101 protein-coding genes, 3 pseudogenes and 1 riboswitch (2 of these 105 only partly in view) are annotated in these 115,343 nt (G+C 40.9%); of the genes and pseudogenes, 17 read left to right on the top strand and 87 right to left on the bottom strand.

Features of this window, described 5'->3' with window-relative positions:
- From ACE1TI_RS01345 to ACE1TI_RS01245, 21 genes are all read right to left on the bottom strand, one after another.
- Nucleotides 1-961, bottom strand: the 5' portion of a protein-coding gene (locus ACE1TI_RS01345; RefSeq protein WP_375005764.1) for an NADPH:quinone oxidoreductase family protein. 5 nt of this gene lie to the left of the window's left edge; only the first 961 of its 966 coding nucleotides appear in the window; the start codon lies at nt 959-961; the stop codon falls past the left edge of the window.
- A 16-nt stretch (nt 962-977) separates the two neighbouring features.
- Nucleotides 978-1,952, bottom strand: a complete 975-nt coding sequence (locus ACE1TI_RS01340; RefSeq protein ID WP_375005763.1) for an NAD(P)H-dependent flavin oxidoreductase — start codon at nt 1,950-1,952, stop codon at nt 978-980.
- Nucleotides 1,949-3,178, bottom strand: a complete 1,230-nt coding sequence (locus ACE1TI_RS01335) for an acyl-CoA dehydrogenase family protein (RefSeq protein WP_375005762.1) — start codon at nt 3,176-3,178, stop codon at nt 1,949-1,951. Before ACE1TI_RS01335 ends, ACE1TI_RS01340 begins: the two co-directional genes overlap by 4 nt.
- Before the next feature lie 29 nt (nt 3,179-3,207).
- A complete protein-coding gene (locus ACE1TI_RS01330) occupies nt 3,208-4,782 on the bottom strand; it encodes a class I adenylate-forming enzyme family protein (RefSeq protein WP_375005761.1) in 1,575 nt (524 codons plus the stop codon).
- Nucleotides 4,783-4,808: 26 nt separating this feature from the next.
- The gene (locus ACE1TI_RS01325) at nt 4,809-5,393 is read right to left on the bottom strand and encodes a TetR-type transcription factor C-terminal domain-containing protein (RefSeq protein ID WP_375005760.1); all 585 of its coding nucleotides are present in this window, start codon (nt 5,391-5,393) and stop codon (nt 4,809-4,811) included.
- A 17-nt stretch (nt 5,394-5,410) separates the two neighbouring features.
- On the bottom strand, nt 5,411-5,935 hold the full coding sequence (locus tag ACE1TI_RS01320; RefSeq protein ID WP_375005759.1) for a TRAP transporter small permease: 525 nt from the start codon (nt 5,933-5,935) through the stop codon (nt 5,411-5,413).
- 20 nt (nt 5,936-5,955) lie between these two features.
- A complete protein-coding gene (locus ACE1TI_RS01315) occupies nt 5,956-7,287 on the bottom strand; it encodes a TRAP transporter large permease (protein WP_375005758.1) in 1,332 nt (443 codons plus the stop codon).
- 147 nt (nt 7,288-7,434) lie between these two features.
- The gene (gene dctP, locus ACE1TI_RS01310; protein WP_375005757.1) at nt 7,435-8,586 is read right to left on the bottom strand and encodes a TRAP transporter substrate-binding protein DctP; all 1,152 of its coding nucleotides are present in this window, start codon (nt 8,584-8,586) and stop codon (nt 7,435-7,437) included.
- A gap of 373 nt (nt 8,587-8,959) precedes the next feature.
- Entirely contained in the window at nt 8,960-10,141 is a 1,182-nt protein-coding gene (locus tag ACE1TI_RS01305) for a thiolase family protein (RefSeq protein ID WP_375005756.1), read from the bottom strand.
- A 376-nt stretch (nt 10,142-10,517) separates the two neighbouring features.
- Nucleotides 10,518-12,140, bottom strand: coding sequence for an alpha-glucosidase (locus ACE1TI_RS01300; RefSeq protein WP_375005806.1), 1,623 nt, complete (start codon nt 12,138-12,140; stop codon nt 10,518-10,520).
- A gap of 93 nt (nt 12,141-12,233) precedes the next feature.
- Nucleotides 12,234-12,860 (bottom strand): YesL family protein, encoded by a 627-nt coding sequence (locus ACE1TI_RS01295; protein WP_375005755.1) that lies wholly within the window; start codon nt 12,858-12,860, stop codon nt 12,234-12,236.
- A gap of 24 nt (nt 12,861-12,884) precedes the next feature.
- Nucleotides 12,885-14,462 (bottom strand): FAD-dependent oxidoreductase, encoded by a 1,578-nt coding sequence (locus ACE1TI_RS01290; protein ID WP_375005754.1) that lies wholly within the window; start codon nt 14,460-14,462, stop codon nt 12,885-12,887.
- Nucleotides 14,463-14,481: 19 nt separating this feature from the next.
- Nucleotides 14,482-15,333: a carbohydrate ABC transporter permease gene (locus ACE1TI_RS01285; protein ID WP_375005753.1), complete on the bottom strand. Its 852-nt coding sequence runs from the start codon at nt 15,331-15,333 to the stop codon at nt 14,482-14,484.
- Between the two features lie 18 nt (nt 15,334-15,351).
- Entirely contained in the window at nt 15,352-16,221 is an 870-nt protein-coding gene (locus tag ACE1TI_RS01280) for a carbohydrate ABC transporter permease (protein ID WP_375005805.1), read from the bottom strand.
- Between the two features lie 105 nt (nt 16,222-16,326).
- Nucleotides 16,327-17,601, bottom strand: a complete 1,275-nt coding sequence (locus ACE1TI_RS01275) for an ABC transporter substrate-binding protein (protein ID WP_375005752.1) — start codon at nt 17,599-17,601, stop codon at nt 16,327-16,329.
- 155 nt (nt 17,602-17,756) lie between these two features.
- Nucleotides 17,757-18,767, bottom strand: coding sequence for a LacI family DNA-binding transcriptional regulator (locus ACE1TI_RS01270; RefSeq protein WP_375005751.1), 1,011 nt, complete (start codon nt 18,765-18,767; stop codon nt 17,757-17,759).
- Nucleotides 18,768-19,118: 351 nt separating this feature from the next.
- Nucleotides 19,119-19,403 (bottom strand): ABC transporter permease subunit, encoded by a 285-nt coding sequence (locus tag ACE1TI_RS01265; RefSeq protein ID WP_375005750.1) that lies wholly within the window; start codon nt 19,401-19,403, stop codon nt 19,119-19,121.
- Complete coding sequence (locus ACE1TI_RS01260) at nt 19,321-20,070, bottom strand: carbohydrate ABC transporter permease (RefSeq protein ID WP_375005749.1); 750 nt, start codon at nt 20,068-20,070, stop codon at nt 19,321-19,323. The genes ACE1TI_RS01265 and ACE1TI_RS01260 overlap by 83 nt, the downstream gene beginning before the upstream one ends.
- Before the next feature lie 18 nt (nt 20,071-20,088).
- Nucleotides 20,089-21,336 (bottom strand): ABC transporter substrate-binding protein, encoded by a 1,248-nt coding sequence (locus ACE1TI_RS01255; protein ID WP_375005748.1) that lies wholly within the window; start codon nt 21,334-21,336, stop codon nt 20,089-20,091.
- A 31-nt stretch (nt 21,337-21,367) separates the two neighbouring features.
- The gene (locus ACE1TI_RS01250) at nt 21,368-23,056 is read right to left on the bottom strand and encodes a glycoside hydrolase family 13 protein (RefSeq protein ID WP_375005747.1); all 1,689 of its coding nucleotides are present in this window, start codon (nt 23,054-23,056) and stop codon (nt 21,368-21,370) included.
- A 241-nt stretch (nt 23,057-23,297) separates the two neighbouring features.
- A complete protein-coding gene (locus ACE1TI_RS01245) occupies nt 23,298-24,308 on the bottom strand; it encodes a LacI family DNA-binding transcriptional regulator (protein WP_375005746.1) in 1,011 nt (336 codons plus the stop codon).
- Nucleotides 24,309-24,513: 205 nt separating this feature from the next.
- Here ACE1TI_RS01245 and asnB point away from each other — a divergent pair, with 205 nt between their 5' ends.
- A complete protein-coding gene (asnB, locus tag ACE1TI_RS01240) occupies nt 24,514-26,400 on the top strand; it encodes an asparagine synthase (glutamine-hydrolyzing) (protein WP_375005745.1) in 1,887 nt (628 codons plus the stop codon).
- Nucleotides 26,401-26,606: 206 nt separating this feature from the next.
- Complete coding sequence (locus ACE1TI_RS01235; RefSeq protein ID WP_375005744.1) at nt 26,607-27,440, top strand: HAD family hydrolase; 834 nt, start codon at nt 26,607-26,609, stop codon at nt 27,438-27,440.
- A 59-nt stretch (nt 27,441-27,499) separates the two neighbouring features.
- On the opposite strand, the gene ACE1TI_RS01230 is transcribed toward ACE1TI_RS01235, so the two are convergent.
- Nucleotides 27,500-28,069: an FAD-dependent oxidoreductase gene (locus tag ACE1TI_RS01230; protein ID WP_375005743.1), complete on the bottom strand. Its 570-nt coding sequence runs from the start codon at nt 28,067-28,069 to the stop codon at nt 27,500-27,502.
- A gap of 163 nt (nt 28,070-28,232) precedes the next feature.
- Between ACE1TI_RS01230 and ACE1TI_RS01225 the strand changes: the two genes are divergently transcribed.
- Complete coding sequence (locus tag ACE1TI_RS01225; RefSeq protein WP_375005742.1) at nt 28,233-28,361, top strand: hypothetical protein; 129 nt, start codon at nt 28,233-28,235, stop codon at nt 28,359-28,361.
- Nucleotides 28,362-29,004: 643 nt separating this feature from the next.
- Here the strand turns inward: ACE1TI_RS01225 and ACE1TI_RS01220 are convergent.
- Entirely contained in the window at nt 29,005-29,916 is a 912-nt protein-coding gene (locus tag ACE1TI_RS01220; protein ID WP_375005741.1) for a TIGR01777 family oxidoreductase, read from the bottom strand.
- 141 nt (nt 29,917-30,057) lie between these two features.
- Here ACE1TI_RS01220 and cobT point away from each other — a divergent pair, with 141 nt between their 5' ends.
- Nucleotides 30,058-31,101: a nicotinate-nucleotide--dimethylbenzimidazole phosphoribosyltransferase gene (cobT, locus tag ACE1TI_RS01215; protein WP_375005740.1), complete on the top strand. Its 1,044-nt coding sequence runs from the start codon at nt 30,058-30,060 to the stop codon at nt 31,099-31,101.
- Here the strand turns inward: cobT and ACE1TI_RS01210 are convergent.
- The 8 genes from ACE1TI_RS01210 to ACE1TI_RS01175 form a co-directional block, all read right to left on the bottom strand.
- Nucleotides 31,098-32,546, bottom strand: coding sequence for a HAMP domain-containing sensor histidine kinase (locus ACE1TI_RS01210; RefSeq protein WP_375005804.1), 1,449 nt, complete (start codon nt 32,544-32,546; stop codon nt 31,098-31,100). The two genes, cobT and ACE1TI_RS01210, sit on opposite strands and share 4 nt — an antisense overlap.
- Nucleotides 32,539-33,222 carry a response regulator gene (locus ACE1TI_RS01205; RefSeq protein WP_375005739.1) on the bottom strand — a complete coding sequence of 228 codons (684 nt, stop codon included), beginning with the start codon at nt 33,220-33,222 and terminating at the stop codon, nt 32,539-32,541. Before ACE1TI_RS01205 ends, ACE1TI_RS01210 begins: the two co-directional genes overlap by 8 nt.
- A 311-nt stretch (nt 33,223-33,533) precedes the next feature.
- Nucleotides 33,534-34,226: a hypothetical protein gene (locus ACE1TI_RS01200; RefSeq protein ID WP_375005738.1), complete on the bottom strand. Its 693-nt coding sequence runs from the start codon at nt 34,224-34,226 to the stop codon at nt 33,534-33,536.
- Between the two features lie 317 nt (nt 34,227-34,543).
- Nucleotides 34,544-36,232, bottom strand: a complete 1,689-nt coding sequence (locus ACE1TI_RS01195; RefSeq protein WP_375005737.1) for an SLC13 family permease — start codon at nt 36,230-36,232, stop codon at nt 34,544-34,546.
- Between the two features lie 140 nt (nt 36,233-36,372).
- The gene (locus tag ACE1TI_RS01190) at nt 36,373-37,098 is read right to left on the bottom strand and encodes a response regulator (protein ID WP_375005736.1); all 726 of its coding nucleotides are present in this window, start codon (nt 37,096-37,098) and stop codon (nt 36,373-36,375) included.
- On the bottom strand, nt 37,098-38,705 hold the full coding sequence (dcuS, locus tag ACE1TI_RS01185; RefSeq protein ID WP_375005735.1) for a DcuS/MalK family sensor histidine kinase: 1,608 nt from the start codon (nt 38,703-38,705) through the stop codon (nt 37,098-37,100). Before dcuS ends, ACE1TI_RS01190 begins: the two co-directional genes overlap by 1 nt.
- 220 nt (nt 38,706-38,925) lie before the next feature.
- On the bottom strand, nt 38,926-40,497 hold the full coding sequence (gene ptsG / locus ACE1TI_RS01180) for a glucose-specific PTS transporter subunit IIBC (protein WP_375005734.1): 1,572 nt from the start codon (nt 40,495-40,497) through the stop codon (nt 38,926-38,928).
- 95 nt (nt 40,498-40,592) lie between these two features.
- Nucleotides 40,593-41,945, bottom strand: a complete 1,353-nt coding sequence (locus ACE1TI_RS01175) for a 6-phospho-alpha-glucosidase (RefSeq protein ID WP_375005733.1) — start codon at nt 41,943-41,945, stop codon at nt 40,593-40,595.
- Nucleotides 41,946-42,086: 141 nt separating this feature from the next.
- On the opposite strand from ACE1TI_RS01175, the gene ACE1TI_RS01170 reads away from it, so the two are divergent.
- Nucleotides 42,087-42,896, top strand: coding sequence for a MurR/RpiR family transcriptional regulator (locus tag ACE1TI_RS01170; protein ID WP_375005732.1), 810 nt, complete (start codon nt 42,087-42,089; stop codon nt 42,894-42,896).
- Between the two features lie 309 nt (nt 42,897-43,205).
- Here the strand turns inward: ACE1TI_RS01170 and ACE1TI_RS01165 are convergent, their stop codons facing one another.
- Entirely contained in the window at nt 43,206-43,616 is a 411-nt protein-coding gene (locus tag ACE1TI_RS01165; protein ID WP_375005731.1) for a helix-turn-helix domain-containing protein, read from the bottom strand.
- Between the two features lie 237 nt (nt 43,617-43,853).
- Between ACE1TI_RS01165 and ACE1TI_RS01160 the strand changes: the two genes are divergently transcribed.
- The gene (locus tag ACE1TI_RS01160; protein WP_375005730.1) at nt 43,854-44,033 is read left to right on the top strand and encodes a hypothetical protein; all 180 of its coding nucleotides are present in this window, start codon (nt 43,854-43,856) and stop codon (nt 44,031-44,033) included.
- A 232-nt stretch (nt 44,034-44,265) separates the two neighbouring features.
- Nucleotides 44,266-45,480: a CynX/NimT family MFS transporter gene (locus ACE1TI_RS01155; RefSeq protein WP_375005729.1), complete on the top strand. Its 1,215-nt coding sequence runs from the start codon at nt 44,266-44,268 to the stop codon at nt 45,478-45,480.
- 54 nt (nt 45,481-45,534) lie between these two features.
- On the opposite strand, the gene ACE1TI_RS01150 is transcribed toward ACE1TI_RS01155, so the two are convergent.
- Genes ACE1TI_RS01150 through ACE1TI_RS01135 form a run of 4 tightly spaced genes read right to left on the bottom strand, consistent with a single transcriptional unit; the run spans nt 45,535 to nt 49,410 of the window.
- Nucleotides 45,535-46,647: a cupin domain-containing protein gene (locus tag ACE1TI_RS01150; protein ID WP_375005728.1), complete on the bottom strand. Its 1,113-nt coding sequence runs from the start codon at nt 46,645-46,647 to the stop codon at nt 45,535-45,537.
- A gap of 22 nt (nt 46,648-46,669) precedes the next feature.
- Nucleotides 46,670-47,164, bottom strand: coding sequence for a DinB family protein (locus ACE1TI_RS01145; RefSeq protein ID WP_375005727.1), 495 nt, complete (start codon nt 47,162-47,164; stop codon nt 46,670-46,672).
- A gap of 6 nt (nt 47,165-47,170) precedes the next feature.
- Nucleotides 47,171-48,115 carry a fumarylacetoacetate hydrolase family protein gene (locus tag ACE1TI_RS01140; protein WP_375005726.1) on the bottom strand — a complete coding sequence of 315 codons (945 nt, stop codon included), beginning with the start codon at nt 48,113-48,115 and terminating at the stop codon, nt 47,171-47,173.
- Nucleotides 48,116-48,141: 26 nt separating this feature from the next.
- Nucleotides 48,142-49,410: a phenylacetate--CoA ligase family protein gene (locus ACE1TI_RS01135; protein WP_375005803.1), complete on the bottom strand. Its 1,269-nt coding sequence runs from the start codon at nt 49,408-49,410 to the stop codon at nt 48,142-48,144.
- A gap of 225 nt (nt 49,411-49,635) precedes the next feature.
- Here ACE1TI_RS01135 and ACE1TI_RS01130 point away from each other — a divergent pair, with 225 nt between their 5' ends.
- Complete coding sequence (locus ACE1TI_RS01130; RefSeq protein WP_375005725.1) at nt 49,636-50,406, top strand: IclR family transcriptional regulator; 771 nt, start codon at nt 49,636-49,638, stop codon at nt 50,404-50,406.
- A gap of 10 nt (nt 50,407-50,416) precedes the next feature.
- Nucleotides 50,417-51,202: an IclR family transcriptional regulator gene (locus ACE1TI_RS01125; protein ID WP_375005724.1), complete on the top strand. Its 786-nt coding sequence runs from the start codon at nt 50,417-50,419 to the stop codon at nt 51,200-51,202.
- A gap of 261 nt (nt 51,203-51,463) precedes the next feature.
- On the opposite strand, the gene ACE1TI_RS01120 is transcribed toward ACE1TI_RS01125, so the two are convergent.
- Together ACE1TI_RS01120 and ACE1TI_RS01115 are read right to left on the bottom strand one after the other, a co-directional pair.
- Complete coding sequence (locus tag ACE1TI_RS01120; RefSeq protein ID WP_375005723.1) at nt 51,464-52,039, bottom strand: hypothetical protein; 576 nt, start codon at nt 52,037-52,039, stop codon at nt 51,464-51,466.
- A gap of 32 nt (nt 52,040-52,071) precedes the next feature.
- A complete protein-coding gene (locus tag ACE1TI_RS01115; RefSeq protein WP_375005722.1) occupies nt 52,072-53,304 on the bottom strand; it encodes an FAD-dependent monooxygenase in 1,233 nt (410 codons plus the stop codon).
- 172 nt (nt 53,305-53,476) lie between these two features.
- Here ACE1TI_RS01115 and ACE1TI_RS01110 point away from each other — a divergent pair, with 172 nt between their 5' ends.
- Nucleotides 53,477-54,235 carry an IclR family transcriptional regulator gene (locus ACE1TI_RS01110; protein ID WP_375005721.1) on the top strand — a complete coding sequence of 253 codons (759 nt, stop codon included), beginning with the start codon at nt 53,477-53,479 and terminating at the stop codon, nt 54,233-54,235.
- A gap of 200 nt (nt 54,236-54,435) precedes the next feature.
- On the opposite strand, the gene ACE1TI_RS01105 is transcribed toward ACE1TI_RS01110, so the two are convergent.
- The 21 genes from ACE1TI_RS01105 to ACE1TI_RS01005 form a co-directional block, all read right to left on the bottom strand.
- Complete coding sequence (locus tag ACE1TI_RS01105) at nt 54,436-54,837, bottom strand: acyl-CoA thioesterase (RefSeq protein ID WP_375005720.1); 402 nt, start codon at nt 54,835-54,837, stop codon at nt 54,436-54,438.
- Between the two features lie 9 nt (nt 54,838-54,846).
- Complete coding sequence (locus ACE1TI_RS01100) at nt 54,847-55,692, bottom strand: fumarylacetoacetate hydrolase family protein (protein WP_375005719.1); 846 nt, start codon at nt 55,690-55,692, stop codon at nt 54,847-54,849.
- Between the two features lie 26 nt (nt 55,693-55,718).
- Nucleotides 55,719-56,840: a cupin domain-containing protein gene (locus tag ACE1TI_RS01095; protein WP_375005718.1), complete on the bottom strand. Its 1,122-nt coding sequence runs from the start codon at nt 56,838-56,840 to the stop codon at nt 55,719-55,721.
- 410 nt (nt 56,841-57,250) lie between these two features.
- Entirely contained in the window at nt 57,251-57,490 is a 240-nt protein-coding gene (locus ACE1TI_RS01090; RefSeq protein WP_375005717.1) for an acyl-CoA thioesterase, read from the bottom strand.
- 31 nt (nt 57,491-57,521) lie between these two features.
- A complete protein-coding gene (locus tag ACE1TI_RS01085; protein WP_375005716.1) occupies nt 57,522-59,087 on the bottom strand; it encodes a class I adenylate-forming enzyme family protein in 1,566 nt (521 codons plus the stop codon).
- A 19-nt stretch (nt 59,088-59,106) separates the two neighbouring features.
- A complete protein-coding gene (locus ACE1TI_RS01080) occupies nt 59,107-59,604 on the bottom strand; it encodes an acyl-CoA dehydrogenase family protein (protein ID WP_375005715.1) in 498 nt (165 codons plus the stop codon).
- A gap of 50 nt (nt 59,605-59,654) precedes the next feature.
- Complete coding sequence (locus ACE1TI_RS01075; RefSeq protein ID WP_375005714.1) at nt 59,655-61,031, bottom strand: xanthine/uracil/vitamin C permease; 1,377 nt, start codon at nt 61,029-61,031, stop codon at nt 59,655-59,657.
- A 45-nt stretch (nt 61,032-61,076) separates the two neighbouring features.
- Nucleotides 61,077-62,627 carry a class I adenylate-forming enzyme family protein gene (locus ACE1TI_RS01070; protein WP_375005713.1) on the bottom strand — a complete coding sequence of 517 codons (1,551 nt, stop codon included), beginning with the start codon at nt 62,625-62,627 and terminating at the stop codon, nt 61,077-61,079.
- 88 nt (nt 62,628-62,715) lie between these two features.
- On the bottom strand, nt 62,716-63,897 hold the full coding sequence (locus tag ACE1TI_RS01065; protein WP_375005712.1) for an acetyl-CoA C-acetyltransferase: 1,182 nt from the start codon (nt 63,895-63,897) through the stop codon (nt 62,716-62,718).
- An 18-nt stretch (nt 63,898-63,915) separates the two neighbouring features.
- A complete protein-coding gene (locus ACE1TI_RS01060; RefSeq protein ID WP_375005711.1) occupies nt 63,916-64,695 on the bottom strand; it encodes an enoyl-CoA hydratase/isomerase family protein in 780 nt (259 codons plus the stop codon).
- Between the two features lie 19 nt (nt 64,696-64,714).
- Entirely contained in the window at nt 64,715-65,569 is an 855-nt protein-coding gene (locus ACE1TI_RS01055; protein WP_375005710.1) for a 3-hydroxyacyl-CoA dehydrogenase family protein, read from the bottom strand.
- Between the two features lie 377 nt (nt 65,570-65,946).
- Nucleotides 65,947-68,151 (bottom strand): helix-turn-helix domain-containing protein, encoded by a 2,205-nt coding sequence (locus tag ACE1TI_RS01050; protein ID WP_375005709.1) that lies wholly within the window; start codon nt 68,149-68,151, stop codon nt 65,947-65,949.
- Nucleotides 68,152-68,264: 113 nt separating this feature from the next.
- Nucleotides 68,265-69,170 (bottom strand): LysR family transcriptional regulator, encoded by a 906-nt coding sequence (locus ACE1TI_RS01045; RefSeq protein WP_375005708.1) that lies wholly within the window; start codon nt 69,168-69,170, stop codon nt 68,265-68,267.
- 11 nt (nt 69,171-69,181) lie between these two features.
- A complete protein-coding gene (locus tag ACE1TI_RS01040; RefSeq protein WP_375005707.1) occupies nt 69,182-69,976 on the bottom strand; it encodes a sulfite exporter TauE/SafE family protein in 795 nt (264 codons plus the stop codon).
- Nucleotides 69,977-70,146: 170 nt separating this feature from the next.
- Nucleotides 70,147-71,253, bottom strand: a complete 1,107-nt coding sequence (locus tag ACE1TI_RS01035) for a cupin domain-containing protein (RefSeq protein WP_375005706.1) — start codon at nt 71,251-71,253, stop codon at nt 70,147-70,149.
- A gap of 20 nt (nt 71,254-71,273) precedes the next feature.
- The gene (locus tag ACE1TI_RS01030; protein ID WP_375005705.1) at nt 71,274-71,762 is read right to left on the bottom strand and encodes a DinB family protein; all 489 of its coding nucleotides are present in this window, start codon (nt 71,760-71,762) and stop codon (nt 71,274-71,276) included.
- A 110-nt stretch (nt 71,763-71,872) separates the two neighbouring features.
- Nucleotides 71,873-73,084, bottom strand: a complete 1,212-nt coding sequence (locus tag ACE1TI_RS01025) for an FAD-dependent monooxygenase (protein ID WP_375005704.1) — start codon at nt 73,082-73,084, stop codon at nt 71,873-71,875.
- Between the two features lie 64 nt (nt 73,085-73,148).
- Nucleotides 73,149-74,114, bottom strand: a complete 966-nt coding sequence (locus tag ACE1TI_RS01020) for a fumarylacetoacetate hydrolase family protein (RefSeq protein WP_375005703.1) — start codon at nt 74,112-74,114, stop codon at nt 73,149-73,151.
- Between the two features lie 91 nt (nt 74,115-74,205).
- Entirely contained in the window at nt 74,206-75,483 is a 1,278-nt protein-coding gene (locus tag ACE1TI_RS01015; protein ID WP_375005702.1) for a TRAP transporter large permease, read from the bottom strand.
- Nucleotides 75,480-76,013, bottom strand: a complete 534-nt coding sequence (locus ACE1TI_RS01010; RefSeq protein WP_375005701.1) for a TRAP transporter small permease — start codon at nt 76,011-76,013, stop codon at nt 75,480-75,482. The genes ACE1TI_RS01015 and ACE1TI_RS01010 overlap by 4 nt, the downstream gene beginning before the upstream one ends.
- A gap of 14 nt (nt 76,014-76,027) precedes the next feature.
- Nucleotides 76,028-77,065 carry a TRAP transporter substrate-binding protein gene (locus ACE1TI_RS01005; RefSeq protein ID WP_375005700.1) on the bottom strand — a complete coding sequence of 346 codons (1,038 nt, stop codon included), beginning with the start codon at nt 77,063-77,065 and terminating at the stop codon, nt 76,028-76,030.
- Nucleotides 77,066-77,261: 196 nt separating this feature from the next.
- Here ACE1TI_RS01005 and ACE1TI_RS01000 point away from each other — a divergent pair, with 196 nt between their 5' ends.
- Nucleotides 77,262-78,035, top strand: a complete 774-nt coding sequence (locus ACE1TI_RS01000; protein WP_375005699.1) for an IclR family transcriptional regulator — start codon at nt 77,262-77,264, stop codon at nt 78,033-78,035.
- Between the two features lie 369 nt (nt 78,036-78,404).
- Here the strand turns inward: ACE1TI_RS01000 and ACE1TI_RS00995 are convergent, their stop codons facing one another.
- The 9 genes and pseudogenes from ACE1TI_RS00995 to ACE1TI_RS00955 form a co-directional block, all read right to left on the bottom strand.
- Nucleotides 78,405-78,728 carry a ketopantoate reductase family protein gene (locus ACE1TI_RS00995; RefSeq protein ID WP_375005698.1) on the bottom strand — a complete coding sequence of 108 codons (324 nt, stop codon included), beginning with the start codon at nt 78,726-78,728 and terminating at the stop codon, nt 78,405-78,407.
- A pseudogene (locus ACE1TI_RS00990) lies at nt 78,697-79,023 on the bottom strand (ketopantoate reductase family protein); the annotation flags it as partial. The gene ACE1TI_RS00995 and the pseudogene ACE1TI_RS00990, both read right to left, overlap by 32 nt.
- A 65-nt stretch (nt 79,024-79,088) precedes the next feature.
- Nucleotides 79,089-79,259: a 2-dehydropantoate 2-reductase N-terminal domain-containing protein gene (locus ACE1TI_RS00985; RefSeq protein ID WP_375005697.1), complete on the bottom strand. Its 171-nt coding sequence runs from the start codon at nt 79,257-79,259 to the stop codon at nt 79,089-79,091.
- On the bottom strand, nt 79,256-80,185 hold the full coding sequence (locus ACE1TI_RS00980; RefSeq protein WP_375005696.1) for a malate dehydrogenase: 930 nt from the start codon (nt 80,183-80,185) through the stop codon (nt 79,256-79,258). Before ACE1TI_RS00980 ends, ACE1TI_RS00985 begins: the two co-directional genes overlap by 4 nt.
- Before the next feature lie 207 nt (nt 80,186-80,392).
- Nucleotides 80,393-81,658 carry a TRAP transporter large permease gene (locus ACE1TI_RS00975; protein WP_375005695.1) on the bottom strand — a complete coding sequence of 422 codons (1,266 nt, stop codon included), beginning with the start codon at nt 81,656-81,658 and terminating at the stop codon, nt 80,393-80,395.
- Nucleotides 81,659-82,141 carry a TRAP transporter small permease gene (locus ACE1TI_RS00970; RefSeq protein ID WP_375005694.1) on the bottom strand — a complete coding sequence of 161 codons (483 nt, stop codon included), beginning with the start codon at nt 82,139-82,141 and terminating at the stop codon, nt 81,659-81,661.
- 41 nt (nt 82,142-82,182) lie between these two features.
- Nucleotides 82,183-83,259 (bottom strand): TRAP transporter substrate-binding protein, encoded by a 1,077-nt coding sequence (locus ACE1TI_RS00965; RefSeq protein ID WP_375005693.1) that lies wholly within the window; start codon nt 83,257-83,259, stop codon nt 82,183-82,185.
- A 47-nt stretch (nt 83,260-83,306) separates the two neighbouring features.
- Nucleotides 83,307-84,767 carry an aldehyde dehydrogenase family protein gene (locus ACE1TI_RS00960; protein WP_375005692.1) on the bottom strand — a complete coding sequence of 487 codons (1,461 nt, stop codon included), beginning with the start codon at nt 84,765-84,767 and terminating at the stop codon, nt 83,307-83,309.
- A 256-nt stretch (nt 84,768-85,023) separates the two neighbouring features.
- On the bottom strand, nt 85,024-86,796 hold the full coding sequence (locus tag ACE1TI_RS00955) for a thiamine pyrophosphate-requiring protein (protein WP_375005691.1): 1,773 nt from the start codon (nt 86,794-86,796) through the stop codon (nt 85,024-85,026).
- 128 nt (nt 86,797-86,924) lie between these two features.
- On the opposite strand from ACE1TI_RS00955, the gene ACE1TI_RS00950 reads away from it, so the two are divergent.
- On the top strand, nt 86,925-87,803 hold the full coding sequence (locus ACE1TI_RS00950; RefSeq protein WP_375005690.1) for a LysR family transcriptional regulator: 879 nt from the start codon (nt 86,925-86,927) through the stop codon (nt 87,801-87,803).
- A gap of 31 nt (nt 87,804-87,834) precedes the next feature.
- Here the strand turns inward: ACE1TI_RS00950 and ACE1TI_RS00945 are convergent, their stop codons facing one another.
- From ACE1TI_RS00945 to ACE1TI_RS00920, 6 genes are all read right to left on the bottom strand, one after another.
- Nucleotides 87,835-89,427, bottom strand: a complete 1,593-nt coding sequence (locus ACE1TI_RS00945) for a class I adenylate-forming enzyme family protein (protein WP_375005689.1) — start codon at nt 89,425-89,427, stop codon at nt 87,835-87,837.
- Nucleotides 89,428-90,308: 881 nt separating this feature from the next.
- Nucleotides 90,309-90,980, bottom strand: coding sequence for a thiaminase II (gene tenA, locus ACE1TI_RS00940; protein WP_375005802.1), 672 nt, complete (start codon nt 90,978-90,980; stop codon nt 90,309-90,311).
- Entirely contained in the window at nt 90,970-92,268 is a 1,299-nt protein-coding gene (locus ACE1TI_RS00935) for an acetylornithine deacetylase (protein WP_375005688.1), read from the bottom strand. Before ACE1TI_RS00935 ends, tenA begins: the two co-directional genes overlap by 11 nt.
- A 23-nt stretch (nt 92,269-92,291) precedes the next feature.
- Complete coding sequence (locus ACE1TI_RS00930) at nt 92,292-93,323, bottom strand: ABC transporter substrate-binding protein (RefSeq protein ID WP_375005687.1); 1,032 nt, start codon at nt 93,321-93,323, stop codon at nt 92,292-92,294.
- Nucleotides 93,320-94,087: an ABC transporter permease gene (locus ACE1TI_RS00925; protein WP_375005686.1), complete on the bottom strand. Its 768-nt coding sequence runs from the start codon at nt 94,085-94,087 to the stop codon at nt 93,320-93,322. Before ACE1TI_RS00925 ends, ACE1TI_RS00930 begins: the two co-directional genes overlap by 4 nt.
- Nucleotides 94,084-94,869 carry an ABC transporter ATP-binding protein gene (locus ACE1TI_RS00920; protein ID WP_375005685.1) on the bottom strand — a complete coding sequence of 262 codons (786 nt, stop codon included), beginning with the start codon at nt 94,867-94,869 and terminating at the stop codon, nt 94,084-94,086. The genes ACE1TI_RS00925 and ACE1TI_RS00920 overlap by 4 nt, the downstream gene beginning before the upstream one ends.
- A gap of 153 nt (nt 94,870-95,022) precedes the next feature.
- A riboswitch (TPP riboswitch) is annotated at nt 95,023-95,128 on the bottom strand.
- Between the two features lie 144 nt (nt 95,129-95,272).
- Here ACE1TI_RS00920 and ACE1TI_RS00915 point away from each other — a divergent pair.
- Nucleotides 95,273-95,470 (top strand): hypothetical protein, encoded by a 198-nt coding sequence (locus ACE1TI_RS00915; RefSeq protein WP_375005684.1) that lies wholly within the window; start codon nt 95,273-95,275, stop codon nt 95,468-95,470.
- Nucleotides 95,471-95,558: 88 nt separating this feature from the next.
- Here ACE1TI_RS00915 and ggt read toward each other — a convergent pair whose 3' ends face one another.
- Entirely contained in the window at nt 95,559-97,340 is a 1,782-nt protein-coding gene (ggt, locus tag ACE1TI_RS00910) for a gamma-glutamyltransferase (RefSeq protein ID WP_375005683.1), read from the bottom strand.
- Between the two features lie 303 nt (nt 97,341-97,643).
- Here ggt and ACE1TI_RS00905 point away from each other — a divergent pair.
- Together ACE1TI_RS00905 and ACE1TI_RS00900 are read left to right on the top strand one after the other, a co-directional pair.
- A pseudogene (locus ACE1TI_RS00905) lies at nt 97,644-97,802 on the top strand (hypothetical protein); the annotation flags it as partial.
- A pseudogene (locus ACE1TI_RS00900) lies at nt 97,799-98,053 on the top strand (gamma-glutamylcyclotransferase family protein); the annotation flags it as partial. The pseudogenes ACE1TI_RS00905 and ACE1TI_RS00900, both read left to right, overlap by 4 nt.
- 194 nt (nt 98,054-98,247) lie before the next feature.
- Here ACE1TI_RS00900 and ACE1TI_RS00895 read toward each other — a convergent pair.
- From ACE1TI_RS00895 to ACE1TI_RS00875, 5 genes are all read right to left on the bottom strand, one after another.
- Nucleotides 98,248-99,432 carry an iron-containing alcohol dehydrogenase gene (locus ACE1TI_RS00895; RefSeq protein ID WP_375005801.1) on the bottom strand — a complete coding sequence of 395 codons (1,185 nt, stop codon included), beginning with the start codon at nt 99,430-99,432 and terminating at the stop codon, nt 98,248-98,250.
- Between the two features lie 19 nt (nt 99,433-99,451).
- On the bottom strand, nt 99,452-100,954 hold the full coding sequence (locus tag ACE1TI_RS00890; protein ID WP_375005682.1) for a sodium:solute symporter family protein: 1,503 nt from the start codon (nt 100,952-100,954) through the stop codon (nt 99,452-99,454).
- Between the two features lie 107 nt (nt 100,955-101,061).
- Nucleotides 101,062-101,550, bottom strand: a complete 489-nt coding sequence (locus ACE1TI_RS00885) for a hypothetical protein (RefSeq protein WP_375005681.1) — start codon at nt 101,548-101,550, stop codon at nt 101,062-101,064.
- Between the two features lie 10 nt (nt 101,551-101,560).
- Nucleotides 101,561-102,991 (bottom strand): aldehyde dehydrogenase family protein, encoded by a 1,431-nt coding sequence (locus ACE1TI_RS00880; protein WP_375005680.1) that lies wholly within the window; start codon nt 102,989-102,991, stop codon nt 101,561-101,563.
- A 63-nt stretch (nt 102,992-103,054) separates the two neighbouring features.
- Nucleotides 103,055-104,050, bottom strand: a complete 996-nt coding sequence (locus tag ACE1TI_RS00875; RefSeq protein ID WP_375005679.1) for a LacI family DNA-binding transcriptional regulator — start codon at nt 104,048-104,050, stop codon at nt 103,055-103,057.
- Between the two features lie 231 nt (nt 104,051-104,281).
- Between ACE1TI_RS00875 and hisD the strand changes: the two genes are divergently transcribed.
- Nucleotides 104,282-105,556, top strand: coding sequence for a histidinol dehydrogenase (gene hisD / locus ACE1TI_RS00870; RefSeq protein ID WP_375005678.1), 1,275 nt, complete (start codon nt 104,282-104,284; stop codon nt 105,554-105,556).
- Between the two features lie 337 nt (nt 105,557-105,893).
- Here hisD and ACE1TI_RS00865 read toward each other — a convergent pair whose 3' ends face one another.
- The 7 genes from ACE1TI_RS00865 to ACE1TI_RS00835 form a co-directional block, all read right to left on the bottom strand.
- Nucleotides 105,894-107,675, bottom strand: coding sequence for an L-lactate permease (locus ACE1TI_RS00865; protein ID WP_375005677.1), 1,782 nt, complete (start codon nt 107,673-107,675; stop codon nt 105,894-105,896).
- A 300-nt stretch (nt 107,676-107,975) separates the two neighbouring features.
- Complete coding sequence (locus tag ACE1TI_RS00860; RefSeq protein WP_375005676.1) at nt 107,976-108,755, bottom strand: fumarylacetoacetate hydrolase family protein; 780 nt, start codon at nt 108,753-108,755, stop codon at nt 107,976-107,978.
- A 29-nt stretch (nt 108,756-108,784) separates the two neighbouring features.
- On the bottom strand, nt 108,785-110,242 hold the full coding sequence (locus ACE1TI_RS00855) for an FAD-binding oxidoreductase (protein WP_375005675.1): 1,458 nt from the start codon (nt 110,240-110,242) through the stop codon (nt 108,785-108,787).
- The gene (locus ACE1TI_RS00850) at nt 110,242-111,603 is read right to left on the bottom strand and encodes a (Fe-S)-binding protein (protein WP_375005674.1); all 1,362 of its coding nucleotides are present in this window, start codon (nt 111,601-111,603) and stop codon (nt 110,242-110,244) included. Before ACE1TI_RS00850 ends, ACE1TI_RS00855 begins: the two co-directional genes overlap by 1 nt.
- A gap of 3 nt (nt 111,604-111,606) precedes the next feature.
- Entirely contained in the window at nt 111,607-112,932 is a 1,326-nt protein-coding gene (locus ACE1TI_RS00845) for an FAD-binding oxidoreductase (RefSeq protein WP_375005673.1), read from the bottom strand.
- A gap of 71 nt (nt 112,933-113,003) precedes the next feature.
- Nucleotides 113,004-113,711, bottom strand: a complete 708-nt coding sequence (locus ACE1TI_RS00840) for a FadR/GntR family transcriptional regulator (protein WP_375005672.1) — start codon at nt 113,709-113,711, stop codon at nt 113,004-113,006.
- A gap of 352 nt (nt 113,712-114,063) precedes the next feature.
- Entirely contained in the window at nt 114,064-114,228 is a 165-nt protein-coding gene (locus ACE1TI_RS00835; protein ID WP_375005800.1) for a group II intron maturase-specific domain-containing protein, read from the bottom strand.
- A 932-nt stretch (nt 114,229-115,160) separates the two neighbouring features.
- Here ACE1TI_RS00835 and ACE1TI_RS00830 point away from each other — a divergent pair.
- Nucleotides 115,161-115,343, top strand: partial view of a hypothetical protein gene (locus tag ACE1TI_RS00830; RefSeq protein WP_375005671.1) — the 5' portion only. It continues 87 nt past the right edge of the window; only the first 183 of its 270 coding nucleotides appear in the window; the start codon lies at nt 115,161-115,163; the stop codon falls past the right edge of the window.

The raw sequence follows: 115,343 nt of genomic DNA, 5'->3' as shown, positions 1-115,343 counted from the left end.
GTTTTATGACCACTTTTCCATACGTTTGCCGCCCTGCTAACAGATCGAGCGCTTCGGTGACCTGCTCCAAAGGAAACTCTTTATAGACCACCGGTGAAATGGCTCCCTTTTGATGCAGTTCCATCAATTCTTCGTGGGCCTGGACGACTTTTTCCGGATATTTCTTTCTAAATAAACCGAAATGCACTCCAACGATAGAGTAATTTTTTATTAAGGCATGGTTGGTCGGAACTTCTGGGATTCTTCCACCAGCAAAACCGATAACAAGAATTCTTCCTTCAAAGGCAATACATTTTCTCGAACGGTCAAACATATCGCCTCCAACGGGGTCATAAATCACATCTGCTCCTCTTCCATCCGTAAACGCTTTCACTTTTTCGACAAAGTCTTCTTCTCGATAATTAATCACAAGGTCTGCTCCCAGCTCCTCACATACTTTTACTTTCTCAGCGCTGCCGGCAGTAGCTATAATTTTTGCTCCCGCCGCTTTCCCTAATTGAATGGCAGCTGAGCCCACTCCTCCGGTGCCTGCATGCACTAATAGTACTTCTCCTTCCTGCAGGCGTCCGCAGCGGTGCAGAGCATAATAAGCGGTCTGGTAGGTGATAAACACAGGCGGCAGGGTTTCAGGGATCGGAAAAACGTCTTCTTCTTTTACCACCACATACTCTTTCCAGCCGCCATCTGGAAGCTGCGGCGTTGCTAATACACGCTGTCCCTTCGTACTGGTTGTATCTGGTCCGGCTTCTGTTATTTCACCTGCGATTTCTGCACCTGGAATAAAGGGAATCGATGGTTTTTCTTGATATTCTCCTTTACACAATAAAATATCAAAAAAGTTCAGAGCAGCGGCTTCCATTCTAATAAGCACTTCACCAGGCCCCGGCTCGGGTTTAGGTATATCTGCTAAATGCAGTACTTCTTTTGGCTCCCCTAATTTTTGTACTTGCCAGGCTTTCATTTTTTCTCTCCTCTCTCTATTGCTTTACTGTTAATTGGTTATGAGCTTCCCGGTAGGATTCTTTCAGCTCCTTTGTCATTTGCCGAACGGTTTGTATTTTTGTGACAGAACCTACTCCATGGCCGGCCGACCAGACGTCCTTCCATGCTTTGGTCTCCGAATGTTCGCTTACGTTATGCTTATTTACTTTTTTCTCAAGGATATCTTTTGGATCAATTCCTACTTGTTTAATACTAGGGATAAGATAATTCGCATTCACCCCGCTGAACACATCGGTATACATGATATCTTCCATGGTGGATTGAACCAGCATTTCCTGATATTCTTCTGGTGCTGAGCTTTCTGCCGCTGCTATAAATTTTGTGCCGATATAAGCAAAATCAGCTCCCATTACTTCGGCGGCTAACACATCTCTTCCATCTGATATACTCCCTGCTAAAACAGTCACACCGTTAAAGAATTGTTTCACCTCTTTTAAAAATGCCATCGGATGATAGGTGCCAGCATGGCCGCCTGCCCCGTTACAAACTAAAATGAGGCCGTCTACCCCTTTATCAGCTGCTTTTTTGGCAAAAAAGATATTAATAACATCAGCAAACACCAATCCACCGTACTGATGGACGATATCCACAACAGGTTTAGGATCTCCAAGTGATGTGATCACGATAGGAGGCTGGTATTTTTCAATCAGCTCTAAGTCCTCGTCATACCGTTTATTATTTTTTTTATGTGAAATAAAGTTTACGGCCCAGGGGGCGATTTTGCTTCCAGGGTTTTCTGCTTTCGCTTTTTGTATTTCAGATTTGATTTCTGTCATCCATTCGGCAAATGTATCACCTTTTCTAGCGTTTAATGCTGGAAAAGAACCTATAATTCCGGCTTTGCAGCCCTCAATAACCGTCGTTGGGTTGGATACTAGAAACATTGGCGCCATAATAACAGGCAATGTCATCTGGCTGGTAATGTCTGAAAGTAAATGGTTTTTATTCAATGCTGTTTCTCCTCTCGTTTACCGAATTTTTCACGTAATTCAAGACGTCCAATATCACGAAGGTGAACTTGATCTGGTCCGTCGACGATACGAAGCGTTCTTGCATTCGCCCAATGTTCCGCTAAAGGAAAATCTTCTGTAACACCCGCTGCTCCGAACACTTGGACGGCTTCATCAATTACTTCAATAGAAGTTCGCGGTGCTGCAATTTTTATCATCGCAATTTCTTTACGTGCCGCCTTGGCTCCTTCAGTATCAATTTTGTGAGCAGCATGTAAGGTTAGAAGCCGTGCTTGTTCAATCTTAACCCTTGCATTAGCAATAACCTCTCTTATCACTCCTTTATCAGCAAGCTTTGAGCCAAATGCTTCCCTTTTATCAGCGCGTTCACAAAGCAGATCTAGCGCTCGCTCAGCTGCACCAATCGCTCGCATACAATGGTGTATTCTTCCTGGCCCTAAACGCGACTGTGCGATTTCAAATCCTTTTCCTTCTTCATATAGAAGGTTTGAAGCAGGCACTCTGACGTTATTGTAATGGACTTCGGAATGGCCATGAGGCGCATGATCAAAACCATATACAGGCAAATGACGTTTCAGTTCTACTCCTTCTGTATCAAAAGGTACTAAAATCATGGATTGCTGTTCATGCCTGGCTGCGTTCGGATCGGTTTTTCCCATAACAATCGCAATCTTGCACCTTGGATCCATCGCTCCTGACGACCACCACTTTTTAGCATTGATGACGTATTCATCCCCATCACGTACGATGCTGCTTTGAATATTAGTCGCATCAGAGGAAGCAACGTCTGGTTCGGTCATGGAAAAACAGGAGCGGATTTCTCCATTTAATAATGGTTTCAGCCATTTGTCCTTATGCACCTCAGTACCAAATTTCATTAATACTTCCATGTTACCAGTATCAGGGGCGTTGCAGTTAAATACTTCAGGTGCGATAAGCGAGCGTCCCATTATTTCACAAAGGTACGCATATTCATAGTTTGTGAGACCCGGTCCGTATTCTTTATCGGGGATAAACAGATTCCATAAACCCTGGTCTTTGGCTTTTGCTTTTAATTCTTCCATAATCGGAGGAATATGCCAGCGTTGTTCTCTTTCACTTAATTGTTCTTCATACTTTTTTTCATTCGGATAGATTTCCGTTTCCATAAACGTTTCTAGTTTGTTTTTAAACTCTTTGGTTTGCTCGGAAATTTCTTTTAGCAAATGAATCTCTCCTTTTAGAAGTGGTAGAATCAGGCTTGTGTATTTTCGTATGATTTTAATTGATGCTTTAAAATTTTCCCCGATGCATTACGCGGCAGCTCTTTTAATGATTGGAACACTTCCGGGGTTTTGTATGTTGCTAAATACTGTCTGCAATACGTTTTCACTTCCTCGATATCAAGGGAGTGTAATTCTGCTGGTACGAGAAATGCTTTTACTTTTTCTCCAAGCACAGGATCCGGAACCCCAACAACAGCCGCATCTTGTATGGCGGGATGCCCTTTTAATACATCTTCTACTTCAATCGAAAATATTTTTTCGCCGGCTCGGTTAATCATGTCTTTTTTCCGGTCCAGGATATAGAAAAACCCATCTTCGTCCTTAGCCGCAATGTCGCCTGAGCGCCAAAACCCCTCATCGAAAGATTTTTGGTTTGCTTCAGAGTTGTTCCAATACTTTTCAATCACCATCGGGCCTTTAATAAGTAATTCTCCTTCCTCTCCAAGACTGCATGCCTTGCCGTTGCCATCAACTATTTTCAGCTCTGCACCTGTAACAGGCAGACCGACAGAAGCTGCTTTAGAATCCGGATAATCAACAGGCATTAACGTGGCTGGCGAAGCCGTTTCTGTTGCTCCGTAAGCGTTATGGTATGTTGCATTTGGAAAGGAGGTCTTTAACATGTCGAGTGTTTCTTGATAAATGGGTGATCCTCCATAGGCGACTTTTTCGATGAAATCAAAGGAGTATTTTTCAAATAGTGGACTGGTTCGCATCATCGTAAAAATAGCAGGCACATTAAATAAAAAATTAATGTTGTAACACTGTATTTGTTCAATGTAGGTGTCGTTCTGATAGGCTTTTAATATGACAGATGTGCCGCCTGTATAGACCATGTGCAAAAATTGTCCAATTAAACCGGTTACATGAAAGAGCGGAACAGCAATCAACGTTTTTATTTCACTGTGGGTTTCAAATCTTTCGTTATAATTGATAAGGTTGTGAATCACATTGGCGTGGCTGAGTACTGCTCCTTTTGGCCGGCCGGTGGTCCCCGATGTGTAAATAATATAAGCTGGATCTTCTTCCTGAACAGAAACAACTTCTGGTTTGCCTGCTCTATTTCCTGCTGATGAAAGAAGGTCGCTCTCATCTTTAATAACAAAAGTCTCCATACGGCTTTGAATTCCTGGAATGCTTTTCCACTTCTCTTCATAGTTTTTTTCACTAATAAGCAGCCGCGGCGAAGCATCATTTAAAATGTATTCCATTTCTGCAGGTTGAAGTTTCACGTTCAGTGGCACCATAATGGCTCCAATTTTCGTGCAAGCAAATACAACCAAAGGAAAAGCCATACTGTTGCCAATCACAACGCCAACACGATCTCCTTTACTTATTCCATATCTCGACTGCAATGCCGCAGCAAGCAAATCGGTGTGTTCATCTGCCTCTTGATAAGTAAAAGCGGTGTCTTCTAATCGAACCATTTCTTTTTCGGGATGTCTGGCTGTTGTTTGACTTAAAACGTCTGCAATCGTTTTGGGACGATTCTTAAACATTTGCAGTCCGCTGCGGCCAAACAAAGTGACTTTCTCTGTTTCCATTTTTTATCCCTCCTGTTCCGTCAAAACTAGGTGAGCATTTTCAGTAAGTAATCCGCATAGGCATTGGCAATTTCGTCTTTGTTTTTATCTCCTTTTGGCGAATACCACTGCTGAATCCAATTCATTGCTCCGAGAATAATCATGCGTGCCATTTTTTTCTCCTGGACCGTAAATTCTCCTCTTTCCATACCTTGCTGAATAATCTTGTCAAAAATACCGGCATATTCATCGCGCTGCTTTAAGATCATCGAGATATGCTCATCTGAAAATGTCAGCCCCGGCTTTATAATCATGTTAAAGGTTTCTTTTTCTGTAATAGCTATTTCTATATGAAAAGTAATTGCTCTTTTCATTTTTTCTATCGAAGACGTCTCTGCTTCGTAAATATCCTCGAGTTTTTTTGAAGCTTCAGAGAGAATGAGCGTATGACATTCATACAAAAGTTCTTCCTTACTGGCAAAATAATAGTATAAAGCGCCTTTCGTCATTAATAATTCAGCCGCAATATCTTCCATGGTCGCGCCTTCATAGCCTCGTCTTGATATAATTTTAGAAGCAGATCGCAGGATCTCTTCTTTTTTCTTAGCGGCTTTCTTTTCTCTTAACTTCATTATGCTCCCCCCTTTTATTAGTCATTGTGAACAAGCAATGTCGCCTTCTTTTCTTCTATATTTTTTAATAAAATAAAGATATTTTCGACGATAATCATGGCAAATCCCAATGGAACGAGAAATAAAAATGGATACAGGGGATACATGGAACCTCCGGCTGGAAAAGCCATGCCTCTTTCCATTCCGCCGACTGCATAATTCCAGCTAAAGTAAACGACAAAGCTTAACACAAACAACTCAAGAGCCAGCAAAGCAAAGATAATTATTTTCTGAAGGTGTTCACCAGATTTAGAAACAAGCAGATTCATGCGGGGGAGGACACCTGTAGTATAGACATAAGCTAAAGCTGGAAACACTGCAAGCGGCATGAAATAGTTTTGCACAATCTCAAAACCGCCTCGTATAGACCCAAATAAAAAGTTCCGGCCGATTACGTCGTAAACTATGAAAAGCATCATGGCGACAATACTGATTCCGCTGAATATAGCACCGGCAAATTTGATATAATTAAATATTTTATATACTTTCCAAACGCTGTTCATAAAGGCTTTCTCCCTCCTTTTTATTCCATAGAATCAGGTATCCAAAGGACAAGGTCAGGGAATGCAATCATAATCCCTCCTACAACTACAGTAGCGACAAAGGCAAATAACATCGTATACCGAAATATAGGTTCAGGAGTCATTTTACTTGCACCCGAAACTGCATACACGCTCAATCCAACTGGAGGTGTGATTAAACCAACGGTACAGATAACAGAAATAAAGATTCCAAACCATAACACATCAACACCAATAGCCTGAATGATCGGCATAATCACAGGAATGGACATTAAAATAACAGCTGCTCCTTCAATAAACATAAACATAATAAACAATGCAATCGTTATAACAATCAATACAATGACTGGGTATTCCATGATCGGATCTAAGAGGTTAATAAGCTTTCGAGGCAAAAGCGATAAAGAAACAAACCTTCCGAAAATTTGGGCTCCAATTAAAATCAGCATTACCATTCCGGTCACTTTAATGGTTTCGGTTAACGCCCTGGTAAAGAAAGCGATGTTGACTTTACCGAGCACCAGCGTGGAAAGAAGCGCCGTAAAGGCCCCTACGGCTCCTGCTTCTGTTGGAGTAAATACACCGGAGTAAATTCCTCCGAAAATAACGATGACAATAATAAGACCTACTGCGTTTACGACAACCAGCCTCATTGCAGGCAGCTCTGCTTGTTGGGGTGGTCCTTTTCGTTCTGGTTCCAATCCTGCTGCTTCACTCGTTTTTTTGCGAAAAACATAGAAACAAGCAAGCATAACGATAATAAAAACAATCATTACTAGAATACTTGGAATGACCGCGGCCATAAATAAATCGCCGACCGGCGTTTCTGTTGCCACTCCATAAAGGATCAATATAATACTTGGAGGAACAATGCCGGATAATGATCCACCCGAAGCAGCAACTGCTGCAGCCAATTCCGGTTTGTAGCCATGCTTTGTCAGCTCCGGCACAGCAACCTGGCCTAATGAAGCAGCAGTTGCTGTCCCTGATCCGGAAACTGCCCCAAGCAGTCCTCCAATAATAATGGTTAAGGCGCCAAGTAAACTGTTATTACCTTTTGACAGGCGGTTGATAAAATAAAACATATCCTGGACAATACCGGATTGAAGTACAAACTGAGCCATTAAAACGAATAATGGAATCGTGGTGAGTGTATAGCTTGCGGCCCGGTTAAACGGTTCATTTCCCAGCAGACCAGGTAAAATGCTGAATCCTTCTAATAAAATAAGCCCAATGATCCCGCAGGCAAATAATACCGAATGAATATAAAGCCCTGATAGAAGAAAAACGATAAACATAAGTAAAATTACAGATATAATGAAAAACTCTGACATAATAGGGCCTCCTATGTGGAATAATCGCTTTTACGGGGAAAAAATAGAGCGCCTGCAAAAATAGAATGATAAAGAAAGCCAGGCGCCCGCGTTCGTTCTCTTAAAAGGCATTGCCTTCCGTAAAATTTATGCTATAGAAGAATTGGACTATTCATCTTCAAAATCCATCACAGCTTCTGGCACTTCGCCGCCTTCTTCAATTAATAAGTCTCTCCACATGGCTGCAACCTCTTCTCCTGGAAGACCATTGTTATTCAAAAGCTCAATATATTCGTACCAAGTATCCTCAATTCCTTTAACAAAATGATCCTGTACATCTTGGTCAAGGTCCTCAAAATCTACGAATGTTCCGCCTTCACTTTCATTAAACTCCACCATTTCTTCGGCACGGTCCATCCACTCTTGGGCCCCTGGTTCAAAAATGTCTTCATGAGCTTCTTCCATTGCATCCTGTACATGCTCCGGGAGTTCCTTCCATGTATCTTCACTCATCCCGATCATTGCGTTAAAATGTCCGAAATTCACGCCCGTTACAGTATACTGAAACAAGTCCTGGAATCCGTAGCCTGACCAGTCTGCAATGCTGTAAAAGCTGCCCTCAAAAGCACCGCGGCTCATTGCATCGTACATTTCAACGGCTGGCATCGTCACACTGTTAATTCCCGTTTTTTCAGAGTAAATTTCGTGAATACGAGACGGTGTGCGAAGAGAAGTCCCTTCAATATCACTTACCGAATTAAATTTATGACCTGTTGTAGAAATTGAATACTCCTGGGTAGTAGACAAAGGGAAAACATGAAAACCATCAAATTGCATTTCACTGTAAGTCATGCCGTCTGCCAGCTCTTCGTCACTTTCTACAAGCTTCTTCCAGGCCTTCGAAGCTATTAAAGTGTCTGAATGAGTCAACGGAAGCATGGTTACCTCTGCCATCGGAAATTGATCGGGTTCATAGATGGGGAGGACCAATCCTACGTCAATCGTTCCATTCTGTACTGCTTCCGCTTCTTCAGGAGTAGTAACTAACTCACCGCCTGTAAAGGTTTCAAATTCAACTTGACCATCCGTCAGCTCTTCTACCTTTTCCATCCAGGGAACCATCGAATTTTCCCACCAGGCATGCTGAGCACTCAACCCAGTAGCAGCCCGAAGGACAATCGGCACTGAGGTATCAGCTGCTGCATCATCCCCGCCGTTTTCTCCCTCTGCTGACGAATCATCACTGCCTCCACCGCAAGCTGATACAGCCAAAAGCAACAATATCGAAGTAAACACCATCCACCACTTCATTCGTTTCATTCATACCCCTCCTATTTTTCTTTTTAAAAGTTTAAAAAATAGAAATATTTAAAATTTTAAACTTATTAAATAAGAGTCATTCATCCCCCCACTAAGACCCTCTTCCTTTTATGTAAGGGCTTTCAATTCATGAAATACTTTTAACACTGTAGTTGAATTTATTCTAGTTGGTTAAATACATTCTATAAGGTTTAATTTTAAATTACAAGTATATTTTTAAATATTGCGACAGTTTCATATGACAAAAACCTTCGGTTGCAGTCAGGCAAGGCGACACATAGAGAAGGACAATAGATTTGTTGTCCTTTTTATAAACATATAAAAAGGAGCTCTCTCAAGAGTTTTGAGACAGCCCCTCTTCTTCCGAAAACAACTATTGAAGATTTTCCACAATCATAGCAGCTCCTGGTCCGCCGCCTGCACACAATGTGGCACACCCATATTTCTCCCCGCTTCTTTTTAATTCATGAAGCAGCGTAACTAGAATACGAGCTCCTGTAGCACCCACAGGATGACCTAGTGAAATACCAGAACCATACCGATTCACGCGCTTTAGATCAAGCTGAAGATCGCGGTTTACTGCTAGAAACTGAGCAGCAAACGCTTCGTTGATTTCCCAATAATCAATATCTTCTTTTTTAAGACCGCTCTGCTGTAACGCTTTTTTAACTGCAGGCACAACACCAATCCCCATTATTTTCGGATCTACTGCTGCTGAGGCAGCGCTTACAATTCTAGCCAAAGGTTGTAATTGAAGCTCTTCTGCTTTTTCTTCAGCCATTAAAATTAAAGCTGCCCCGCCATCATTCAGACTGGATGCGTTACCTGCTGTAACACTGCCATCTTGTTTAAAAGCCGGCTTCAACCCGCTGAGCTGTTCCGCCGACGTATTAGGATTAGGATTTTCATCGGTTTCCATCATAAAGGTTTCTTTTCTTTTCTTGACTTCCACAGGGACGATTTCGTCTTTAAAAATACCTTTTTCAGTTGCTAGTTTTGCTCTTTCTTGACTGAGGAGCGCCAAGTCATCTTGTTCATCTCTGGAAACACTGTATTCTTCTGCTAGATTTTCAGCTGTAATACCCATGTGATACCCATTAAAAGCGTCAAGCAATGCATCATGAAAAAGAGAATCAACTACCTTACCGTCTCCCATTCTGTATCCTTCACGGGCCTTTGGTAAAAGATAGGGCACATTGGTCATGCTTTCCATGCCAACGACCGCACCAGCGTCTATTTTTCCGAGCATAATATCGCCGGCAAGCATATCCGTCGCACGAAGGGAGGAAGGGCACTGCTGATTTATCGTAACAGCTACGGTCTCTACCGGACATTCGGCATAAATAGCAGCTTGTCTGGCCGTGTTTCCTTTGCAGCCTGCCTGATAGACATGCCCGCCAATGACTTCTTCTATTACATCAGGATCTACGCTTGCCTCTTCCAATGCTCCTTTCAGAGCAGTAACGCCTAAATCTACCGCTGTTTTGTCTTTTAAGGTACCGTTAAAACGACCTATTGGTGTTCTTTTTCCACTAACAATAACTACATTGCGCATCCTATCACTCTTTCTTTATTTTTATTAGAAAAATCTAAATAGTGCATCTATTACTATTGATATTAGCAATCTTTCAGCCTTCCGTAAATGTGAATCTGCAAAAAACATAGTAAAAGCCGGTCATAAAATAAATCATGACCGGCTATTTTGCTTGGATGTCTCTTTTTATGCAAGCTTTGCTATTGCTTTTAATATGATAGTTGGCAGCAGTGCTAGATGTAAACACTCCTCGAGCCGGACCTCACCCGAAATGCAGTAACTGAGACTTTAAAATCTTTTCAAGATCCTTGCTTGGTTACCGCTTCATCTTTCTTTTGCCTGCCTTGGGCTTTAAGGTTCCTTGTTTAACGAGGGAGGCTATGAACGTGATAATCATTTAAATAGAGTACAATCTCCCTTCATAGGGGCGGACCTTGTCTTGTTTTTTTTCATCTTTTTCATAGTTGCTTATAATCAGCTGGTCCAAGGAGGTTTCATAATCTCTTAACAGCGGGCAGTCTTTTTCTTCGTCGGAATGATTTAAAGCAATCAGCCAGGTGGTGTCACCAAGTGTCCGTTTATAGATATACAAACAGGATTCTTGACCGGAAAGATCTTCAAAGTCGCCATACACCATCACATCATGTTTTTTACGAAGGGCAATGAGTGTTTTATAAAAATAAAATACAGAATCAGAATCCGCAAGTGCTTGTTCCACATTAATATCTTTATAGTTTGGGTTAACCTTGATCCATGGTGTCCCGCTTGTAAAGCCGGCGTTCCTTTCTGCTGTCCAATGCATCGGTGTACGGGAATTATCACGGCTTAGCGGAAGCAGCTCTTCAAATACTTCCTCCGGGTCCCTGTCTTTATCCACTTCCTCTTTGTATTTATTTTTCATCGCTACATCGTTATAGTCTTCGATAGAAGGAAATCGAACACCAGTCATACCAATTTCTTCTCCTTGATACACATAAGGGATGCCAGGAAGCGTATGCAGCATCAAACCCAGCTGTTTCGCTGATTCTTCCCTGTACTCTCCGTCATTTCCATACCTTGTTACCTGACGGGTATGGTCATGATTGTTTAAAAATTGAGAGTTCCAGCCGCGTCCTTTTAACCCTTCATACCAGCGCTTCTGAATTTCTTTAAAACGAAGCATATCCCAGGATGGCATGTCATCGGCGACTTCAAAATGAAAGAGCGTATGCAGCTCTTCTCGGTCTTCTCCTACATACAACACGCCGTTCTCCGGGCCGACAAACGGGATTTCTCCGACGGTCATAATATCATAATGCTTGAAAACTTCTTCATGCATTTCGTGCAAATAATCATGGATGCCCGGATTATTTCCTAAATAGTCAAGGGCATATGGATCTTCTGCATCCGGAAAACCTTTTTGCTTAGCAAGAAGATTAATAACATCCAAACGGAATCCATCAATTCCTTTATCGAGCCAAAACCTCATCATGTTATAAATCTCTTCTCTTAATTCACGATTTTCCCAATTTAAATCAGGCTGCTCCACGGCAAAAGAATGAAAATAATATTGATCCGTTTGTTCATCCCACTCCCATGCAGACGGAGCGAAATACGATCGCCAATTATTCGGCGGTCCGCCGCTCACCCCGTCTTTCCATATGTACCAATCCCGCTTACGGCTGTCTTTAGAGGAGCGGGATTCTTTAAACCACGGATGCTGGTCAGACGTATGATTTACGACGAGATCCATTATCATCTTCATGCCGCGTGCATGAACTTCTGATACCAATCTATTAAATACTTCAAAGTCTCCCGCTTTTCCCATAATCGCATAGTAATTTGATATATCGTAGCCATTATCAACGTCTGGAGATTCATAGAAAGGATTGAGCCAGAGAACATCCACTCCAAGTTCCTTTAAATAGTCCAATTTTTCTATGACGCCGTTAAGATCGCCAAATCCGTTTCCGGAGGTATCATTAAAACTGCGCCAGTAAATTTGGTACACTACCGCTTCTTTCCACCAGGCTTTTTTCAAATACTTTTGGTTTTTCTGCTCTGTCTGTGTCATAACTCTCTCACTCCCAGTCAGTAATGCCGTGCTTACAATAGTGACGCGACGCATAAAAACTTATTTAGATACAGTACTTAGGTCTATTTTAAGAAAAATATGGTGACTAACACTGCCAATTATAAGTGCACCTAAACTAATACCAAAAAAGAGAAATAGGGCAGGCAGAAATAACATTAAATAATAAGAAACACTTATTCCAATTGCCATTATAAGAATATGCAGAGGTCTCATAATTCCTATAAAAATAGAATGTTTAATATAAGTTAAAAACCTTACATCATAATGTGAAAATACAGGAAAGAACATCATCACTGCTATAACATAGATGACACTTAACATTAACAGTAAAAATAGAAAAACAACTGCTATTTGCTTATCGATATCAATCAAAAAATAAATATCAGCTATTAAAATTGCTCCAATGAGAACAAAACAATAAAATAATCCGTTCACCTTAAAAAAATCTTTACGATAATAAGTTAAATAAATTCTCGTTATTGGGACCTTTTCTTTGGACAAGAATAATCTTCTGATTACAGCAAACATTGCTGAGGTAGAAGGCGCTGCCCCTAACACAACTCCTCCCAATATAGTAAAAATAATCCACAAAACATTGAGATAAGCTATATTCATAAACCATTCAAAAAACCTATTTAAACCTTCCATCCAATCTTTATAGGCCATGGGAAACGCCTCCTGCTGTTATTATTACCTTGCCTCTAATTTTGGCCACTCTATTTCTACGCCTTCTTCTATTAACATAGCTTGAAATTCTTTTAATAATTTTTCATCGTTTCTTACCTGAGCCGGCTGAAGCCCATGTGTAATACAATAAGATGCTAGATATCCTGCAGATTCACCAATATTCCATTCCACTGGGTGCAGCCTGTAGCATCCAGTAGTGATATGAGTCACTCCAATATTTTTTCCGGCAGCTATTAAATTTTTAACCCTTTTTGGAATTAAACTACCTAACGGGATTTGAAACGGCAAGCTGGACACATCTAAATAATTTCGATCTCCAGTGCTCGGATGAAGATCAATCCGGTAACTACCAATCCCTACTGAATCTTGAAAATATTCACCAGTGACTCCGGATTGATAATCTGGACTGACATGCTGTTCTAAAACTGTAAATTCAGCTTGGATTCTTCTGGATTCCCGAATATATGGCATTGCCAGACCATCTTCCGTTCCAACTATATCCTTCCTCAATCTTAAACCAGGGTAACCCTTTTTCCCATCAGGTCGAGGGGCTTCTGTTTGCATCCAGTACAAAAAGGAAAGAGATAGTTGCTTAGCCTGCTCCAAATGCTTATTTCTTTCTTCTTCGGAAACTTCAAAAATCGGTCCCAGCCAATAATCAATTTGCGGCCAATTAACTAAAGTAATATCACTCGCAAAAGCACCTTCCTCAAAATTGTCTTTGTCTATAATTCTTCTAAATAACCATAATGAATCAATAATTGTTCTGCCTTCTTGTTTAAATAAATCTCTTGTCCAGGGCTCCAGCGTTTCTGGAAAAGGATGGGTCCAGCTAAGTAATTTATCCGGCCAAAAATCAGGTTTATACTCTTTCCAAAAATCATAATCCCGCGGCTTTGCTATTGTATGGTCTTCCCCTTCTAAATAATCCAGTGCATAACACACACTGATAGACTGCATATCCAGCGGGTCTGCTTCATCCAATGCACTTGGTTCTCCTGTTTGTTCCTTAGATTCTGCACCGGTAATATACTCAATGCCAGCCACAGGCAGCACATCCCCGCATTCTGTTGCGTCTAAAAAGAAAGGGGCCTTTAAAACGAATAAATGACTCGTCTCTTCATTTTCTACTGTGATTGCTTCAATTTCATCCCCGTTTACTTGCGCGTCTTTTATTTTATGTTTATGCAAAATAGTCACTCTACCATTAGATACATATGGAGCTAACATTTCATGAAGTACAGAAAGAGCTGCTTTAGGTTCGTGACACAACCTGCTCACCCAGCCGTTTCCAGGATTTAATCGTTCCTTGTTTCTTGCAGAGGCTTTCATTGGATAATGACTGCGATAATAATCTCTTACTCTATTTCTAAATTCTCTATACGTTTGTGTACATCCAAATTGTTCAATCCATGGATGCTCATCGGGTGGAACGGCCTGGTTAGTTAACTGTCCTCCAATCCAATTTGTTTCTTCTGTCATAATAACTGTCTTGCCACTTTTAGCAGCAGACAGGGCAGAAGCAGTCCCTCCTACTCCTCCTCCAATTACAATAATATCTGCACTCATATTTTGAGCCATAAGTATATTCCTCCTTTTTTTATCCTTTAACTGCTGAGCTGGCAACTCCTTCAATAATGTATCTCTGGCCAATCAGAAAAATTATTATGATCGGCACCACTGAAGCTGTAGCAGCTGCCATCATTCCGGAATAATCAACGGAAAACTCTAACACAAAGTTATCTAAACCTAATGGAACAGTATACAAATCCTCACTTACTAAAAACACCAGAGCGTCTTCATAATTGTTCCAATTCCAGGAAAAGTCAAGAATAGCAAAAGTGGCAATAGCAGGCTTCGCTAAAGGTAAAAATATTTTAAAAAAGATTCTAAAATGACCTGCCCCATCCATAAAAGCTGATTCTGATATTTCATTTGGAATTGTAATAAAAAATTGACGCATATAAAAAACACCGATAATTGTAAAAATGGTTGGTAAAATTAAAGCCCAATGTGTATTATAGAGTCCTGCCCAATCAAACATTATAAACTTTGGCACAAATAAAACCTGAGGCGGCACCATCATCATCATTAAATACAATAAAAATAAAAAGTCTCTGCCTTTAAAATCAATTTTTGCGAATCCATAAGCAGCCATGGCTCCAATAAAAGTTGCTCCCACGGTTCCTAGAACTGCAATTTTGATCGAGTTTATATAATAATTTATAAAACTAAGTTCGCCAAACCAGACTCTTTCATGAGGAGACCAGTCAAACTTTTCAGGAATCCATTGAATAGGATACTCAAATATTTCATTTGGTGATTTAAAAGAAGTACTAAGCATCCAAAAGAAAGGAATGATCATAATAAAACCTGCAACCAGCAATACAACCGTCATAGTAGTTTTATATGCGTTTATATTGCTGAATTTTTTGTGTTTATTTAGCTTCACGTTTCTTCCCCCCGCAACTTAATAATGTACCCACTTCTTTTGACCAAACCATTGTAATAAAGTAATAGAGAATATTACTAAAAATAAAACAATAGCGATCGTAGATGCATAGCCAAGCTCATAATATCTAAATGCAGTTTGGTATACATACAAAGGGAGAATGTTTGTACTATTTGCAGGACCTCCGCCTGTTACAGCTTGAATCAAACCAAAGTTTTTGAAAGCGTTGGCTATTCCAATAATAAGTAAAAATAATGTAATAGGGCTTACGTACGGAAAAATAACATTTTTCGTAATCTGCCACCGTTTTGCTCCATCCATTTTCGCTGCTTCTTCCAGTTCTCTTGGCACATCCTGAAGAGCTGCTAAATAAATAATTATGTTAAAACCCATTATTTGCCATGCAGACATTATTATTATCGCATACATTGAACTGCTGCTGGATGCAAGCCAGCCAGGGGGATTGTCCACTCCTAAATTCATCAATAACACATTAATCGGGCCTTCAGAAGGGTTAAATAACAGCATCCACACAAAACCTATAGCTATAGGACTTATTAGGTACGGCAGAAAAAAAACTGCTCTTAATAAATTTTTCAAATAAACACTGCGATTTAAAAATACAGCTATTATAAATCCGAGAATCACTGAAATCGGCACATGTAATAGATACAAAAGGTTATTGCCAAATGCCTGGTAGAAAACAGAATCTCCTATAAGTCTTTGAAAGTTTTGAATACCAATAAACTCTGTTCCCTGCCCACTAGGTCCTGTCCAATTTGTAAATGATAATGCCAATGAAAAAAGCAAAGGAAATAAAAAAAAGATTGTCACGCCAGTTAGACTTGGCAAAATAAATAAATAGCCGATTAATTTTTGTTTTTTCATCCAATTCAATCAAATACGCCTCCCTTTACCTCAAATTAATTTTCTTTATGGGTAAGCGGTAAAGGGAGCCGAAAAATGGAATTTCGTGCTCCCTATCCTTGATAATTAATTTTCTCGTTGAAGATATTCATTATGAACATCAACCATCTGTTCGATAGTCTGATCTATATCTTGTTCTCCCATAAAATAAGCTTCCAATTGCTGATTAATGCTATCAAGCACTTGATATGGCGGGTCAACGATCATCTCAGTATCTTCAATTTCATATACGTTATCTAGGGACTCAGTATTGTAAGTGTTTTCTGCACCTTCAACAATTTTTTCTCTGGCTTCTTCAGCGGGCGCATCTTCAGATGCAGGCACTCTTCCACCAGGAGACAAATGAATCATGCCTTCATTTGTATACCACTTAATAAATTCCCATGCCTCTTCTGGATGTTCGGACTCTGCAACAATAGACATGGCATCCTCAACGTGGTGAGCCGGTGTACTTTGTCCTTCAAAGTGAGGGTATGGCGCAAACGCAATATTAAAGTCTCTTTCGTATTCATCTATATCATTAGTCATCCGAAGTCTCCAAGCTCCTGCTTGATACATTCCTATTTCTCCATCTATAAACATTTGCTCAGGCTTCATATTGGTGGCCACTTGTTCAGAAAGTTTTGGCATTACTTCGTCTTTATGCATCATCGTATGATACAACTCCAGGCCTTTTTTTACGTTCTCATGATCTAGGTTTGATTCTCCGTTTTCGTCAACTAACCCATCATCAATAAGAGCATTCTGGATAATGCCGTGAATCGTATCGTAATCAATGGCGTAAGAATAAGAAAAATCTTCATTTAAAACCTGAGCATATTCGTATACTTCTTCCCATGTCCAAGAATCAGGAACAGACAAATCATTTTCTTCTAATTTATCCTCATTGAGCATAATAAACAGGGCATTTGTATTTGTAGGCACCGCATAATAAGTCTCATCCATTTTCCATCTCTGTGCTGCCGAGCCGATCTTTTCTTCTATATCAAATTCTTCGGTATAGTCTGCTAAGTCTAATAGAAAGTTAGATTGCACCCGTTCTTCAAGATGATTTGGTGAATGGGACATTAAAATATCCATGTCCTCACCCGTTTGCAGGGCGGTATTGACTTTCATGTTGCCTTCATCTTCATTTACATAGCGTGTATATTCTACTTGCACATCAGGATTATTTTGATTCCATTCATCTACCGCGTCTTGAGGTCCGTTTTCGGGAGGCACCCCGCCCCAAAAATGCAACGTTACTTCATCACTTTCTCCTCCACTGTTTTCTTCTTCACCGCCACAAGCTGCAAGAACACCAATGAATAGGACAAACACTAAAAATTTAATTGGCTTCACTTTTTTTCTCCCCCTTAATTTAAGATATAACTTGAATTTTTCAGCCTCAGACCTCCTTATTGGAATCAATCTTTGAAAAGGTTTTCAGTTTTTTATAAAAATAAAAGGATTTTTATCTAAATTTTGAAAAGCTTTTCAAAATAACAGCTATTTATTTAATTTATATCCTTCACAGATTCTCTTTCTGCAATGGTATGCTTCAAATATTTACGAAATTGACTGGACTGGCCTTCTTCTAAAATTTGTTCTAATGCCGTTACTGATTGATAGCCTATATCGTACATCGGCTGTGCTACAGTAGTTAATTTTGGGATACTCATTTTTGCCATTTTAGTATTGTCAAAACCCATTACAGACATGTGGTCAGGAACATTAACGCCCTTTTGGTCCAAATAGCTCATGGCTCCTAACGCCATTTCATCACTTGCACAAAACACGGCGGTAATGCTTTTATTCTTGTTGTAAAGTTTTTTCATAGCTGTATATCCTGATTCAAACGTAAACGATCCATACTCTACTGTGTTTTCAAAATCAGTGCAGTTTAACTTTTGCCTCATTGCATTTTTAAAGGCATACAGCCTTGGACTTCCTGCAATAGGATCTAACGTAGGACCGCTTATCATTCCAATATCTTTATGGCCTTTTTTTATAAAGAAATCAACGGTATCCTGAACCGCTGTCTCATCATCAACCTTCACAGAAGGCAGGTCATATTCTAAACTGTGAGTAGCTGCTAATACAACTGGCAGCCCCAGCTCTTGAAAGATATTAAAATATTCTTCTGAAACAGGCTCACTAGTAAACACAAAGCCATCTACTTGTTTTTCTTTTAATACACGAAGGTACTCTATCATTTTTTCTTTATCTTGGTCTGTATTACATATGATAAGATTAGACCCCATTTGATGAGCAGCCTCTTCCATCCCTCTTATTACCTCTGAAACGAATGAATTGGACACATCCGTTATTAAGACTCCAATAGAATGTGTTCGTTTATTAATAAGGCCTCTAGCAAGAGCATTTGGATGGTAATTTAACTCTTTAATTGTCTTTAGCACTTTTTCTCTCTTCTCCCTTTTTACACTTTCAGGGTTGTTCAAAACTCGGGAAACTGTGCTAATGGATACTTCCGATAATCGTGCTACATCTCGAATTGTAGATTTCATTCATCTCAACCTTCTTGTCCATCATCTTTTGAAAACCTTTTCAAACTGATTTATTAGAAAAACCCGGGTTGTTAGCCGAGTCCTTATATCAATTGCTATAGTTTTCCTTTTAAAATGATAGGCGAATTTAATAATTTTAGTATTAGAATAACTTGGCTGGCCGCCGAGTCTCTTTATGGCGAAAGTCATAATTTCATATACTTTGATTTCTTTATCAAAGTTAAAGTTTCCTAAAGTATAAAAAAGATTCTAAATAATATCAATAGTTTTTATAAAATTTGTCGAATTAAAGTGGGGCCCTTGAAACTCATACTGTTTGTCTCAAGGGCTTTGTGCCTTAATTCTATTCTATTATTTCACTGCTCCTCTAGTAACCTCGCTTATAATCCATTTTTGGGCCACGATGTATACGAGGATCATCGGTATCAAAGCTAATAGATAAGAAGCAAACGCGAGATTATAGTTTGTACTGAATTCAGACTGAAAAATATACTGAACCAGTGGAAGCGTGGCATGATCAGGATCTGACAAAATAACGAGCGGAAGCATAAAATCATTCCAGGCGAATAAGCAGGTTAGTATTGCCACTGTGGCGTTCATCGGAGCAAGCAAAGGAAATATTACCTTCCAGAACACGCCCCATGAGCTGGCTCCATCGACTATTGCAGCTTCTTCCAATTCTAAAAGGTGCAATAAGGGGAAAAGTTATACTTATAAAATTCCTCCACTTTCCGGCACCATCGATCTTCGATGCTTCATATATATCTTCAGGAATCGTCTGCAGACCGGCCAAATATAAAATGGTATTGAAAGCTGTCGCCTGCCAAACTGCCATGATCACGACACCAACCCAGGCAAGATCCGGATCGCCGAGGATATTTGTTGCCAGGGCATTTAAACCAATAGCTGCAGCGATTTCCGGTAGGAAGTGAGTGAAAATAAAATTGAAAATAAATCCGACAATTAATATGCTTAAAATGTTGGGTACAAAATAAAGCGCTCGCAATGTTTTTTGAAATTTAATTTTAGCATTCAGCCCTAACGCAATGATTAAACTGAATATGTTGACTAAAATGGTAGACACTATTGCAAATTGAAACGTGAAACCATATGTACTAAGGGCTCTAAAATCCTGAAACACATTAAGGTAGTTGCTGAAGCCTACAAAATTCCACTCCCCATACCCTCTCCAATCGGTAAAGCTGTAAAAAAACCCCTGCAGGACAGGATAGGTATGAAAGGTGAAAAAGAGAAACAGGGCCGGCAGCGTCATCATTAAAAATGCTCGATTTCTATTTGCCATTACATGCTCTCCCCTTTCCTAATATCTACGCTCAACTTTTTCCCATTCGTTATCCATCTTTTGAAGGAACTGTTCTTTATCTTTTTGAATATAAAATTCCTGAATTAAATTTTCAGCTCCTATACCAGGCGGATAATAATGATCGGGAAAGCTTGTAATTCTGCCTTCCTCAAAGTTTTCTCGAATGCCTTCTAAAGCAGGATCATCTTCATAAACTCCTTCTAACGCCGGAAAAGCTGCTTGTTCATCGGTGTATTGCTTCATATTTTCTTCTTCAAGCATAAAATCAATAAACAACTGAGCTTCTTCTGGGTGTTCCGATTCTTCCAATGTTGCAAATAGCACATCGACCCCTGAAACTAAATCATTTTCTTCCGGCTCATTTGTAACTGGTATGGGGAATACTCCTAAATCCAAGTCCGGGTTCACCTCTAAAAGCTCTGGGACAGCCCAGTTTCCTTGGAGATAAATAACTCCTTCACCATTAGCAAAAGCATTGTTGCCGTCATCATATCCAATACCAAAGGTACGGTCATGGTCATATTCCAACAGAGTCAGCATTTTATCCGCTGTTTCTTGATAATCTTGTTGAAAGCTTGCTTCATCGTTGTTTTTCTTTTGAGCAAATTGCTCCGGCTCCAAATTCCCTGCTACCGCGTTCCAGGCAATCATGCCAGTCCATGCTTCTTGAAGGGTAAAATAAATCGGTGTTTCGCCCTCTCCCTTTGCTTTTTCTAAAATTTCAATAAATTCATCCCACGTTTCTGGTGGTTCCACCCCAAGCTCTTCAAATTTTTCTTTGTTGTAAATGACTGTATTGGCATTAGTTGCATAGGGGACACCATAGGTCCCAGCTGTCTCCTCTTCTGTTAGGTCTGCCAGCATTTCTAGATAGGCAGGCTGAATATCTTCTATCAACCCGCTTTCAATGTAATCTTTTAATATCCCGTAATCTTTTAATATCCCAGCGTCCGCAAGTTCACCATATAAAGCGCTTCCAGCAATGGCCAGCATATCCGGCATATCATCTTTTACAAGCCGGGTCCGTAAAATCGTTTCAGCTTCCGGGGGTGCGTACAACTCCACTGTAATATTCGGATGCTCTTCTTCAAATTTCTCAATTAAGCTTTCATACGTTCCGATGTTTTCTGTTTTATTTGAAAACAATTCAAGTTCCACTTGTCCATCGTCTCCACTGCTTTCCCCGCAGGCTGCCAAAAGCATGGCAGCCAAAATCGAGAAAAGAATTCCTCCTTTTTTCCACATCTCTTTTCCTCCTCTTATGTTGATTTGGATATCAGGAAAATTTGTAAACAAGTGCTTCATAAGGATTCAGCCAAACCGATGCCAAATCATCATTTTCGCTGCGTCCCTTGTCGTTTGAGATCAATAATTTTTTGTTTTCTCCTACAAATGAAGGAATATAGTCGCGCTTGACTTTTTTATCTGTGAAATTGCATACCACAAGCAGCGTTTCTTTTTCTAAGGTGCGTGTATAAGCAAAGACGTCTTCATCTTCTTCAAACAACAGCTCATAATCCCCGTACACAACGATTTCTTCTTGCTTTCTTAATTGAATAAGCTTTTGGTAGTAATAAAAAATAGAGTTTGGATCATGGAGCGCTTGTTCTACATTGATTTGTTTGTAGTTCGGATTCACTGCAAGCCACGGAGTGCCGTCCGTAAAGCCTGCATTCTCTGAAGTATCCCATTGTACAGGCGTTCGTGCGTTGTCACGGCCTCTTGCGTAAATCGACTCCATCAGCTTGTCCGGATCGGCACGAAACTCATCCCGCTGTTCGTTATACCAATTCAAGGTTTCAATATCCTCGTAGTTTTCGATAGAAGGAAAAGCTACATTTGTCATCCCTATTTCTTCTCCTTGATAAATATAAGGAGTGCCCTTCATCATATGAAGACAGGTCGCAAGCATTTTCGCAGATTTTTCTCTGACGTCTGTGTCATTACCGAACCGGGAAACCACCCGCGGCTGGTCATGGTTGTTCCAGTAAAGGCTGTTCCATCCTTCCTGCTCCAGCCCTTTCTGCCACTTTGTCATAATTTTTTTCATGTCGGTTAATTTCCACGGCAGGTTATCCCACTTTCCGCCCGGACCGTCTCCCAGTCCCATATGTTCAAAGTGAAACACCATATTTAATTCTTTTCTATCTTCCCCGGTATAAAGTTTCGCTTCGTCCACACTAACACCAGGCATTTCACCGACCGTCATCACATCATAATGTTTAAGTACTTCATTGTTCATTTCGTGTAAAAATTCATGAATACGCGGACCGTTCATAAAGTAAGGCGAGCCGGAGGCGTATTTATGTCCCGGTTTCTTTTCTCCATCAGGAAAACGCTGATCTTTGGAGATGAAGTTAATCACGTCCATCCGGAAACCGTCTACTCCTTTAGCTAGCCACCAGCGCATCATTTCATATACATCTTCTCGCAGATCCGGATTTTCCCAGTTCAAATCGGGCTGCTTTTTACTGAAAAGATGCAAGTAATACTCGCCGGTTTTTTCATCGTACTGCCACGCCGATCCGCTGAAGTTGGATGCCCAGTTGGTCGGTTCATCGCCGTCTTTACCTTCTTTCCATATGTAGTAGTCTCTTTTCGCATTGTCTTTAGAGGAACGGGACTCTACGAACCATGGATGTTCATCGGATGTGTGATTAACAACCAAATCCATAACAAGCTTCAAGTCTCGTTTATGCATTTCTTCTAACAGTTCATCGAAGTCTTCCATTGTCCCGAACTCATCCATGATCTGCTGATAATGACGGATATCGTAGCCATTATCATCGTTCGGAGAATCATACACCGGGGATAGCCAGACCACGTCTATTCCTAACTTTTTTAGATAATCGAGCTTTTCCGTGATCCCTTTGATGTCACCAACCCCATCTCCATTGCTGTCATTAAAGCTTCTTGGGTAAATTTGATATACGACGCTTTCTTTCCACCATTGTTTTGTCTGCATATGGTTTAACACCCTTTCTATCTTGGTAAGTGCCGAAATGCTGAATTTTACTTTTAAATGTTGAATTCTCCTGTTTAACCGCTGAATCTGCAGGTTTTAGAGCTGAATTTTTAGCTTGAAGAGCTGAACCATCGGCTAAGCGCTCAACCTCCTGCTACAAACAGCCAAACCCCTATCGAAAGCAAAAAGAGTAAACGATTACTCTTTTGCGTAAAAAGAAGCAGCCAGTAAATTACCGCATCTACAGCTCTTTCACTGACTCGCGTTCCACAATACGGTGAGGCAGCATAATGCTTTCGCTGGCTTCTCCGGTATTCAACGTTTCAAACAGCAGTTCAGCTGCTTTTTCTCCCATTTCTCTTAAAGGCTGGGCAAGGGTAGTAAGCGGCGGAATCGCCATTTCTGAGATCTTAATATTGTCATAGCCAATAATAGAAATATCGTCCGGGACTTTCACATTTATTTTATAAGCAGAAGCGAGCGCTCCGACTGCCATTTCATCACTTGCAGCGAAAATCGCCGTAATATCTTCTGCTTCTCTTCTCAGCTTTTTAAACATTTCCATGCCATCTTCATAGGAAAATCCTTTGGCCGGAAAGACAGAAGCACCGTGATCAAGCAGTCCGTGATCACGAAGAGCTGCTTGAAACCCTTCTATTCTCGGAAGCCCGGATATAATATCTTTGGGATTTCCACTAAGCATTCCAATTCGGCGGTGCCCTTTTTCTATTAAGTAGGAAGTGGCTGTATAGGAAGCATCCCGGTCATCAACTTTGACATACGGCATCGGATGCTTCTGGGATTTTGTTGAAACAAGGACCGCCGGGACTTTCATAGCTTTAATCGCTTCATAATATTCGTCCGTCAACATTTCACTTGCAAACAAAATGCCTTCTACTCTTTTTTCACTTAATAGTTGTAAATAGTCGAGTGTTTTCTTTCCTTGCGATGCGGTATTGCACACGATTACGCTATGCCCCAACCGATGTGTGACATTTTCAATGCCATGAAGCAGTTCTGAGGTCACCATGCTGGAAACATCAGGAAAAAGCACCCCGATTGTCTGTGTTTTATTATTAATTAGTCCGCGTGCCACGGCGTTTGGCTTATATCCCAGCTCTTTGATAGCGGCTTGCACCCGCTCCTTTGTTTTCTCTGAGTAGCCGGCAGAGGTGCTGTTTAAAATTCTTGAAACAGTGGCAATAGAAACATTTGCATGCTTGGCCACATCTTTTATCGTTGGGTTCATCATTCATCTTCCTTCCGATACAGTAAACGTACTCAACAGGTGAAAAAAATAACCTCAATCGTTTTGAGTAAACGTTTACTCTTATGTGAAAGAGTACTGTACCGCTCCACACATGTCAAATAAAAATTTTTAATTTTTTCTGCCACCTTTTTCCTTTTTTTTTCGTCTAATAGTTGTTCGTAAAAAGTACAACAATGGAGGCAGTAAAATGTGTGGATTTCTAGGGGAACTGACAGATTTTCCAAAAACAATAAATGAGCAAGATAAATGTTTATTTCAAGAAAGAAACGATATATTATCCCATCGTGGTCCAGACGAAAAAGGGTACTATTTCGATGAATATGCTTCTTTAGGTTTCAGACGGTTGAGTATTATTGATTTAGAAAGCGGCAGTCAACCTGTCAGTTATGACAGTGGAAGATATTGGATTGTGTTTAACGGAGAAATATATAATTTTTTATACTTAAAAAATAAACTGGCTGATCATGGATACACTTTTTCCACTTCCTCAGAAGCAGAGGTTATTGCCGCGATGTTTTCGCATTGGCATGTCAACATGTTTCAATATCTCCGCGGCATGTTTGCTATTCTTATTTGGGACAAAAAAGCAGTAGAATTTTATGGAGCGAGAGACCCATTTGGCATCAAACCTCTGTATTACAAAGAAGAAGCTAATAAAATTACATTTTCTTCTGAAAAGAAAAGCTTAATCGCTGGAAATGAAGAAATAAATGAAGAAGCACTTCAGCATTATATGAGCTTTCAATATGTACCTGAGCATACGATCACAAAAGGCGTATACGTTCTTGAACCAGGCAGCTATTTTAAGAAAACACCGGGGGAGAAGTTAACTATTTCAAAATATTGGGAGCCCTCCTTTCAACCGGTTTACCGGGAGAAAAAAGAATGGGAGGGGCTCATTAGAGACACGTTGTTTTCATCCGTCCACTCCCATTTACAAAGCGATGTTCCAATTGGTTCTTTTTTATCCGGAGGCATTGATTCGGCCATTATTGCATCTATTGCAAAAGAATATAAGCCAGACTTGACCACGTTTTCAATTGGCTTTGAAAAACAAGGCTATTCCGAGCTCGATGTAGCAAGAGAAACAGCGGACAAACTAAAAATAGAAAATAAAAGCTTTACTATTTCAGCTGCAGACTTCAAAAACAGTCTCCCTAAAATCGTGTGGCATATGGATGACCCGCTAGCAGATCCTTCGTGCGTTCCCCTGTATTTTTTAGCAAAAGAAGCCAGGAAACATGTGAAAGTGGTGTTATCTGGAGAAGGGGCGGATGAACTGTTCGGCGGATATAACATTTACCGGGAACCATCTTCTTTAAAAATTTTCGACTATTGTCCGGTCACGATGCAGTATTTCTTAAAACAAGCTGCACAAGCTCTGCCTGCTCGAATGAAAGGGAAAGGTTTTATTGAACGTGGAACGACCCCTCTTTCTGAACGATATATTGGCAATGCGAAAATATTCGAAGAAGCCGAGAAACGTTTATTTTTAAAAACAGCCTCCGCCAGCTGGAACTATCAAACGTTGACTCGTCCCATATTTGAAAAAGCGAAACATCTCGACCCAGTTCAGCAAATGCAGGCCATTGATATACACACCTGGCTGCGGGGTGATATTTTATTAAAAGCAGATAAGATGACAATGTCTCATTCACTGGAACTGCGTGTTCCGTTTCTCGATAAAGAAGTGTTCGCCGCAGCTCGTCTGATACCATCTAACCTCACTATAGCTAATAAAACGACAAAATCAATTCTGCGGGAAGCATTTCATGGAGTTGTGCCGGAGCATGTATATAACCGAAGAAAACTAGGGTTTCCCGTTCCAATCCGGCACTGGCTGAAAGATGAACTGTATGACTGGGCCAAAAACCTAATCGCAGAAAGTCAGACCGATCGCTTTATCGATAAAGCTTACATCTTATCGCTTTTAGAAAATCACGCATTAAACAAAGCCGATTACAGCCGAAAAATCTGGACCGTTCTTATTTTTATGATTTGGCATCAAGTATTTGTGGAGGATAAGTATAACTTTGAAAACTCTCAAAACCAGCAGATACCGGTGCGTGTTTAACTTACTCTGTCTTGAAGTCTTGATGTTTGAGGCAGCTAATAACGGAATGAGGGTCCGAGTGCGATCCCGCCAATCTCACACATGCCATCCAGCCAGAACGGAGCTACCCACGATAAAGCCTAATACATGTGTGCTATAAAAATTATATCTTATAATAAAAATACCTTAGACATCCAATAATAAGCCAAAAGAAAGGATTCATTATTTTGCTATTGAAAAATATAAAAGCAGCTATATTTGACTTGGATGGCACGTTGTATGAAGACACTCATCATTTTAAATACTACGCCGCATTACTCGAAGACATGCTAGAAGAAAAGCATCGCGCTTCCTTTAGAAAAGACTATGAAAAAATGCTGAAGGGCGACCATCCAGCAGCTATTGGCAGGGTTTATGATGTGGAGCATGACCGTATACTAGAAGTAGATCCTGGCACAAACCGTGTCAGAAGAGTCTGGAGCTGGGATGGGGAACTCATTTCAAAAGGAGAAGATTATTATTCAGAACCTATCGTGTATGATTTTGACTCAATGATAGCGATTGGTGATGGCTGGTGGCTTCCTGTGGCAGCGGCTAAACATTATGGCGCAGCCGATACGTATGAAGCTTATCATAAGACGAAAGCATATATGCAAACGGAAGATTTCCAATTTGAAGAGCATCCTGAACGGCGTCAGGCCCTTCTGCACCTTAGCAAACATATGAAGCTTTTTCTTATTACAAACTCAAAAACTGACGATGCCGCACAGCTGCTTGAAACACTAGACTTTAAAGGAATTTTTCATGAAGTAATTACAGACGCCAAAAAGCCTGTACACACAGAAGAACATTTTGCTCGAATAATAGAAACGGAACATCTGAAGCCTCATGAAACGGTATCTATCGGCGATAACTATTTAAATGATATTGTTCCTGCGGAGAAACTAGGCATGCATGCTGTTCTTATCGATCCGCACGGGTGCACAACGACCCGGTATAATACAGCATGCATCCGTTCATTATCTGAACTTTTTCCAGCTATCAAGCGCTTAAATAAGTAAAAGCTTTTTCATCTAAAAAGGTGCCGATCCCCACAAAGGACGACACCTTTTTTGTCTATTTATTTGGATTTTAAGACGTCATGATCGACATAGCGTTCGCCGTTCATTTCGGTAAGTACATTAATCGCTACTTTTGCACCGTCGCCTGCTGTGATAATGGTGTGCACACTCACTCCTGCAACCGTGCCAGCTGCCCATACACCTTCCACACTTGTTTTTCCTGCATGATCGGTATCAATAATTGTTTTAATACGTGGTTCTGTACCTTCCGTCGTTTTTATACCTGACATTTCAGCCAGCTTGGTATTTCCGCCAGTTGTTAGAATAACGTGCTCCGCTTCATAGTCACCGTCATCCGTTCCAACGGTTACACGCTGGCCGTCTACTTTTTTTACATTATTAACCTGTGTTTTCACAAATTCTGCGCCTAATTTTTCAGCTTGATCTTTTCCAGTCTGTAATAGCTTCGGTCCTTCTATTTCGGGAACGCCATAGTGATTTTCTACCCATGCTGCTTTCGTCATACTTTGGTCGTTATCAAGGACGAGTGTTTTCTTTCCTGCTTTTGCCGTAAACAATGCAGCACTTGCACCGGCAGGTCCTGCTCCAACTATAATTACATCATACATACGTAACTCCTCCTTATGTTTTATTTTCAAATTTTTCTAACATTAATAGTTTATAACTATTAATTTTTATAGGTCAAAGAAAATGACTTTCTATTATCCTCTTCCCTTTTTAGACTCTTAAGTAAACAATTGTGCTGTACTAAGTTTAATAGGAGTGCAAACGTTGGAGAAAAAATTAGATCTAGTTCTAAGCCATATTGCAGCTATTTCAGAAGATACACAGAAGCTAAGAGCTGAAGTCAAAGAAGTCAAACAAGAGTTAAGAGACTTTAAAGCGAGATGTATGATTTAAAATCGAAAATGCATGAATTCAAAGCTGAAATGAAAGAGTTCAAGACTGAAATGCAGGAATTTAAGAAAAATACCGAGGACAAGCTTGATGAAATGGATACGAAATTTACCCTTCTAATCGATAATGCCTATAAAATGAGAGCAGATATTTTCAAACGAACCCGTTGATTACCCCCATTTTCCTCACAACACCTCAATAAATCCAGATCAACACTACCCCGAAATTAAAAAATACATCCTACAACAAACAAACCCCCGATTGCTGCACTCGGGGGTTTGAAAGATTATAAGGAGGCTTAAAAGCTTGCGTGTGGGAAGACTTCATGGCGAAAATGGGTAAGCTGACCTCTGCCAAATCAGCTTATCTATAAAAAGGAGGAATTATCATGCTCGCCTGAAGGAATGGTCCTTACCGCTTTTTTTTACTTTTAAGATGCTGGTTTGCGCCTCCTTATAACATAAAAGGGGGGATGGGATAGATGAGATTGTTGTTATCTATCCTTTACAATTCTTACTGTACGCTGATTTTATGTCAGCAATATGTCAGATAAAAAATTTTTTATAAAAAGGTAATAACTTTTGGCGCTTCACTATATTGGCTCATTATTTCCTTTTTCGAGCAGCAATTTTCTAAAAAAGCACACTCAATTCAGCAAATCACGCAGAGCTGCTTCGAGATTATTATAGTGAAAGGTAAATCCCTCATCTATTAGTTTTTCGGGAAGGGCGTTTCGTCCTGTCAACGCTAGACTTGGTTCTGTTCCCATTACTATATAGGCCCCCGCCCATACAAGCGGTGTTGGAGCTGGAGGCGCCCAACCTTTATCCATCACCTTTCGAAGAGTTTTCATAAAGCTTTTATTGGTAACAGGCTGCGGCCCGGTTGCGTTATAAATACCTCCCATCGATTGATCCTCGATTGCTTTTAGAAACATATTATTTAAATCATCGATGTGCACCCAGCTTATGTACTGGTTACCCGGTCCAACTTTGCCGCCGAGATTGTATTTTGCTAGTTTTTTTAACGGCTCCAATGCGCCGCCGTCACGGCCCAAGGCAAATCCTATCCGGAGCATGACCTGCCTTGTATGTGGAAGGGATGTGACGAAAAATGCTTTTTCCCAAAGCTGGCATACCTTAACCGAAAACCCTTCTCCATGCGGAGAGTTTTCTATACACACGTCTCTTGTGTTTCCAAATATGGCAAGAGATCCAGCTTGTACAAATGCCCTGGGCGGCTGTTCACATGACAGAATAGCCTTTTGCAGGATTCTAACAGAATAATAACGAGATCGAATGATTTCTTTTTTATTTTCTTCGGTATAAATGCAGTTCACACTTTTTCCAGTGAAGTTTACTACGGCATAACAGCCGTCGAGCTCTTTTGCCCACTCCCCTAACGTTCTTCCATCCCAATGTACGTAACGGATGCTATTCTGCACTCGAGATTTTCCTCTTGTTAATATCGTTACGTCATATCCTTTTTTCAATAGAAATGAAGCAAGCGATTGCCCAAGAAAACCAGAACCGCCCGGAAGTACAATTTTTTTATTCATACATATCCCTTCCTTTAAAAAGCCCAAAAAACTAGTATTTTTCTAACCATACCATATATCAGCCACACTGCGTTCTCTTTTAAAAATATTGGCAAAAGGTGTATGATAACAGCAAAGCTTGTTATAAAGGAGAACAGCGAAATGACAAACACCCAATGGACACCCCGTATTTCTCCATTAGATAAGGAAGCGGGCAAAAAAGCAACGGCATACATAGATAACTTAACAAAACCGCCTGGAAGCCTCGGCCGTCTTGAAAAAATCGCAGCCGAATTAGCGGCCATATCAGGTAATCCTTTTCCTGAAGTAACCCCAGCTGGCGTGCTAGTGTTTGCCGCAGATCATGGAATCACGGAAGAAGGAGTATCAGCTTTTCCTCAAGATATAACCGCCCAAATGGCAAGAAATTTCTTAAATGGCGGAGCGGCTATCAATGTATTTGCCAATCAAATTACAGCCGAATTTCAATTGGTTGACATCGGCATGAAAAAAGAGGCAAATGATAAAGGCATCATCTCCAGAAGAATAAAAGCAGGTACTGCCAACTTTTTAAGAGAAGACGCTATGACAAAAGAAGAAGCAGCCCGCAGTGTTCAAGCCGGATTTGAAGAAGCAGAGCATCTTATCCTTAATAAAGGCATAAAATGTCTCATTTTAGGTGAAATGGGTATCGGTAATACGACTGCAAGCAGTGCAATGATAGCTGCATTTACTAATAAAAATCCATCCAGCGTCACCGGGCCTGGAACCGGTCTGCCGCCGGAACGTATTCTTCACAAGCAGCAAATTCTTCATACCGCTTTGCAAAAAAGAGAGATAGACACCAAAGATCCAATCGATGTGTTAGCAAAAGTCGGAGGATTGGAGATAGCAGGCATCACCGGTGCCATGCTCGCAGCTGCCGCTAACCGTGTTCCGATTCTTGTAGATGGCTTTATCAGTGCCACAGCTGCGGTGACGGCCCGCTCCATTTCGCCGCTGGCCGCTGATTACATGTTTGTCGGCCATTATTCTACAGAACCAGGGCATGCTATTGCTGTAAATCTATTAAACAAGAAACCTTTGCTTGACCTTGAGATGCGTCTTGGCGAAGGGAGCGGAGCCGCTCTCGCCTTCCCTATATTGCGTTCTGCCTGTGCCATGGTTCGTGAAATGGCTACTTTTGATGATCTAGAAACATATTAAGAAGGCTCCGCTTTTTCTTCTGGCTGATTCTGCACAGGAAGTTTCAGCGTAAATATCGTCCGGCCGGATGTGCTTTCTTTTAAAACAAGGTCCCCGTCCATGCTTTGAGCAATCATTTTACTAAATGGCAGTCCAAGACCCAGACCGTGGGTGTCATATTTTTTATTTTTTCCGCGGTAAAACCGTTCAAAAATGAAATCTTTTTCTTCTTCACTTACGCCCGGCCCATTATCTTCTACTTGGATTTCTATCCAGCCGGGCGCCTTTTTTTCTAATGCGACAGAAACCATTCCTTTTCCTTTGACTGCCTGCTTAGCGTTATTTAATAAATTCACCATGATTTGCTGAAGCCTGATAGAGTCTACCTCCGCATGTACTGCTTCTTCTGGTAAGTGCTTGTGTAATTCCAATCCTTCTTCGTCATTTGCCACCTTCCATTGATGCAGAATTTCTTTAATTAATTTATTTACTTCATACTTTTCTTTTGTAATAGGGATGGCGTTAGCTGCAAATGAGTTAAATTCGAGCAAATCGGCCACCATCGTTTTCATCCGGTTGGCTTCATTTAAAGAGACGTCAAGAAAATCTTTCGCTTCTTCTCCTTTTACAACATCATCTCGAACCGCTTGAATGAGCCCAGTCATGGATGTAATCGGTGTTTTTAATTCATGGGTAACGCCAGCAAGCAGTTCAGACCGAAGCGCCTCCAGCTGCTGGAGCCGGCTCGACATTTCTTTAAATGAATGAACGAGCTCATGTACTTCTTGTTCTTTCATGTTTTCAGGCAGGGTAAAGTTATAATTTTGCTCCTGCACATGTTTAGCAGCGACTGCCACATCTTGAATTGGCTTTGATAGTTTTCTGGAAAGAAAATAAATAGTCGCCCAGCCAATTAACGCAAGCGAAGCAAGCATTATGGCCAGCAGCCTGTACTCTTCATTCATCTGTGTGAGTTGATTGGCAGACTGAATGATTACTACCCACCCAGCTGTTACTCCCTCTGTTTGAATGGGTCTTTTTACGATATATGATTGAACTCCATTATCTAACTCGATTCGCTGCACTTCACTTTCCGCTTGTAAAATGCTTAACGGAAAAACTTCAGAAGAAGGAAAAGGCTCTCTTTCAAATGGATTGGATAACACTCTTCCTTGTGAATCCACAATATATATGATCGGATCAAGTTCTGTACCGATAATGCTCTGGCGCTCTTGAATATACTCAAGCACCCCTTCCCGAGGTACTGTTTCTCCTGATTGCTCCTCTACGAACCGATCCGCAATCTCCTGTGCTAAATACTTTGTTACGTTTAAACGATGCTCTAAGTTCGTATGCCGGATCCATATAACAGAAACAATAGCAACGACAATCAGGCCGATAATTAAGGTAATGAAATATCGTGTTGTCCAATAGCGAAGCAATGAAATTTTCTGGTTGTTATTCATAAACACAAAACTGATACCCCAATCCTCGCAGCGTTTTTATTTCCCCTTCTGTTTCCGGCCAATTCTGCAGTGATTTTCTGATACGTTTAATCGATAAATCCACCGCCCGGTCACTGCCTTCATAATCAATACCCCAGACATGTTCAATCAACTGCTCTCTGTCAAATGTTTGATTCGGATGTTTGGCGAGAAAAAACAACAAAGATAAGTCTCTTGGTGTCAACGGAACGTCCACCCCATTTAATTTGACACTATGAGCTCTTTCGTTCAGTGTCAAACTACCGTAATGCTTTACTTCCTCTTCTTGAAAGGTTTGGCCTGTTCGGCGCAAAACCGCTTTTACCCTGGCAACTACTTCACTGGCATCAAAGGGTTTAGCGATATAATCATCTGCTCCGCTGTTGAGCCCTTTCAAACGATAATCCACATCTCCAAGAGCGGTCAGCATAATAACTGGACAGGCACTTTCTTCGCGAATTTGATCTAAAATGTTCCATCCATCTTTACCTGGAAGCATAACATCAACAAGCGCGAGATCTGGATGCATGTCATGAAAAGCCGGCATGGCTTCATCACCATGAAAGACAGCTTTTACTTCATAGCCTTCTTTCTGCATATAAGCCTGCAGTACTTTGCTGATTGCTACTTCATCCTCTATGATTAATATTCTGGTCATAATAATCTTCACTCCTTCACTTTCCCAGTAAAGCAAATGGGACATGAAGCTGCTGAACAAGTTCTATATCGCTTTTCTAATAGTATAAGAAAAAAATAAGGCCACTTCCAATTTCAATGTCTTTTCTTTATTAGATTTCTGTTATTACAAAAGGAAACCCCCGATTTATCAATCAGGGGATTTCCGTATATCTATCAAAAGGGGGGTCAATGAAAAAGTTTTAGCCGTTTGATCGCTTTTTTATATGCGCTGCTTACAGCAAAGGGGTTCTTGCTTTCATGCAGGGCTGCTGGGGGACAACACTGCATTATTTATTCATACATTAAGGGGTCAACATCATGTTTTCCAGCAGGGAAGATATCTAAATGTTTTGCTTCTTCCTCATGCTCGGTTATAATTTCGTCCAGAATTTCTTTTGAGCTTTTATCAGCAGTTTCTAAACCGATCTCTTCTGCTGCTAACTGGATTTGTTTTTCTTTTATCTCAACCATTATCTGCTGTACTTCTTTTCCTTTTGGGTCAATGCCTAGCTCTTTTGCTTCTTTTGTTAGTTCTGTAAGGCTCACTTCTTTTACTAGCTCATTCACGTCTTTTCCGTTTGTCTCAATTCCTAAGTCAGCTGCTTTTTTCTTTAAAGCTTCTTCTCTCACTTCTTCAGACAGCGTATCCATATCTTTTCCTTCGGTGTTTATTCCTAATTCAGTAGCATAGTGTTTCGTGTCTGCTTCTTTTACTTCCTGAGCATCTTCTTTGATGTTTTTATTCTCTATGGAGATATCATACTCTGCTGATTTCTCTGTTGTCATTGGATTGCTGCTTTTTTGATTAAAATCATTAGCTGTGTTACTGGGAGAAAAGCTTGATTCGTCATGGCGGACTTCTTTTTTGGCAGCTATGCTGTCTGTCGAATATTGGTTGGCAGCTGTTAGACCTGGTGTTGTACCAATGATTCCTATAGACAAAACGGATGCCAGAAGATAATTACCTTTACGGTTCCATAGCACCTCACTTCCCTCCTGAAATATTTGTTTTGATCAGCTCCCGCCGATCACATTTTTTACTTTAAAGAATATTTATGTCAGCATGATGTCAGTCAAAAAATTTTTTAAGAAAAACACCAGTTCTCTGTATAATCCTGGTTCGCACAAGGTTTGTGGAACCATAGAAATCCTCTATTTTCATGGTTTTCTTACTGGATTCGTTATTTGCTTCAAATCAAACGTTTTAAATCATTTTACAAGCGATAAAGAAACGAATCCCCTGGCAAAATTCCCCACAAAGAAAAAACGCCCCTTCTTTTCAGGACGGTTTCTCATCATTATTACCTAAATTGAGATGGAATACTTTTCAGATCAATCCCCCAAATAGCTGGTAAATAGAATGTTACCGACAGCACAATTATAATAATAGCGAGGATATTTAGCCAAAAACCATTCTGCACCATCTGAATGATTTTCAGTTTACCTGTTCCAAATATAATCGCGTTCGGCGGCGTTCCGACTGGAAGCATGAACGCACAGTTTGCTGCCATCGCACACGGTACCATTAGGGCATAAGGGTGTACATTTAAAGCAAATGCCAGGGAAGCTACTACAGGTAAAATCATCGTTCCTGTCGCTGTATTGGAAGTAATTTCGGTTAAGAACAGTACCAATGCTGTCGCTACAAGAACGATAAGAATAAAGTTCATGCCTTCAAGGACAGTTAACTGTTCACCAATCCAATTAGACAGCTCTGTTTCACTAAAACCGGAAGCAATGGCGAGACCGCCTCCAAATAGAAGAAGAATTCCCCATGGAATTTCTCTTGAATCCTCCCATTCTAATAACTTTGTTGCTTCTTTTTCTTTAGCGGGAATCATGAAAAGAAGGATAGTAGCTGTCATTGCAATCATTCCGTCACCGATACCTGGAACTCCTACAATGTCTTCCCAAATAAATGAACGCGTAATCCACATAAATGCAGCGAACAAGAAGACAGCAAGTACTGCTTTTTCTTCGTACGACGTATTGCCAAGTGCCGTTTTTTCACGCTGAATCAGTTCACGCCCGCCAGGCAGCTGCTGCATGCTGATTGGATATACAATTCTCGTAAGATATAACCATGCACTAATCAATAAGATAGCAACCAGGGGTACTGCAAATGCCATCCAGCCGGCAAAGGAGATTTGTACTCCATAAAGACTGTCCACCGTACCTGCTAATATACTATTTGGTGGTGTTCCAATTAACGTTCCAAGCCCTCCAATCGTTCCTGAATAACCTATACCAAAAATGATAGCTTTTTCAAACTTCGGAACATCAGCCTCATACTTGTCTCCTTTTACGGCCTGTGACACTTGATACGTAATAGCCAAACCAATCGGAATCATCATCATAACAGCCGCTGTGTTTGACACCCACATCGACAGAAAACCACTTGCAATCATAAAACCTAATATGATTTTTCTTGTGCTTGTCCCAATAATTGAAATAATATTCAGAGCAATTCGCTTATGAAGATTCCATTTCTCCATTGCCGTAGCAATAAAGAAACCACCTAGAAATAAGAAAATAATATTGTCCCCATAGGAAGAGAACACCGTATCTCCATCAAGGGCTCCTGTAATCGGCAATAGAATAATCGGCAAAAGCGAAGTTGCCGGAATTGGAATTGCCTCTGTAATCCACCATGTTGCAATCCACAGTGTAGCTGCCAAAACAGCTTTTGCATCTGCATTTAACCCTTCTGGATTAAAAAACAATAATGTAAAGATAAACAATAAAGGTCCTAATAGAAGTCCTACAAACTGCGCTCTTGTATATGCTGGTTTTTCCTCGTCATCACCAGAATTCCCACCTGGGCCGCCTGGGCCTCCCGGACCGCTTCCTACTGCAGAATCAGCTTTATGCTTTTTCGATTCGGCAGCCTTTCCTGCTTGTCTGATTTGAGAGAAAGTCAGCAGCTTTTTTGTCTGCGCATGGGACGACCAAAGGCTTTTCCAAATGGAAGCTGCAGTTCCTTTAGTCATAATAAATCCTCCCTTCATGCTGTAAACGCTTTCTAATTACTGTAAAAGATTGAAGGGTGAAAGTACACCTTTCGTAAGTAATCCAAATCTTTTGTAACTAAAAAAAATAAGAAAGCGATAAAAAAAGAAAGCAACCAAGGTTACCCATTATCTGCTGCTATAAAAGTGTTAATAACATCAATTTTATCTATTCTTAACCGGAATTGATGCAGCGGCCTGCCGGTTGATTGATAAATAACGTCAGCTTCTAACACATTAATATCTACTAAATAGTGTAAATATTTACGAACCGATACTCTTGAAATACCAGTTGCTTCTGCTACCTCTCCAGCCGAAAAGTTTCGATCCTGCCAGGCTTTTATTTGTTTAGCAATCCTTGAAAACGTGATAGGAGTGAGCCCTTTTGGGAGTGAGTCCACCTTTTCCTCTGATTCTTCCCTGTTTAATAAAAAGGGATCCAGTTCTTCCTGGCTTACAGATTCAGTCTCATTGATAAGAGCCTGCTTTTTCTTATAAAGCAGCAACGACTCCTTAAAACGCTCAAAATCAAAAGGTTTAATTAAATAATCAACTGCTCCGTAACGGAGTGCCGTCTGGACGGAATAATTATCATTAGCTGCCGTGATGATAATAACGTCAACAGGACTGCCGCTTTTTCTAAGTTCCATCAACATTTCAAGCCCGGTTGTTTTTGCCATATAAACATCTAATAAAAGCAAACCCACCTCCTCTTTCTTTAAAAATTCCCATGCTTCCGAGACATTATGAACAACGCCGGCTGCCTCAAATCCATCTACTTTTTCCAAGTACACTCGATTAAACTTTGCTACCATTGGATCATCTTCTACAATTAACACCTTTATCATTATTCGTCACCTTCATATGGAATCTTCACTTCAAATACCGTCCCTTTCTCTTCTTCTGAGAAAACGCTTATTGTTCCATTTAATTCTTGCAGCGCTTTCTTAGTTAAGTACATTCCAATTCCTCTATGTTCTCCTTTTGTAGAACTTCCTTTATGAAATAGGGTCTCTCGGGCATAATTACTCATGCCAGGGCCGTTATCTTTAATTGTAAAGTAAAAATAATTATTTATATAATTAATGGTCATCTCTATTTGTTTTTCTTTCTGGTCTGCTATGGCTTCGTATGCATTTTCGCTTAAATTTCCGATAATCGTAATAAGGGCGTCCATCTTTTCTGTATCCTTTAATAAAGGCAGTGGAAAATCACCTTTCAGTTCGACAACTGTCCCATGTTCTTGAAACTGACTACATTTATTCAGTAAAAATCCTGCTAAAACAGGATCTTTTACAATCCGGGACACAGAACCTACTTCCTTTTGATATGTGTTTGATAGTTGTTTAATGTAATCCTGAAGTTCCTGATAAGATTCAGTATGAACCATGGCTGACATCACATGCAGCTTGTTCATAAATTCATGGGTCTGCTCGCGTAAGGTTTCGGCGTAATGTTTAGCGCCAGTCAGCTGTTCTACAAGAGAAGCAAGCTCTGATTTGTCGCGAAATGTTGCAATCGCTCCTACTACTTGACCATTCGTTAATACCGGCACACGACTTACTACCAAAGCAATTCCATTTAATAATTGCTCTTGGTCAAACTCCGCTTTTTGGTGGCTAAGTACATCCTTTAAAAGAGGAGATTTTAAAAACGATTCGGAATCCTGTCCTATTGGATCTTTCATTAATCCAGCCCGGCGAAAGAGCTCTTTTGCTGCATCGTTTGCAACGACAATGGTTCCTTTTTCATTTATCGCGATAATCCCTTCCCGAACGGATGCCAGCATGGCTTCTCTTTCCTGCAGCAGCTGGGCTATCTCTCTTGGTTCCAGGCCATGAAGGGTGCGCTTCACACGGCGGGCAAGAATGACGGCTCCAAGAATACCAATCATCATGCCTGCTCCTGTCCCGATATAAACCATGCGCTGCTGATCGATCACTACACTCTCTACATTATCTAATAAAATACCGACGGATACGACCCCAATTTGTTCGTCATTTTTATTTAAAATAGGCACAAAAGAACGAAGCGACTCACCAAGCGTCCCTTCAGCAACAGACGTATAACGTTCTCCTGTAAATGCTTTGTCTTCATCTCCGCCCACAAAATACTGGCCAATCCTCTCTTCTACAGGATGAGACTGTCGAATATGGTCCATGTCCATAACCACTATATATTCTACGTTTGTGTTTGCCTGTACCTCAAGAGTATAGGATTGAATGGCTGCAGACTGCCCTGCTGCTGTTAAACCGTTAACAACCGCAGGAGCATGACTAACTGCATTAGCAATATTCATTGTTTTTTCTTCCTGCGCTTCCCGTGCGTTCTTTGCTGTATCCCTTCCAATTAAAAAACCTGTTACAGATAAAGCAACAATTAGTACAAGACATACAAGCAATGTGATCCATGTCTGCAGGCTCAATGTTTTGTATTTATTAAAAAAACCTTTCATTTGTATCTCCCTGACTACGGTGTTCTGTTCATCTAATGTACTATATCCAGAAGAATGAGTCTATTTCTTGTTGAAAAATTATAAAGCTGCGTGGGCTTAATTCCTTTTGAGTGATACGCCCTAAGCACTGCAGCTAATGCTTAACTGCTAAACCAATAATTTGTTTCCTATTGCTATATAAAGTCCAGCATCATTTGCCGGATGCTGGACTCTATCCTTTTCAAGCTGATTTATTATTTTCTATAATATCGCTTATTTGGTTTTTTAACACCTCTGCAGTCGGTCCGAATATTGCCTGTATTCCGTTACCTACTTCAAGGACTCCACGCGCTCCAAGCTGTTTCAATTGACCGTGATCTACCTGCTGTTTGTCGTTTACACTAACTCGAAGACGTGTAATGCATGCATCAATATTTTTAATATTGGCCTCGCCACCTAGAGCAGCCAATACTTTGTAGGCCTTATCATTTTGTTCATTTTTCCCTTTGCTCTGGAAATCCTCTTTTGAATACAATCTATTGGAATCTTCATTTCCACGGCCCGGGGTTAGCAAATTCCATTTTTTAATTACAAACCTGAAAACAGCATAATATACAACAGCCATTGCTAAACCGACCAATACCGCCAAATACCATGGTTCTCCCACTCCAGGAAGAACGCCAAATAACATAAAGTCAATAAGACCTGAACCACCAGCATAACCAATGTTTACATCTAAAATATACATAAGCATAAAAGAGAACCCTGCCATAATACTATGGAAAACATAAAGTAGAGGGGCGACAAATAAAAATGTAAACTCTATTGGTTCCGTGATTCCCGTAAGAAAAGCAGTACCCGCTGCTGTAAATAGCAGACCGCCTACTGCCTTTTTGTTTTCTGGTTTTGCCATATGATACATGGCTAATGCTACAGCCGGTAAGCCAAACAGTACAAATGGAAACTTACCGGCCATGAAACGTCCAGCTGTAATCTCAACTGTGGAGTCCATTTGTCTGTCAGCAAGCTGCGCCATATACATTGCTGTATCACCCGAAACCACATTTCCGGCAAGCGTTGTATACATCCCTCCCACTTCTGAGAAACGAATTGGAATATAAAAAATATGATGAAGTCCAAATGGAATCAGGGCTCGTTCCACCAACCCATAAATAAACATAAAAAACATCGGCGTATTTTCACCTGCTAAAGCATTTCCCATCGAAAAAATGAGGCTCTGTACGGAAGGCCAAACTGCTGTCATTATTAAAGCGATGACAATGGAAGAACCTGCTGTGACAATTGGCACAAAACGTGCACCACCAAAAAATGATAACAATTCCGGCATTTTAAAGTCGTGAAACTTCTGATAGAGTGCAGCAGCTGCAAATCCAACAACAATTCCACCAAATACTCCAACTTGCAATGTTGGAATACCTAATTCCATTGCATTCCCTGCTTCTTCTGCTGTTTCTGCGGTGATTCCCAGCACCGTTCCGATTACAGTATGCATAATAATATAACCAACTAAAGCTGACAGAGCTGCCGCTGCTTTGCCGCCTGTCCAGCTTCCGGCTATGCCAACAGCAAATAACACCCCGAGGTTACTAAAAATAGCATTCCCTGCTTCTCTCATTAAAGAAGCTGTCATCTGCCAAACATCATTTTCTAAAAACGGTAAGTACTCTATTAAATATTCCGATTGCAGTGTTGTTCCAATACCAAGCAGCAGCCCGGCAGCAGGAAGTAATGAAATAACTACCATAAACGTTTTGCCAAGACGCTGAAAAAACTCAAAGTTAAAATTTTTCATCGAAAATGTCACCCTTTCACCCTTTATGTAAACGCATACTCAACTGTGGAAGAAAGGAACGATAGCTATAACTACCGTTCCTTAAGGAGATAAAATTATACCAAAGCAGGTGCTGGCCGTTCCGAACGCAGTTCAGGCCAGTATCCTCGATTAGCTTCAATAAGTGCATCTAAAACGTCTCGTGCTTTTGAAGCAGATACTACCGTTCGGTTTAAGGTCAAAGCTTGAAGCGCTTTATCATAAGACCCTTCTAAATAAGCCTCTACGGTAAGTTTTTCATATGCAAATTGTCCTTCAATTAATCCTTTATAAAAGGTTGGAATCTTTCCAACACTGTAAGGACGCGGGCCATTAGCAGTTAGGCTTGCTGTTACTTCAACCATTGCATCTTCTGGTAAGTTTTCAACCAATCCTTCGTTTTTCAAAATAACGATAAAATGACTTCCTTTATTGTAAGCAATTGATTCTGCGACTACTAAAATAAATTCTCCATGCGCATCATTGTGAACTACTTTCGATTCCTGAGAAGTTCCCATTTCTGCAACCCGTTCGCACTCCTCAAAAACTCGTTTTTCACGACCAGCCATCACCTCATTGGCACGGGTGAAATCAGGATCAAGTTTTTGCTTCACTTTATCGGGATAGAGATAGTATTGTAAATAAGTGTTTGGCAGATAATCGGGAAAGTCTTGAACAATTTGCTCTACCATGGAATAAGTATCAAGCCACGATTGATCCCGCTGTTCGTAATCAACTGGACGAAATCCACCACTCAAGATTTTCTCACGCAATTCTGGTAGTAAATCATTTCCATTTTCATCGTAAAGATTTGTAAACCAGCCAAAGTGATTCAAGCCAAAGTAGACTGGATCAAATTCACGAGGATCTTTATCAAGAATACGTCCATAAGAACGAAGCAGATTTTCAGGCTGGTCACAAATATTCAAAATACGTTTATCCTCCGGAAAGATACGTCCTATCGCATCGGCAACTATAGCAGCTGGATTTGTATAATTTAATATCCAGGCATCTTTTGTCTTTGCTCGCACATCCTCTACTAGCTGTACCATGTCACGAATAGAACGCATCCCATATGCAAATCCTCCCGGACCACATGTTTCCTGGCCAATAACACCCAGTTGCAGTGGAATTTTCTCGTCTTTTTCACGCATGGTATAACCCCCAGTGCGCATTTGAACGAAAACAAAATCTAGATCTTCCCGAAAAGCCTCTTCTTTATTGGTTGTATAGTGAAAATCCAACTCCGGATACTCTTCTTGGAACAAAACCTTCGCATACTCACCGATAATTTTTTGCCGTTCCTCATTAATATCAAGCATGACTAAGCGATTTATCGGAAAGCTATTTTTTCTTGCGCAAATACTTTTCAAAAGTCCAGGCGTCCACGTACTGCCTCCGCCTACAATTAATACATTATGTGCTCTCATATGATCAACTCCTGCAGTGGATTTGTTATCGTTTACATTTCCAAGTGTAGGATATGATCGTTCCATTCTAAGAAAAATTTCATTTTCTGAAATTTTTTTAGTGGTTATACTAGAGAGTAAGGAATGTAGAGGAGGCGTTATATGTATAATTTTGTTGCAAAACTATTAAATTTTATTGAATCATCCATTGATCAAGCAAGCACTGATATTGTAATCGCCGAATACATTCTAAAAAACGTGCACCAAATACCTGACATGTCTATACATGAGCTTGCACATGCGTGCCACACTTCTCCCGCTACTGTTACAAGATTTTGCAGAAAGTTTGACAATGTTTCATTCAAAGAATTGAAAGAATATGCACGAACGTTTAATGAATTTAATTCTTCGGAAGTAGATTATCAAGAGATAGAAAAAAACGTGAATCATAACGAAATTGCTAATTACTTCGAACACGCTCAAGTTTCGTTAAATGAAACTTTGAAATTATTAGATTCAAAAAGCTTGTTTTCCATTGCTGCTAAAATTCATAGGTCTAAGAAAATTTCTTTCTTCGGGGTAACTTTTTCTCATGTTATTGCGCGTAATGCTCAATTTAAATTCTTACGTCTAGGAAAACATGCTCTTTCCTATAGCAATCATGAAAACCAATTATCTGAAGCTGAATCCCAGTCTGAAGATCTAGCTTTTATTATTTCTTTTTCAGGAAATACTCGCTTTATTACCCGGCTAACGAAGGTTCTCACTAGACAAAGAACGCCGATCATTGCAGTAACCAGTGATCCTCATTCATTTTTAGCCCAACGTGCAACAGATATTATTCAAGTTAGCAGCCAAAAGCTCAAAACGTACAAATCCCCCCTCGTTGAAGAACTGAGCCTGCAAAGCGCTATAAATTCGCTTTATCTCGTTTATTCCACTTACTTGCACCGTTTGGAAAACAGTAAGTAAACACATGAACGAAAGCGCAAGCGCCCTGATCAGCCTCGACAGGTAAATGTTCTCCAGTCATGAAAGGCGCTCTTTGCTTTCATGACTGGAGGTTATTTAACCCCGAGAGGCTGGGCGCTGAAGCTAGACGCGGATCAAACAATATGGAGGTAGTTATCCACAATTTGTAAAAACATAATTTCCTAAACAATAAAAAAACCCGGCTTACCGCCGAGCATGAAAAACACCTTAAAACGCCTCGTCCTTTGAGGCAACAGCGGTATCAAGTATATCCTGTACGTTAAATGCTGACTCTTGCTTAAACACTCACTAATAACAGTTTAAACAAAAACCCTCTTTTCCAGCATTTTTGCCAGGAAAAAGAAGGTTTTTATCATTTCTTTCTTTGTTTAACAGCCTTATTTTTTCTTTCTTTTTTTCTTTAATAAAAGCTTTAAAACGATCTTTGGACACACCGGACTCCTTTGCTTCCATGACTACTTCACGCCATTGTTCATCAAGGTCTGCTGCTTCCTCGCCGGCTGTTTTCTCCCCTAACAGCTGATGCACAGAAATATGAAGAGCATAAGCTATTTTTTCGAGATTTTGGACAGAAGGGCAGGTCCAATTATTTTGTTCTACTTTATTTAAATAACTAACCGAAACGCCTGCTTTTTTCGCTAATTCTATCACTGTTATGTCTTTTTCCATTCGATAGCGGACAATCCGTTCACCAATCATACGGAAAACCCCTTTACCTACTACTACCCTATCAAGAATGATTCAAAGAGCAGGGGTTTCTACCAACAGGGGAACCCTATATAAATAAAAAGAGCCGTCATCTGTGTTTTATATTCATGACAATTCATGACTTCCCTCGCATTTATTACAATTATATTACATGTTAATATGTATTTAAAATGGATGTTTTTCCAAATCATTCTTATTTTGGTACGAACATACAAGGAGGAATTGTTGTTGAACGCTGACAAGCCATATGTAGAGTTATTGATGTCGTCTCCTAATCCGCACACAAGCTTTTTATCTTTATCCCAAACAATCTGGAACCTGCAGGATTTAAACACCTGTGCAAAAAAGAATGCGCTGCAAAAAGTTGTTGAAGCTTATGAAGAAATCTGTCAAAATATGAACCGCTAACTTTAAAAAACGTTTTGAATTAATTCTTTTTTCATTTATTTGTATACCCAGCCTTAAGAGAGGTTGGGTATATTATATCACAGCAATGCGTAATAGCGAACATTTTTCGCAAGAATATTACAATATCATTTCATGTTTTTAACGCTGCTCTCTTCTGCTGAGTCATCTTATTTGGCCTTACCCCTATCGTCCGTATATAATTATAAGAAGATCATTTTTAAGGATGTTTGTTATGCCTTCATTGTCTTCTTATAAAAACCTACATAAGCGCTACTCTTATTTTTTCCTTATTGCAGGAATCATTTTTGTGGCTTTTAACCTAAGACCAGCTATTACTTCTGTTGGGCCGCTTATTCCTATCATAAGAGAAAGTACTGGAATGTCTAACAGCATGGCAGGCACTTTAACTACTATTCCTCTCTTGTCCTTCGCTGTATTTTCGCTGGTTGCACCGAAGCTCGGGCTTCGCTTTGGCAATCATCTTTCTATTTTTTGTGCACTGCTTATATTAGGAGCGGGGATTCTTATTCGTTCTTCAGGTGTCATCACTGCTATATTCATAGGTACTGCGTTAGTAGGCGTAGGAATAGCGATATGCAATGTGCTGCTGCCAGGAGTGGTTAAGTTCAGTTTCCCCAAAAAAGTAGGTCTAATGACTAGTTTATATACAGCTTGTATGGGTATTTTTGCCAGTATTGGTTCAGGTGTTAGTATTCCTCTCTATGAAACCTTTGGGCTTGGCTGGGAACAGGCCTTGGGAGTTTGGGCTGTTCTTACTGTACTTGCTTTGTTTGTGTGGCTCCCTCAAATTATAGGAACGAAAGAAACAAAGAAGCCGGTTAAGGAAGATAAACCCGGTTTTTCGCAGTCAATCTGGTCGTCCTCCCTCGCCTGGCAGGTCACTCTTTTCATGGGGCTGCAGTCATTTCTTTTTTATAGTTTAATAACGTGGATTCCAGATGTCCTGGTAGAATTAGGAATGAGCCTGTCTCTAGCAGGCTGGATGCTGTTTCTGCTGCAGTTAGTAGGGATTCCTTTCAGCTTTGCGGCTCCTATCATCGCAGATAAACTAAACAACCAAAAACCGATTGTTATTGCTATCTGCTCCTTATACTTTTTAGGATTTACTGGTCTGATTTTCAACCCTAATGTCGCTGTTATAACAATTAGTGTTTTATTTTTAGGTACAGCACAGGGCGGGGCCATCAGTCTTGCATTAACGCTGCTGAGTTTAAGAGCTGCCAATGCCCGCCACGCTTCCTTGCTTTCCGGTATGGCACAATCATTTGGCTACCTGCTTGCTGCAGCAGGGCCCGTTTTCATGGGATTTTTATATGATACTTTTCATACTTGGAAGCCCTTTCTATTTGTTTTATCTGGCATTGCTGTGTTTATTCTTTGGTTTGGGCTGAAAGCAGCCGAAGATAAATTCGTGCTCCCGGAATAACTAAAGCACAAAAGAGCCAGGCTGGAGCTTCATTCTCCGCCTGGCTCTTTTAGATTATTCAGGTTGAAACGTCTTTTTTACTTTTTGGTGTCCTTGATTTACTTCATATTCTTCTTCACGCTGCAGACCAAAATGCTCCATAATAGGTGTATCATGGACAGAGAAGAAGTGAGCTTCTTCTGCTCCTGTATTCACGTGTTCATGCCAGCACCAGCTCGGTACAATGAAGAAATCTCCTTTCGACCATTCAAATTTTACTCCATCAATGACAGAATAGCCTTCTCCTTCATGAACAAAGTAAATAGAAGAATTGGTATGACGGTGAGCTTTAGAATGGTATGCTTTTGGCAGTCTCTGCATCCAGGAAGCAATATTAGCATTTGCAGTATTTCCTGTGGAAGGATTAATAAACTCCACAGCATGACCGTCAAACGCATCAGGATCAAATTCTGACAGGCCATCAAGGGCATCCTTAGTCTGCTCCCATTTATAAGCTCCTACCGGGGCTTTTCTCGGCTGACGGTCATTTATTGGACGTACGAGACCGCCTTGATATTGCTTGCTAGAGAAATTATCTGGGTGCTGAGCAGGTTCCATGCCATCCGGATGCCCTTCAAAAAATGTACCGCCGGTTGCATATATAAATGGAATATCAAGTACATCCATCCAAAACATCGGTTCGCTTCCTTCATGTCCATGACCGTGCCACATTCCCTGAGGTGTGACGACGAAATCACCTTCATTCATAAACATCCGCTCGCCGTTAATTACCGAATAAGCTCCTTGTCCATCAATAATGAACCGGAGCGCACTTTGAGTATGGCGATGAGATGGAGCTTCTTCTCCTGGAAGAATCAACTGCACCGCCGCGTAAATGTTTTGGGTGGCAGCTCCCCACCCCCAGGGTTCTCTATCTTTTAATCCAGGGTTTTGTAAATAAATAGCCCGCCGTTCACCACCTCGTTCTGGGGTGAAAATCTCTGTTGCTTCCATTAAATATTCACGAATTGTTTCCCATTTCCAAAGGTACGGTACTGCCAGCGGTTTCGGTTCTTTTGACACTAATTCCGGGATGGCATTCCATAACGGACCTAAACTTTTCTTTTCTATCTTTTCATTGAATTGATTTACCACATCACTGTCCATAAATACATTTTTTTCCGCCATTTTTCATGCCTCCTTATTTCATTTAAACCTTTTGTTTTTCATATTGAGAGACAATTCTTTGAAATTGGTTCTGATGAGTATCTAGGTGCTCTACTAAAAAGTGTTCTACTAAAAACTCCATCGACTTTACACCGAATTTAGGAATATTATGAGGTTTTTCTATTTTTAAATCCTTTTCACTAACTTTAGAAAGACGTTTTACTGCAATATCTTTAGTTTCTTGAATCCCTTTCAATACGCTCTCTACCTCACGATTCTCACTGGCAGCCACAGCTGCGAGTCTTCCTTCATGCTGCATGTTGCGGCCCCAGGTCTCAGCATTCTTTTCTACGACATTTTCCAGTTCTTTTGTAAAATACAATGGAAATTCTTCCACATGACAAAGCAGTTCCATTATCGACCATTCTTCTTCAGAAGGCTTCCATCTAACTTGCTCATCAGATAATGCCGCCGCTTGTTCTGGAAAAAACTCTAATTTTTCTTTCACGATCTTTGCATAAGCTTCTCCGTTTTTCATAAGGATTTAACCTCCCTGAACTTTTTTCACTTTATTTTCGAGAACGCCAACTTCGCTGACTTCAATCCGCACCACATCTCCATCATTCAAAAAGGCCTGTGGATCTCTTGCTGCTCCTACCCCGCCTGGAGTACCGGTGCATATAACATCGCCAGGTTCAAGGGTCATAATTTCTGATAGAAAACTAACTAATCGATTCACGTTAAAAACAAGACTGCTAGTGTTAGCGTGCTGTCTTTCTTCTCCGTTGACCGTAAGTGATATATCGAGCTTATCTGGATCAGGAACTTCATCTTTTGTAACGAGCCAAGGCCCCATCGGAGCACTGCCGTCTAGCGATTTTCCTTGCAGCCATTGTAATGTTCGCTGCTGCAGATCCCTCGCGCTTACATCATTTACAATCGTATAACCTGCCACATAATCTAAAGCATCTTCTTCTTTTACATTTTTAGCTTTTTTGCCAACAACAAAGGCAAACTCGGCTTCATAGTCAAGCTTCTCCGTAATAGGCGGATAAGGGATTTCATCTTCAGGCCCTATTACCGCATTAGCAAATTTTGCAAATACAACCGGATGGGTTGGAAGATCTCTTCCCATTTCTAAAATATGTTCACGGTAATTGTGGCCGACGCATATAATTTTACTTGGATTCATTACCGGTGCTTCGATTTTCACTTCTGAGCGAGGAAATATCCATTCTTCTTTTTCTCCCTGGGATGCCTGATTTTGAATATAATCGGCTGCCTTCTGGGCAAGATTCAGACTTTCATCGCCTCCGTGAAGAAAATCTACCGCATTTTCAGGTACCAGTGCAGCCGCAAGCTGCTCCGCTCTTTCATTATTTTCATTTTTTAATAGGGAAAGATATGCTCCATTCAAATCAATAACCTGATCATTTACTAAGCATCCAAGACGGACACGGCTTCCTTTTCGGTAGTTAATAAGTTTCATAACCTAATCACCTCTTCTGTAAAATTTTATCGAATTCTTTCATCCTGTACTCTTCTTGATTTCATCTCAAAACGCGGAAGCACTCCATCATCCACGAGTTCGAGCTCGACTCTTAAACCTAAGCGCTCTCTTAAAAGCGCTTTCAAATCACTGCACACAGAGGATTCTCCTTCTATTTGCACCTTTACTTGATCCATATCATTTTCTGTGTAATAAACAATCCTGAATTCATTTACTTTTTCAAATTCTCTCACAATAGATTCGATAGATTGTGGAAAAATGTTGATGCCTCTTATAACAACCATGTCATCTTTTCTCCCTACAATTCCTCTTGGAAGAAAACGGTAATAATTGCCGCAGCTGCATTTTTCTGTTGTATGAATAACAATATCACCTGTTCGATACCGAATGAGCGGGTAGCCGTATCTGCCAAGGTTTGTCAGCACCAGCTCACCTCTTTCTCCTTCTTCGACTACTTCGCCAGTATCTGGATTTATTACTTCTGCAATAAACTCCGATTCATTAATGTGCATACCTTTTTGTTTTGAACAAGAAAAACCATATGCCCCGATTTCAGTCATTCCTACATGATCATACACCATTGCACCCCAGCTCGATTCAATAGAGTTTCGCACCGAAGGAATGGATCCCCCTGGCTCTCCTGCTATAATAATTTTCGTAATGGAGGAAGATACAAGATCTATATTATTTTTCGCAGCTACTTCAGCCAGATGCAAGGCATAGCTTGGCGTGCACAGTAAAACCGTAGCCTGGTTTTCCTGCATGCTGAACAGTCTCTCTTTAGAAGACTGTCCTCCTCCTGGGATGACAACGCACCCTCTGTCTTTTCCACCTTGATACCCGGCCCAAAACCCTATAAACGGCCCAAACGAAAAAGCCAGAAAAATTTTATCATCCGGTGTAACACCGCTACTCTTATACACTTCCTGCCAGCATTTGCTCCACCAATCCCAGCTTTCTTTCGTATCGAGTACTCTTATCGGGTTCCCTGTCGTCCCTGACGTTTGGTGATATTCTACATAACTTGATAAAGGGTATGAATGATTCCTTCCATAAGGCGGAAATTGCTGTTGATCTTCGGCAAGTTCCTGCTTTGTTGTAAATGGGAGCGCTCTCAAATCTTCGCAGCTTCGTACCGGAAGTTTTACATCTTTTAACTTCTCCTGATAAAATTTGTTGTTCTGCGAAGAAAACAAGAGCAGCTGATTTAATCTCTGTAACTGATAAGTCTCAAGCTCCATCCCCGTTTCATATAACGGATACAGGTTGGCCATCGCCACATTTCCCCTCTCCTTTCGCTTCATATAACTATGATAACTTTTTTAAGATCACTTAAAATACAGTGTAATAATGAATCCTTTTGGCAGAAAGTTTAATTTTCTTATATACGGAACTTTTCAAAAAATATTATCATATTGGCCTATTTCCAGGTTGCTCGGAATCTTTCAGGTTAGCTATAATATTGGAAACGGTCTCAACATCAAAGAGGTGGGAGTGGAATGACAGAACATAAAAAGATAAGGGGACATACCTCTCTTGAGAATGCCTTACGTGCCCTTAAAAGCTTTTCAGAAGATGAACCGGAAATGGGGGTAAGCGAGCTTTCTAAAAAATTAGGATTGGGAGTGAGTACTACCCATCGATTACTATCGACACTTGCGCAAGAAGATTTTGTCGTAAAGAATCCAGCCACAAACAAATACACAATAGGGCTGTCTGTTCTGCAGCTAACCAATACCGTTACAGAACAAATTAGAATAATAAAAGAATCGCAGCCTGTCCTGCAGCGTCTGACAGAAGAAACAGGGGAAAGTTCCCACATTGGAATTATAGACGGAGAGCATGTGATTTATCTCCAGAAAGTAGATGGAATCCATCCTGTTAAGCTTGATTCTCACTTAGGAAAAAGAAATCCAATTCATTGCACAAGCTCAGGCCAGGCGATTCTTGCATTCCAGCCAGAGGAAATGATTACAGACCGCCTCTTTCGTCCATTAAAGGAGTACACAGAATACACTTTAACAGAGCCTGAAGAATTAAAAAGAAAACTGATAAACATTAGATCTAATGGGTTTGTAACAAGCAATCAAGAATTTAGAAAAAATATATATTCTATCGGAGCGCCGATTTATAAAACAAGTAATAATGTCATTGCGTCTATTAATATAGCAGGACCGGTCCAGCGAATTAAACCAAACAAGAAAAACTTTATAGATAAAGTTTTAGAAGCAAGTCGACAGCTATCTTCTATCATCCAGCAGAGATCATGAGGTGAACCATTTGAGCAATCAAATTTCAGACAACAAATACAAGCTTTCTTCTGTCCAAAATGCAATGAAAATTCTTCAGCTGTTTAAAAAAAATACGAAAAAAGACCTTGGCGTTGCAGAAATTTCAAAACAAACCGGTCTTCCTAAAAGTACGGCACACCGACTGATCTCAACACTTAGCAAAGAAGGCTTTCTATCCCAAAACCCGCGTACCGGGCAGTATCGTTTAGGATTGTCGTTATTAACATTAGGCGGAGTGGTTTCAGTGCATAAAGAAATATACCGGGATGCTTATCCTATTGTAGAAGCACTCGTGAAAGAAGTAGGAGAAACATGTCACATCTGCTTGTTAGAAAAAAATAAAGTGGTGTATTTTTACCGGATGAAAAGAAAAAATCCGGAAATGCTGGTAACTGACATTGGCAGAAAAAACCCAGTTCATTGTACAAGTGAAGGGCTCATTTTACTCGCTTACCAAGACGAATCATATATAGAGAAAATAATAGAAGAAGGACTGCCTCAGTACACAGAGCATACTATTACCGACCCTCCGCTCTTAAAACAAACCCTTGAAAAAATAAAAGAAGATGGTTATGCGATAAACAAGGAGCATTTTTATAAGAATTACGTAAGTATAGCAGTCCCTATTCGAGATTATTCTTCTAATGTTGTTTCTTCGCTTGCAATAGTGGGACCAACCAAAAGAATAACTGAGAGTAAGTACTCCTATTACATCCAGGCCTTAAAGGATGCAGCCAGTGAGATCTCAGAGGAATTAGGATATTACGGAGAATAAGTGGAGAAAAGGATGCTGGGTTGGGCTGTTTCCGAAAAACAAAAGGGGCTGCCTCCCTTTTGAAGACACCCCGTTATGAATTAAATATATTCAGTTAGCTGATAGACAGCTTTCTGCTCACAATATCTGCATTTCCTTTTAACCTGAGGCTTCACAGCCATTACATGCGGTGTCACCATTTCAACTAAAAAACGTTTGATATGTTTTTTGCAAGAAAAAGTCATTTTCCATCCCTCTTATTTGAAAAATGCAAACGTCTCATTAGGAAATAAAGAAAGTATTACTTTGCGGACCAAGCGGTAAATGCCCGTCTTCTAGTATTTCAACGATATATAGAAAAGGATTGTCTTCCCAGCCCTTCAAATCGGACACTATTTCCCACGCACACGCCAGTACACTAACATACATTGCATACCCAACTAAAAAGGCCACTGTTTTTTCTTTCTCAAATATATCATATGCCCCTTTAAATGCACCGTGGTACACTAGCTCTGGAACGTTATATACAATGTCTTCTAATATTTCATTTCTTTCTGATTCTTCTATTTTTTGTTTAATTTGTTCCGGTATTTCCTTTAGTTCCTGCCATAGATGGCTTTCCTCTAAAGAAAGCACAGGAGCCATTGTGGTTACCTCTTCTTTCTTAATCACTTCCACCTGATACGTTTCTATCCCTAAGGTATTCATAAACTTCTCGGTTTTTTCCACAATTGAACTGTTATTTTTCCCGACATTTTGGTACCAATCTATATTCATCAGGCGTTCTAGTAATCTTCCTACGTTTTCGCCGTTTGCTCCGTACCGCTTTGCATCTGAAATTTCTAAGGCTACAGCCACCTGTCTCACTCCTTATCTAATAATTTCTGACTTTAATATTTCGTTGTCAGTTCAGGAGGTCCAAACTTAGGACCATATGGGCCTTCATCGAGCCAGCGTCCGAGCTTTGGAGCAATCGAAGTAAGTGATGCCGCTACTTCTCGTTTCAAATTCATTTCCGGGGCATTCCCTTGAAGATGATGCAGCGCCGTGGTAGAGCCGTCTCTATTCCATTTAGCAGCTATTCTGCGCTCTTTTGCTGCTGCTTCAATCGCTTCCTGACGGTCTTCCTGGCGCTCTGTTTGAAGTGCTTTTTCTATTCCATTGACTGCTATAATCGCATCAGGCACACCAGAATTCAGACCGCGTGCACCAAATGGAGCAAATAGGTGAGCTGCTTCCCCAGCTAATAGGACTCTGCGGTTTTCATCAGTAAAAGAATCAGCCACTACCTGGTGGAATCGATAGGAAGACACCCAGGTAATTCGTTCGGAATATTTAGAATGCATGACATTCGGAAGCCATTTTTTCACGCCTTCCACGTCTTTATAATCTTCTGGGTCATCATCTTCTAATAACTGTAAGTCTACTCTCCATCCACCTTTAAAGGGGACAAGCATCACATTGCGGCCGTTCATAGCAGGATGCTGATAGTGGAAGACTCTTTCTAATGGCATTGGATTATTTTCATCTTCTTTAATATCGACAACGAGGAAAGTATCTGCGGTACGCGGTCCTTCAAATTTCAGCCCTGTTGTATTTCTTACAACAGATCGGCCGCCGTCCGCTCCAATGACATAATCAGCTTCCCATTCTTCTCCAGCTTCTGTAATTATTTTGACTCCGTCTCCATGTGTTTGGCACTCTTTTACAGGCGTATTCCATTCAAATTCCACCCCTGCTTCTACACACGCATCATAAATATGACCTTCAATTTCATCTTGATGCAGCGCCGTAAATGGAGGCAGTTTGTGAGGGTCTGTCGTATCTGTCACCCCGTAATTTCTTTTATACACTTCTTTTCCTTTGTAAAGGGTTCGTTTCACTGGCCACACAATACCGTTTCTAGCAAGAGTAAAGCCAAGATCTTCCGATGTTTTCTCTAACAATTGCAATGATGCATTATGAAGATAAATTGCTCTGCTTCCAGGACGCGGATGCCCAAACGGATCAGCTTCAAGTACTACTGAAGATATCCCCTTTTTCTTCAATGCTAATGCTGCCGTCAAACCGACTGGACCGGCTCCAACTACTATGACGGAACGTTTTTTTGATTGATTAGCCATAACTGCCTCTTCCTTTCCTTCTTGAAATGAAAACGTTTACTAATTAAATTATAAATAAGGACGCCCCACCATATGTAGGCAATTATTCTTCTATATGGTACGCTCCAAATTTCTTTACGATTTAAATATGATAAAATGGAGCTAGAACTTATAGTAAGGATGATATTAGTCCATGGCAGAGAAAAAAAACGCACAGGTTCAGTCTTTACTAGTAGGCTTTTCTATTGTAGAGCTGATTGCAGAACGAGACACTCCGATGAAGTTCAATGATATACATAATGAAACTAAAATTACGAAAAGTAATTTATATAAATATTTAAATACGTTAACATCACTAGGTATTCTGCATAGAGATCCAGATAACGGCATGTACACCCTTGGGAGCACCCTGGTTCAATATGGCATGGCTGCGGTAAATAAAGAAGATGTTGTAAACCGGGCAAGCTCTTTTCTACAGGAGATCAATTTAAAATCGAAAGAAACAACCCTGTTAGCAGTCTGGACGCACACAGGCCCGATGATTGTCAAAATGATTCACAGCAGTTTAGGCCTGAACCTCGGAGGACAAGTGGGAACCATTCTGCCGATTAACTCAGCAGCTGGAAAACTGTTTGCCGCCTTTATGAACGATCCGATCGCTAATACCTGGAAGGAAAAAGAACAGAGTGATATGAACGTGGAGCAAAAGGAATCCTTCAACAAAGAACTGGAAATAATTAAACAGAAAAAAATTGCGTTTGCCAAAGAAGCTCTAGCGCCTTCGGTTGCATCGACGGCTGTTCCGATTTTCAATTACAACGAAGAGCTTTTAGGCGGTGTTATTGTTGTCGGTTTTGAAAAGTCTATTCCTCAGTCTACAGAAGAGGAGTTAAGTCAATATTTGCTGAAAAAAAGTCAGGAGATCTCTCTTGCTTTTGGAGGCAAAATGTAGTTTAAAAAACCAAACAAAGGGACGAGCCTCTAAAAACAAGAAAAGCTGTTCCAGCTCATCTGAAAAAAATAGCGGAACAGCTTTGTTTACACTGATTAGGAAAGGATAACATTTCAGTCTATCATCAATGTAACCAAATCAGTATAAGGGCAACGAGGCAAACGCCTCCACCTAATGGTTTGATGCCAGCAACATTTTCTTTATTGTAAAAGAACGTTTTTTATAAAAGAGGGAACCGGGGCTGCTTTTGGTTTCCCTTCCGCAGTTGACGTCCACGCTCTTTTTTCATATCCTTCCGCAACCACTTGCTCTCCTTTTCTAAATTGGTGCTCTACTTTAAACACCTTGTTATTTATTTCCGTCACTTCAGAATGAATGCTTACTCTATCTTCATGAACCAACGGAGATTTAAACTGGCAAAACGTTTCGAGCAAAGGAAGTATAACTTGTTCCTCTTTTTGAAGCTTAGAAGCCGGGTAGCCGGCTGCTTCAAACAGTTCATGCGTGGCCTGGTCCATCCACCTGTAAAAATTAGGATAAAAAACAATCGCTGCTGCGTCTGTGTCTCCCCATGCTACTTTTATATCATAGATATTTTTCATGTTCTCCTCCTACGCTTCATACCCTGCTTTCACTGGAACAGTAAATTCTCCCACATTCTCAACATGGATGCGGACGTTATCTCCTTCTTTAATAGGTCCTACCCCTTCAGGAGTACCCGTGGCAATAATGTCGCCCGGATATAGTGTCATGTTTTGTGTAGCAGCCTCGAAACATTTAAAGCAGTCATAGATTAAATTTTTTGTGCTGCCGTCCTGGCGCAGTTCATCGTTCACCCACAATTTCAAGTCTAAGTTATTAGGATCGTCAATTTCATCGGCTGTCACAATCCACGGTCCTATTGGGGTAAACGTATCAAATGATTTTCTCCAGGTCCTCTCTTCATTGCCCCGAATAGAAATATCCAATAAAGCAAAATAGCCAAATATATAATCTTTTGCATCTTCTGCCTTAACATTACGCGCTTTTTTCCCAACGACAAACCCTAGTTCTGCTTCATGGTCCGTTCTTCTGCCTTCCATTGGAAGAAGAATCGGGTCGGATGGACCTGAAAGGGAAGATGGCGCTTTCAAAAAAAGCTTTATTTCTTCAATCGTGCGGGGAGCATTGTTAAATTGTTTGTTCATTTCTTCCTGGTGTTTACGGTAATTGACAGGAGCTGCCCATATTTTACTGGTGGATGGCACCGGAGCCTGCAATTCCACATCTGCTAAATTATAAACGTTCCCTGTTTCATCTGTTTCCAGGTCTTGTTTGATGGTATCGAACTGTTCCATAAGCTGAACCAGTGAATTGAACGGGGTTTCTTTATTCCATTGCACCTTGTTTGTTATATCAACAATTTTATCGTCTTTTACAATCCCTAACAAATAGTCGTTAAATATAGCTATTTTCATAGATTTTTCCCCCTGGGTTGATGGTTTTAGACTTCCACGGATGGTTTAAATACTTTTTCAATCGTTTGGTGCCCATTGTTTTCTGTGTATTCATCACCAAATTCCAGTTCCAGTTTTTCCATCACCGGTTTATCATTAATAGAGAACAAGAACGCATCATCGCTGCCTTCGTTCACATGTTCATGAAAGTTGTAAGGAGGCAGAATGAAAAAGTCGCCTTTGGACCATTCAAATTTCTGGCCGTCAATTACTGTGTAGCCGTTTCCTTCCAGCACGTGATAAATAGCGCTGTGAACATGACGATGTGCTTTTGTATGCTGGCCGGGGAGAAGCTTTTGCATCATTGTACCGATTCTTGAATCAGCCGGACCTCCCGTTGTTGGATTGATGTATTCAATTGTATACGCATCAAACGGGTCTTCTTTTTCTTTGGACTGGCTGATTTTTTCTAATTCGTAATGAGCTCTCTCCCAAGTGTAATTAAAAATCGGGGAAGGATATCCTGGTTTTACTTCTTCTCCTAATGGTGCAAAAGCTCCTCCTGATAATTTCTTCGTTGTATAGTTTTCCAGAGGCTCTTCTGGGTAAAAACCGCCTTCATATGGTTCAAAAAACGATGCCGCTAATGTCCGCACCAGCCCTACATCGAGGCCGTCCATCCACAACATAGGCTCTGACCCTTCATGTTTGTGCTCATGCCACGTCCAAGCCGGTGTTAAAATCATATCTCCGCGTTTCATATATGCTCTTTCTCCATTAACTGCCGTATATGCTCCGTCTCCTTCGATAATAAAACGTATAGCCGTTTGGGAGTGGTGGTGAGAAGGAGCCATTTCTCCAGGCAGCAGTAGTTGAATGCCAGCATATAGAGTATGCGTGCCGTATCCAACCAGCCCTCGTTTTAACAAGCTGGGATTTTGTAAATATACCACACGACGTTCGGCGTCTTTTCCCGGCTCGAGAATTTCACTGGCTTTCAAAGCATAATCACGAATTGCTTCCCACTTCCACAAATACGGCTCTACATCATGAACAGGCTCTTTCGTAACCATATGTCCTAAATCATGCCACAACGGCCCAATGGAATCCTTTTTCATATTTTCATAATACTGTTTGATTTCCGCTTCACTGAAAACCTGCTTTCCCATGGAAAAACACTCCTTTTTCATAATAAATAAAAAGATCATATTTACACGTATTCCAAAATTAGAGAACTTAATTACTTATTTATGATGATAAGGAAATAGCGTTAAAAATGTCAATAGGTAAAAAGATATTTTTGAAAGCGATTTATAAATCTGCCAACACTTCTATGCCGTAAAAAAAAGAACCGCCCCAATCTTTGGTTTAGGGGCAGCTGTTGTTAAAAAGCATCATTATACTAAATGTTTTTTTGTTTCATCACATAGCAAGTTTTCTATATAAGAAGGTATATTATTTAGCGAGATGGTTTCTTCCCCTTTTTTAACCCACCCTCTTATTTCATACCCACTTCCCGTCATTTCACCGTCTTTGAAAACATCGTGACGAATTTCAAATGTTTTCTTTTTTACTTCTGCTATTTCAGATTTAATAAGAATAACCTCGCTATATAATGGATGATAAAAGGAACACTGCACATCCAATAACGGAAGAGAGATAGACTTTTTTTCAGTAATTCATGTAAAGGTACATCCATTTCACGGAAGAAGTGATAAGTGGCATTATCAAACCACCTGAAGTAATTAGGATAATAAACGATCCCAAATCCATCTGTTTCACCAAAATTGACTCTTACCTGTAATTCACTTTTACGCATGAAACACTCCTCTTAAACAAACATGTAAAAGCTATCTAAGCTCTGCTGCTAATTGTTTATCCATTTGATGTTGAAGGGCCATCCTGCTTATTTTCCCTGATGCTGTCATCGGCAGGGAGGGAACGATAACAATTTTATCGGGCACTTTATAATAAGCCACTTTCTCTCGAATAAATTCCTCTAGCTCTTCTTCTGTTGCCGATGCTCCTTCTTTTAATTTGACAGAGGCACACGTCACTTCTCCAAGCACCGTATCCGGCAGCCCAATGATTGCCACTTCTGAAACAGCGTCGTGTTGATAAAAATGTTCTTCTACTTCACGCGGATATATATTATAGCCTCCGCGAATGATTAAATCTTTTTTTCTCCCTGCAATGCGGAGGTACCCATTTTCGTCCATGGTTCCTAAATCCCCTGTGGCATACCATCCATCATCGCTTAACACTTCTTTCGTTTTTTCCGGCATCTCAAAATACCCCAGCATGATTCCTGGACTTCTCACTATTATTTCTCCTACTTCCCCCGGTTGGACAGGATGACGCGTTTTTTGGTCAACCACTTTCACCTCTACTCCCGGCATAGCCCGCCCCACTGTTTCTGCACGCCGTTTATCTGTGTCTTCAAACGTAGTAGCGGTTAAACATGGAGAGGCTTCTGTCATTCCATAAGAAATTAAAATCTCACAATGCATTTCTTTTCTTATTTTTCCGACTATTTCACGTGGTACCGGAGCTGCGGCTGCAATTCCTGTTCGTAAAGAGGCCAGGTCGTAAAATTTCAAGTCGCGATGATTTAATTCAAGAATAAACATGGTTGGTACTCCATGGTGTACGGTTACTTTTTCTTGTTCTATTAGTTGTAGAGATTTTTCTGCTTTAAAACTTTCTATGAAAACCATTTTTGATTTCGCTGCTGCAGCCGTCATGATGCTTGGAACCATTCCAAATATATGGAACACAGGTACAGGGACTAAAAAAACATCATCTGCAGTACATTTCATAAAATCAGCTGTCATTTCTGCTGTTTTTACAACGTTATAATGAGTCAGCATAGCACCTTTAGGTTTTCCAGTAGTTCCGGAGGTGTACATAATGGTAAACACGTCTTTTGCTTCCAAGTATGGAAACGAGACGGACTTTTCTTTTCCTTTTTCTAATAACGATGCAAAGGATAAAGCCTCTTCGTGCTCATATCGTACAGTTATAAGGTGTTTTAAATAATCGCTGCGTTGAGAAGCATTATAAAAATGGTGCCACAGTTGATTTTCATCTACGTGACCGGTGAAAAAAGCAGCTTTAACTTTAGCATTATTTAAAATGTATTCTATTTCCGACTCCTGGTATTTTGTATTAAAAGGCACGATAACGGCGCCAATTTTAGAGATCGCAAATAATATCACGACGAATTCATGCCAGTTAGGCAGACTGACTGCAATATGGTCGCCTTGTTTTATGCCCATGCCCTTTAATTCTGCAGCGGCAGCATTGCTCTCGCTCTCCAATTCCCTATAAAGCAATCGTCTTTTGCCATCATAAACAGCTTCTTTATCAGGAAAAAATCGCACGGCTTTTTCCAACAAAGAATGAACTACTACCATCAAAGATCTCCTTTCTTATTCATCTTTCATTAAGTCTTCGTGAGACGTATCCATAACCGCCATGCATCTGCAGAGCTTCATCGACGACATAATCCAGCATTTCAGAAGCGAACACTTTATTTACAGAACATTCTTCGGCATAATTTTTTAACAGCTTCGAAAATTCTACTTCATTTTCTTTACTGAACTCAGCTCCTTTTTCAAATTCTCCGGCTGTCCGGTATATCATGCTTTCAGCTGCAAAAATTTTCACTGCCATATTAGCTGTTTTTTCTTTGATCAAAGAAAATCGGGATAAAGGGCGATTAAACTGTTTTCTTTCCGTAACATAGTCAACAGCCAAGTTCAATGCATTCTTTGCACTGCCAAGGCAGCTGGCAGATATTTTATGACGGCCTATATTTAAAATATTAAACGCAATCGAGTGACCTTTTCCTATTTCACCAAGCACATTTTCAACAGGGACTTTTACGTCTCCTAAAATTAATGATGTAGTAGAAGAGCCTTTTAAACCCATTACTTTGAAAATTTAATGTTTTTCCATCCGGTTTTTTCCTCCTTTTAATACTAGCCTGCGTTTTTTTCTATCTCTTCGCTGTCTTCTTCAGAAGCCTCTTTTTTGAAAATGTTTGGACGCTGAATGAGGAAATAAAGAACAAGTCCAGCCACTAGTGCATAAGCAGCGCCATACACAGCCAATACGATTGCCATAACACCGGCAACTCCAATTTCTGCTTCTGTTTTCACTTGCTGGATCCCGATATTGATACAAAGGTAACCTGTTAATAAGAGGGTGATAGAAAGTGCAATCGGCAGGAATGGCTGAAATAATGTAACAAGCGGAAGTATAAAAATAGCTAGTGCAAGGGAGATGAGTAAAGAATTGGTTCCGGAAAAAATGGAATCCATTGCTCGTCTTCCAAACGTGTAGCGTTCGGCTACAGAAGCTGTCCCTGCTGTAAAAATAGGTCCAGCCAGCCCAGGATGAGGTAAAAACAAAGAATGTAAAAAATTTCGAACGAAAGTAAGCACATGAACCTGGTTTAAGTCGTAATTTATTACTTCATCTTTTCTTGACTCATTCGCTCGTTCAATTAGTTTTTGACCAACTACGATATCTCCGTAAGCGATAATATAAGCAAGGATTGCTGTTGGAGCAGCGGCTAAAAATATGTCAAACCCGGGAAAACCTAAAGCAAATGGACTGGTACCCCACATTTCAGCTAATGATGGTACTGTTATTCCCCATTCAACCTGCGGCGTTGGATATTCACTTACGATCCAGCCGATGATCATTGCCGCAATAATAGCTGGCATAATTCCATAACTAGCTATAAATTTAAGAATTTTATTTTTCTGGTTAAGCTTTTTGAAGGAAAGTGAGAACATAATATATAAACATAACAACCCGCCTGCTATTAAAGTGATCGGTGTTTCCGCCAACCGGCCGCCTTCTTCAATTTCGCTCATAATGGCTGTTATTCCGGCACCAATTAATATCCCTGCTTTTAAGGATGTAGGAAGCTTTGTAATAAATATCCTGCCAAGCCCGGATATGCCGAGTATAAGAAAGATAACTGCCACAATCAGCTGTACGGCAATGAGTGCTTGTATCGCTTGCGGCCCCGGTTCAAAATCAGTTAAAAATAAAACAAGAACTGGAATAAGCGGTGTAATAAAACCAGTAACAAACGGCACACCAAACATAGGCGGAATAAGCATTAAAAACTGACTGAAAATCGTAATAGTCAGAGCAGCTTCATAAGACATCCCGAGAACACCAGTCATAATTTCTATCATACTTAACCCGATCGTAAAGATAACAACCCCTTGAATTAATTCAGGATTTTCAAGCCGGTAGTGAATGAACGGCAGTCGCATTTTATATTTTCCTATTGGCCAATAAGGCTGCTCTCCACCTTTTTTTCTTTTATATAATGACATACAAGCTCTCCTCCTTACATTTTTTATTTGAAGCGCTTTCAAAATTTAAGAGTTGATTCTTTCCAGTAATTGATCCTTCAATTTCCCTTTTTGAATTTTCCCGCTTGCTGTTACAGGGAAATTTGACGTGAAGACAACTTGCTCCGGCACTTTAAATGCAGCAACACTTTCTGCTGTAAAATTTTTCATTTCTTCTTCTGTGCACTTTATGCTTTTTTTTAACTGAATAACCGCGCACACAGTTTCTCCGAGCACTTCATCAGGCAAACCGATAACAGCAGCCTCTATAACTTTTGGATGTTTCGTCAGTATAGCTTCGATCTCTTGAGGATATATATTAAACCCTCCACGGATAATCATTTCTTTCTGTCTGCCGGTGAAACGAACGTTTCCTTTTTCATCCACCATTCCAAGATCACCGGTGTAAAACCAGCCTTCCTTCTCTAGTACTTGACTCGTTTTGTCCGGCATCTTATAGTAACCTTTCATCATTGCAAAACTATGAACTGCAATTTCACCGACTTGTCCAGGAGGCAAAGGATTATGATTTTTATCCACGATTTTTATTTTAATGCCTTTAAGCGGCCTGCCAACCGTTTCTAATAGGGTTTTTTCATCATCATTATGTCTTGTAATCGTTACGCTTCCTGTCTCTGTAATTCCATAGGACTGACACAGGTGAAAGTTCATTTGTTTTCTGACTTTCTTTACTTGTTCCGGTGATATAGGAGAAGCCCCTACCATTCCTGTACGAAGCGATGAAAGATCATATTGAGAAAAATCTTCTTGTTCCAGCTCTTTTAGAAACATGGTCGGAACACCTTGATGCACCGTTACTTTCTCTTTTTCTATCAGCTTCAGCACTTGTTTTGGATGATATTTTTCCTGCAGTATCATTCTTGCTCCTGAAGCAATGGCTGTCATCAAATTGCATGTGATACCGAAGATATGAAATAGCGGCGCTGGTATAATGAAAACATCCCTTTTATCACATTTCATTTCTTCTGCTACTGTATAAGCGCATTGCACAATGCTTCGGTGTGCAGTCATCACACCTTTTGGAAGACCTGTTGTTCCTGAAGTATATAAAATACAAAAAAGATCTTCGTTCACATCAACTGCCTCTTCACGTACAACCTCCCCATGATTTGCCAATAGTTTTGTGTAAGACAAAAGTTCTCTTTCTTCAAACCGAACCGACACCACATGTTTCACGAGTGCTTTGGCAAGTGGAAAACCAACATTCTCCCCGAACTTTTCTGAAATAAATAATACGCTTGGTTCCGCATTTTTGAGAATATATTCGATTTCATGGGATCGATACACGGGATTAAAAGGCACCACAACTGCTCCTAATTTTGAAGCTGCAAAGAATATTACTGCTGTTTCATGCCAATTTGGCAAGCAGACTCCCACTCTGTCTCCTTTTTTGATACCTAGTTTTTGAAGGCCATTGGCCGCACGTTCGCTTAATTTTAGAAGTTCATTATAGGTCAGCCGTTTTTTCAAATCGTATATGACTTCCTTGTTTCCATGCGATGCTGCCGCGCTGTTTAATAACTGTGCCACTGATCGATCTTTTTGGACCGCTGACATGGCATATTCCACCTTCCTCACTATAAATTTCCTAATTTTCTAACGATTGTTTGCAGGGAAACAGAATAACTGTCCCCCTTTTTATGTGTTATACACTTTCCCAAATTGCTGCTATCCCTTGCCCTCCCCCGATACATACAGCGGAAACACCGTATTTTTGATTTCTTCTTTTTAACTCATAGGCCAGGGTTAAGGAAATTCTTGTCCCGCTCGCAGCAAGCGGATGTCCGATCGCAACTGCTCCTCCATTGACATTCCCTTTTTCCAAATCAAAACCGAGCTCTTTCTGGCAAGCTAAATATTGAGCAGAGAATGCTTCATTAATCTCAATTAAGCTCAGGTCATTTAATGTTAAATCTCCTTTTTTTAATGCTCCTTGTATTGCCGGTACTGGTCCGATTCCCATATACTTCGGTTCTACCCCAACAACCTCCCATGCTTTCAGACGAGCAATCGGTGTTAAGCCTTTTTGTTCAGCATAAGTTCTTGAAGCAATAACAACTGCAGCACCGCCGTCCACCATTCCGCTTGCGTTTCCAGGAGTCACTACTCCATTTTCAATAAAACGGGCTTTTAGCATTCCAAGCTGCTCCATACTCGTTTGACGAATATGATCATCCTCTTGAATAACTTCTTCTCCTTTATGCCCTTTCACCATAACCGGCACAATTTCTTCCTCTAAATACCCATTGTTTCTAGCCTGTATCGCACGTTCGTGACTTGAAAGTGCATGTTCATCCACTTCCTGTCTTGAAATGTTGTATTTCTCGGCAAGATTTTCTGCCGTTTCTGCCATAGTACAGCCCGCATTTGTATCCAGCAGACCATCCCATAACCAGTCTTCCATTTTCGGGCCTCCAAGCGGACTTCCCCATCTCATCCCAGGTATAACGTGAGGCACCTGGCTCATATTTTCTGTTCCGCCTGCTAAAACCACTTGGGCTTCTCCTGTCAAAATATGACGGGCTCCTGCTAAAATAGCTTCCACTCCGGTCCCGCAGACACGGTTTATCGTCACAGCCGGAACATCCTGCCGTGTTCCTGATTTCAACCCTATATGCCTTGCCAATAAGTGGGCATCTTTGCTTGATTGCTGCACATTACCAAATACGACGTGGTCAATTTCTTCCGGTGAAATTTTTGCTTTTTTAATTGCTTCTTTCGATGCAGCCATCCCTAAATCTGTTGCGGAAGTGCGGCGGAACGAACCCGTAATATTTGCAAATGGGGTACGTGCTCCTTCCAGCAGTACAATCTCTTCCTGAGCCAAATCATAGCCCTCCTTTATTTATTTTCCTTGAAATACAGGCTTTCTTTTTTCCGAAAATGCTGTTAATCCTTCCTTGGCATCTTTAGATACAAAAACATTACTAAAACAATGGTTTTCTACAGTTAAACCAGATTCTAAATCCACATTACTGCCGATGTTTATAGCTGTTTTCACCATATGCAGGGCAACCGCTGGTTTTTCGGTAAGTTTATGCGCCCATTCTATTGCTTCTTGAACAACTTTGTCTGACGCAGTCACCTTATTGACCAGATGAAGCTCGGCTGCACGCTCAGCATCAAACATGTCTCCAAAATAAAGAAGTTCCTTTGCTACTCCTTGACCAACGATTTTTTGAAGCCGCTGGGTTCCTCCTCCACCAGGAATAATACCAAGACCGACTTCCGGAAACGCAAACTTTGCTTTTTCGGAACAAATACGCAAGTCGCAAACGAGCGCTAATTCCACCCCCCCACCTAAAGCAAGTCCATTAATAGCGGCAATCACCGGTTTGTTAACGCTTTCAATTTTACAAAAAGCTTTTCTGGATTTTTGATTGGATTTGTTAATGCCTACTACATCGAGAGAGGCCATTTCATTAATATCGGCACCAGCGACAAATGCTTTCTCACCGCTTCCTGTCAGTACAATCGCTCCAACCTCATCATTTTCTTCCAGTTCATCCATGATATTGTATAATTCCTGAAAAACCTGGGCATTTAATGGGTTAACGGGTGGACGATTTATAGTGACAAGAGCTGTTTGATTTTCTATCTCACATGTTATAAATTCATAGTTCATTGGTATTCCTCCCGTTTGATTAATCATAATCGTAGAATCCGGCTCCAGCTTTTTTCCCGACTCTGCCAGTCCTCATAAGCTGTTTTAAATACATTGGCGGTGCAAAACGATCATCGTTAAACTCATTCTTGAAATATTCCATGGTATGATAGCCAATATCTACACCGGCAAAATCCTGCAGAGTAAATGGCCCCATCGGATAATTTAACCCGAGAGTTACCGCTTTATCGATATCTTCAGCGGTTGCAACACCTTCTTCCAATAGTTTAATAGCTTCGATAAACTGCGGAATCATGATGCGGTTTACAATAAAGCCGGGAGTATCTTTTTTCACTTCAATCGGTTCTTTGTCGACACTTTTTGAAAATTCTTTAATTTCTTGTACTGTTTCATCGCTTGTATTAAACCCTCTTACTACTTCCACTAGTTTCATCAGTTGAGCTGGATTGAAAAAATGCATCCCTGCTACGCGCTCTGGACGTTTGGTCGCACTGGCAATGGTAGTAATTGACATTGAAGAAGTGTTTGTCGCTAGAATGACTCCTTCGCGAACAATTTGGTCAAGCTCTGAAAATACACTCTTTTTTACTTCCAGATCTTCAATTACTGCTTCAATGACGAGATCTGAGTCATTAAGCTGTTCTATGTTTGTTGTCGTTGTAATTCTTTCGAGAACTTCTGCTTTTTCGTCTTCTGTCATTTTTCCTTTGGATACGCTTTTTTCCATAAATTTATTTATTCTGGCCAGCCCGTTTTCAAGAAATTTCTCTTCTACATCTCGTAAAATAACATGATATCCAGACATAGCTGCCAGGTTAGCAATTCCGCTTCCCATAGAACCTGCACCAACTATTCCAACTGTTTGAATGCTCATATGTTTTTCCTCCTGTGTGTCTTATTTCTTTATAGTTCTATTATAAATAGAGTAAAAAACAAAACACACCTACGTGATATAGGAAAAAAAAGTTCATTTTCCTACAAATTGCAGAACAAAAGCGCAAGCGCGGATCAGCCTCGACAGGTAAATGTTCTCCAGTCACTAAAGGCGCTCTTACTTCCACAGGATGTGGTGACTTCTGCGTTGCGAACACGATGTTCGCGATTCTAGCAAAAGTTCCTTAAACCGTCTTGGGCCTCCGAGAGGCTGGGCGCTGAAGCTAGACGCGGATCAAACAATATGTAGATAGTATCCACAATTCGAAAAATATAATTTCCTAAACACTGAAAAAAAGCGCGATATACGCGCCTGCTTTATTTTTTAGAAGAGAACTGCTGTAAATCATAGAGTTTATAGGCCAAGGTTAAATCGAATCGATTATCCGAGTTGTTCAAATCCATATCAAGAATGTTTTCTATTTTTTCCAGCCTGTATAATAACGAACTGCGATGAATATAAAGCTCCTCTGACGTTTTTTTAATACTGCCATTTTGCTTCAGATATATGCGCAGCGTTTGAAATAAATCCATATTTTTACCTTCTGAATAGGTAAGAAGCGGTTCCATTTGTTTAGTAATGAATAATGATGCTGTTTCTGAATGCTTCAGCTCGTGTAATAACGTATAAGAGCCCAGTTCTTCAAAAAAAGCATACCCTGCTCTATGTTCTCGATAGGCTACAACGTTCAGCGCCTGAACAGCTTCTTGATAGCACGAATAATAATCTTCTAAAGAATGAGCAATGCCGCCAATCCCCATATAGGCATGGCATTTGACTCGGCCCGTTTTAAGCCATTTCTTTATATTGGTTACAAAATTACTCCAATATTGTCGCGGGGTTTGTTGTTCGTTATGGGCAGGAGCAAGGAGTATATAATCATCTTCCTTATTAGCAAGCAGGACATCTTGTTCGTACATAGAAATTCTTGTTTTCAGCTGCTCCATAATAAGGGATTTTTTCGCTTGCTGTTCCAGCAGATCATCATTGCTATGATTCTTTTCGTCCAATTGAATGGATAATACGGAGACACGATGTTTTTTAAAAGGATCCCAATGAAATAAATTAGCGTACTGAATAATGCTTTCTTTGTTTTCAATATGGTTCACAAGCAATTTATTAACAAAACTGTCTTTCACCTGTTCTTTCGCATCTAATACAAGCTTTTGTTTAATAAATTGGATGGAATATATATTCCTCACCATATCAACCGTCAGGCGGTCAAAATCATCGAAATCCTTTTGTGCTGCCGCAACAGCCAGGTAACCAAGAAGATCTCCACCTCCGTTTACCGGCCATATTGATACTTCTGCCCCTTCATTATTTCTAACAGAAAAGCTTATATCTTTAACATCTCTTTGGAATATTTCGGCAGAAGCCAGGTCTACAATATTATCTAAATCCATACTTTCTATAAAGGACAGCTGGTAAGAAATAGGACGCATAAAACGATCAAATAAAATCACTGGTTTAGCAAATAAAGAACTTAATGTCGAAGTAATCCCATCAAAGTTATCTTTTTCTACCGTTTCTATTATTAGTTTCTGCTGATAATCCAAAAGAGCGTGCAGCCTTTTTTTATTATCTTTTTCGTTGTTATAAAGACGCACATTTTCGAGTGTGGAAGCAACATGATTGGCCATTAGTTCTAAAACTTCCAAATCGTCCTGCGTGAATACACTGTTTATTTTTTGTTCCACATGAAGTACACCTATTGTCTTTAAATCAAGTACCATGGGCACGGTCAGCTGATTGCCGCCGGGTGTTTCTATAAACGGAAAATATCCTTTTAGTTCATAATTTTCTTCAATATTAATATGTTTCGGTTTCGTAAATTCTCCATAAGAAGGAGGCTGAAACGTAAAACAGTTTTCATTTTCGTTATATAAATAGATACCAGCAAGCTTGGCATGCGTTCCTTTCCCAGCACGTTCCACCAGCTTTGAAACAAGTGTCTCCACCGATTCATCTAAAAGGATATTCTGGCTGATCCATTCCATCCCCATCATTTTTTTCCGCTGCTTTTCTTTACGTTTGGCAAGTGTTAACGCCACTGCTGCATCTCTGCCAAATTCATCGAATATTTTGTCCATTTGTAATAAAGGGATTTCTTCTAAATATCCGATCGTACAAAAACCATAATTATTTGTATCATCCTGTAATGGTACGGTAAACCACGTCTTTACTACTTCTTTTTTCAGCAGATCCAAAAATGCGCAGGACTCTTCTTTTTCCACCTCTTTATACGTTAAGCTTTGATGAAAAAGGGCAGGAAAGCAATGCTCCATACGAAGAGGAAATGCCTCTTTTAAAGATTGAAGTTCGCCGCTCCAAACTTTGGGAACCAGGTAATCATTTTCTTTTAAAATAACACCAACAAAGTCACAGCTTAATTCTGATTGAAAGGAATCTGTTAAATATTGCAGAGCCTCTTCTTCTGTATCGAATTTGACCAGCTGCCTAGAAGTCATGCGAAGATGATTTTCTACTTTTTTTATGACCTTTTCTCGTTTATCCTCCACTGCGGTCACCCCTCTTTTTCCCAATTAAAAAATTCCCTCTTGGAAACCCGGACTTTTCCTTTATCAGGATTGTCCGTTGGAATTAGGGAATTGTCAATATAATCTGATGATCTTTAATTTCGTGAATGGGTTTGCAGAAAATGCTGCGCAAAGCTGCTGAAACGATGAATAGATTCTTTGGCGAAGCGCTGTACTCGCGATGCTACCCATAACGGACGCTGAATATTAACTCCGCTGACATCCACTTCGCAAAGAAGCCCTCCTTTGACCTCTTGTCTAATAGCGAGCCGGGATACATAGCCATAACCAAGTCCAGACTGTACAGCACTCTTTATAGCTTGTGTGGTACTTAATTCGAGAGGAGCTTCCAACTTGTTCAGGTTTATTTTTTCCGAAAGATGTCTCTCGACAATTTTCCTGCTTCCAGAAGTGCTTTCCCTCTGGATCATTCGTTCATTCAAAAGCTCCCGGGGAGTGATGTGTTTTTTCTTTGCCCATTTGTGCTCGGGTGCTGTAATCAAAACAATTTTATCACTGGCAATAACTTTTTTATCGAGTTCGGGATTTGGAATCTCTCCTTCTACAAAAGCCAGGTCGATATTTTCTTCTTCTAAATCTGCTAATACAGCAGGAGTATTACTAATGGACAGCTGGATCTGAAGGGAAGAACTTTCATGTTTAAAGGCACTGATCACTTCTGGAAGAATATATTCACCAAGCGTATAAGACGATCCAATCTTTAAGGTTTGGGTTTGTATCCCGCGTAAACTTTCAATTTCTTCGATCGATTGCTCATATTCTTTAACTATAGAGCTGGCATGATAGTATAGCCTTTCTCCTGCAGGAGTCAACATGACTGCACTATGCTCACGTTCAAAAAGAAGGGTAGAGTAATGATCTTCGAGCTGCCGTATTTTTTTCGTGACTGCCGGCTGGGATAAATATGCTCTTTTAGCAGCAGCGCTGATGCTCCCTTCTTCCACGACATAACAAAAAAGCTGGTACGTTTGTATGTTCATAGACAGCCCCCTTAAATTTGAAATATCATTCCCGCTCCGACTACAACGACTAAAGCGGCAAGTAATCGTGTAATGGTTGTTCCTTTCATTTTTTTCGACAAAACAGCGCCGGCCTGTGCACCGACAAGTACTCCTAATCCACTCCATATAACGATATTCCAGTCCACTGTATTATTTACAATAACAGGTATCAGACCGCTCAAGGAATATAAGGCGAGCGAAAAGATAGAAGTTGCGGTTGATGCTTTTAGAGACAGCCCAAATCCGTAAGCTAAAATAGGAACCAAAAGCCAGCCCCCTCCAATGCCAAAAAAGGAAGAAATGATTCCGAGCATGACACCAATTCCTAATAGCACGGGCATTTTGATTGCTTGATCTTCATTCTTCTCTTTTTCAGTCAACGTATGACTGTTTTCTGCTGAAGCAGCTATTTCATTTTTTGCTTCGGGTGGTTTCTTTACACTTAAGAATAAACCGAGAATGATTAAGAGACAAGCAAAGAGAATATAAAAAACCGCTTCTGGACTAATCTGGACCAGCCTTTCTCCTAAAAAGGTACCAGGAAACGCTCCAGCTGCCAGCAACAGTCCAGTTCTTAAAAGAACCCGTCGCTGCTTTAAAAACAGAGGCAGACCCGCAGCTGCGTTAATAAACACAATAGCCAGGCCGGTGGCAGCGGCTGCTTCTGGAGAAATATCATAAAACATTAGTAAGACAGGAACAAACAAAAAGCCTCCTCCTGCTCCTATAATGGTTCCATATGTGCTTGCAGCAAAACCTAAAAATATGAGACTGAAAATAATCAACGGCTTCTTCCTCCTATTATTTGCATTTATATCATGAAAAAGGAGGGAGAATTTATAAAAATGAAAAGGAGAATAGTGTATAACAAAATGGCATAGTTCCTTCTAAAAAGAATTCACGATAAGAGAAAGAAGCTGTCGTCTTGCCTGGATGACAGCTTCTTTAAACCTTATTATGGCTGAAATACACGTTTCACTTTTTGTCCTTCGCCATTTTCATTTGCTTCTTCTTTTTGTAAATGGAATGTTTCCATGATAGGTGTATCGTGTACGGAAAAGAAATGGGCCGGTTCATCTCCAGTGTTTACATGTTCATGCCACGTCCAGCTTGGAATAACAAAAAAGTCTCCTTTTTCCCATTCGAATTTGACGCCGTCTATTACCGTATAACCGCTGCCGCTGTGGACATGAACGACTGAAGAATTGGTGTGGCGGTGAGCCTTTCCATGATATCCAACAGGAAAGCGCTGCATCCAGGATGCAATATTTACATTCGCCGTATCTCCTGTCGTTGGATTGATAAACTCTACAGCGTACCCATCATATTCGTCTGGAGAAAATTCTTCAAGCCCGTCTAATGCTTCTTTGGTTTGTTTCCATTTATAGGTGCCAACTGGTGCTTTTTTCGGTTTCCGATCCTTGATAGGACGGACCAGGCCTCCTTGATAATGACGTGGAGAGTAATTATCCTTTCGTTCCGGTTTCTGAATACCGTCTTCCGGATAACCCTCAAAGAAAGAGCCGCCAACCGAATAGATAAATGGAATGTCTAACACATCCATCCAAAACATGGGCTCCTCTCCTTCATGGCCGTGGCCGTGCCAGCACTCTTGCGGGGTTACTACAAAGTCGCCTTCATTCATAAAAAGACGTTCACCATCGACTATTGAATAGGCCCCTTCTCCTTCCATAATAAAACGGAGGGCGCTTTGTTTATGACGATGGGACGGAGCTTCTTCTCCTGGCAAAATTAGCTGAACGGCAGCGTAAATGTTTTGTGTGGCTGCTCCCCATCCCCATGGTTCTCTATCTTTGAGTTTTGGATTTTGCAAATAGATGGCCCGTCTTTCCCCGCCGCGCTCCGGAGTAAAAATGTTGGTTGCTTCCATAAGATGCTTTTTAATTACACTGCCTTTCCACAAGTATGGTTCTGCGTGGCTTGGCGGTTCCTTACTAACTAATTGAGGAATTGCATTCCAAAGAGGCCCCAGCTCATCTTTTTGAATCTTTTTATTAAATTCTTTAACCTCTTGGCTTTCCATAAACGTATTCATTTCCATCTATAGTCCCCTCCTTATTATTAAGCATGCTGTACCTGAGAGACAATACGCTGAAATTGCTTTTGGTGCGTTTCTAAATGCTCTTCCAAAAAGTGCTGAACTAAAAACTCCATAGGCTTAGTACCGAATTTAGGGTTACGATGAGGTTTTTCTATTTTTAGATCATTTTCTGTTAATCTTTGGAGCAGTTTATTCACTGTTTCACGTGTGAAATCTATCCCTTTTAATACGTCATCTACTTCTCTGCTTTCTGCTGCTTCCACAGCTTTTAATCGGCCGGAATGGTCCATTCCTCTTCCCCATTCTTCGGCTTCTCCGCTCACTACTTTTTCTAATTCATTGGTGAAATATAAAGGGAATTCCTCTACGTGACAGAGCAGTTCCATAACGGACCACTCCTTGGGACTGGGTTTTAACCGAATCGTCTCTTCATCTAACTTTCTAGCGTACTGCTGCAGAGAAGCGATCTTTTCATCAATAGAATCTGCGTATTCTTGCGGACTTTTCATAACTACTAATCTCCTTTCTTATCCTTGTTTTCTCTATTTATTTCTATGAACTCCCGCTTTTTAATGGCAGGAGCTCACAGGAAAGCCAATATCTCAGCAACTTTAAATGGTTAGGATAGGGCCGTTTTTTCTTTCTGTTTCACAATATGTCCATACAGCCAATCGACCACTTCAAAGTCCTGAGCACCACGATCCTGAAAATAGGTGTTTCGCATTAAGGTGGCAATTGAATCATCAGTGTGCAGGATATCTCCCCATGTTCTTGCCCGCTGCTGTACTTTATTCGCACGTGGAATTCTCTCGTTTTGGTAAGCTAAAAATGCTTCTTCTACTTCATTTTTATCGTGTAATTGATCGGCCAGCGCCGAGGCATCTTCCAATGCCTGACAGGCTCCCTGAGCCAGGTATTGAAGCATCGGGTGAGCAGAATCACCTAACAATGTAAACCTGCCGTCTGTCCAGTTGTTGAGTGGTTTGCGGTCATATAATGGCCATCTTCTTTCCCGCTGCATAAATTGAACAGCGTTTTGTACAACCGGAACACAGCGGCCAAAGTGTTCATCTAACTCCTCTGGTGTTCCCCATTCATCAGAATGTTCGATCTCTTTTCTATATTGAAAACTTTTAAACACAGCTACTTGGTTATATAATTCTTTTCTACGAATCGGATATTGGACGAGATGAAGGTATGGACCAACCCACATAATGACATCATCAAAGTCAGCATGTTCGCTGATTTCTTCCATTGGAATAGCACCACGGTAAGCAACATACTCCGAACAAACGGCTTCATCTTGAACAAAATGCTTTCTCGTTTCAGACCATAAACCATCAGCCCCAATGACTGATTCTGCTTCATACGTATTTCCATTATCACAGGTGATTTGTATAAACTCTTTGTTGTTGTCGAGTTCGATGACTTTATGATTTGTGAGCAAAGTAATATTGCTATCTTTCTCACACGCTTCGAGCAGAACTTTATGGAGGTCGGTACGGTGCATGACCGTATAGGAATAACCGTATCTTTCTTTAAAGGCCTTCCCTAAGTCTAGTTCGCTTAGTTCATTGCCGCTATATGCATCTTTTAAAACAAGTCTTTGCGGGTACACCGCGTATTTATCAATTTCATTTAATAAATTAAACCGGTCTAAAACAGCCATAGCGTTAGGAGCTAATTGAATTCCAGCTCCTATTTCACCAAATTCCGGTGCCTGCTCTAATACGGCTGTTTTCTTTCCAGCTTCTGAGGCACCCAGAGCGGCTGCCAGCCCTCCTATACCTCCGCCTATTATTGTCATAGGGAGCGTATTCTTTTTACTCACCATTCAACACTCCTTCTTGATATTCATTTAGATACATCGATAACTGTTATCGATTTCAAAATAATTATGGAGTGACTCCAGCTTTTGCGGTTGTTTTCACTTGATTTTCTAAAGATCCAACGGACTCTACTTCAATTTTGCAAACATCTCCATCCTTCAAAAACACTTGAGGGTCTCTTGCTACTCCTACACCGCCAGGCGTACCCGAGAAAATGATATCTCCAGGTTCTAACGTCATTAATCCTGAGAAGAACTCAACCAAATCTTCAACGCTGAAAACTAAATTTTTTGTATTAGAGCGTTGTCTTTCTTCCCCGTTTACGGTTAATGAGATTTCCAGCTGAGACGGGTCGGTTAATTCATCTTTTGTTACGATCCAAGGGCCGATTGGAGCAGTTCCATCTACAGATTTACCTTGCAGCCATTGCAGGGTTCTTCTTTGTAAATCCCGATATGTCACATCGTTTGCGATAGTATACCCAGCAACATAATCTAATGCCTCTTCACTGCTTACATTTCTAGCTCTTTTTCCAATGACAACAGCAAATTCTGCCTCATAATCCAGCTGGTCAGAAATATCATATTTTGGAATAGCATCCTCCGGCCCAATGATGGTGTTTGCAAACTTTGCAAATGCAACTGGATACTCTGGCAGTTCTCGTCCCATTTCTAAAATGTGTTCCCGATAATTATGGCCGACACAAAGGATTTTTTGCGGCTCTTGTACCGGGGCTTGCAGTTTTACGTCAGATCTAGAAAAACAGCATTGGTTTTTCACTTCTTCTGAAGCGTTTTCAATATAACTTAAAACAGTTTTAGCTTCTTCTAAACTTTTTTCTCCACCCTTTAAGAAATCAGCTGTTTCGGCAGGAAATAACGCAGCAGCGATTTCATTGGCTCTTACTGATTCGCCTTCCTTTAGGATATTTTCATAAGCCTTTCGTAAATCTACGATATTATCATTTTGCAAAACACCTAAACGCTGTTTTTCTTTATCTTCGTTCCTTAAGTGAAACATGACCAGTTTCATTTCATTACCACCTTCCATCTTTATAGTGAACTAATTTTACTATTTAGAGTATTTCATCCTTTTTATAATTTGTCAACGGTATTTTTTACATTTATAACCATAGGCTTGGAAGCCAAGTAGTAACTGCCGGTACATAGGCAATGATGAAAAGCACAACAAGAGACACAAGAACAAAAGGCAGTACATACCTGGTCAAACTTTCAAAGCTTACTTTGGTTATAGAAGACGTAATGAATAACACGGTTCCTACAGGCGGTGTGATAAGGCCTATTGCTAGATTAATAGAAATGACAATCCCAAATTGAACAGGGTCAATTCCATAGCTGGCTGCTACCGGAAGCAGGATCGGCACTAAAATAATAATCGCTGCCATCCCCTCTATGACCATGCCTACCAGTAGAAAGAGAATGATACAGATCAAGAGAAAAACATAGACATTATCAGTGAGAGATACCATAAATGATGATAATTGCTGAGGTACCTGCTCAAAGGACAGGACCCAGCCGAAAATGGTAGCCATTGCAATAATAAAAGTAACAATGGAGGTGTACATGGCAGTATTTAGAAGAATTTTAGGAAAATCCCTGAGCTGTATTTCTTTGTACAAAAACGCCCCAATAAGTAAAGCTAAAAAACTGGCAGCAGCAGCGGACTCTGTTGGTGTAAACATCCCTGTTAAAATTCCTACAATAATGATCAGAGGTATGCTGATGGAGGGCAGCGCCATAAAAAACGCTTTCACCAATTCCTTTGCTTTTACACGGTCATGTTTAGGGAATTTTTCTTTAATAGATATAAAAGAAATTAAAAGCACAAACCCGGTGGTCAATAAAATCCCTGGTATAATGCCTCCAATAAACATATTTCCAATAGAAACCTCCGCAGTCACTCCATAAATAATAAATAAAAGACTTGGAGGAATAATTGGTCCAAGCAGAGATGATGCTGAAGTGAGGGCCGTACTGAATTCTTTTTTATACCCTTCACGTTCCATTTCCGGAACCATAATTCTGCTCATCATAGCGGTCTGGGCATTGGCTGAACCTATAATAGAAGCTAAAAACATATTTGTAACAACGTTTACGTAGGCCAGTCCTCCCCTAAAATGACCGACCATATCTTTTGCAAATCGGACCAGCCTTGACGTTATGCCGCCTTTATTCATCAATTCTCCGGCTAAAACGAATAAAGGAATAGCTAGAAGTCCGTAATTTTGAATACCGCCCGTCATTCGCTGGGGAATGGAATACAAAAGCTCAAGGTTATCTGTAGAGAAAATATAATACACAGTGGATACCCCTAAAACATATGCAATCGGGAGACCAATAGTTAGAAGCAGTGCAAACACCAATATGAAAATAGCGATCATAATACTTCTCCCTCTTCCCCTTCATTGTTTATCTTTTTAAGTCTTTTCATATGATTCAAAATATTTTCGAGAGTAAATATAGCCATAATAAGCATCGTAAAGGGAAAAATAGCGGATGGAATCCATAATGGAAATTCCAGCGATGCAGAGGCGGCTTCCCATATGCTGGACGAGGTAAGCCACAGCCACCCAACCCAAAATCCTAAGATAGAAAAACAGAAGATAATTGACTGCAAAATCATTTGTAAAATTAAGTTATTTTTACTATTCAATTTATCTTTAAATAGAGACAGCGCCACCATGTCATTTCTTCTTATGCTTAAAGAAGCTCCAAGAAAAGTGATCCACATTAAGAGAAACAACGCTAATTCATCTGTCCCTACCAAAGGCTGCTGTAATATATATCTTGAAATAAAAGCCAAAATGGTAATAATCGCTATTGCCCCTACACTCATCATGCAAACTATTTCTACCATTTTTGTAAGAACTCTATTAGAGCGGTAAAACCATTGATCCAATTTCTGCACCATACACGTTCACCTTCCTATCGATCATACTCTGAAATCTCTTTTGCTTTATCGATGAAGTTTTGAATATATTTGCTTCTAGCTCCATACTTGTCATGTATTTTCTCCGCCACTTCATAAAATGGCTCAAGGTTTTCTATTTCGCTGATCGTTCCCCCTTGCTCTTCAAAATCGTTCATGTAGTTTTGTTCCATTTCTATTACTGCATGTTTGTTATGCGCAATAGCTTGTTCGAGAGCCTCATTAAATATCTCTTTTTCTTCCCTGCTGAAACTTTTCCAAAGGTCTTCATTTAATAAAACAGCCCCCGGCCAGGTCATATGGTTAAGAGGTGTGAAGTAAGTGCCAATGTCGTTATAAGCATTGTTCATCATTAGATCCAAATCAATGTCTATGGCATCTACTACACCGGTCTGGAAAGAAGTATATAAATCAGCAGCCGGTACGGGCGTAGGTCCTGATCCAGACTCCTGCCAAAAGTCCGTAATGGCAGGGCTTGGGCTGATTCGAAGAGACTGTCCATGTAAATCTTCTATATCTTCAATCGGCCCATCTTTAGCCAGGACATGGCGCATCCCTGCAAAAAAATATCCTCTTCCCTCGACATCATCCAGAGTTTCAAACAATTGATGAGCTTCGCTGGTCTCAGCCATCCTAAAAGCATCTTCATGATCACGCATAATGAAAGGCATCGTCCACGATGCAAAGGCTTCAGAGTGACTGTTAAGTTCTGCTCCTACTAATACAGACAGGTCAATCGATCCAACTTGCAGCTGTTGATACATGTCATTCTGATTGCCAAGCGCTCCTTGCGGGTAAAAATCAAGTTCCCATTTCCCATCTGTTGCCTGCTGCAGTTCTTCCTCTAAAACAAGTAAACTCTGATGCCAAACATGACCTTCCGGAACAATGTGAGCGGTTACAAAACTTCTCTCTTTTATACTCTGACTGTCACTTGCCTGTCCCGATTCTTCTACCGATGCAGAATAGCTGCAGCCTGAAAGAAGCATTATCATAATAAAAACCGTCATAACCCTAGTTGAAAGCTGCTTCAAGAAAGATCCCTCCCGTTCTAAAAATCTACTATTGATTATATAGTGAAATTAGTACACTATATATTCAGAGTATATGTATACCCTTACATCTGTCAATCTAATTTCAAATTTATGAAATGTTTATATATTGAAAAAGATAATGAAGGGGATGTGGAAAAAGATATGCTATTATGGGTTAAAGGGGTGTTGAAAGGATATGGAATATGCAAAAAAAGAATTCAAGAAAACAGAAATGATTCAATCCCTTCAGGTTGGATTATCTATTATAGAGGTGATTTCGAAGAAAAACAGACCGCTGAAGTATAACGATATCTTTAAAGAACTTTCTCTTTCAAAAAATAATTTATACAAATATTTAAATACGTTAACGGCGTTGGGCATGCTTTATCGCAACCCTTTTACGGGTGAATATTATATGGGGCCTAAGCTGGCCGAATATGGTTTTCAAGCTGTCGATCAAGAAAATGTTATTGAACAAATTACACCTTACTTAAAACAACTAAGAGACGAAACTAATGAAACGGTTCTTTATGCGTGCGCTACAGAAAGAGGTCCGCTTGTAGTTAAAATGCTCCATAACAAGCAAACGCTTAATGTAGGGGCTCAAATTGGAACATTACTGCCGCTTTTTTCTTCGACAGGGAAGCTGGCGTATACGTATCCAAATGAAATAATGGAAAACTGGGCGAGCGAAGAGTTTCAAAAGCTCGAAAAACCTCAGCAGGAAGAGTTGAAGGAGAATAAAAAGCAAATTGAAAAATACCGGGTTGCTTTTGCAAGTGAACCTATTACTCCTTCTGTATCATCTCTTGCCGTTCCTATTTTAGATTTTAACCAAGCAATCGTCGGCACCGTAACTGTAGTAGGCTTCTCTCATAGAATTCCAACTACGTTAGAGGACCCTATGACTCAATTTATTATAGAAAAAGGAAAAGAAATGTCCGCATTTTTGGATGGATCCTATACATGAAGGGGACGGCCGCTGGGCAAAACGGGCAGCCCGTTTAATGTGATGCAGGGTCCAAAAATGGTCTAAATTGAGGAGGCCGAGGACCCTCGTTCCGTTATTAGCTGTTTTACAGCAAATAACGGAACCACGGTCCGCGTAACACTTCCATAGAGAGAAAATGAGGATAATAACGGAATACATGTCCGCGCGAACTCCATATAACAGTTCTGCTCGATTAACATCAGGGGCAGGTTCTTCAATACGAAGGTTTTTCGCTCGTGTCCTTCACATTCAGGCACATTCAGGAGGTCAGGCCCCACTTCCCATTGCTTGGATATTTATTTTGCAAATGAGATTTCTTCTAACATAGAGATGAGATGGTACATTAATTTATTGCTTTTCTGCTTTCTCTAAAATAGCTCCATTCAAATATTCTATCTCTGTTTTTCTGCTGTTCTGTATATCATGATACATGGAAGAAATGTGTTTTCCGGACATGTCAGGGTCAAACACACCGTGGATAATCTGTTTTATTTTTTCTTTTTCTAGTGGTACTCCTTCTGCTTCTGCTACCATTAGAATCTTATGAAGCAGCTCTTCCAATATGCTATCAATGCCAGAGTAGCTTCCTTCTGCAGCAACAGGACTCTGCATTAAGGTGCATAACGGATTGAGAACAGAATTAAAAGCTGCTTTCTGCCAGATACTTTGCATGACATTTTTTAGTAATAGAAGTATGAATTCCTGCATCGTTAAAAGTTTCAACGACAGCAGACACGAAAGAAGTTTCCCTGCCATCTATTTGCATAACTTCCGTATCCCCTGATCCGAAAGCTTCTACCTCTCCAGGCTGAACTAATCTTGCAGCTAATGTTGTAACACCGGCAATAACCTTGTCTCTTGGCACAAATGATTGGATGATTTCTATATTTCCTAGTCCATTTTGCAATGTCAGCACCTTCATGTCTTCTTTTAACAGATGCTTGCATTCTTTAGCATAGTCGGTGTCTGCATTGCTTTTGTCAAAATAATAAGCAAACCAAACGTTCCTGCAGTGTTGCGGAACATAAGCTTTTACCTTTTTACAGAACGTCCTTCTTCATTCAGAACTTCAAGCCCTCGGGATTGAATCGTGTTTATATGTTCTTCCCAATTATCCAGGAGGACGACCTCATTGCCTGCGTCATGAAGCAAAAAACCCAACCGGCTCCCCATTGCACCCGCTCCTGCGATCGCAATTTTCATAGACTTCCTCCTTCTGCTTCTTTCATTTTTTCAATAGAAGCCTTCAGAACATGAGCAGAATGGGCGTAATTTTCTTTTTCTGCTGGGGTTAACGTCCATTCCTGCACCTGCTGAACACCTTGATTGTTTACTAATAAAGGCGCCCCCATGCTAATACCATGAAAGCCATATTCTCCTCTAAATATGGCGGATCCTATCATTTCCGACAATTCTTGCTGAAGCATTTTTTCAACCATAGTACGAATCCCTGCAGCCGTCGTCCAGCCGGTTGTTCGATTTATTTTTAAAGAGTTAAAATCACGAAACCAGCTTTTAAGCTTTTTTCTAATGCTTTCTTGAGTCGAAGCAGCCATTTCAAAAGAGCGGCCGCTTCTTGTGACTTGACTGAAAACAGGGACTTGCGACTCTCCGTGCTCTCCTAAAACCGGAGTAAAAAGAGAGTCTTTTGCTGGTACATCCAATGCTTCCCGAAGTGCCCATTCAAAGCGAAAAGAATCATTAAGTGTATACCCCGCCAACTGACGCGGATGAAAATCATAGTTTTCATAAAGATAATAATTTAAAAGGTCTAGTGGATTAGAAGCTGTAATGATTAAAGCTTCTGGCGCGTATGTTTGAATGTTTTCCCCAAATTCTTTAAATAGTTTAATGTTTCCATCCAGAAACTCACAGCGGGAAGTAATGTCATTCCGGTTTGGAATTCCAGCAGTGATGATAACGATATCGGTATGAACTAAATCTCTATAAGAACCAGCATACAGTACCTTTGCTGGATAGGCATTTTGTAGATCCATAACTTGATTTTTTAATAGATTTTCATTAATATCGATCATGCAGATTTCATCTATATTTTCATGAGAAGCAAGCGAAAAAGCAGCTGCAGCGCCAAGTGTGCCAGCTCCCCCAATAATGGTGATCTTGCTCATTTTTTACCTCCTTATAAAGAACTGGAGCTGTCCCATAGTCAGTTCTAGGTAACCGCACCTTGAATATACTCGCTTTCAGCGGGCGGCGGCTCCTCGTGAGCAAAAACACTCACTGCGAGGTCTTCACACTTCCGCTTTTCCCGTGGAGTCTTGCATATTCCAATTGCTAGATAACCAACTAACCTTTTGAGACAGCCCTAGTATCCTTTACCATAGCGAAAACATAACTAAAATTGGTACATACGTAATTAATAGAAGGGCGATAATTAGCGACATGATAGGATATCCAGATTTAAATGATGTATTTAACAATTTTGTTTTAGCTGTATTTGTCGCTATTAAGAGAGTTCCGCCAAATGGAGGCGTGCACATGCCGATTGCTGTATTCACCACTACAATAATACCAAACAACACAGGATCTATACCCAAGGCGTTAATGACTGGTAAAAACATAGGAACCACGATAACTAAAATCGCAATCGTATCCATAAACATACCAAAAATCAGTAAAATGATGTTAATAATAAGAAGAATCACGATAGGGTTTTCCGACATGGTAAGAAATCCGGAAACCAGCATGCTAGGTATGTTTTCGTAAGCAAGTACGTAAGCAAACAATGCAGCGTTAGCGACAATAAACATTATAGTTGCTGTTGTTTTAGCAGAATCAAAAAATATTTTTCCTAAATGCTTTATTTTCAATTCTCTATATACAAACATTCCGATCAGCACAGCGTAGACGACAGCCGCTACACCGGACTCTGTCGGAGTGAATATACCTGAAAACACCCCTCCTATTAAAATTATTGGAGTTCCTAATGCCCATAATGAACGTAAAAGAGCAGTCCAAAATTCGTTAAATTGAAACGGTTCTCCGGTCCCCCGGTACCCTTTTTTTCTAGATATAAAATACGTAGCGCCAAGCAAGGCTGCTCCAACGATAATACCTGCCGGAATGCCAGCTGTATATAAATCCGAAATAGAGGCTCCAGACAAACTTCCATAAATAATTAACGTGATACTTGGCGGAATAATAACTCCCATCGGGCTTGCGGTTGAGACCACTGCTGTGGCAAAGTTTCGGTCATATCCTTTTTCCACCATTGCAGGTATCATAAGCGTTCCCAGTGCTGCAGCTGTTGCAATCGAACTTCCTGAAATAGCAGCAAAGAACATACAAGCTAAAACCGTCACCATGGCTAAGCCACCTGTACTGCGCCCGATAAGTGAATTTGCCAGATCAAGAATACGCTGTGCTAATCCACCAGTTAACATTAAATTTCCCGCTAGAATAAAAAACGGGATTGCCAGCAAGGAAGAAACATCTATTCCAGTAAAAAGCCGCTGAATCATAATCATAGGTGTGATATCTGCCAGTACAATATACAAAATAGATGACATACCGATCGTAATCCCCAATGGCACGCCTAGCAAAAATAATAGAATGGTAATTCCAAAAAAGAGTACAACCATTTATTCCTTCACCTCTTTTTCTGGTGTTTTTTTCCCAATTCTAGCAAGTAGGTGAATGATGATTACTATAGCCGATATAGGCAATACCATATAGACGAATCCCATTGAGATTCCCATATTTACAGATAACTGATGTCTAACTATATCTAATGTATCCAAACCGAATTTCACTATAAATCCTGCGTATACCAACATCACCATCCATTGAATAGGAGCCAGCCACCTTTTGAGAGACGGCTTCCAATCTTCAAATATAGAAACCGTAATGTGACTTCTATCTCTCGTCGCTACTGCTGCTCCGAGAAATACAATGAAGATCATTAAGTACCTCGCCAATTCATCCGTCCAGACAAACCCTCCTTGAAACATGGAGCGTGCAACAATTTGGACAGCCAGAATAATTGTCATAACGACCAAAAATGACGTAATAAGAATACGTACAATTTTATCTATCCAATAACTAATACCATCTAGTATGATCATACTTCTCACCTCTTTTCCTAGAAGTCACCTGTTATTTTTTGTTATTCAGCCAATGATTGAATTTTATTTAACATCTTATCCCCATGTTTCTCTCTCCAGTTTTGATAGACACTTTCTACTTTTTCTCGGAAAGGTTCTTTGTTAACTTGATGGATTTCCATTCCTTCTTCTTTCAACAACTCTTCGTACTCTTTTTCATGCACTTCATTTTCCTCATTCGTCTCAGCCATTGCTTCCTCAGAAGCCTCTAAAACAGCTGTCTGAACATCTTCAGGCCAGGAATTAAATTTATCCTTACTAGCCATTAAAAAACCAAAAGCGAACTGGATACCTGTTTTGGAAACATGATTATTTACCTCATAAACGTTTTCATCATAAACAATGTCTGTAGTGTTTTCCTGTCCATCAATGGCTCCTTGTTCTAGGGCTGTATAGGCATCTCCAAAATTCATGCTTTGCGGACTGGCTCCAAGCGTTTCATAAGATTCAACATATACTGAACTTTCTATCACACGCAGGGTAGTCCCGTTTAAATCATTTGGAGTTTCAATAGGCCCTGCACTTGTAGTTATATGCCGATAACCTCTTGCCATAGTGCCAATTGTTTTTATATTTGCTTCTTCTGTCAGGGCGTTATAATCATCCATTACATCGGATTCTAAAAATGCATTAACATGCTCCCAATCTTTAAAAAGATAGGGCAGATCCAGTACAGCAGCTTCGGGGGCGAACCCTGAAACGGGCGGCCCGGAAATCATTCCTAAGTCAAGCGTTCCAAATTGCATAGCCTCAAGCAGCTCTCGATCTGTTCCTAATTCACGGAAAGGATAAATATCAACTCTTACTGCTCCATTTGTCTTTTCTTCTACTAGTTTTTTAAATCGGAGAGATCCTCGATGATAGTTCGTTTCTTCTGGAGTCTGGTGGCCTAGACGAAGGATTAACGTATCCTCATCCTGACCTTGCTGAGAAGCTTGGTCAATTTCTGCTGCTATAGGGTTATCGGTTGCTACGGCTGATCCTCCAGCGTCTTGGTTAGGGTTTGAATATCCGCCGCAAGCTACAGCAGCCATTACTAGGAGGATTACAGCTGCAAATACACCTAATTTTTTTGGCATGATCTTTCCTCCTTTATTTAAGGGAATTAATCGACCTGGTCTCTATATCAAAAAGCAAATTGACGTGTTTTCGTCTGGATGGAAACCCATTTTGTTGTAGTAAACTCATCGACCACCCATGGATTACCAAACCGTCCTAATCCGCTTTGTTTATTTCCACCGAACGGAATATTCGGTGCATCGTTTACCGTTTGATCGTTGATATGAGTCATTCCAGCTTCCAGCTCCAGAGCATATTGCTCTCCTTTTTTAAGGTCACTTGTGAAAATAGCAGAACTTAAACCGTGATCTGTATCATTTGCCATCTCAATCGCTTCTTCATCTGTCCGCGCTTTAATGAGCAAGGCAATAGGGCCGAACAATTCGGATTGAGCTGCTTTGCTGTTATTTTCTACATTGGTAAACACGGAAGGAGCGAGAACGTTGCCTTCTCTTTTTCCTTCGAGAACTGGCGTCGCTCCACCGCGCTTTGCTTCCTCAATAAATCCGAGTGCTTTTTCCATTTGCTTCTTATTCACAAGCGGTCCAATTACGGTATTCGGATCACCTGGATTCCCATACGGCAGAGCTTTTACTTTCTCAACAAACTTCTCCGCAAATGTTTCGTATTTGTCTTGATGTACTATGATTCTATTAATGATCATGCAAATTTGGCCTTGATGAATGAATTTTCCGAATACAGCAGCATTGACAGCCTGGTCTACATCAGCATCCGATAACACGACAAACGGGCTGTTTCCTCCAAGTTCAAGAGCTACTCTTTTTAAGTTTCTGCCTGCAATCTCTCCTATATGTTTTCCTACTTCCGTAGAACCCGTGAAGCTGATTAACTGAGCAGCAGGGTTTGTCAGCATGTCGTCTCCAATTTCCGGGCTGTCGGTTATGATCATGTTGAAGACCCCTTTTGGAAGGCCTGCGTATTCAAAAGCTTTGGCTAGGATGACCCCTCCAGTGAGTCCTACTTGAATATCTGGTTTATGAACGACACTGTTGCCTAGTGCAATCGCAGGTACAATGGTTCTCATCGACAAATTCATAGGAAAATTGAACGGAGAAATCGAAGAAATGACTCCTAAAGGCAGCCTGTGAATTTGGTTTACTTTTCCTTCTACTGAAGCAGGGACTTCTCGTACTTCGTCCAGCTCCCCTGCATAATACAGCGCTTCCTCCAAAACTTCTAACGTAAGATGGTGCTCCACATTCCCTTTTAGTATGGTTCCGCCTGATTCTTTAACAATCGTTTGGACAATTTCCTCTTTATGCTCTTTTAGATAATAAGCGGCTTTTTGGATGACAGCTTTTCGTTCATCTACTGTTGTTTTAGCCCATTGTTCCTGAGCTTTCTTGGCTGCTTCAAAAGCATCAGCAAGCTGGTCTTTTGTTGCAAGCTGAAACTTCGTTATCACCGAATCGTCATAAGGATTTACATTTTCATAAGAGTTTGTACTGGCTCCCTCAACCCACTTCCCGTTGATATAGCTTTGATTCAAGCTTTCATAATGTTCCATATAAACACTCCTTTAAAATTAATTAAAATAACTTGTACAAAGTGCTGTTAATAACTCTCGTCCTCCTCCTTTCCTCCCCTAAATTAAAGCGCTTACAAATTTATGGAACAAGATAAAGGCAATGGTACACTATTCTTGTCACTTGATTAGCCATTCACCCTTATCCTATAGGTCATTCTTATTGCCTAAAAGAAACTTTTTCTTGTATATGGAACTATTTTTTTATATTTTTTAATATTCAATAATTTTTATGAATTTAAAGCTTTCCTAAACCTGCTTTTTCTTCTGGCGTATCTTTCTTATTTGATTGTTTTATAGCTGGAAGATACACGTCCAACACAGCTGATCTTCCTTCATTTAAAGCTTGTAATGCCTCATGAAGGGATGCTTTCAACTCGTCTGGATTCTTTACTGTTTTTGCAAATGCTCCTCCTGCCGCTTCTGCAATTCCGGCAAGATCAGCATGTGGTTCAAAATCTACCCAGTATTCATCTGTTTCAAAGGCGGTTCCTTCAGGGTGAACTCCTAAAGTAGACAGCTTAGGCGATTTCCAGCCTCTATTGTTATAGATAATGGTTAAAAAGGGGAGATTGTATCTTCGCGCCATCCAATGAACGGCAGATGGCACACTAAACATATAAGAACCGTCTCCTGTCAAACTGACTACTTTCTGGTCTTTGGCTGATAATTTAGCTCCAAGCGCTGCACCACCGTTCCATCCTAAGGAACCTCCACCGCTTCCAATAATCGACCCTGGCTTTGTGCGGCGCAAGTGCGTGTAGATCGTTTCAAAATTTGAAATGCCTTCATTCACGACAATCGTGTTGTCATCTATTACTTCTCGAATGCAGCCTGTTAAATACTCTGGTGTAATAACATCTTTCTCGTATTGTTCTTTTTCTGCCCATTTCTCACGCTGCTTATGGTGATAAAGAGAAATACGGTTCCATCTGTCATGAATCGTCTCTTCATTCAGGTTCGTATCTCTTAAACGCTCATTTAATTGGTAAAGGGCTGTCTCGGAATCTACTTGGAAAGAACGTTTGGACGGCACATACCATAAAGGCATAGATTCTTTTAACGGCTCTTCATCGAAGTAATAAATAGTACATGCTTCCGATGGTTTATTTTTTGTTGGAATCCAGGGTACATCACTGTCAAACACCAGTACCAGGTCCGCTTTGGCCAGTTGTTCATTCTGAGTAGGCGTGTTCCATTGATAACCGCAGTGCATAGGATGATCCGAAGGAAAGTTCATATAATTCGGCACCGATTCAATGACGGGAATAGCACACTTTTCACACAGCTCTACGAGTTCTTTTACAGCTGATGTGTTTTTTCCAAGGTAAGAAGTCACAACAAGAGGATTTTTTGCTTTCTTTAGATCCCCCATAATTCTATTAATTTCCTGCGGCGGCAGAGCTGCCGGAGCTATAGGCTGCCACTTTTCTGTTTGAAGAGAAACTGGCTCTGTTTCTTCTTCCATTACCTCTCTTGGCCCCACCAAATAAACAGGTCCTTTTGGCTGGCTTGCAGCAATCTGCAATGATCGATGTACAAGCTGTTTTACATTTTTACCGCTTCGAATCTCGTTGTCATATTTCATATAGCCTCGTACAATGCCGCGCTGGTCCGGTACATCTTGAATCCAATGGATGAATTCATTTCTGCTTCCAGTAAGCTCGCCCTCCTGTGTATACGGAGAAGCTCCAGCAAATACAAGAACCGGAACCCTGCCTTTGTACGCGTTATGAATCGCACCTCCAAGATTTTGGGTTCCGCATTCCACATGAACGAGCACAGCCTGCGGCTCACCAGTGACTTGTGCATAGCTGTGCGCCATGCTTAACGCTACCATTTCATGCGGACACATAATAACTTCGGGCAGCTTTTTATTTTCTTTACGGGCAATAGCCAGACCTTCAATAATTCCTGGGTGGTCACTGCCCAGATTAGAAAAAATATACGATACACCAGCTTCTTCTAAAGCTTCTAAAAAAGCTGTACTCGTGGTATAGGTCCTTGACATCTTACTGCACACCTTTCTTCTCAAGTTGTTTAACTATTGTTAATTCATTGTAAGTTTTCGGGAACAATAGTACAATGCTATTGTATCTATAGAAACAATAGTTTTTATCTATTAAGAAGGTGGATGTCGTGGAAATTCGTCTTTTAGAGTACTTTATGGTCCTCAGCCAAGAGCTGCACTATACAAAATCAGCAGAAAAGCTTGGAATCAGCCAACCTACATTAAGCCAGCAAATACGTCTGCTCGAAAGCAAAATGGGTGTAAAGCTATTTCAGCAAAAAGGGAAAAAAATATACATAACAGATGCTGGCAGAGTACTCCTTCGCCGTGCAGAACGCATTTTTTATGAACTTGATCAGGCATCCAAAGAAATAGAGGAAATTAACGAATTAAAACGAGGCAGATTAACCATCGGCTGCTCAGGGAACCACCTGCTCCATTCCTCGATTTTAACGTTCCATGAACAATTCCCAAATATTGAGCTGTCCGTTGTTGATTCTACGACCGAAGAAACAGTAGCCTGCATCTTAAATTCTACCTTTGACCTTGGCGTGGTCTTTTTGCCCGTTCATGATGACCGTATTGAAAGCAAACACCTTTTCACTTCTGAATTGTTTTTGATTTGTTCCAAAGATCATGACATAGCAAACACCCCTTCAACCTCATTGAAACAAATGCAGGAAGAAAGGGTGTTTTTGCTGCAAAAAAATTACTTAATACGCCGGGTGATCGACCATTACTGCAAAGAAACCGGAAAAGAGTTAAAACCGCTGGTAGAGCTTTCTGATACGTATTCTTTATTAGAAATGACCGTTAAAAATAACGGCGTGACCATTTTGCCAAAATCCTATGTTGAAAAAATGAATGACAACAGAGTCATCCTGGTCCGGCTTGAAGACCCGCTTCCTAAAAAAGAAGTGGGCGTCGTATATCAAAAAAATGCTTTCACCCCTTCTGCAAGTGAAGCTTTCATTGAACATTTGCTCGAAAACTATTTGAAAGAATAATTTGTTCGGAAAAAGTGAGATAAAAGGCAATCTAATTGGATTCTCCTAATGATTGAGCCTCTTTTCTTAATGGACCCTTTGTAATCTTTCCAGAAGGAGTTTTCGGAAGAGAGGATCTGATTTCTAAATATTCCGGTATTTTATATTTCGCAAAACCTTTTTCCAAAAGATATTGTTTCATCTCTTCTAAATCAAATGGCTTCTCTTCTCGAAGGGTCAGGTAAGCACAGCCGCGTTCTCCCAACCGTGGATCTGGTACGCTTACAACCGCTGCCTGCTGGATCTTCGGATGCATATGCAGCACTTCTTCAATCTCGGAGGTATGAAACTTTAAACCACCGCGGTTAATGGTATCCTTCGTCCGCCCAACGAAGTGGAGATACCCTTTATCATCCAGCCAGCCCTGGTCTCCTGTCAAAAAATAACCTGCCTCGGTAAACACTTCTTTTGTAGCAGCATTATTTTTATAGTATTCTTTGAAAAGACATTCCCCTTTAAAGGCAATTTCTCCAGGTTCGCCGTTTGAAAGAGGTTCGTGGTTTTCATTTAAAATGATCACTTCACCGGCCGGTGCAGCTTTTCCAACCGTTTCCCAGGTAAGTGATTCTTCATCACCTGGTCTTGTAAAGGTTCCCGCACAAATTTCTGTCATTCCCCATTGTGCACCCACACTGCAGTCCAGCAACTGTCGTAAGTCCTTGACCATCTGGGCAGGGATTTTAGATCCACCTGTTAATACTAAACGAAGGTTAATGGCACTTCTATCCTTATATTGTAAATGGTAAATCATATCTATGAGATGGGCGGGAGCGGCGATTAAGAAGCTTACTTTTTCTTTTTGCAGTACGTCAATGACTTCATCTACCTTATATTCACTGTGTAAATAGTGTTTTGCCCCGTATTTAAGACCGATGATAATCATTGGCAAGGAAAACATGTGGCAAAGAGGCGTTAAACTTAATATCGTATCTTCCTTGCTCACCTTGTATTCTTTCCCATTGATAAGATGAGCAGGGACAAATGTTTGATAGGTATGAAGCACTGCTTTAGGGTTCGATTCTGTACCGGATGTAAACATGATAACAGCAGGAGCGTCTAATGCAGGAGCATTACTGTTTATTTCTTTATCAGAAACGGACGCAGGATCTTCTTCGAGCATTTTTGTAAAGCTGATGCTGTCTGAAGAGCTTGTTTCTCCTGCAATAATTACGTGTTCTAACTCCTGAAGGTCTGTTTTTAGTTCAGCTGCAAGGTTTTCATGACTAAAACCTTTTAATTGATTAACCGTGACGAAAGCTTTGGTATTGCAATGAGCCAGCATGTAAGTTAATTCTTTTTTCCGATAAGCAGGGCTAAGCGGGTTAAATATAAGACCAATTCTAGCTGCAGCGAGATGAGTGACTACAAACTCCCACGTATTGGGAAGCTGTACTGCTATGACATCCCCTTTTTTTAAACCAAGCTTTAACAACCTTTTAGCCATTCTTAAAGACAGCCGATCCACTTCCTCGAAGGAAAAACGCTTTTCTCCATCTGCAATTGCCGTTTGCCGCTTATAATGTCCTGAAGACTCCTCTAGCAGCTCATTAATCGTCATAGTATCTGACAAGGAATTCACATTCATTTCCTTCCCTCCTTTTTTATTAACGCTTACATATTTGCTGTCCTCCAAGGTCAAGCTTCCCCCTGATTTAGAAGACATTACAAACGCTTCCACAATATAATAAATTTTCATTATTCCTAAATTAGAGAACTTAATTATCTGTAATTTAGAATAAACTAGTTTTTCTAAAATTGTCAACACTTCAAATAGACTGATATTTTTTACCCTCTAAAAAGGGATGGACCGGGTTTGCTAAGCTAGAATCTTGAAGGCCGGGATAGGAAAAAGAATGGTGAAGTGGTAACCAACCAAGGAAGGTTCTTAATACTCGGATCAAAAGAGGAAAGGAAGAACAGCAGCCAAGAAGGGGGCTTAGAACACGGAACTGGTGAGAAATTAGGTGGAACGGTCATCAATAAAGCTTTTTAGAAACCAGAACAGGAAAAAAGATAAGCGGAGCGGTAACCAAGAAACGATTATTTTTATTCCCAATTACCTGCAGACCCAATAACATCATTTATTAAACGAACAAAAGCGCAAGCGTCCCTGGTCAGCCTCGACAGGTAAATGTTCTCCAGTCACTAAAGGCGCTCTTACTTCCACAGGATGTGGTGACTTCTGCGTTGCACTTTCGTCGCCAAAAACGCCACGTCCTGTGACAACGTCGAACTGGCTTGCACAGGATGTGCTGACTTTTGCGTTGCGGACACGATGTTCGCGATTCTAGCAAAAGTTCCTTTAAACCGTCTTGGGCCTCCGAGAGGCTGGGCGCTGAAGCTAGACGCGGATCAAACAATATGGAGATAGTTATCCACAACTTGTAAAAACATAATTTCCTAAACAACAAGCAAAACAGCCGGAGTTAATAATTTTCACGACCGGCTGTTTACCATGCACGTCTATTAGTCGGTGAGCCACGTTTCCCTTTTATAAGCCATATCCCAAAACATGTACTCAAATCGAGTGGTGTTTAAGAAAATTTCCTCAAGATGTTTTAATTCACGCTCCGGCTTTCCTTCTGCGAGCCGGTCCAGCATATCGATGGTCCATTGGGTCAGTTCTTGAAATTCATCATCAGCATACATTTTAATCCATTCCCCGTAAAACTCATGCTCTTTGGCACCAGGAATTTGCGAAAGAACTTTGCCGATTTCAGCATAACTCCACATACATGGCAAAAGACTTGCCACAAGTTCAGCAAGACCACCGTTTTGCCCGACAGCGAGCATATAGTGGGTGTAGGAAACAGTTACTGCGGCCGGTTTCGCGTTTTCCAATTCCTCTTCGCTGATATCAAACTTTTTTGCATACTGCCGGTGCAGATCCATTTCAGTGTTCAGGGTAGAGTCCAGAAGCTTCGCAAATTCCCCCATTGTTTTCACGTCCGCTGCTTTCGCTGCACCGATCGCAAAGAGTTTAGAGTATTCGATTAAGTACAAATAATCCTGGATCATGAAATAGCGAAATTTATCTTTGTCTAATGTTCCGTTCCCCATTTCCTGAACAAATGGGTGGTTATGATTCTTTTCCCAGATCGGTTTTAAGTTTTTGTATAAACGCTCACTAAATAACATTTGCATCATCCTTTCTTTCCTCGGAACACCAGTTATAAATGAGGGAAATCATGACTTTTGTAAATTGAACAAGCTGTTCAACAGAGACCGATTCGTTCACCGCATGGGCATTTTGAAGATCACCCGGCCCATATATTAAAGTCGGAATACCAGCGTCACCCAGCCAGCCGCCATCAGTCACAGTCGGCGACATACTAACCGGTGCTGCTTCTCCCAATACTTCTTTATGAGAGGCCTGCAAAACCTTTGTTCCTTTTCCATTTTCATCAATATCTAAAGATGGAAAAATCTCGCCTCGGTCTTCTATCATTGATGTCCCGCCCCATTCAAACATGGGCGGATTTTCCCGCAGCCATGGATCAGCCTGAGCGACACGGCGGATATGATTTTCCACTTCTTCTGCCACCGTGTCATGGTCTTCATCCGGATAAAAATGTACTGTAATCCAAAGCCGGCACTCATCAGCAACAAAAGCTGCATGACGGCCGCCTTCGATGACAGCAGGATTAATTGTGTTCATCCCAACCGGAAAGCCTGGATAAGATTTGGTCACAGCCCAATGTTTTTCAAGCTCCTGCAGGCCATCGATTACTTTCATCATTTTTTCAATAGCACTAGCTCCTTTCACGCCTCCTCCAGCATGAATCATATTGCGGCGCATAGCATCGTGATAGGTTTGCGGACTTTTGACCGTAATCCAGCCAGTGATCAGACCGCCCTGCCCCTGAATATTCAAATCACTCGTATCTACCACTACCGCTAAGTCGGCGTTATAGCCTCGTTTGCAGCACTCTAAGGTGCCTGCTTCTCCCACTTCTTCGCCGATGACAGACTGAAAAATAAGATCCCCTGGAAGATGAATGCCTTGTTCGTGCAATAGATTTACAGCAAATAATGCACCGGCCAAACCGCCTTTCATATCTGCCGTCCCGCGGCAATACATTCTGCCATTATCCATAACCGGTTCAAAAGGGTTATACTTCCACTCTTCATTTCCCTCATCTACTTCTGCTACGTCTATATGGCCGTTAAGGATGAGACTTTGGTGTGTGTCCGGGTTCAGCCCCTTTCGTGTCCCAACGACATTTGGGTCTCCAGGATATACATCCCACATGTCAGTGTCGAAATCTATTTCTTTTAAAAATTGCTCGACAAACTGCTGTGCTTTTTTTGTATTTCTTGCCGGCGGGCTTGGTGTTCGAAAACGAACAAGCTCTTCCACTAGTTCCAGCAGTTCATCCTCTCTTTCTTCTACCAATCTGTGTAACAGCTGAACCTGATCTCCCACGTTATATCCCTCCCGCTGGATTATTAATCTGTTATATCTGTAAAAATTTCTTCTGTATCCGGGGTTTCTTCAATATATCCTGTTTTATGAAGCCAATTCATTGTTTCTTCCCAGGATTCTGCACTTTGACTTCCAAAAGGTTCTTGTTCGGTCTCCATTTTTTCTAGTAATACATCAAGGCTTTCTTCTTCGACTTCACGCTCTAACGGAAAGTTCTCCTGGTCCTGGTGGTCAAGCAAGATATCAAGGCTTTCATCTGGATTTTCTTTCATAAATTCATAGCCTTTTTCAGCTGCAGCCCAGAAAGACTGGATCTTTTCTTCCTCTTCATTGAGATTATCTTCATTTGTAACCAAAACTAATTCGTAAAAAGAAGGTACGCCGTAATTCACCGGGTTAAGGTAATCAACGTTGTGACCTTCATGTTCAAGCACCGGCACTTCATGGTTAATATAAGCGCCAACTACAGCATCGGTTCTTTTCGAAACAAGCCCTGAATTAAGCTCAAACCCAATATCAATCAGTTCTACCTCATCGAAGCTGCCGCCGTCTTCTTCTACCATCGTTTCGAGGATCGGTTCATTGACAGGGATTCCCGGGTAGCCGACTTTTTTACCTTCTAAATCAGACGGGGAGTCAATATCTGCATCTTCTAAGTGAACAATATGGTTTAAAGGGGAGCGCACAATAGCTGCAACGGAAACAATCGGGACTCCTTCATTGCGGGCAGTAATGACATCTGGCTGATACGTAATTCCGAGATCAACTTCGCCTGTCGCCGCAAGATTCAAAGGGTCTGTTGGATTGGTAGGGAACTTAATATTCACGTCAAGTCCTTCTTCTTCAAAATATCCTGCTTCTTGTGCTACATATAAGTAACTATGTACAGCATTCGGATACCAATCGAGCATAATATCTACTTCCTCGAGCTCCTCGTCCGCTGCCCCATCTTCCGCTTGATTCTCTTCTTCCTCCGCATTACAACCTGACAGCGCAGCTAACGAAAATGCGAGTACACTAGCTATGCTTTTTGGGTTTTTCCATCTTTTTTTCATGATTTAGCCCTCCATTTTTTTGTTGTAATTTTTTCTAAAAGTTTTATTGCTAAAAATAATAAAATCCCAAGCAGAGATAACAGAAAGATTGGCGCAAACACCCCTGCGCCGTCCATTTGTGTCATCATACGGCGGCTGAAGTAACCAAGCCCCGCGTTTGCCCCGAGCCACTCCCCAATTGCAGCCCCTATAACGCTCATCGTGACAGCTACTTTCATACCAGAATAAACATACGGCAGAGCGGAGGGCACTTTTACTTTCAAAAAAATTTGTTTCGAGCTTGCTCCCATTGTTTTCAGTAAATCTTCCATTTCCTTGTTGGCTGACCTTAAGCCGTCAAACGTACTCACCGTAATTGGAAAAAAAGTAATTAAAACGGTGACTGCCACCTTACTCCAGATTGAGTAGCCAAACCAAAGCACAAAAATTGGAGCAAGGGCTATAATGGGTATAGTCTGAGACGTAATAAGGAGCGGGAAGATACTGCGCTCAATCACTCGGCTTTGATTCATCCAAATGGCAAGTCCTGCTCCACAAAAAATGGAGATCGCCAGTCCCATCAGAATAATTTGTACAGTGGCGGGAAGGTGCACAAGAAATAACACATCTCGAAGCTCCCAAAGCTTTAATAATATTTCTGTCGGAGAGGGCAAAATATATGCTTGATCATATAGCCTGGCACTAATTTCCCAAACAATAAAAAAAATTGCTGCAATAAATGCCGATCCTGCATAGGAAAAACTGCTATTCACTTTGCTTTTCATGATTGCACCCTCGTTTTCATCCTGCTTAGCAGCTCATTTTTCAAGGCCATAAACTCTGGGGTGCTTCTAGTTTCGGTCCCTCTCGGCCGGCTTAACGGAATGACTGCTTCTTCAAGCTGGTTTTCTATTGGAGGGTTAGTAAATAAAAAAATACGATCTGATAAAAATACTGCTTCTTCAATGTCATGTGTAATAAAAATCAGTGTCTTCTGCCAGGTGCTCCACTGTTCAAGCAGCCACTCCTGCATCATGAAACGGGTCATCGCATCGAGCGCACTAAAGGGTTCATCGAGAAGCAATATATCATTTCCGCTTAACATTGCCCGTAAAAAAGAAACTCTCTGCCTCATGCCGCCGGATAATTCATGGGGATAGCGATTTTCCGTGCCGGCAAGTCCAAACTTGTCTAGATGTTTTTTAACTTTCTGACGTGCTTCCGTTTTTTTCACTCCTTTTACCTCCAACGGCAGTACGCCGTTTTCCAGCACCGTACGCCAAGGAAGCAGTAAATCATTTTGCGGCATATAGCCCACTTTCCCAAGGCGGTTTTTCTCTTCTTTTTGATCGATATAAATGTGGCCTTCCTTTGGAATATCAAGGCCTGTTGCAAGCCTGAAAAACGTTGACTTACCAGAACCGCTCGGTCCAAGCAAGCTGACAAATTCTCTTTTATAGATGTCAATATTAAGATGTTTAAAAATAGGTAAAGCATGTTCTTCTTGTCCATAATGAAAAGAAACATTCTGAAAAGTGAGCTGTGTTCGTGCATTTTGCTTATCCATAGACCATCCACACTTTTTGCCTGATAATTATACTCCACCCCCGCGCCTTTCCATCCTTTTCTGTTTCATTTTTCCAATAATAAAGACCACTCCAGCGAAGAGTGGTCATGGGTTTGCATAAAATGACATAAACAGAATAAACCTATCATCATTTTAGGCTCGCTCACACTTCCCTCCGCTAGTACGAACTAGTTCAGGTTCCAGGGTTAGGACAATATAAGTCCCTCTCAGCTATGATCCAGCACCCCTAGTGTCAAGCTATTCGATTGTTTTATAAGCTCACTTCATAACAATTATCTCCTTTTTAACATAGCACAAATCTTAAGCTGCGAAAACCCATTCCTTAATAAATCATTGACGTACTGCACATGCTAAGCGAAATTGATTGAAATGGAGGATGGATATGGAACGCAGGAATCAACCGCCAAGAAACAATCCAGCTGCTCAAGAAGACGAGGCCTGGAGAGAATTTCCGGCCCCTCAGGAACAAGTGGCTGATCCGTTTGTAGAAGGTACGGAAAATGGAGAAATAGAAGAAGACCGTGAACCAGATTTTCCAGAGGAAGAAGAAGGTATTATGGAGAGTGAAGATCAAAGTTAACATAAAATAGAGACCATAAGAATTGGGCTGTCACGACACGAAAAAGAAGGAGCCATTCCACATATAAGCTCCTTCTTCTCAAACTTTGTTATTTTAATAGAAGGCTGAGTTTAAAACCATTTTCCTTGTTCGATACCCCAATGGCTGCTCCGTCCCGGCGTGAATCAGCTACTCCATGATACGTGCCGTTTTCATGATCTATTAAAATACTTTGGACGTTCCCAATTGATCGAGGGCTGTTTTCATAGCGGTGCCCCATTTCCATTAACTCTTCTCTTACTTCTTCCGGCACTCCTTCTTCCCACCTTGTCTCGGAAGTATGAGAGTTATAAATACGAGGCTCTTCCACAGCATCTTTTAATTCCATGTCATACTCTATAATATTCAAAAATGTTTGCAGTACGGAAGCAATGATCGTTGGTCCGCCCGGTGATCCTAAGGTTAACACAGGTTTTCCATCTTCTAATACGATGGTCGGTGTCATAGAGCTTAGTGGTCGTTTGTTTGGCTGCACTTCATTAGCACCTCCTGGTCTAGCGTCAAAATCAGTTAATTCGTTATTTAACATAAACCCATATTCCGGAACCATAATGCCTGTGCCAAATACTTGTTCAATCGTTGTCGTATAGGAGACAACATTTCCCCACTTGTCAGCTACCGTAAAGTGTGTGGTTTCACCAATTTCTTTGTCATCTGCTTGTTCCACAATTTCCTTCGTTTGTTCTGCCTCCTCAAACTTCCATGGATCCCCTGCTTCGACATGTTCATTTCTTTCATCCACAGACAGCTGTTCTTTTCTCTCTTTGATGTAATCTGGATGCAGCAGCCCCTCCATTGGTACATCAACAAATTCTGGATCGCCCGCGTATGCTGCCCGGTCAGCATACGCAAGTCTCATGACCTCAGATAATAGATGATATTTTTCAACTGAACGACTATCATACTGACTAATATCAAAGTCTTCTAGCATTTTAATCATTTGTAAAAGAAACAACCCGCCGGAGCTTGGAGGAGGCATGCTTGCAATTTCATACCCTTTATAGTCTCCATATACAGCGTCATCCACTGTCACATCATAGTTTTGAAGGTCCTCCTTTGTCATACTTCCTTCGAAGTCCTGAACAGTTTCTGCCAATGCTTTGCCGATTTTTCCGTCATATAAAATGTCGGACCCATGAGAACGAATTAATTTTAACGTATGAGCCAAATCGTTTTGCTTAAATAACGTACCTTCTTCTAGCGGTTCTCCATCGGGAAGAAAAACGTCAGCAGCTGCACTTTGGGTTAATTTTTCTTCATTTTCTTCAATGGCTTTTACTAATTGCCTGTCCGCTTTAAACCCTTTTTCTGCTAATTTAACGGCAGGAGTAATAAGCTGCTGCATAGGACGTGTCCCCCATTTGTCCAGCGCTTCTTCCAATCCTTTCAGTGTACCCGGAACACCAACAGCGTCACCGCTTGTCGACCGAACGGCAAATGGGATAATTTTCTCCTTTTCGTCTAAAAACATATCCGGTTCAGCGCCCTCGGGTGCACGTTCGCGGCTGTTTATAATGGATATGTCCTCTGTGTCAGCATTATATACCATCATAAATCCTCCGCCGCCAATCCCTGACATGTACGGCTCTACCACATTTAATGCAAACTGAACAGCCACAGAGGCATCAACCGCATTTCCTCCCTTTTTTAATATTTCTGCCCCTACTTCTGTTGCTAATGGATGAGAGGTGGAGACCATTCCATCTGTACCTTCTGCTACTTCCGCCGCTTCTGTTTGTTGTTTTTTCGCTAAAGTTTGCTGAGGTGTAAAACTTCCAATTAAAAAGATGATAAGAAATACAGATAAAAACTTTGCTGCCGTGGTCTTCATTTTTTCAGCCCCTTTTTAAATAGTTTTATGGACAAGTAATTTCTAGAAATTATGAAGACCGCTAATCTATTATTACTGTATTTCTATAAAATGGTTAAATGGTTATGGTCGAAGAACAAAATTTCAAAAAAGAGGACTTTCCACCGTTATAATGAACCTAAGCACATTCTACTTGTGAAGGGTAATTTGTGAAATAATCTTCCAACTTACCCTTAAACAACAGAACGATATGTTATAGTACGGGAGAACACTTTCGAAAGAATTAAAGGGGAAAAAGCCCAATGAAAAACCTGTTTTGTATATGGAACATTAAGACATGGATTGAGAAATTACGAAAGCTATTTAAAAGGGAAAACAGAAAAAGAAATTCCTGCTGTAACCACTGGGCGAATGACAGTAGTGGAGCATGGAGCATTTCCTTGCCTTTTTCCTGAAGGGGAAGATGTCATCAAGGAGAGTTAATGTACGTGTCAGATGACCTTTTCCCTGACATACTAGAAGTTTTAGATTGGCTGGAGGGATATGATAAAGAAGATCCATCATCCAGCATGTATCTCAGACAAGTTGTAACTGTGGAAAATAAAGACGGAGAAATCGTGGACGCTTATATTTATTACTGGAATAGGAATGGCGGAACAGGAGAGTACATCCCAGGTGGATGCTGGGTTTCTTATTCATCTGAAGAAAAAGAAAAACGAGAACAGAAGAGTTAAAGTGGATGGGGACGTGTTGGTGCGGACCCTCATTCCTCCACTTTTTATTTTATCAGCACTCGGTCCGCAAGAACGTCATAAAGGATGGTTTCTATGAAAATAGCGGAACCTCTGTCCTCATGCCGCAAACTCTGCCCTCCAACAAAAAAGAAGATGGCCAAGTGAAATACCTGGCACATCCCCTTCGATTGCTATTATTCACCAAATTTAAGCTCCCCATGGTAAGCTGCACGGTACCGGTCTCTAATGTCATCGAGTGAGTAGGGTTTCGGGCTTCGAGCGAGCAGCCTTGTTTGTTCGATTCCGCTCTTTGCTAACTGCTCGATATCTTTTTCTTCAATACCGAACTTATCCAATGTGGAAGGTATGCCGACTTCATCGACAATATGTTTCAGTTCTTTTACCGCGGCAATGGCTGTTTCACGTTTGTTAAGGTGCTCAGATTTCACACCGAGCGCATCTGCCATTAGCACCATTTTATCTATACATGACGGCCAGATGTAGTCAAAGATATAAGGCAGCAGCACTGCATTTGATTCACCGTGAGGAATTTTAAACAATCCGCCTAATGGGTACGCAAGAGCATGGACACCTGCGACACCGGCATTATAAAAGCTCATCCCTGCGGTCATACTGCCCCATGCCATATTTTTTCTCGCTTCTACGTCGCCCCCGTTCCAGACCGCTGTCCGGATATTGGAAGAAATTCTTTTAATAGCATCCAGAGCGAGCGCGTCTGTCAGCGGAGTGGCGTTAATCGAAATCAGTGCTTCCACGGCGTGAGTAAGGGCATCTACTCCAGTAGAAGCGGTAATCCGAGCCGGAAGTGTGTAAGTGAGCTCTGGGTCCACCACCGCTGCATCTGCGAGTAAATTTTCATGTGTAATCGCATCTTTCGTATCTTTCAACGAAAATACAGAGATATCTGTAACTTCAGCTCCTGTTCCGGATGTGGTTGGGATTAATATTTTTGGAAGTCCTTTAGACGTGAAATTTTTCGTGCCTGTTAGATTCAAATAGTCCTCTACATTTCCTTCGTTCTCTTTTAATACGGCAACAGCTTTCGCGATATCCAGTGAGCTTCCGCCGCCGATACCGATCACGAAATCTGCATTAAAATCTTTTACGGCCTGCAGGGCTTTGTTTCCTATCTCGAGCGGCGGCTCAGGAACAAGCTCGGAGTAGATTTTATATTCTAAGCCTGCTCCATTAAGTTGTTCTTCTAGTTTTTTCACAATCCCCGCATCGATAACACCTGGATCTGCAAATACCATAATCCGCTTGGCATCAAATGATTGAACGATTGCGGGCACTTCTTTGATAGATCCTTCTCCTGATACAATTTTAAGAGGTGACGCAAAGGTTTTATACATTGGTATGACACTCCTTCTCTATTAATTAACTGCTTGTTTTTACATTAGATTTCGTTGGAACATTTGCTTGACTTGATGTAGCCAGCGTGACCACATACATGACAATCATGCTTACTAATACACCAATACCTGCTGCCCCGAATGGGTTCGAAAAGTTAAAACCAAACGGCAAATAAACAATCCAATAGATAACTGTACCCGCCAGCAGTGAGGACAAAGCAGCTGTTTTGGTTGCTCTTTCCCAAAGAGCTCCGACGACAAGCGGTCCAGCTGTCGCTGCCATAATACCTCCGATACCAATCCACATAAACACAGCCAGGTATTGTGGAGGCGTCCATGCTAAGAAGACAGCTGCAATAATAACGACAAATGTACTATAACGGCTGATTAAAAGCTCATTTCTTTCGGCTTTTTCTTTCGTAATGTTCATTTTCGGAACAAAGGTTTTCCGATACAAATCATTTGCCAATAACTGCGTCAGTGAAACCACTAAACCGTCTGAGGTGGACATAACTGCTGATAATACCGCTACAGCAAAGAAGGCAGCAATAGCGGGCGGAAAGATTTCACTAAACAGCACCGGTATAATCTGGTCAGGAGAAATGCCTGCATCGGTTCCTACAACCGCAAGTCCAAGCATGCCGCCAAGTGCCATTAATGGCAGGATCGTTGCAAAAATCGTGCAGTACATAATAAGTTTTTTCAAATCACGACCGGATTTAACAGCCATAAATTTATTTCCTAAATGAGGAAGAACCGCAAATGGCAAATGAGCGATAAATAAAAGTGCAACCAACCAAAAGGCTCCGTACGTGTCATCCCCTGGAAGAAATAGATTATTAAACCCGCCTTGAGGATTCTCCTCATCAATCGTTGCAAGCATATCGCCAAACCCTCCGTCTACGCCAACGCTTCCCATAAAGCAAAAGAATACGACAGCAGCGGTAATAACCATTAAAAATCCTTGAATAGCGTCTGTCATAATATCAGAGTGTGAACCACCCATGAACACGTACACGGCAAGTACCACAGCAGTAATAATGAGACCGGTTTCATAATTCACACCCATCATCATCTGGAACATCGTAGCGGCAGCTACAAATTGAGATACAACGTAGAAAATTAATAAGATCGATATAATGGTTAATGCAATACGAAGAAAATCACTGTTGTACCGCTCGCCAATAAATTCAGGAATGGTTCTTGTACCAAATTTATCTCCATATTTTTTGATTACTTTGGCAACAAACAGCATCCCAATAACAGTGGCAATCGGGTAAAGCAATGGATACCATAAACTTGGAGTTCCTATGTCATAAGCAAGACCAGGCATCCCCATAAATGTCGAACCACTGGAAATCCCTGCTGCAATAACAAGAGATATTGCTAATGGTCCATAACTAGATCGGGCTGTTGCAAAGTCATCGGATGTATTCGTTTTTTTCATGCCGACCCAGCCCAGAACAAGCATAAGGCCGATAAAAAACGCCATAAAAATCCATGAATACGTTACAATGGTAGTGTTCATCATTCCTACCTCCTATTCCTCTTCATTTAACAAATTTGTTTTCCACAAAATAAGCGCCATCCCAATCCAGCTACTGGATATTAAAATCGCCATAATAACGAGCATATTCATACCTTTTCAGCCTCCTTATCGATAAATTGATAGATTTCCGGAAACTTCTCCACCTTGTCAGCAGAGTCGGTCATCGGCTCATATAAAAAGGTTTTCTTTTTTTTTCTCCAGCGTCCGCTTTTTTCGATGAGATGATAAGGAACATAGACGGCAGAGCTCGATAATAGTTTTATTTTCGGCACACTCCACGACCTGGCATGGTGAAGATAGTAGCGGCGAACCGTTTCATGTGCCTCCTCTATACATTCCTTTTCATCCATAGCTGCTTCCATGACAGCGGAAGGCTCCACTTCTTTTGTCAGAAAAGAAGGACGCTGATCGGCAATGCTGCTGCCGCCTCTAACACGGTCTGTCATCATTGTTATTTTTTCTTTTCTTTTTCCAAAGATCGAGCGATACTCTACGAACCACTCTGTGGTGTATTGAGGATAATAGACAGCAGCAGATTCTTCTTTCTTTTGACAATCAAATACGTGAAGCTTCATCGCTTTCCACCTACCCTTTGTAGTTGATGCTGATCATTTTTAGCTCTGTCATTTCTTCGATCGCATACTTCACGCCTTCTCTTCCGTAACCAGAATCCTTTACCCCGCCATATGGCATATGGTCAAAGCGCAAGGTTGGCACGTCATTAATAAGCACCTGTCCGACTTCAAGGTCGTGAGCCATGTTTATGGCCTGGCGCAAGTTATTGCTGAACAATCCTGCATTCAAGCCGTACCGGCTGTCATTCATAAGCTCAAGCGCTTCAGAAGCATTTGCGACTTTATTAATCAAAACAACAGGCCCGAACACTTCGTTGCATGAGATTTTTTCGTTTCTATCAACGTTTGAAAGAACGGTTGGAAGAACGCCATTCGCTTTTCCTTCTCCGCCGGTTAACACTTCTGCTCCATTAGCTTTTGCTTCAGCGATCCAACCGAGTACACGCTGTTGTGATTTCTTATTGATTAAACTAGACACAACCGTACTCTCTTCAGAAGGGTCGCCAAACTTTATGTTTTTCGCTTTTTCTGCAAAAGCTTGTTTAAAAGATTCAAAGAGAGAATCATGAACATAAATTCTCTGCGTGCTAAGACAGACCTGGCCATTATAGGCAAAAGCTCCAGCAGCAGCTTTCCCAGCTATTTCATCTAATTGATCTGCGCAGCTTTCATCCACATACATGGCGGAATTGCTGCCAAGTTCAAGCGTTACACGTTTGAGTCCTGCCTTACTTTTAATCAGCTTGCCGACTTCCGGGCTTCCTGTGAAGGAGATCTTTTTCACTCTTTCATCCTGGTTCATTACTTCACCAAGTGTGGGGCCATCTCCAGGAATAACGGCAATGGCGCCTTTCGGAAGACCGGACTGTGTTAAAATTTCTGCTAAAAATATGCTGGAAAGCGGTGTTTGCTCAGCCGGTTTAATAACAACTGTATTTCCTGCGGCAACGGCCGGACCGACTTTATGCGTTGTTAAATTTAGCGGGAAATTAAATGGAGTAATCGCCCCGATGACGCCAAGCGGCTCATGAATCGTAAAGGCATCGCGGCCTCCGCCTCCTTCTGCTGCATCAAGCGGGAGATATTCGCCGTTTAACCGTTTTGCTTCCTCGGCTGAAAAACGAAGCGTCTGGATCGTCCGGTTTACTTCTCCTCTTGCTGCATTAATCGGTTTACTGGCTTCTTTAGAAATGATTTGTGCTGCTTCTTCCTGTTTTTCTAGTAATCTATCAGCCGCTTCAAATAAAATGTCAGCTCGTTCTTTCGATGTCATCGCTTTCATTTCTAAGAAAGTTCGATCCGCTAAAGCGATCGCTTCTTCCATGTCTTCTTTGGCGCCTTCTGTAATATCTGCTATCTTTTCTTCTGTATGCGGGTGATACAGTGGGTACGTATGATTTGTTGTTTTTTCTTCTCCATTTAAAAATAATCCTTTTACCATAATGCCCTCCTAATTTCTTTATGAATACGTATTCAATCAGCTGTAAAAGAAAGTCCGTGCTTTTTAGACCTTGCACGTTGTCTTTCGTGTGTACAATACCGGGTCCATTGTAATTTGGATCTGTTCTTTCGGATCATTTTCCCCTTCAACCATCTCAATTAAATGCTCAATTCCCAACCTGCCGAGATTTTTATCCGTCTGATGTCCAATAGTAGTTAACTCAAAGGAATGGTGACGGGCCATTCTCACATTATCCATTCCGCAGATACTAATATCATCCGGGATGCTGTAGCCCAGCTCTTTCAGCGTATCAATCGCAAAAATTGCAATAGCATCGGTGGCTGCAAAAATAGCTGTCGGTTTATGCTTACGTCCCATCATATTCAGGACAGCTTCCTGGATTGCTTTCTCACTTGTATCTGTTTCGTGTATGAGCGCGTGATCTAAAGCAGCACGTTTTTCTATTTGCTCTGAAAAACCGATGTATCTGCCATAAAAGGTAGACGTATACAAAGGTCCGCCTATATAGCCTATTTTCTCGTGGCCAAGGTCTAACAAGTGATCAGCCGCCATCTTCCCGGCTTTTTCATTATCAATTTCTACAAAGCTGCCGCCCTTGTTGTGTTTTCTGTTAAACATCACAAACGGTATATTTAAGGATTGCAGCTCTTCATAAATAGGATCATCCATAAAGATAGAAGATAAAATAAGGCCATCAAGCTGCATCGACAGCACCGATTCATACACGGTCATATTATTCCCCATGTTTTCAAAAAACACGTTAATTTTATATCCCTTTTCATTTGCATAGTTAACAATAGAAGTCGTTGTTTCTACGAAAAAAGGATTGTGTAAGGGACCTGAAATTAAAGCAAGCGTTTTCGTTTGTTTGCTTACAAGAGACCGTGCAATAGAATTTGGGCGGTAATTCAGCTCTTTCATTGCTTTTGTCACTTTTTCGATGTTGTCTCTGCTTACTCTGTGAGAATTGTTCAATACCCGTGAAACCGTTGATTGGGAAACACCAGCTCGTTTTGCTACATCTTTTGATGAAACCATAACAGCTCCTTCTTTAAATTGAATACGTATTCAAATGTTTATGTAAATCATACTAAATTTTCATTCTATTTTTGTCAAGCTTAAAACCAGTGTAATTTCCTTCTATTTTAAATTTTTAAGATAAATCATTTACTTTGTATCCGTTTGAATTTATAATGTTTTCATGAATACGTATTCAAATAATAGCGGTTTTTTGGAAGCGATATCAAATCCAACAAGGAGTGAGTTTTCATGGCTACGTATTTGAAGAAGGGAAAAAGTGAAGAAGAAATTCAAGAAGCTGATGCAAAAGTACAAGACGCTGTAAAAAATATTATTGAGGATGTAGAAAACCGGGGAGACGAGGCGATCCGCGAACTATCAGAGCGATTTGACAAATGGACACCGGACAGCTTTCTCCTCTCTGAATCAGAAATAGAAAGCATAGTAGCCTCTGTTCCAGATGAAGTTATGGAAGATATAAAGTTTGCTCAAGAGCAAATTCGCAATTTTGCCGAACATCAAAGAAAATCGATCCGGGACATTGAAGTAGAAACGAGACCTGGAGTGATTCTTGGCCATAAAAACATACCAGTAAACAGCGTAGGATGTTACATTCCGGGCGGGCGCTATCCAATGGTTGCTTCTTCTCACATGAGTATATTGACAGCAAAAGTCGCCGGTGTTGAACGAATCATTGCCTGCACTCCTCCTTGCCAGGGAGAAATTCCGGCAGCAACAGTGGCAGCAATGCATCTAGCAGGTGCTGATGAAATTTACATTCTTGGCGGAGTACAAGCGATGACCGCAATGGCTGTCGGCACAGAAACCATTGAACCTGTAGATATGATTGTCGGGCCTGGTAACCCGTTTGTTGCAGAAGCAAAGCGCCAGCTGTTTGGCCGTGTCGGAATTGATTTATTTGCAGGTCCTACTGAAACCCTCGTGATTGCTGATGATACAGCAGATGTGGAAATGGTAGCCACTGATATTTTAGGTCAAGCCGAACACGGACCAACTTCCCCTGGTGCTTTAATCACTACTTCTAAAAAGCTTGCGGAATCGCTCGATGATGAGATTGCCCGTCAGTTAAAATCTCTTTCTACGGCTGACGTGGCAGAAGCAGCTTGGCGTGACAACGGCTCTATTATTCTTGTAGACAGCCTCGAAGAAGCCGTTATCGAAGCTGATAAACTAGCATATGAGCACGTAGAAGTCATAACAGAAGACCCTGATTACTTCCTTGAAAATCTATCAAACTACGGTGCGCTGTTTTTAGGGCCAGAAACAAACGTCGCTTACGGCGATAAAGTGATTGGTACCAACCACACGCTGCCAACAAAAAAAGCAGCTCGCTACACCGGCGGTCTCTGGGTCGGAAAATTCCTCAAAAACTGTACCTATCAAAAAGCTACCAAAGAAGCGAGCGTTGAAATCGGAAAATATGCCGAGCGTCTTTGTGAGCTTGAAGGATTTATGGGGCACAAAGAACAAGCTTCGCTTCGTGTGAGACGATACAGCAATTAAGAAAAAAAGACACTGGGCTTCACTCTGCCTAGTGTCTACTTTTTATTTAAAAAATTATCGTCTGTTTTGCTCTAGAATTTTATCTGCACGTTTTCTCAGTGACTTCGTCCATAAAATCGAATAAACGAGCTAATAATTGTTTCATTTCATTACCTTCTTTTTAAATGGAATACCTTTATTATGATCCTTATTTTTCCACTTCTAAACGGAAATAATGAAATGAAAACGAAAACAAAAGTGATGTAAGCGTTCATCATGCGCAGATATCTCTTCTTTTTTCCTTTTTTCATTAATGAAGAAAAAAGACACAAGCCCCGTAACGGAGCCTGTGTCATTTTTACATTCCCACTGTTTTATCCTGTTTTGGAATAACAGGGACTCGTTTGTTATTGGTGGATATAACATAAACAGCAGCAAGCGCAATTGCCAGCACAATAAGGGAACCGAGGTTGAGAATTCCTTTTTCATCGAACCAAACAATCGAGTAACCCAGCGCTCCCGTCAGCAATGCGTAATAGATAAACGGGAAGATGGTTTTTCGTATAATGGCTCCTTCTTTCCCAACGAGTCCAACTACTGCACAGGCGGCAACAACGTTATGCACACAGATCATGTTTCCTGCTGCTCCGCCGACAGCCTGCAGAGCAACAATCCAGGTAGAATCTACTCCAATACGTGATCCTACGTCAAATTGGAATAAGGAAAACATCATATTACTTACTGTATTACTCCCGGCGATAAATGCCCCCATGCCTCCGATAAACGTTCCAAATAACGGCCAATACTCGCCGGCTACAGCTGCAACAGCCCCTGCCAATTCTACCGGCATGCTGTCAAAACCTGAAGCACCTCCACCTGAGTTTAAGAAAACTTGCACCATTGGCACGGTGAAGATTAAAGCAGCAGAGGCGGCAATCATCGTTTTAGCAGAATGAGACCATGCTTTTTTGTATGAAGTTCCGTTTAATCCATGAATAAAAAATGTAATTAAAGAAACGACGATAAATACGGTTCCTGGAGAAAATAAAGGTTCAAATCCTGCGGAAATATCTGTTCCAAAAAGATTTTCCATTCCTAACGTCCAGGAACTAAGCCACTCATTAAATGGAAACGCTTGCAATCTTGTGATTACGAGAAAAACACCAATTAACAAATAAGGTATCCACGCACGAACCATGCTCATGTTTCCGCTTTTGTGCGCAATATCTTTGATTTCAATAGAGCCGATCCACTCTGGACTCCATTTTGATTTGTCATCAAAATCCCAAACTTCTTCTTTTGGCGGCATAAGAAATCCTTTTTTCGCTGCTGTTACTACGATAGCTAAACCAACTAATCCGCCGATCATAGATGGGAACTCAGGACCGAGAACATTCGCTACAATCACATATGGAATGGTCATGGAGACCGAAGCGAAAAGCGCAAACTTCCACATTTTAATGCCTTCTGCAAATGATTTATTTTTCCCAAAAAACCTTGTCATCAAAGCGACCATGAATAACGGGATCAGCATCCCCGCTACTGCGTGAAGAATAGCTACTTTTCCAGCAATCTCTGTGGTGAGAGCGAGAAAATTACTGGTGATGGATGCATCAGCCGCTAACCCTTCCTGCACCCCTACAAGCATCGGTGTTCCGGCTGCCCCGAAGGATACTGGTGTGCTTTGAATAACCATCCCTGCGACAACTGCCGCCATCGCTGGAAAGCCTAGTCCAACCAGCAAAGGAACCGCTACGGCTGCCGGAGTTCCAAAACCAGCAGAACCTTCAATAAAGGAACCAAACAACCAGGCAATAATGATAACCTGCACCCGGCGGTCCGGCGAAATATCTGTGAATCCCTGCCGAATGGTTTTTAGCCCGCCGCTTTCTTGCAAGGTGTTCAGAAGCAAAATTGCCCCGAAAATAATATACAACAGGGATATTGCCGTAACCAGACCGTTTACGGACGCTGCTGCTACAGTCGCTCCCGGTACTCCCCATACAAACAATGCCAGTACAACAGCTACCACAAAAGAAATCGGCATGGCTTTACTAGCAGGCCAGCGCAGCCCTACGAGAAACACGGCTACTACAATAATCGGTAAAAGAGATAAAAAGGCCAACATTCCAGTACTCATTTCTTTTCCCCTCTTTCCTTTTTTCATAATATTTTGTTTTTTATATATAAAATAATCCGCCATATGCGGGGCTGCCTATTTATGACGAATTATTTTTTTGAAAAGCGCAAGCGCTCTGGTCAGCCTCGACAGGTAAATGTTCTCCAGGCATAAAGGCGCTTTCTGCCTTTAATTGACTGGAGGTTATTTGACATCAAAACGCAAAATTATATTCTTTCTTCCCTTATAAAAATAGAACAGCAAAAAGCCGCGCCGGCTTATCGTTCAGACTTCCAAACAAGCCGGTCGCGATCTTTATTTTTACACAGACGGTGCGCTTCGTTCTGCTTTTACGAAGCTGTTTCTTAACACACCTATTTCTTCAATTTCACATTCAATCGTACTGCCTTCTCCTGTCATTTCAGCACCGACAGGACTGCCCGTTAAAATGACATCGCCTTTTCTTAAGGTCATCACACTAGATAAATAGGAAATCATTTCGCGAATAGGAACGATCATTAAATCGGTAGGACTGTTTTGTTTCTCCACATTATCCAGTCTCGATTCTACACTTACATGTAATGGATCAAGCTCTGTCTTAAGGTAAGGGCCAAGCGGCGTGAAAGTATCAAACGATTTCCCCGCCATCCAATGACCATCTTCATGGAAGTACTGCGGGGCTGTTACATCATTGCCGACAGTATAGCCAAATACGTGATTCAATACATCTTCTGCTCCCACATTTTTTGTATCTTTTCCAATAACAACAGCCAGCTCTGATTCAAATTTAACTTCTTCAATGCCGCCCGGGATAACAATTTCTTCTTCTGGTCCAATCACAGAAGATGTCGGTTTAAAGAAAAATACAGGGATTTCCGGCAAGGTGTCCGGGCGGTCTTCTGCCTTCGCCACAAAGTTTGCTCCGATGCCAATAATTTGGTTTGGCTCAAGCGGCGCAAGCAATGTCACATCGCTTTCAGAAAAGATTCGCCCAGTATAGCTCCAGTTTTCAAAAATATCTCCTTCAATTTCTTTGATACCTTCTTCCGTTACTACACCGTTAAGAATATCTGATTCGACAGCAAATCTAGTAAATTTCATGATCCAGTTTCCTTTCTATTTCAGTTTTTTTATTCTGAAGCAGCGGCTTTTAATTCTTTTTTCACTTCTGCACATCGCCCTGGAGATGGAAACAGCTTTCCTGCGTTTAATAAATAATGAGGATTAAATACTTCCCGTATATCGGTTTGTGCTTCTATTTCTTTGTCTGTAAACACAAAGCGCATTTCTTCTCGTTTTTCAATCCCAACTCCGTGCTCACCGGTAATGGAGCCGCCAACATCGGCACAAGCCTGCAAACATGCACTTCCAGCTTCTAATGCTTTATCGGTCTGCCCGGGTATTCTGGAGTCAAAGAGAATAAGCGGATGCAAGTTACCATCACCGGCATGAAAGATATTCGCGATTCGAAGGCCGCTTTCCTTGCTGATTTCGCTAATACGATGGAGAACTTCTGGAAGGGTGCTTCTCGGAATGACACCATCCTGGACGAGATAATCCGGAGAAATTGCTCCCATCGCCCCAAAGCCTGTTTTTCGGTTCGCCCACCATTTCGCTCTTTCTTGTTCATCCTGTGCTACTTTCACAGAACGAACATTTCGCTTTTTACACACATCTAAAATCTCATTAATCTGCTCTTCGATACCTACCGAAATACCATCTACTTCAATGAGCAGTAATGCTTCAATGTCTTTTGGGTGTCCGACCGGAAAGGAAGCTGCTTCAACTGCTTTAATGGCGGTCTTATCCATCATTTCAAGCGCTGCCGGAACGATTCCAGCGGAAACGATATCTGATACAGCCTGGCTTCCATCCTTTACATCATCAAAATAAGCAAGAACTGTCTGTTTTTCTTCTGGGTTTTTCAAAATCCGTACCGTTATTTTGGTAACAATGCCTAAGGTCCCCTCTGAACCCGTTAAGATTCCAAGCAAATCATAGCCTGGAGCATCCGGAATACCATCATGGCCGATTTCCATAATCTCTCCTGTTGGAGAAACAACCTCAAGTCCTAAAATATGATTGGTCGTAACGCCGTACTTCAGACAGTGTGCTCCCCCTGCGTTTTCCGCCACATTTCCGCCTATCGTACAGCAATACTGGCTCGATGGATCCGGCGCATAATAATAACCCTTATCTGAAATAGAATTTGTTAATTTAAGATTCACGTAACCAGGTTCTACGACAGCCCGCCGATTCTCAAGGTCGACGCTTAACAAACGTTTCATTTTAACAAGGCTTATAATGACTTCCCCATTTAACGGGATTGCTCCCCCGCTAAGTCCCGTCCCTGCTCCTCTGGCAAGAAAAGGAAGGTCATGGTCTGCGCAGTACTTTACAATTTCTGCTACTTCTTCTGTATTTTTTGGAAAAACCACTGCTTTTGGCATGTGCGTGTGTATCGTAAATCCATCCGATTCATAAGAGATCAAATCTTCTTTGTGAAAAAGAATTTCTTTCGGCCCCACAATAGCTGCTAACTTTTTTATATGTTTGTCGTTTGTTTTTAATCCCTTTTTTCTCAGCATCATGTCTGCCCCCTTTGCTTATCTTCTTTTTGATAAGCCCAGTCTAAGAGCTGAATCGTGTGCACAATCTTTTGATTTCTTCCGTATTTTTCTACTCCCATTGCCATTTGCAGCATGCAGCCTGGGTTACCCATGGAGATCATTTCGACTTCTTCCGGCACGTTTTCCATTTTACTTTCCAATACACCATCTGCCATTTCCGGATTGGTAATGTTATAGATTCCTGCACTGCCGCAGCAGCGGTCTGCATTTGGCATCGGCACCATTTCTACACCAGGAATATCAAGCAGAAGCTCACGAGGCTCCTGGCGAACACCCTGCCCGTGCGCTAAATGACAGGCATCATGGTACGTCAGCTTTGTGTTTATTTCAGCTTTTGGTTTTTCATAACCACTGTCATGAAGGTATTTAGAAACATCCACCACTTTGGCGGCAAATTCTTCTGCTCGTTCACGCCACTCTGTTTCTTCTTCACGGAATAACTCCGGATATTCTGTTAACATACAGCCGCAGCCTGCAGCATTTGCAACAACGGTATCTGTGTGTCCAAACGCTTCAATGTTTTGCTTAGCGAGCTTTCTTCCCATATCACGGTCCCCAGCATGCACGTGAAGCGCTCCACAGCATGTCTGTTTTTTAGGGATAGCAACGTCGTTTCCGTTTCGGGTCAATACATTAACTGTAGAGTCATTAATGTCACTAAACATAACATCCATCACACAGCCTACGAGAAACGCGACTTCATTTTTCGTTTCACCTTTTGCTTTAACGACTTCTTCCTTATTATATTTTTTCCGAACAGACTGTTTTACTTTCGGCATCACAGTTTCCATTGTCGCCAAATGCTCAGGCATGATTTTTAATAGTCCTGTTTTACGAACAGCAGTCTGCACTCCGCTTTTTTGATACAATTTTAATAGATTGCCAGCCGACTGGAGACGACCTGGATGAGGGAAAAGTCCATGTAAGAAAAATTTGCTGACCGCTCCTCTCCAGCCTGTTAACGGCATGGCCTGCCGAATTTGACCGCGCGCTTCTTCGATCAAACCGCCAACATCGACATCGGCCGGGCACGCTGTCGTGCAAGCTTTACAGTCCAGACAAGCAAACACAGGATCCATAAACTGTTCGTTAACTTCCAGTTTTCCGTCCGCGACCGATTTAATTAAATGGACGCGTCCCCGCGGAGAATGCTGCTCTTGTCCAGTAATTTCATAGGTTGGACAGGCTTCTAAACACATGCCGCAGTGTACGCAATCCGCCCATTTATCTTCATCCGGTTTATCTTTCCACAAATAATTGTTTAAGCTTTGACTCGAGCACGGCGGCTCTTGAACGATATCTTTCTCTTTCATACTCATCTTTTATAACCCTCCTACGTAGCGCTTAGGATTGAGCGTTTTCTTAGGGTCAATTTTTGTCTTAATTCCTTCCAACAAAAAGAAATAAGAAGGTGTTTCTCCCCAAACATCTATCGTCTTCCGAAGTTCTAGCGGGAAATGCTTTATCACCGCATAGCCGGTTAATTGCTTAATAGTTTCTCGTAAAGAACCAACAACCGCGATAACATCTTTATGCGCTCCTTGCACGTGAACCTGGCATAAACCATGACCTAGGCTTCCATGAGCATTAACCGAAACATTATGAGCATCTTCTAGAAGTTCGCTTTCTTTTAAGACTTGTATCACATCAAGGTTTTTTACCCCAACCTTAATTACAGCCTCTGTTTCCTGTCCTGCAGGTTCGGTTCGACCATTTGGAAAAAATCTATTGAATCGCTTCCAAAAATCTTTAGCTTCCTGCTGAGCTAGAGTGGTTATTTGAGAAGCACCGGATTCCATATTTTTCACAAAATCCTTCTGATAGTGAACGGAGCTTTCTACATCTTCAAAAGCAATCGCTAATGTATAAACTTTTTGCCCGGTCAGCTTTTCAGAAAGCACTGGGGTTAACAATTCTAATGAAACAGGTTCCATCATGGAGTCTAGAAACCGTACTGCAAATGAACGAAGATCTTCTTCGTTTCCTTCTTCAAAAGCTAAAAGTATTAAGCTCTCGTACTTTGGAAGAGGTCGCAGCTTTAAAGCAATTTCAGAAACGACACCGAGTGTTCCCATCGAACCGACAAAAAGCTTATTCATGTCGTAGCCCGCTACATTTTTCACTACTTTGCCGCCGGAGCGGATCACTTCTCCATTCGGATAAGCAATTCTTAATCCAATAATGTGATCCCGTGCTGACCCGTAGCCGAGCCGCTTAGGACCGCTGTCGTTTGCAGCAATGACTCCGCCGATGGTTGATTCTTCTGGATGAGCCGGGTCAAGAGAAATCTTTTGATTATGTTCAGCAAGGTAATCCTGGAGCTCCTGAAAGGGTGTTCCTGGTTTCACAATAATCGTCATATCGCCAACAGTATGTTCAATGATTCCTTTATATTCAGCAAGTGACAACAGAATATCTGTTTTTTCTTTCGTCCCGCCAAACCCTCTTTTCGAGCCATTTCCTTCTATCGTTATCGTTTTATCGTTATCGTTAGCATAACGAAGAACAGCTGCAATATCCCCTTCTGTTAGTGGAGTAACCACAATGCTCCCATCGTTTCCATACAGCTGGTTTGGTGACATTTTTTCATCCACATGGGAGTCAGATAACACAGAGTTCAAGTCACTTAACAGATCAGAAGTAATCATCTCAACACTCCTTCCTATTTTGTTGCTTATTAGGCAACTTTGTTTCTGTTTTGTCGAAAAAAGAGAAGGCTTTATTCTAACGCTGAGGTTTCCTCTAAGAAACCATCTTGCAAAAGATCTTCCACATAATTTAAATGTGTAATCATTGCCTGCTTTGCCTGGGCAGCGTTCCCTGCTTTAATAGCCTCAAATAGGAGCAGATGCTGTTTCATAATAAAGTTAACGGTTTTCTCATTTTCACGGATTTGAGCGTGAAAATCTTTCATTGCCTGCTTCATCGTTGCAGAAATAAATTCCATCAACTGAATAAGTATTTTATTTCCGGTCGCCTTTGTCATAGCGATATGAAATTGATAATCTGATTCCCAGCCATCTAAAGGGCCAGCAAGGATATTTTCTATCGTTTTTATATCTTCTTCCGAACGGTGAATCGCTGCAGCTTCAGCCGTCCCAGTCTCTAAAATCTTTCTCACTTGAAAAAGCTCTCTAATATTTTTTGTGGCAGCATGAAGTGCAGTTTGATTAAAAAGCTTTGCCGAATCAAACTCACAAATAAACGCTCCTTCTCCCTGCTTAACATATACGGCCCCTTTACCGTTAAGCGTCAGAAAAGCATCCCGGACAGCCGATCTGCCAACATCCAATAACTCGCACAGTTCCCGGATCGAAGGCAGCTTTTCACCTGGCTGAAACGTTCCATCTTCAATCATGTTCTCGATTTGTTCTGCCACTAAAGCCGAGACTTTCTTCCTGGATATTTTCTCTACATTCAACAGCACACCGCCCTTCGTTTAGAGATGCTTATTCAGTCATCAATGATCAGATGTGTGATCATCTACACCTTAATTAAACCATTCCTTTTAAGCGTTTTCAATAATTTTTTAAAAATTTACGCTAGTTAAGCAAATTGAGCAGGAGGGGTGGTTAACCCCGTCCTCTCACACCACCGTACGTACGGTTCCGTATACGGCGGTTCAATAGTTTGATTGTGCTTTCTCGAAAAGTCGGTTTAGATTTTTTAAACCGACTTTTTCGAGAATCTCATTTGAAATGGCTCTGTGTAGAACATAACTACATGCGATACGCCAGTACCCTTTCCGTGCCCACTCCCAAGCCTTTGGTTTAGGAACTTTAAGTTTTATCAGACTCTTTTGTCTTCACTTTCTTCCAGCGTTTCCATATGATTTGCCTTATTCTGCGTCTGATCCATTGATCTATGCGCCAAATATATCCCTTCATATAACTAATCCCATAGTAGGTCGTGACTTCGTTGACTTCCTTGATAATGTCACGGATGTTCCCATTTCGGTTTCGTTTGGTCCGCTGTGTTAGCTTCTTCTCAAGATTCTTTTTGGACTTTTGATGGGGGCGAAACCCTCAGCGACCCCAGCGGAGCCTTTATTGGCTTTGACTCTTCCGTATGCTAGATTGAGATTGTCCCGGCTTACGACTTTGTCGATGAGGTTAGGCACACCATCCCTTTTTTAGTTTCACCGTGAGAAATACTACACGCTTCTACTGTACCTTCGGATTCCATCCTATTCTCTTGTAGATAGCCATCTTTTGATGTTGTCTGTGATTTTCGTATTTCTCTCACCTCCACTGTTTCCAGGATTACTATCGTTCAAGCCCCCGAGTCCTTATGGCGGAAGTCGCAGTTTTACTTATACTTTGTTCCTTTAACAAAGTTAAACATTCTAAAGTACAAAAAAGTGTGTAAGGTTTACTTACATGTTTCCAGACAAACACCTAATTACCGTTTATTATCATAATTAACAAAGTATTTGGGAGGGAACAACGTGAAAGATCAATTTAAAAACCCTGGTGTACTATCGATGATGAAATTGACCTTTGTTGTACTCTTTCAATAACCGAACGGACAAAAGAGGGTGCTCCGGAAAGTGTTAATCGCTTCTGGGGCACCCTCTTTTTCGAATAATATTGTCTCTTTATATTCAGCTGAATATTCTACGGACATATGGTACGTTATTTCAATAATTTATCGCGCTTAGAATGCTTTAGCGGACAAGAGATCCCTTATTTGCTCGAAATCATGTTATTTTTGGCGTTTTTCCAGGTAGTAACGGAATGAGGGTCCGCGCTTCCCCGCCACCAAGCTGCCTCATGGCAACATGACTTCTCTAAAATCAATCTATCAAAAAGGGGTATAAAGATTCCTATTTTGGTAGATACTGTTACCAAAGATTACTAGAAGGAGGAGAAAAAATATGAAATACTCTATTTCTCAGCACGTGTTGTTCGCGGATAGAAGAGAAAACTTCGCCAATTCGTTTCAAGCATTAGCTGACAAGCTAGAAGAGCATGATATTGATATTACACTCTTAGATGTAGTAGTAGATGCCGTTCAAGAAGTAGAGGAGCTGACAGCAGATGCTGCATTTGAAAAAGGC

The organism is Alteribacillus sp. JSM 102045 (genome assembly GCF_041949975.1).
Lineage (GTDB): Bacteria > Bacillota > Bacilli > Bacillales > Marinococcaceae > Alteribacillus.
Note: the sequence above shows the minus strand (reverse complement) of the source record. Positions and strands in the feature narration are given on the sequence as shown.

What these genes read in the sequence shown, in the direction of transcription:
- ACE1TI_RS01330 (WP_375005761.1), bottom strand. Translation starts at nt 4,782, where the DNA reads ATGGAAACAGAGAAAGTCACTTTGTTTGGCCGCAGCGGACTGCAAATG.
- ACE1TI_RS01325 (WP_375005760.1), bottom strand. Translation starts at nt 5,393, where the DNA reads ATGAAGTTAAGAGAAAAGAAAGCCGCTAAGAAAAAAGAAGAGATCCTG.
- ACE1TI_RS01320 (WP_375005759.1), bottom strand. Translation starts at nt 5,935, where the DNA reads ATGAACAGCGTTTGGAAAGTATATAAAATATTTAATTATATCAAATTT.
- ACE1TI_RS01315 (WP_375005758.1), bottom strand. Translation starts at nt 7,287, where the DNA reads ATGTCAGAGTTTTTCATTATATCTGTAATTTTACTTATGTTTATCGTT.
- dctP (WP_375005757.1), bottom strand. Translation starts at nt 8,586, where the DNA reads ATGAAACGAATGAAGTGGTGGATGGTGTTTACTTCGATATTGTTGCTT.
- ACE1TI_RS01305 (WP_375005756.1), bottom strand. Translation starts at nt 10,141, where the DNA reads ATGCGCAATGTAGTTATTGTTAGTGGAAAAAGAACACCAATAGGTCGT.
- ACE1TI_RS01295 (WP_375005755.1), bottom strand. Translation starts at nt 12,860, where the DNA reads ATGGCCTATAAAGATTGGATGGAAGGTTTAAATAGGTTTTTTGAATGG.
- ACE1TI_RS01290 (WP_375005754.1), bottom strand. Translation starts at nt 14,462, where the DNA reads ATGGCTCAAAATATGAGTGCAGATATTATTGTAATTGGAGGAGGAGTA.
- ACE1TI_RS01280 (WP_375005805.1), bottom strand. Translation starts at nt 16,221, where the DNA reads ATGAAAAAACAAAAATTAATCGGCTATTTATTTATTTTGCCAAGTCTA.
- ACE1TI_RS01270 (WP_375005751.1), bottom strand. Translation starts at nt 18,767, where the DNA reads ATGAAATCTACAATTCGAGATGTAGCACGATTATCGGAAGTATCCATT.
- ACE1TI_RS01260 (WP_375005749.1), bottom strand. Translation starts at nt 20,070, where the DNA reads ATGGCAAATAGAAATCGAGCATTTTTAATGATGACGCTGCCGGCCCTG.
- ACE1TI_RS01255 (WP_375005748.1), bottom strand. Translation starts at nt 21,336, where the DNA reads ATGTGGAAAAAAGGAGGAATTCTTTTCTCGATTTTGGCTGCCATGCTT.
- ACE1TI_RS01250 (WP_375005747.1), bottom strand. Translation starts at nt 23,056, where the DNA reads ATGCAGACAAAACAATGGTGGAAAGAAAGCGTCGTATATCAAATTTAC.
- ACE1TI_RS01245 (WP_375005746.1), bottom strand. Translation starts at nt 24,308, where the DNA reads ATGATGAACCCAACGATAAAAGATGTGGCCAAGCATGCAAATGTTTCT.
- asnB (WP_375005745.1), top strand. Translation starts at nt 24,514, where the DNA reads ATGTGTGGATTTCTAGGGGAACTGACAGATTTTCCAAAAACAATAAAT.
- ACE1TI_RS01230 (WP_375005743.1), bottom strand. Translation starts at nt 28,069, where the DNA reads ATGTATGATGTAATTATAGTTGGAGCAGGACCTGCCGGTGCAAGTGCT.
- ACE1TI_RS01220 (WP_375005741.1), bottom strand. Translation starts at nt 29,916, where the DNA reads ATGAATAAAAAAATTGTACTTCCGGGCGGTTCTGGTTTTCTTGGGCAA.
- cobT (WP_375005740.1), top strand. Translation starts at nt 30,058, where the DNA reads ATGACAAACACCCAATGGACACCCCGTATTTCTCCATTAGATAAGGAA.
- ACE1TI_RS01210 (WP_375005804.1), bottom strand. Translation starts at nt 32,546, where the DNA reads ATGAATAACAACCAGAAAATTTCATTGCTTCGCTATTGGACAACACGA.
- ACE1TI_RS01205 (WP_375005739.1), bottom strand. Translation starts at nt 33,222, where the DNA reads ATGACCAGAATATTAATCATAGAGGATGAAGTAGCAATCAGCAAAGTA.
- ACE1TI_RS01195 (WP_375005737.1), bottom strand. Translation starts at nt 36,232, where the DNA reads ATGACTAAAGGAACTGCAGCTTCCATTTGGAAAAGCCTTTGGTCGTCC.
- ACE1TI_RS01190 (WP_375005736.1), bottom strand. Translation starts at nt 37,098, where the DNA reads ATGATAAAGGTGTTAATTGTAGAAGATGATCCAATGGTAGCAAAGTTT.
- dcuS (WP_375005735.1), bottom strand. Translation starts at nt 38,705, where the DNA reads ATGAAAGGTTTTTTTAATAAATACAAAACATTGAGCCTGCAGACATGG.
- ptsG (WP_375005734.1), bottom strand. Translation starts at nt 40,497, where the DNA reads ATGAAAAATTTTAACTTTGAGTTTTTTCAGCGTCTTGGCAAAACGTTT.
- ACE1TI_RS01175 (WP_375005733.1), bottom strand. Translation starts at nt 41,945, where the DNA reads ATGAGAGCACATAATGTATTAATTGTAGGCGGAGGCAGTACGTGGACG.
- ACE1TI_RS01170 (WP_375005732.1), top strand. Translation starts at nt 42,087, where the DNA reads ATGTATAATTTTGTTGCAAAACTATTAAATTTTATTGAATCATCCATT.
- ACE1TI_RS01165 (WP_375005731.1), bottom strand. Translation starts at nt 43,616, where the DNA reads ATGATTGGTGAACGGATTGTCCGCTATCGAATGGAAAAAGACATAACA.
- ACE1TI_RS01155 (WP_375005729.1), top strand. Translation starts at nt 44,266, where the DNA reads ATGCCTTCATTGTCTTCTTATAAAAACCTACATAAGCGCTACTCTTAT.
- ACE1TI_RS01150 (WP_375005728.1), bottom strand. Translation starts at nt 46,647, where the DNA reads ATGGCGGAAAAAAATGTATTTATGGACAGTGATGTGGTAAATCAATTC.
- ACE1TI_RS01145 (WP_375005727.1), bottom strand. Translation starts at nt 47,164, where the DNA reads ATGAAAAACGGAGAAGCTTATGCAAAGATCGTGAAAGAAAAATTAGAG.
- ACE1TI_RS01140 (WP_375005726.1), bottom strand. Translation starts at nt 48,115, where the DNA reads ATGAAACTTATTAACTACCGAAAAGGAAGCCGTGTCCGTCTTGGATGC.
- ACE1TI_RS01135 (WP_375005803.1), bottom strand. Translation starts at nt 49,410, where the DNA reads ATGGCCAACCTGTATCCGTTATATGAAACGGGGATGGAGCTTGAGACT.
- ACE1TI_RS01130 (WP_375005725.1), top strand. Translation starts at nt 49,636, where the DNA reads ATGACAGAACATAAAAAGATAAGGGGACATACCTCTCTTGAGAATGCC.
- ACE1TI_RS01115 (WP_375005722.1), bottom strand. Translation starts at nt 53,304, where the DNA reads ATGGCTAATCAATCAAAAAAACGTTCCGTCATAGTAGTTGGAGCCGGT.
- ACE1TI_RS01110 (WP_375005721.1), top strand. Translation starts at nt 53,477, where the DNA reads ATGGCAGAGAAAAAAAACGCACAGGTTCAGTCTTTACTAGTAGGCTTT.
- ACE1TI_RS01105 (WP_375005720.1), bottom strand. Translation starts at nt 54,837, where the DNA reads ATGAAAAATATCTATGATATAAAAGTAGCATGGGGAGACACAGACGCA.
- ACE1TI_RS01100 (WP_375005719.1), bottom strand. Translation starts at nt 55,692, where the DNA reads ATGAAAATAGCTATATTTAACGACTATTTGTTAGGGATTGTAAAAGAC.
- ACE1TI_RS01095 (WP_375005718.1), bottom strand. Translation starts at nt 56,840, where the DNA reads ATGGGAAAGCAGGTTTTCAGTGAAGCGGAAATCAAACAGTATTATGAA.
- ACE1TI_RS01090 (WP_375005717.1), bottom strand. Translation starts at nt 57,490, where the DNA reads ATGCGTAAAAGTGAATTACAGGTAAGAGTCAATTTTGGTGAAACAGAT.
- ACE1TI_RS01085 (WP_375005716.1), bottom strand. Translation starts at nt 59,087, where the DNA reads ATGGTAGTAGTTCATTCTTTGTTGGAAAAAGCCGTGCGATTTTTTCCT.
- ACE1TI_RS01080 (WP_375005715.1), bottom strand. Translation starts at nt 59,604, where the DNA reads ATGGGTTTAAAAGGCTCTTCTACTACATCATTAATTTTAGGAGACGTA.
- ACE1TI_RS01075 (WP_375005714.1), bottom strand. Translation starts at nt 61,031, where the DNA reads ATGTCATTATATAAAAGAAAAAAAGGTGGAGAGCAGCCTTATTGGCCA.
- ACE1TI_RS01070 (WP_375005713.1), bottom strand. Translation starts at nt 62,627, where the DNA reads ATGTCAGCGGTCCAAAAAGATCGATCAGTGGCACAGTTATTAAACAGC.
- ACE1TI_RS01060 (WP_375005711.1), bottom strand. Translation starts at nt 64,695, where the DNA reads ATGAACTATGAATTTATAACATGTGAGATAGAAAATCAAACAGCTCTT.
- ACE1TI_RS01055 (WP_375005710.1), bottom strand. Translation starts at nt 65,569, where the DNA reads ATGAGCATTCAAACAGTTGGAATAGTTGGTGCAGGTTCTATGGGAAGC.
- ACE1TI_RS01045 (WP_375005708.1), bottom strand. Translation starts at nt 69,170, where the DNA reads ATGAACATACAAACGTACCAGCTTTTTTGTTATGTCGTGGAAGAAGGG.
- ACE1TI_RS01035 (WP_375005706.1), bottom strand. Translation starts at nt 71,253, where the DNA reads ATGGAAATGAATACGTTTATGGAAAGCCAAGAGGTTAAAGAATTTAAT.
- ACE1TI_RS01030 (WP_375005705.1), bottom strand. Translation starts at nt 71,762, where the DNA reads ATGAAAAGTCCGCAAGAATACGCAGATTCTATTGATGAAAAGATCGCT.
- ACE1TI_RS01020 (WP_375005703.1), bottom strand. Translation starts at nt 74,114, where the DNA reads ATGAAACTGGTCATGTTTCACTTAAGGAACGAAGATAAAGAAAAACAG.
- ACE1TI_RS01015 (WP_375005702.1), bottom strand. Translation starts at nt 75,483, where the DNA reads ATGATCGCTATTTTCATATTGGTGTTTGCACTGCTTCTAACTATTGGT.
- ACE1TI_RS01010 (WP_375005701.1), bottom strand. Translation starts at nt 76,013, where the DNA reads ATGGTGCAGAAATTGGATCAATGGTTTTACCGCTCTAATAGAGTTCTT.
- ACE1TI_RS01000 (WP_375005699.1), top strand. Translation starts at nt 77,262, where the DNA reads ATGGAATATGCAAAAAAAGAATTCAAGAAAACAGAAATGATTCAATCC.
- ACE1TI_RS00995 (WP_375005698.1), bottom strand. Translation starts at nt 78,728, where the DNA reads ATGCAAAGTATCTGGCAGAAAGCAGCTTTTAATTCTGTTCTCAATCCG.
- ACE1TI_RS00985 (WP_375005697.1), bottom strand. Translation starts at nt 79,259, where the DNA reads ATGAAAATTGCGATCGCAGGAGCGGGTGCAATGGGGAGCCGGTTGGGT.
- ACE1TI_RS00980 (WP_375005696.1), bottom strand. Translation starts at nt 80,185, where the DNA reads ATGAGCAAGATCACCATTATTGGGGGAGCTGGCACACTTGGCGCTGCA.
- ACE1TI_RS00975 (WP_375005695.1), bottom strand. Translation starts at nt 81,658, where the DNA reads ATGGTTGTACTCTTTTTTGGAATTACCATTCTATTATTTTTGCTAGGC.
- ACE1TI_RS00970 (WP_375005694.1), bottom strand. Translation starts at nt 82,141, where the DNA reads ATGATCATACTAGATGGTATTAGTTATTGGATAGATAAAATTGTACGT.
- ACE1TI_RS00965 (WP_375005693.1), bottom strand. Translation starts at nt 83,259, where the DNA reads ATGCCAAAAAAATTAGGTGTATTTGCAGCTGTAATCCTCCTAGTAATG.
- ACE1TI_RS00960 (WP_375005692.1), bottom strand. Translation starts at nt 84,767, where the DNA reads ATGGAACATTATGAAAGCTTGAATCAAAGCTATATCAACGGGAAGTGG.
- ACE1TI_RS00955 (WP_375005691.1), bottom strand. Translation starts at nt 86,796, where the DNA reads ATGTCAAGGACCTATACCACGAGTACAGCTTTTTTAGAAGCTTTAGAA.
- ACE1TI_RS00945 (WP_375005689.1), bottom strand. Translation starts at nt 89,427, where the DNA reads ATGAATGTGAATTCCTTGTCAGATACTATGACGATTAATGAGCTGCTA.
- tenA (WP_375005802.1), bottom strand. Translation starts at nt 90,980, where the DNA reads ATGTTATTTAGTGAGCGTTTATACAAAAACTTAAAACCGATCTGGGAA.
- ACE1TI_RS00930 (WP_375005687.1), bottom strand. Translation starts at nt 93,323, where the DNA reads ATGAAAAAAAGATGGAAAAACCCAAAAAGCATAGCTAGTGTACTCGCA.
- ACE1TI_RS00925 (WP_375005686.1), bottom strand. Translation starts at nt 94,087, where the DNA reads ATGAAAAGCAAAGTGAATAGCAGTTTTTCCTATGCAGGATCGGCATTT.
- ACE1TI_RS00920 (WP_375005685.1), bottom strand. Translation starts at nt 94,869, where the DNA reads ATGGATAAGCAAAATGCACGAACACAGCTCACTTTTCAGAATGTTTCT.
- ACE1TI_RS00915 (WP_375005684.1), top strand. Translation starts at nt 95,273, where the DNA reads ATGGAACGCAGGAATCAACCGCCAAGAAACAATCCAGCTGCTCAAGAA.
- ggt (WP_375005683.1), bottom strand. Translation starts at nt 97,340, where the DNA reads ATGAAGACCACGGCAGCAAAGTTTTTATCTGTATTTCTTATCATCTTT.
- ACE1TI_RS00890 (WP_375005682.1), bottom strand. Translation starts at nt 100,954, where the DNA reads ATGAACACTACCATTGTAACGTATTCATGGATTTTTATGGCGTTTTTT.
- ACE1TI_RS00885 (WP_375005681.1), bottom strand. Translation starts at nt 101,550, where the DNA reads ATGAAGCTTCACGTATTTGATTGTCAAAAGAAAGAAGAATCTGCTGCT.
- ACE1TI_RS00880 (WP_375005680.1), bottom strand. Translation starts at nt 102,991, where the DNA reads ATGGTAAAAGGATTATTTTTAAATGGAGAAGAAAAAACAACAAATCAT.
- ACE1TI_RS00875 (WP_375005679.1), bottom strand. Translation starts at nt 104,050, where the DNA reads ATGGTTTCATCAAAAGATGTAGCAAAACGAGCTGGTGTTTCCCAATCA.
- hisD (WP_375005678.1), top strand. Translation starts at nt 104,282, where the DNA reads ATGGCTACGTATTTGAAGAAGGGAAAAAGTGAAGAAGAAATTCAAGAA.
- ACE1TI_RS00865 (WP_375005677.1), bottom strand. Translation starts at nt 107,675, where the DNA reads ATGAGTACTGGAATGTTGGCCTTTTTATCTCTTTTACCGATTATTGTA.
- ACE1TI_RS00860 (WP_375005676.1), bottom strand. Translation starts at nt 108,755, where the DNA reads ATGAAATTTACTAGATTTGCTGTCGAATCAGATATTCTTAACGGTGTA.
- ACE1TI_RS00855 (WP_375005675.1), bottom strand. Translation starts at nt 110,242, where the DNA reads ATGCTGAGAAAAAAGGGATTAAAAACAAACGACAAACATATAAAAAAG.
- ACE1TI_RS00850 (WP_375005674.1), bottom strand. Translation starts at nt 111,603, where the DNA reads ATGAGTATGAAAGAGAAAGATATCGTTCAAGAGCCGCCGTGCTCGAGT.
- ACE1TI_RS00845 (WP_375005673.1), bottom strand. Translation starts at nt 112,932, where the DNA reads ATGATTACTTCTGATCTGTTAAGTGACTTGAACTCTGTGTTATCTGAC.